This is a genomic window from Thermosulfuriphilus sp. (assembly GCF_054026695.1).
The window spans coordinates 1-97,372 of sequence record NZ_JBPMLP010000037.1 but is presented as its reverse complement, the minus strand read 5'-3'; the positions used below and the strand labels follow the sequence as shown (position 1 = coordinate 97,372).

Annotated in this window: 95 protein-coding genes, 4 tRNA genes, 1 pseudogene and 1 riboswitch; of the genes and pseudogenes, 33 read left to right on the top strand and 67 right to left on the bottom strand. The window is 51.3% G+C overall.

Annotated features, from left to right (window positions below; translation table 11 throughout):
* A partial coding sequence (locus ACXJJX_RS06040) for an aldehyde ferredoxin oxidoreductase C-terminal domain-containing protein (RefSeq protein WP_456433166.1) occupies positions 1-1,329 on the top strand: 1,329 nt, incomplete at its 5' end.
* Between the two features lie 225 nt (positions 1,330-1,554).
* On the opposite strand, the gene ACXJJX_RS06035 is transcribed toward ACXJJX_RS06040, so the two are convergent.
* The gene (locus ACXJJX_RS06035; protein WP_456433164.1) at positions 1,555-1,722 is read right to left on the bottom strand and encodes an asparagine synthase-related protein; all 168 of its coding nucleotides are present in this window, start codon (positions 1,720-1,722) and stop codon (positions 1,555-1,557) included.
* Here ACXJJX_RS06035 and ACXJJX_RS06030 point away from each other — a divergent pair.
* From ACXJJX_RS06030 to ACXJJX_RS06020, 3 genes and pseudogenes are all read left to right on the top strand, one after another.
* Positions 1,697-1,840 (top strand): annotated as a pseudogene (locus ACXJJX_RS06030) (hypothetical protein); the annotation flags it as partial. The gene ACXJJX_RS06035 and the pseudogene ACXJJX_RS06030 sit on opposite strands and share 26 nt — an antisense overlap.
* Positions 1,826-2,338 (top strand): sensor histidine kinase, encoded by a 513-nt coding sequence (locus ACXJJX_RS06025; protein ID WP_456433168.1) that lies wholly within the window; start codon positions 1,826-1,828, stop codon positions 2,336-2,338. The pseudogene ACXJJX_RS06030 and the gene ACXJJX_RS06025, both read left to right, overlap by 15 nt.
* Before the next feature lie 35 nt (positions 2,339-2,373).
* Positions 2,374-3,117 (top strand): hypothetical protein, encoded by a 744-nt coding sequence (locus ACXJJX_RS06020; RefSeq protein ID WP_456433162.1) that lies wholly within the window; start codon positions 2,374-2,376, stop codon positions 3,115-3,117.
* A 140-nt stretch (positions 3,118-3,257) separates the two neighbouring features.
* Here ACXJJX_RS06020 and ACXJJX_RS06015 read toward each other — a convergent pair whose 3' ends face one another.
* The 33 genes from ACXJJX_RS06015 to lysS form a co-directional block, all read right to left on the bottom strand.
* Positions 3,258-4,688: an NADH-quinone oxidoreductase subunit N gene (locus ACXJJX_RS06015; protein WP_456433160.1), complete on the bottom strand. Its 1,431-nt coding sequence runs from the start codon at positions 4,686-4,688 to the stop codon at positions 3,258-3,260.
* Entirely contained in the window at positions 4,669-6,210 is a 1,542-nt protein-coding gene (locus ACXJJX_RS06010) for an NADH-quinone oxidoreductase subunit M (protein WP_456433158.1), read from the bottom strand. Before ACXJJX_RS06010 ends, ACXJJX_RS06015 begins: the two co-directional genes overlap by 20 nt.
* A gap of 6 nt (positions 6,211-6,216) precedes the next feature.
* Positions 6,217-8,166, bottom strand: a complete 1,950-nt coding sequence (gene nuoL, locus ACXJJX_RS06005) for an NADH-quinone oxidoreductase subunit L (RefSeq protein ID WP_456433156.1) — start codon at positions 8,164-8,166, stop codon at positions 6,217-6,219.
* Positions 8,167-8,169: 3 nt separating this feature from the next.
* Positions 8,170-8,472: an NADH-quinone oxidoreductase subunit NuoK gene (nuoK, locus tag ACXJJX_RS06000; protein ID WP_456433154.1), complete on the bottom strand. Its 303-nt coding sequence runs from the start codon at positions 8,470-8,472 to the stop codon at positions 8,170-8,172.
* Positions 8,469-9,002: an NADH-quinone oxidoreductase subunit J family protein gene (locus ACXJJX_RS05995; protein ID WP_456433152.1), complete on the bottom strand. Its 534-nt coding sequence runs from the start codon at positions 9,000-9,002 to the stop codon at positions 8,469-8,471. The genes nuoK and ACXJJX_RS05995 overlap by 4 nt, the downstream gene beginning before the upstream one ends.
* Positions 9,002-9,547 (bottom strand): NADH-quinone oxidoreductase subunit NuoI, encoded by a 546-nt coding sequence (gene nuoI / locus ACXJJX_RS05990; RefSeq protein WP_456433150.1) that lies wholly within the window; start codon positions 9,545-9,547, stop codon positions 9,002-9,004. Before nuoI ends, ACXJJX_RS05995 begins: the two co-directional genes overlap by 1 nt.
* An 11-nt stretch (positions 9,548-9,558) precedes the next feature.
* Positions 9,559-10,575, bottom strand: a complete 1,017-nt coding sequence (nuoH, locus tag ACXJJX_RS05985) for an NADH-quinone oxidoreductase subunit NuoH (protein ID WP_456433148.1) — start codon at positions 10,573-10,575, stop codon at positions 9,559-9,561.
* 8 nt (positions 10,576-10,583) lie between these two features.
* Positions 10,584-11,813, bottom strand: a complete 1,230-nt coding sequence (locus ACXJJX_RS05980) for an NADH-quinone oxidoreductase subunit D (RefSeq protein WP_456433146.1) — start codon at positions 11,811-11,813, stop codon at positions 10,584-10,586.
* Positions 11,814-11,816: 3 nt separating this feature from the next.
* Entirely contained in the window at positions 11,817-12,383 is a 567-nt protein-coding gene (locus tag ACXJJX_RS05975; protein WP_456433144.1) for an NADH-quinone oxidoreductase subunit C, read from the bottom strand.
* Positions 12,384-12,395: 12 nt separating this feature from the next.
* Entirely contained in the window at positions 12,396-12,911 is a 516-nt protein-coding gene (locus ACXJJX_RS05970; protein WP_456433142.1) for an NADH-quinone oxidoreductase subunit B, read from the bottom strand.
* Positions 12,902-13,270 (bottom strand): NADH-quinone oxidoreductase subunit A, encoded by a 369-nt coding sequence (locus tag ACXJJX_RS05965; protein WP_456433140.1) that lies wholly within the window; start codon positions 13,268-13,270, stop codon positions 12,902-12,904. Before ACXJJX_RS05965 ends, ACXJJX_RS05970 begins: the two co-directional genes overlap by 10 nt.
* Positions 13,271-13,426: 156 nt before the next feature.
* Positions 13,427-13,954, bottom strand: coding sequence for a 4Fe-4S dicluster domain-containing protein (locus tag ACXJJX_RS05960; protein WP_456433138.1), 528 nt, complete (start codon positions 13,952-13,954; stop codon positions 13,427-13,429).
* Positions 13,955-13,972: 18 nt separating this feature from the next.
* Positions 13,973-16,063 carry a molybdopterin-containing oxidoreductase family protein gene (locus ACXJJX_RS05955; protein WP_456433136.1) on the bottom strand — a complete coding sequence of 697 codons (2,091 nt, stop codon included), beginning with the start codon at positions 16,061-16,063 and terminating at the stop codon, positions 13,973-13,975.
* 447 nt (positions 16,064-16,510) lie between these two features.
* Positions 16,511-16,587 (bottom strand) — tRNA-His (locus ACXJJX_RS05950).
* A 56-nt stretch (positions 16,588-16,643) separates the two neighbouring features.
* A tRNA-Pro gene (locus ACXJJX_RS05945) sits at positions 16,644-16,720 on the bottom strand.
* Between the two features lie 44 nt (positions 16,721-16,764).
* Positions 16,765-17,325, bottom strand: a complete 561-nt coding sequence (pth, locus tag ACXJJX_RS05940; protein ID WP_456433134.1) for an aminoacyl-tRNA hydrolase — start codon at positions 17,323-17,325, stop codon at positions 16,765-16,767.
* A 3-nt stretch (positions 17,326-17,328) separates the two neighbouring features.
* Positions 17,329-17,973, bottom strand: a complete 645-nt coding sequence (locus ACXJJX_RS05935) for a 50S ribosomal protein L25/general stress protein Ctc (RefSeq protein WP_456433132.1) — start codon at positions 17,971-17,973, stop codon at positions 17,329-17,331.
* Between the two features lie 15 nt (positions 17,974-17,988).
* Positions 17,989-18,936, bottom strand: coding sequence for a ribose-phosphate diphosphokinase (locus tag ACXJJX_RS05930; RefSeq protein WP_456433130.1), 948 nt, complete (start codon positions 18,934-18,936; stop codon positions 17,989-17,991).
* The gene (ispE, locus tag ACXJJX_RS05925; RefSeq protein WP_456433128.1) at positions 18,917-19,804 is read right to left on the bottom strand and encodes a 4-(cytidine 5'-diphospho)-2-C-methyl-D-erythritol kinase; all 888 of its coding nucleotides are present in this window, start codon (positions 19,802-19,804) and stop codon (positions 18,917-18,919) included. The genes ACXJJX_RS05930 and ispE overlap by 20 nt, the downstream gene beginning before the upstream one ends.
* Positions 19,805-19,812: 8 nt before the next feature.
* Positions 19,813-20,097, bottom strand: coding sequence for a DUF1844 domain-containing protein (locus ACXJJX_RS05920; protein ID WP_456433126.1), 285 nt, complete (start codon positions 20,095-20,097; stop codon positions 19,813-19,815).
* Positions 20,098-20,132: 35 nt separating this feature from the next.
* Positions 20,133-21,140, bottom strand: coding sequence for a tetraacyldisaccharide 4'-kinase (gene lpxK / locus ACXJJX_RS05915; RefSeq protein ID WP_456433124.1), 1,008 nt, complete (start codon positions 21,138-21,140; stop codon positions 20,133-20,135).
* Positions 21,137-22,360 (bottom strand): 3-deoxy-D-manno-octulosonic acid transferase, encoded by a 1,224-nt coding sequence (locus tag ACXJJX_RS05910; protein WP_456433122.1) that lies wholly within the window; start codon positions 22,358-22,360, stop codon positions 21,137-21,139. Before ACXJJX_RS05910 ends, lpxK begins: the two co-directional genes overlap by 4 nt.
* Complete coding sequence (gene lpxB / locus ACXJJX_RS05905; protein ID WP_456433120.1) at positions 22,357-23,508, bottom strand: lipid-A-disaccharide synthase; 1,152 nt, start codon at positions 23,506-23,508, stop codon at positions 22,357-22,359. The genes ACXJJX_RS05910 and lpxB overlap by 4 nt, the downstream gene beginning before the upstream one ends.
* Positions 23,469-24,470, bottom strand: a complete 1,002-nt coding sequence (locus ACXJJX_RS05900) for a Gfo/Idh/MocA family protein (protein ID WP_456433118.1) — start codon at positions 24,468-24,470, stop codon at positions 23,469-23,471. The genes lpxB and ACXJJX_RS05900 overlap by 40 nt, the downstream gene beginning before the upstream one ends.
* On the bottom strand, positions 24,457-25,287 hold the full coding sequence (locus ACXJJX_RS05895) for an LpxI family protein (protein ID WP_456433116.1): 831 nt from the start codon (positions 25,285-25,287) through the stop codon (positions 24,457-24,459). The genes ACXJJX_RS05900 and ACXJJX_RS05895 overlap by 14 nt, the downstream gene beginning before the upstream one ends.
* A 5-nt stretch (positions 25,288-25,292) precedes the next feature.
* Positions 25,293-26,093 carry an acyl-ACP--UDP-N-acetylglucosamine O-acyltransferase gene (gene lpxA, locus ACXJJX_RS05890; protein WP_456433114.1) on the bottom strand — a complete coding sequence of 267 codons (801 nt, stop codon included), beginning with the start codon at positions 26,091-26,093 and terminating at the stop codon, positions 25,293-25,295.
* A 16-nt stretch (positions 26,094-26,109) separates the two neighbouring features.
* Positions 26,110-26,559: a 3-hydroxyacyl-ACP dehydratase FabZ gene (gene fabZ / locus ACXJJX_RS05885; protein WP_456433112.1), complete on the bottom strand. Its 450-nt coding sequence runs from the start codon at positions 26,557-26,559 to the stop codon at positions 26,110-26,112.
* Positions 26,546-27,586: a UDP-3-O-(3-hydroxymyristoyl)glucosamine N-acyltransferase gene (gene lpxD, locus ACXJJX_RS05880; RefSeq protein WP_456433110.1), complete on the bottom strand. Its 1,041-nt coding sequence runs from the start codon at positions 27,584-27,586 to the stop codon at positions 26,546-26,548. Before lpxD ends, fabZ begins: the two co-directional genes overlap by 14 nt.
* A complete protein-coding gene (bamA, locus tag ACXJJX_RS05875; protein ID WP_456433108.1) occupies positions 27,586-30,264 on the bottom strand; it encodes an outer membrane protein assembly factor BamA in 2,679 nt (892 codons plus the stop codon). The genes lpxD and bamA overlap by 1 nt, the downstream gene beginning before the upstream one ends.
* A complete protein-coding gene (locus ACXJJX_RS05870; protein WP_456433106.1) occupies positions 30,246-30,956 on the bottom strand; it encodes an ABC transporter ATP-binding protein in 711 nt (236 codons plus the stop codon). The genes bamA and ACXJJX_RS05870 overlap by 19 nt, the downstream gene beginning before the upstream one ends.
* Positions 30,949-31,899 (bottom strand): FtsX-like permease family protein, encoded by a 951-nt coding sequence (locus ACXJJX_RS05865; protein WP_456433104.1) that lies wholly within the window; start codon positions 31,897-31,899, stop codon positions 30,949-30,951. The genes ACXJJX_RS05870 and ACXJJX_RS05865 overlap by 8 nt, the downstream gene beginning before the upstream one ends.
* A 135-nt stretch (positions 31,900-32,034) precedes the next feature.
* A complete protein-coding gene (locus tag ACXJJX_RS05860) occupies positions 32,035-32,211 on the bottom strand; it encodes a hypothetical protein (protein WP_456433102.1) in 177 nt (58 codons plus the stop codon).
* 6 nt (positions 32,212-32,217) lie between these two features.
* On the bottom strand, positions 32,218-33,708 hold the full coding sequence (gene lysS, locus ACXJJX_RS05855) for a lysine--tRNA ligase (protein WP_456433100.1): 1,491 nt from the start codon (positions 33,706-33,708) through the stop codon (positions 32,218-32,220).
* A 95-nt stretch (positions 33,709-33,803) separates the two neighbouring features.
* Here lysS and ACXJJX_RS05850 point away from each other — a divergent pair.
* Both ACXJJX_RS05850 and ACXJJX_RS05845 read left to right on the top strand, forming a co-directional pair.
* A tRNA-Arg gene (locus ACXJJX_RS05850) sits at positions 33,804-33,880 on the top strand.
* 75 nt (positions 33,881-33,955) lie between these two features.
* Positions 33,956-34,032 (top strand) — tRNA-Arg (locus ACXJJX_RS05845).
* A 56-nt stretch (positions 34,033-34,088) separates the two neighbouring features.
* Here the strand turns inward: ACXJJX_RS05845 and ACXJJX_RS05840 are convergent.
* The 4 genes from ACXJJX_RS05840 to ACXJJX_RS05825 all read right to left on the bottom strand — a co-directional run bounded on the left by ACXJJX_RS05840 (position 34,089) and on the right by ACXJJX_RS05825 (position 38,483).
* Complete coding sequence (locus tag ACXJJX_RS05840; protein ID WP_456433098.1) at positions 34,089-35,489, bottom strand: DNA recombination protein RmuC; 1,401 nt, start codon at positions 35,487-35,489, stop codon at positions 34,089-34,091.
* A gap of 98 nt (positions 35,490-35,587) precedes the next feature.
* On the bottom strand, positions 35,588-36,403 hold the full coding sequence (locus ACXJJX_RS05835) for a M48 family metallopeptidase (protein WP_456433096.1): 816 nt from the start codon (positions 36,401-36,403) through the stop codon (positions 35,588-35,590).
* A 61-nt stretch (positions 36,404-36,464) separates the two neighbouring features.
* Positions 36,465-37,115, bottom strand: coding sequence for a potassium channel family protein (locus ACXJJX_RS05830; RefSeq protein WP_456433094.1), 651 nt, complete (start codon positions 37,113-37,115; stop codon positions 36,465-36,467).
* A gap of 3 nt (positions 37,116-37,118) precedes the next feature.
* A complete protein-coding gene (locus ACXJJX_RS05825) occupies positions 37,119-38,483 on the bottom strand; it encodes a TrkH family potassium uptake protein (RefSeq protein ID WP_456433092.1) in 1,365 nt (454 codons plus the stop codon).
* 69 nt (positions 38,484-38,552) lie between these two features.
* Between ACXJJX_RS05825 and ACXJJX_RS05820 the strand changes: the two genes are divergently transcribed.
* The 3 genes from ACXJJX_RS05820 to ACXJJX_RS05810 all read left to right on the top strand — a co-directional run bounded on the left by ACXJJX_RS05820 (position 38,553) and on the right by ACXJJX_RS05810 (position 40,557).
* The gene (locus tag ACXJJX_RS05820) at positions 38,553-39,293 is read left to right on the top strand and encodes an ABC transporter ATP-binding protein (RefSeq protein ID WP_456433091.1); all 741 of its coding nucleotides are present in this window, start codon (positions 38,553-38,555) and stop codon (positions 39,291-39,293) included.
* The gene (locus ACXJJX_RS05815) at positions 39,283-40,074 is read left to right on the top strand and encodes an ABC transporter permease (RefSeq protein WP_456433090.1); all 792 of its coding nucleotides are present in this window, start codon (positions 39,283-39,285) and stop codon (positions 40,072-40,074) included. Before ACXJJX_RS05820 ends, ACXJJX_RS05815 begins: the two co-directional genes overlap by 11 nt.
* A gap of 117 nt (positions 40,075-40,191) precedes the next feature.
* Entirely contained in the window at positions 40,192-40,557 is a 366-nt protein-coding gene (locus tag ACXJJX_RS05810) for a PilZ domain-containing protein (protein WP_456433089.1), read from the top strand.
* On the opposite strand, the gene ACXJJX_RS05805 is transcribed toward ACXJJX_RS05810, so the two are convergent.
* The gene (locus ACXJJX_RS05805; RefSeq protein WP_456433088.1) at positions 40,547-41,191 is read right to left on the bottom strand and encodes a response regulator; all 645 of its coding nucleotides are present in this window, start codon (positions 41,189-41,191) and stop codon (positions 40,547-40,549) included. The two genes, ACXJJX_RS05810 and ACXJJX_RS05805, sit on opposite strands and share 11 nt — an antisense overlap.
* Before the next feature lie 72 nt (positions 41,192-41,263).
* Positions 41,264-41,830 (bottom strand): orotate phosphoribosyltransferase, encoded by a 567-nt coding sequence (pyrE, locus tag ACXJJX_RS05800; protein ID WP_456433087.1) that lies wholly within the window; start codon positions 41,828-41,830, stop codon positions 41,264-41,266.
* Between the two features lie 71 nt (positions 41,831-41,901).
* Between pyrE and trpE the strand changes: the two genes are divergently transcribed.
* Genes trpE through argB form a run of 5 tightly spaced genes read left to right on the top strand, consistent with a single transcriptional unit; the run spans position 41,902 to position 47,049 of the window.
* On the top strand, positions 41,902-43,383 hold the full coding sequence (gene trpE, locus ACXJJX_RS05795; RefSeq protein ID WP_456433086.1) for an anthranilate synthase component I: 1,482 nt from the start codon (positions 41,902-41,904) through the stop codon (positions 43,381-43,383).
* Between the two features lies 1 nt (position 43,384).
* Positions 43,385-44,284 (top strand): site-specific tyrosine recombinase/integron integrase, encoded by a 900-nt coding sequence (gene xerA / locus ACXJJX_RS05790; RefSeq protein ID WP_456433085.1) that lies wholly within the window; start codon positions 43,385-43,387, stop codon positions 44,282-44,284.
* Positions 44,271-44,804: an ATP-dependent protease subunit HslV gene (gene hslV, locus ACXJJX_RS05785; protein WP_456433084.1), complete on the top strand. Its 534-nt coding sequence runs from the start codon at positions 44,271-44,273 to the stop codon at positions 44,802-44,804. The genes xerA and hslV overlap by 14 nt, the downstream gene beginning before the upstream one ends.
* A complete protein-coding gene (gene hslU, locus ACXJJX_RS05780) occupies positions 44,801-46,147 on the top strand; it encodes an ATP-dependent protease ATPase subunit HslU (protein ID WP_456433083.1) in 1,347 nt (448 codons plus the stop codon). Before hslV ends, hslU begins: the two co-directional genes overlap by 4 nt.
* Before the next feature lie 11 nt (positions 46,148-46,158).
* Positions 46,159-47,049, top strand: coding sequence for an acetylglutamate kinase (argB, locus tag ACXJJX_RS05775; RefSeq protein ID WP_456433081.1), 891 nt, complete (start codon positions 46,159-46,161; stop codon positions 47,047-47,049).
* Here argB and ACXJJX_RS05770 read toward each other — a convergent pair.
* Positions 47,046-48,278 carry a cation diffusion facilitator family transporter gene (locus ACXJJX_RS05770; protein ID WP_456433080.1) on the bottom strand — a complete coding sequence of 411 codons (1,233 nt, stop codon included), beginning with the start codon at positions 48,276-48,278 and terminating at the stop codon, positions 47,046-47,048. The genes argB and ACXJJX_RS05770 overlap by 4 nt on opposite strands.
* A 91-nt stretch (positions 48,279-48,369) precedes the next feature.
* On the opposite strand from ACXJJX_RS05770, the gene ACXJJX_RS05765 reads away from it, so the two are divergent.
* On the top strand, positions 48,370-49,203 hold the full coding sequence (locus ACXJJX_RS05765) for a 50S ribosomal protein L11 methyltransferase (protein ID WP_456433079.1): 834 nt from the start codon (positions 48,370-48,372) through the stop codon (positions 49,201-49,203).
* Here the strand turns inward: ACXJJX_RS05765 and ACXJJX_RS05760 are convergent.
* The 8 genes from ACXJJX_RS05760 to ACXJJX_RS05725 form a co-directional block, all read right to left on the bottom strand.
* Entirely contained in the window at positions 49,157-50,518 is a 1,362-nt protein-coding gene (locus ACXJJX_RS05760; RefSeq protein ID WP_456433078.1) for a sigma-54-dependent transcriptional regulator, read from the bottom strand. The two genes, ACXJJX_RS05765 and ACXJJX_RS05760, sit on opposite strands and share 47 nt — an antisense overlap.
* 22 nt (positions 50,519-50,540) lie before the next feature.
* The gene (locus tag ACXJJX_RS05755) at positions 50,541-51,998 is read right to left on the bottom strand and encodes a HAMP domain-containing sensor histidine kinase (RefSeq protein WP_456433076.1); all 1,458 of its coding nucleotides are present in this window, start codon (positions 51,996-51,998) and stop codon (positions 50,541-50,543) included.
* A complete protein-coding gene (locus ACXJJX_RS05750) occupies positions 51,985-54,570 on the bottom strand; it encodes a PEP/pyruvate-binding domain-containing protein (protein ID WP_456433075.1) in 2,586 nt (861 codons plus the stop codon). The genes ACXJJX_RS05755 and ACXJJX_RS05750 overlap by 14 nt, the downstream gene beginning before the upstream one ends.
* A gap of 12 nt (positions 54,571-54,582) precedes the next feature.
* The gene (locus tag ACXJJX_RS05745) at positions 54,583-54,972 is read right to left on the bottom strand and encodes a response regulator (protein ID WP_456433074.1); all 390 of its coding nucleotides are present in this window, start codon (positions 54,970-54,972) and stop codon (positions 54,583-54,585) included.
* Entirely contained in the window at positions 54,973-57,549 is a 2,577-nt protein-coding gene (locus tag ACXJJX_RS05740; protein WP_456433072.1) for a PEP/pyruvate-binding domain-containing protein, read from the bottom strand. It lies immediately after the preceding gene.
* A 63-nt stretch (positions 57,550-57,612) separates the two neighbouring features.
* Positions 57,613-58,377 (bottom strand): TIGR02186 family protein, encoded by a 765-nt coding sequence (locus ACXJJX_RS05735; protein ID WP_456433070.1) that lies wholly within the window; start codon positions 58,375-58,377, stop codon positions 57,613-57,615.
* Positions 58,378-59,316 (bottom strand): sulfite exporter TauE/SafE family protein, encoded by a 939-nt coding sequence (locus ACXJJX_RS05730; protein WP_456433068.1) that lies wholly within the window; start codon positions 59,314-59,316, stop codon positions 58,378-58,380.
* Positions 59,317-59,341: 25 nt separating this feature from the next.
* A complete protein-coding gene (locus ACXJJX_RS05725) occupies positions 59,342-59,791 on the bottom strand; it encodes a hypothetical protein (protein WP_456433066.1) in 450 nt (149 codons plus the stop codon).
* A 257-nt stretch (positions 59,792-60,048) separates the two neighbouring features.
* Here ACXJJX_RS05725 and ACXJJX_RS05720 point away from each other — a divergent pair, with 257 nt between their 5' ends.
* Entirely contained in the window at positions 60,049-61,650 is a 1,602-nt protein-coding gene (locus tag ACXJJX_RS05720) for a PEP-utilizing enzyme (protein ID WP_456433064.1), read from the top strand.
* Positions 61,631-64,027, top strand: coding sequence for a PEP/pyruvate-binding domain-containing protein (locus tag ACXJJX_RS05715; RefSeq protein WP_456433062.1), 2,397 nt, complete (start codon positions 61,631-61,633; stop codon positions 64,025-64,027). The genes ACXJJX_RS05720 and ACXJJX_RS05715 overlap by 20 nt, the downstream gene beginning before the upstream one ends.
* Here ACXJJX_RS05715 and ACXJJX_RS05710 read toward each other — a convergent pair.
* Together ACXJJX_RS05710 and extKL are read right to left on the bottom strand one after the other, a co-directional pair.
* The gene (locus ACXJJX_RS05710) at positions 64,024-65,169 is read right to left on the bottom strand and encodes an exonuclease SbcCD subunit D (RefSeq protein WP_456433060.1); all 1,146 of its coding nucleotides are present in this window, start codon (positions 65,167-65,169) and stop codon (positions 64,024-64,026) included. The genes ACXJJX_RS05715 and ACXJJX_RS05710 overlap by 4 nt on opposite strands.
* A 148-nt stretch (positions 65,170-65,317) precedes the next feature.
* Entirely contained in the window at positions 65,318-66,625 is a 1,308-nt protein-coding gene (extKL, locus tag ACXJJX_RS05705) for a multiheme c-type cytochrome (seleno)protein ExtKL (RefSeq protein ID WP_456433058.1), read from the bottom strand.
* A gap of 211 nt (positions 66,626-66,836) precedes the next feature.
* On the opposite strand from extKL, the gene recJ reads away from it, so the two are divergent.
* Genes recJ through ACXJJX_RS05690 form a run of 3 tightly spaced genes read left to right on the top strand, consistent with a single transcriptional unit; the run spans position 66,837 to position 70,425 of the window.
* Positions 66,837-68,564: a single-stranded-DNA-specific exonuclease RecJ gene (gene recJ, locus ACXJJX_RS05700; RefSeq protein ID WP_456433056.1), complete on the top strand. Its 1,728-nt coding sequence runs from the start codon at positions 66,837-66,839 to the stop codon at positions 68,562-68,564.
* Between the two features lie 37 nt (positions 68,565-68,601).
* Entirely contained in the window at positions 68,602-69,951 is a 1,350-nt protein-coding gene (locus ACXJJX_RS05695) for a phosphomannomutase/phosphoglucomutase (protein WP_456433054.1), read from the top strand.
* Between the two features lie 3 nt (positions 69,952-69,954).
* Positions 69,955-70,425, top strand: a complete 471-nt coding sequence (locus tag ACXJJX_RS05690) for a DciA family protein (protein ID WP_456433052.1) — start codon at positions 69,955-69,957, stop codon at positions 70,423-70,425.
* Here the strand turns inward: ACXJJX_RS05690 and ACXJJX_RS05685 are convergent.
* Positions 70,389-71,114, bottom strand: coding sequence for a tRNA1(Val) (adenine(37)-N6)-methyltransferase (locus ACXJJX_RS05685; RefSeq protein WP_456433050.1), 726 nt, complete (start codon positions 71,112-71,114; stop codon positions 70,389-70,391). The two genes, ACXJJX_RS05690 and ACXJJX_RS05685, sit on opposite strands and share 37 nt — an antisense overlap.
* Before the next feature lie 3 nt (positions 71,115-71,117).
* On the bottom strand, positions 71,118-72,398 hold the full coding sequence (locus tag ACXJJX_RS05680; RefSeq protein ID WP_456433048.1) for a DUF1015 domain-containing protein: 1,281 nt from the start codon (positions 72,396-72,398) through the stop codon (positions 71,118-71,120).
* 150 nt (positions 72,399-72,548) lie between these two features.
* Between ACXJJX_RS05680 and ACXJJX_RS05675 the strand changes: the two genes are divergently transcribed.
* A complete protein-coding gene (locus tag ACXJJX_RS05675; RefSeq protein ID WP_456433046.1) occupies positions 72,549-73,292 on the top strand; it encodes a hypothetical protein in 744 nt (247 codons plus the stop codon).
* Positions 73,289-73,726: a YtxH domain-containing protein gene (locus ACXJJX_RS05670; protein ID WP_456433044.1), complete on the top strand. Its 438-nt coding sequence runs from the start codon at positions 73,289-73,291 to the stop codon at positions 73,724-73,726. The genes ACXJJX_RS05675 and ACXJJX_RS05670 overlap by 4 nt, the downstream gene beginning before the upstream one ends.
* Here the strand turns inward: ACXJJX_RS05670 and ACXJJX_RS05665 are convergent.
* The 7 genes from ACXJJX_RS05665 to ACXJJX_RS05635 all read right to left on the bottom strand — a co-directional run bounded on the left by ACXJJX_RS05665 (position 73,723) and on the right by ACXJJX_RS05635 (position 80,591).
* Positions 73,723-74,532 carry an NAD(+)/NADH kinase gene (locus tag ACXJJX_RS05665; RefSeq protein WP_456433042.1) on the bottom strand — a complete coding sequence of 270 codons (810 nt, stop codon included), beginning with the start codon at positions 74,530-74,532 and terminating at the stop codon, positions 73,723-73,725. The genes ACXJJX_RS05670 and ACXJJX_RS05665 overlap by 4 nt on opposite strands.
* Positions 74,533-74,714: 182 nt before the next feature.
* Positions 74,715-75,146, bottom strand: coding sequence for a hypothetical protein (locus tag ACXJJX_RS05660; protein ID WP_456433040.1), 432 nt, complete (start codon positions 75,144-75,146; stop codon positions 74,715-74,717).
* Positions 75,147-75,170: 24 nt separating this feature from the next.
* Positions 75,171-76,148 (bottom strand): sulfite exporter TauE/SafE family protein, encoded by a 978-nt coding sequence (locus ACXJJX_RS05655; protein WP_456433038.1) that lies wholly within the window; start codon positions 76,146-76,148, stop codon positions 75,171-75,173.
* 187 nt (positions 76,149-76,335) lie between these two features.
* Complete coding sequence (locus ACXJJX_RS05650; protein ID WP_456433036.1) at positions 76,336-77,043, bottom strand: hypothetical protein; 708 nt, start codon at positions 77,041-77,043, stop codon at positions 76,336-76,338.
* 24 nt (positions 77,044-77,067) lie between these two features.
* A complete protein-coding gene (locus ACXJJX_RS05645; protein WP_456433034.1) occupies positions 77,068-77,565 on the bottom strand; it encodes a universal stress protein in 498 nt (165 codons plus the stop codon).
* 191 nt (positions 77,566-77,756) lie between these two features.
* Positions 77,757-79,133: a sigma-54-dependent transcriptional regulator gene (locus ACXJJX_RS05640; RefSeq protein WP_456433032.1), complete on the bottom strand. Its 1,377-nt coding sequence runs from the start codon at positions 79,131-79,133 to the stop codon at positions 77,757-77,759.
* A 12-nt stretch (positions 79,134-79,145) separates the two neighbouring features.
* The gene (locus tag ACXJJX_RS05635; RefSeq protein ID WP_456433030.1) at positions 79,146-80,591 is read right to left on the bottom strand and encodes a sensor histidine kinase; all 1,446 of its coding nucleotides are present in this window, start codon (positions 80,589-80,591) and stop codon (positions 79,146-79,148) included.
* 322 nt (positions 80,592-80,913) lie between these two features.
* On the opposite strand from ACXJJX_RS05635, the gene ACXJJX_RS05630 reads away from it, so the two are divergent.
* The 7 genes from ACXJJX_RS05630 to cysS all read left to right on the top strand — a co-directional run bounded on the left by ACXJJX_RS05630 (position 80,914) and on the right by cysS (position 89,004).
* On the top strand, positions 80,914-81,087 hold the full coding sequence (locus tag ACXJJX_RS05630; protein ID WP_456433028.1) for a hypothetical protein: 174 nt from the start codon (positions 80,914-80,916) through the stop codon (positions 81,085-81,087).
* Between the two features lie 32 nt (positions 81,088-81,119).
* Positions 81,120-81,788, top strand: a complete 669-nt coding sequence (locus ACXJJX_RS05625; RefSeq protein ID WP_456433026.1) for a putative universal stress family protein — start codon at positions 81,120-81,122, stop codon at positions 81,786-81,788.
* Between the two features lie 38 nt (positions 81,789-81,826).
* Positions 81,827-82,960 carry a sulfite exporter TauE/SafE family protein gene (locus ACXJJX_RS05620; protein WP_456433024.1) on the top strand — a complete coding sequence of 378 codons (1,134 nt, stop codon included), beginning with the start codon at positions 81,827-81,829 and terminating at the stop codon, positions 82,958-82,960.
* A gap of 13 nt (positions 82,961-82,973) precedes the next feature.
* Positions 82,974-83,405, top strand: coding sequence for a universal stress protein (locus ACXJJX_RS05615; protein WP_456433022.1), 432 nt, complete (start codon positions 82,974-82,976; stop codon positions 83,403-83,405).
* 88 nt (positions 83,406-83,493) lie between these two features.
* Positions 83,494-85,635 carry an LPS-assembly protein LptD gene (locus ACXJJX_RS05610; RefSeq protein WP_456433020.1) on the top strand — a complete coding sequence of 714 codons (2,142 nt, stop codon included), beginning with the start codon at positions 83,494-83,496 and terminating at the stop codon, positions 85,633-85,635.
* Positions 85,636-85,655: 20 nt separating this feature from the next.
* A complete protein-coding gene (locus ACXJJX_RS05605) occupies positions 85,656-86,687 on the top strand; it encodes a hypothetical protein (protein ID WP_456433018.1) in 1,032 nt (343 codons plus the stop codon).
* A complete protein-coding gene (gene cysS / locus ACXJJX_RS05600; RefSeq protein WP_456433016.1) occupies positions 86,656-89,004 on the top strand; it encodes a cysteine--tRNA ligase in 2,349 nt (782 codons plus the stop codon). Before ACXJJX_RS05605 ends, cysS begins: the two co-directional genes overlap by 32 nt.
* Here the strand turns inward: cysS and ACXJJX_RS05595 are convergent.
* On the bottom strand, positions 88,976-89,446 hold the full coding sequence (locus tag ACXJJX_RS05595) for a hypothetical protein (RefSeq protein WP_456433014.1): 471 nt from the start codon (positions 89,444-89,446) through the stop codon (positions 88,976-88,978). The two genes, cysS and ACXJJX_RS05595, sit on opposite strands and share 29 nt — an antisense overlap.
* Before the next feature lie 138 nt (positions 89,447-89,584).
* Between ACXJJX_RS05595 and ACXJJX_RS05590 the strand changes: the two genes are divergently transcribed.
* On the top strand, positions 89,585-89,992 hold the full coding sequence (locus ACXJJX_RS05590) for a hypothetical protein (protein WP_456433012.1): 408 nt from the start codon (positions 89,585-89,587) through the stop codon (positions 89,990-89,992).
* Here ACXJJX_RS05590 and ACXJJX_RS05585 read toward each other — a convergent pair.
* The 6 genes from ACXJJX_RS05585 to mqnB form a co-directional block, all read right to left on the bottom strand.
* Positions 89,989-91,197, bottom strand: coding sequence for a beta-propeller domain-containing protein (locus ACXJJX_RS05585; protein WP_456433010.1), 1,209 nt, complete (start codon positions 91,195-91,197; stop codon positions 89,989-89,991). The genes ACXJJX_RS05590 and ACXJJX_RS05585 overlap by 4 nt on opposite strands.
* A gap of 47 nt (positions 91,198-91,244) precedes the next feature.
* A complete protein-coding gene (locus tag ACXJJX_RS05580; protein ID WP_456433008.1) occupies positions 91,245-91,784 on the bottom strand; it encodes a TonB family protein in 540 nt (179 codons plus the stop codon).
* 316 nt (positions 91,785-92,100) lie between these two features.
* Positions 92,101-92,505, bottom strand: a complete 405-nt coding sequence (locus ACXJJX_RS05575) for an ExbD/TolR family protein (RefSeq protein WP_456433006.1) — start codon at positions 92,503-92,505, stop codon at positions 92,101-92,103.
* Between the two features lies 1 nt (position 92,506).
* Positions 92,507-93,217: a protein TolQ gene (gene tolQ / locus ACXJJX_RS05570; RefSeq protein WP_456433004.1), complete on the bottom strand. Its 711-nt coding sequence runs from the start codon at positions 93,215-93,217 to the stop codon at positions 92,507-92,509.
* Between the two features lie 11 nt (positions 93,218-93,228).
* Positions 93,229-94,041, bottom strand: coding sequence for a 1,4-dihydroxy-6-naphtoate synthase (locus tag ACXJJX_RS05565; protein ID WP_456433002.1), 813 nt, complete (start codon positions 94,039-94,041; stop codon positions 93,229-93,231).
* On the bottom strand, positions 94,038-94,664 hold the full coding sequence (gene mqnB, locus ACXJJX_RS05560; RefSeq protein WP_456433000.1) for a futalosine hydrolase: 627 nt from the start codon (positions 94,662-94,664) through the stop codon (positions 94,038-94,040). Before mqnB ends, ACXJJX_RS05565 begins: the two co-directional genes overlap by 4 nt.
* 118 nt (positions 94,665-94,782) lie before the next feature.
* Here mqnB and ACXJJX_RS05555 point away from each other — a divergent pair, with 118 nt between their 5' ends.
* The 3 genes from ACXJJX_RS05555 to ACXJJX_RS05545 all read left to right on the top strand — a co-directional run.
* On the top strand, positions 94,783-95,490 hold the full coding sequence (locus ACXJJX_RS05555; protein WP_456432998.1) for a transcriptional repressor: 708 nt from the start codon (positions 94,783-94,785) through the stop codon (positions 95,488-95,490).
* Between the two features lie 250 nt (positions 95,491-95,740).
* Positions 95,741-96,889: a hypothetical protein gene (locus ACXJJX_RS05550; protein ID WP_456432996.1), complete on the top strand. Its 1,149-nt coding sequence runs from the start codon at positions 95,741-95,743 to the stop codon at positions 96,887-96,889.
* A gap of 60 nt (positions 96,890-96,949) precedes the next feature.
* Positions 96,950-97,026, top strand: a riboswitch (Fluoride riboswitch).
* A 47-nt stretch (positions 97,027-97,073) separates the two neighbouring features.
* A partial coding sequence (locus ACXJJX_RS05545) for a dynamin family protein (protein ID WP_456432994.1) occupies positions 97,074-97,372 on the top strand: 299 nt, incomplete at its 3' end.

Below are 97,372 nucleotides of genomic sequence, written 5' to 3'. Positions count from 1 at the left end.
GGGGCCACGGGAAGGGTTTTAAGGAAAGTGGCCGGAGAATCAGGGCTTAGAAGCATCATCAGGATAGGTCCGGCCGGAGAGAACCTGATCACCTATGCCTGTGCGGTAACCGAAACCTATCGTCATTTTGGTCGCCTGGGGCTAGGGGCGGTCTTTGGAGCCAAAAGACTCAAGGCCATAATTATCAACGGGCGGGGGAGTCTGGGAGTAGCCAATCGGAAACTTTATCGAGAGACTTACGAAAAAATATTCCAAAGAATCACCCAAACTGACTCTCTGAAGAAATACCACGACCTAGGTACTGCAGTTAATGTCCTTCCCCTAAATCGTCTCAAGGCTCTCCCCAGTTATAATCTGAAACAGACTTTCTTTGAGTATGCAGACAAGATTTCTGGAGAATACTTTGCCCAACGCCTTCTTGGCCGAAGGCTGGCCTGTGCCCACTGTCCGGTGGCCTGTATCCACTTGGCTGCCCTGAGAACTCCTTACAAAAACGAACCTTATTTCTATAAAACAACCTTCATTTCTTACGACTATGAACTTATTTACTCCTTGGGATCTATGATTGGTGTATCTCCCGGAGAAGATGTCCTCCGAATCCTCCACCTGATCGACAACCTGGGGCTTGACGCCATGAGCACCGGGGTTGTTCTTGCCTGGGCCACAGAGGCCTTTGAACGAGGAATCATCACCCACAAACACACCGAAGGTCTTGAACCCGGCTGGGGGAAGACAGAGATCTTCCTAGAGATGATCTCCCACATTGTTAAAAAGACTAATGCCTTCTACGAAGCCTTAGGGCGAGGGGTTGATTACACTGCTGACCGTTACGGAGGAGAGGAGTTTGCCTTGGCCTTTGGCAGAAACGAAATGCCCGGCTATCACACGGGGCCAGCAGCCCATCTAACCCATCTCACCGGAGCCCGGCACAGTCACCTCGATTCTGGAGGCTATAGTTTAGATGAAAAGGAAGAGACCCCTAAAATGAAACCGGAAGAATTGGCCCAAAAACTCTTTGACGAAGAAGCCTATCGTCAGATTCTATCTTCTCTGGTAGTTTGTTTTTTTGCTCGGAGTATCTACGACTATGAAACTATCGCTTCAGCCTTGGCCTCAGTAGGATTTATCCTTTCCCCAGAGAAACTAAAAGACTTGGGAAGACGAATCCTGAAGGATAAATATCTCTTTAAGATCAGAGAAGGCTTTAGCTTTAGAGAACTTAAGATTCCTCGTCGTATCCTGGAGACAGCCTCTTTCCGAGGTAAAATTGACAAAGATTTCCTGCTGAAGGGGATAAAAGCCTACGAAGGCTTGATTCGTCAGCCCTGATCTAGGCTCTAAAGTCATAGAGATTTTCTTTTGGTCTGGGGCTAGAAGCTTTATTTTCAATAAAGATTTGAAACCAGACAGCAAAAAGCACCAAAGACCAGATAATCTCACTCACTCCCCCTCTAGTCCTTTGAAAACTTAAAAGATCCTTGATTCTTTCGGAAGAAAAGTAAGATCTAATAGCCCGACTTTGGATAAGAATTCTCTCTAAAAATATTTATTTATTTATTCTCTAAAAAACCACTTTTCCAGAGGGACATGAAATCCCCTCTTTTTGCGCCAAAGAACCTCTGTAGGAAGCAGATCAGTAGCCCATCTACGAAGAAAAATCTTTCCATAATGGGCCTTAACCTTCCATGATTTTAAGACCCCATTGGCCCGTATTCGGGCCATGGCGGAGACTTGTCTCCAAGATCAAGACCCAGAGATCATCAAGAGCGCTCTTGTCCAAATAATGGATGAAAGCGACCGTTTTCTTAACCTTCCCAACGCCATTATGGACATCTCAGAGGCAAATGCTGGTCTCCTAACCCTTAAGAGAGAGCCCCTCTTATTAGAGGAGGTTATTCAAGAACTGGCTCAACTTTTTCAAGCCCTAGCTCGGACCAAAGGAATAGACTTCAAGGTTTCCTATCCTCCTCAAAGGATTATACTCTTTGGAGACCGCAGGAAGATTCTTCAGGCCTTGTTAAACATCTTGGATAATGCCTTTAGGGTTACTCCTCATGGAGGTCGGATAGAAATAACCCTTAAAAAAGGAAGAGAAATAGCGGAAATTGAAGTCTCCGATACTGGGCCAGGAATCCCTGAAGGGGAAATACCAAAAATTTTCAAACGTTTCTATCGCCGAAATCCATCGGGTAGAGGAATAGGACTTGCTCTGACTAAAGCTTATATCGAGGCCCATGGCGGTCAGATCAAAGTCTCCAGTCGTTTGGGGATTGGGACGGTCTTTTCAATAAGTTTACCCCTCTACCGACAGGTTGCTAAGAGCTCTGCCAGCAATTAACTTAAATTTTGATCCCAAACAAGGAGGCTCAAGGTATGTCTGATGTTGTCCAACGATCTCTGGCCTTTATCTTAATCTCTTTGCTGATACTCTCAGGTTGTTCAGGCTATGGTAAGAGGGTTGCCCCTGTAACCTTACCCCAAGCCCAGGCTGGTCATGTAGAGATTGCCGGGGCCTATATATCAGCCAGGGTCTATCTCGATCCCCGAGCCGCTAAAGAAGCCCTGGGGTTTGATGCCCGAGGTGCTGGTCTTTTACCCGTCCAGGTAGTCATAGATAATCAGGGCCAAGAGGAGATGTGGATTGATCCTACCCAGACGTTTCTTATCGATCAGAATGGTCAGGCTTGGCCCCTGCTGACCTCAGAGGAAGCCTATAATCGTATAAAAGGCAAAGTCGACGTCGCCGAGACAGCTAAGGGTTCTCTAAAGCCAGCGGCCCTCCTTGGTGCTGCCGGAGCTCTCGTAGGCTTTGCCGTAGGGGTGGTCACTGGAGAAGATGTGGGAGAGAGTACTGGTAAAGGAGCGGTAATTGGGGCCACTGCCGGGGCCCTTGCTGGTGGGGCCCAGGCCTATGCTACAGTAGGGGAAAAGATTAAAAATGACCTTGCCGAACGACAGCTCCACAACCAGACCATAGAGCCCGGTCTCTTGGCCCATGGCTTCCTTTTCTTTCCTGGCAAGGCTGAAGAAGTATCTTCAGTGGCCTCTTTAAGACTTGCCCTGAGAATAGGGGGAGAGCTCCAGGTGGTTAACGTTCCCCTTACGATGGCTCCCTAACTCAAAGGGGCCTTATCTTTTAAGGCCCCCTCTTTTCTAAAGTATCCCCTGAAACTTATCCCCAAAAAGACTGAAGAGGAGGGTACTCTCTCAATACGACCAAGCTGACTTTTAAAGATTATCTTTAAACCTTAAGTCCTTCATGGTAGGTGGAAGACGCAGCTTCTGGCAAACTCAATTAAGGGGGCCGGGAAGAGGCCAAAGGCTAAGACCCCTAGAAGGGAGATGGCCAACCCGGTCAGCAGATAGCCCGTCAGATTAAGCGAGACCTCGCCCTGAGGCTCCTTCATGTACATAAGGAGGACCAAACGTACATAGGGATAGGCCCCAACGATACTGGTGAGAGCGGCCATAATCACTAGGGCCACGTAGCCGGCCTCAAAGGCCACCTTAAAGAGGTAGAATTTTCCCACGAAGCCTGCCGTTGGGGGAATTCCCCCCAAAGAAAAAAGAAATATTAACATCATAAAGGCTGCCCAGGGATGACTTCGAGCCAGCCCCTGATAGTCAAAGATGGATTCTCCGGCCCTATCCCTGCGGCTAAGGAGGAGAACCACCCCAAAGACGCCCAGATTCATGAAGGCATAGATGGCCAAAAAGGCCATCATCGCCGCTAAACCGTCGGCTGAACCAGCAATCAACCCCAGTAGGGCACATCCGGCATTGGCGATAGAAGAATAGGCCAGGAGACGCTTGATATTTGTCTGGACAAGGGCCAAGATTGCCCCTCCGATCATAGTTACCATAGCTAGGGGAATGATTATTTCCGTCCAGTCTGCCCTAGCAGAGAACAAGGCCGTCATGAAGACCCGCCCCATGGCGGCGAAGGCCGCGGCCTTCGGCCCCACAGACATAAAGGCCGTAATGCTTGTCGGAGCTCCCTCATAGGCATCAGGGGCCCACATATGAAAAGGAATGGCTGCAATCTTAAATCCCAGGGCCACTACAAACAGGGCTACCGAAAAAAGCAAGGCCTTACTTGAGGGCAGATCAGAAGCCATAAGTCTCTGGGCAATGACTTCCAGGTTGGTAGAGGTCGTCAAACCATATATAAAAGTCATGGCCAAAAGAAGAAAGGCCGAGGCAAAACAGCCCAGAAGGAAATACTTGATAGCTCCTTCCAGAGAACGAAGATCAGGGTGGAGAAAAGCCACCAAGACATAGACCGAAAGAGACATCAATTCGAGGCCGAGATAAACAAGGATCATATCCTTGGCCGAAGCCAAGATGATCATCCCAACCACGGCAAAAAAGAGCATCCCATAGTATTCTCCAAAGTTGATTCCCTGATCCCTGGTGTAGCCAGGAGAGAGAAGGATCACCAAGGTAAGGACTAAAAGAAAGATTACTCTAAAGAAGAAGCTATAGGGATCCGCACTGTAGACTCCAGCAAAACTGGCCCCAGAGGTGGAGAAGGTTAGAGTTAAGGCCAGGACCACAGCCCCTAGCCCCATCCAGACAAAGATCATCTTCTCTCGAATAAAGCGATCCAGAAGGACCATGGCACTGGCCACCGTAACCAAGAGGGCCTCGGGATAGATCACCGAAAAACTAGGAATGGAAGACCACATTGAAGCTCTCCTTGATCAACTGGGTTATAGAGATATTCACCTCGCCTTGGTGGACATGGTCTAGAAGGGCAGCCACCGATTGGTGCATGAATCCCAAAAACGGCTTGGGATAAAAACCGATTACAAGAACTAGGGCCAGGAGGGGGGCCAGGGCCAGAGATTCCCGGGCAGTAAGGTCCTTAAGGCCAGAGACTTTGGGGGTAGTATCTTCAAAGAAGATCCGCTGATAGAGCCAGAGCATGTAAACCGCCCCAATAATGAGCCCCGTAGCGGCCAAAAAGGCCGCCCATTTCCGGGAGGCAAAGGTCCCCAAAAGGATCAAAAATTCACCAACAAAACCGTTCGTCCCGGGAAGCCCTATGGAGGCCAGGGTGAAAACCAAAAAGAAGGCGGCATAAAGGGGCATCACCGTAGCCAGACCCCCATAGTCCCTGATCTGACGGCTATGAGTCCGGTCGTAAACCACTCCCACGCATATAAACAAGGCCCCAGTGACAATGCCATGGTTGACCATCTGAAGAATGGCTCCCTGGATGGCATCCGGATTAAGAGAGAAAATGCCCAGGGTGACAAAGCCCATGTGGCTTACGGAGCTATAGGCAATAAGGCGTTTGAGATCTACCTGGGCAAGACAGATAATGCCCCCATAGATGATGGCAATTATCGAGAGAACAAGCATCGGGACCATCATGGCCTTGGCCGCCAGGGGCATAAAGGCCAAGGAAAACCGTAAGAAACCATAGGCCCCCATCTTGATAAGGATTCCGGCCAAGATCACTGAACCGGCTGTTGGGGCCTCAGTGTGGGCATCAGGAAGCCAGGTATGGACGGGCCACATGGGCACTTTGACCGCAAAGGCAGCAAAAAAGGCCCAAAAGAGCCAAAATTGATGGACATAAGGCAATCCCGCCCTAGCAATATCCGGGAGGGCAAAGCTGCCACTTTGAAGATATAGAAAGATAATTCCGGCCAGCATGAGGATGGAGCCTACCAGAGTGTAGAAAAAGAACTTCACTGTGGCATAAAGCCTCCGAGGCCCCCCCCAAATACCAATAATGAGGTACATGGGTACCAACATGGCTTCCCAGAAGATGTAAAAAAGAAAAAGATCAAGGGCGCAGAAGACCCCAGTCATAGTGGCTGAGGTGAGAAGCAGGGCCATGTGAAACTCTCTGACCTTCTCGGTAATCGATTCCCAAGAGATAAGCACACAGAGGATGGTAAGGATTGTCGAAAGAAGGACAAAAAGGACGCTGATACCATCTACCCCTAAAAAATAGGAGATCTCCCAGGTCTTTATCCAGGTGTAACGTTCCACAAACTGCATTCCGGAAAAATTTTTATCAAAGCCGAAAAACACCGGTAGAGCCACCAGAAAATCGGCTATCGCTACGGCCAAGGTAAAGCGTCGTATGAGACTTGACCGGCGGGGCAACACCAAGAGGACAAGGGCCCCTAAAATCGGCAGCCAGATGATCAAAGAAAGGCAAGGGAAAGAGGCCATCTTTAGAGAAAAACTCATCCCTTCTTACCCCCTCAACAGATAGATAAGGGCTACTACCACTACCACCCCGGTGGTCATAATCAGGGCGTAAAAGTGGACCAGACCACACTGAACCTGACGGACAAACAATCCAGCCCGCTGGATTAAGCCCGGAACGCCGTTGACCACCCCCTCAATGAGGATCCCATCAGTGACCCGCTGGAAAAACCAGGCTAAGGATTTAGTGGGAACAACCACCAGACAGGAATAGATCTCATCCCAGTACCACTTCCGGTAAAGAAAATCGTAGAGACTGGGAAAGGATTCGGGTAGAAGACGCTGGAGAGCTGGCCGACGGACATAGACCAACCAAGCTAACCAGATGCCCAACAGACCAACCCCCACCGAACTTGCGGTTACCAGATATTCTAATTTGGCAGCCTCCTCATGGGAGACGGCCAGATATGGATGATGTCCTAGGACCGGAGCCAAAAAGTGGCCAAATATATCCGGCCCCCCCAAGGCATGAGGAATCCAGAGATAACCAGTAACAATGGCCCCCACGGCCAAGGCAACCAGAGGCAGAGTCATCACCAGAGGAGACTCATGGGGAAGATGGCCTTTTAAGTGCCTCTGGCCACGAAACTCCCCAAAGAAGGCCAAAAAGACCAGCCGGAAGGAATAAAAGGCGGTCATTCCGGCCACCAGGGTTCCCACAGCCCAGACCCACTGACCCCAAGGGTACTTAGAAGCCAGAGCCGAGAAGAGAATAAGATCCTTACTAAAGAAGCCGGCCAGCCCGGGAACTCCGGAGATAGAAAGCGAGGCCACCAAAAAGGTGACATAGGTAATCGGCATATATTTTCTCAGGCCCCCCATGTAACGTAGGTCATTGGGATCTGAGGCCCTGTGCATGGCATGAATGACGCTTCCAGCTCCCAAAAAGAGCAGAGCCTTAAAATAGGCGTGGGTAAAGAGGTGAAACATCCCGGCGTCAAAAGCCCCCACCCCGCAGGCCATGAACATATAGCCAAGCTGGGAAAGGGTGGAGTAAGCAATAACTCTCTTGATATCAAACTGAGTCATAGCAATGGTGGCAGCCATAAAACAGGTAAAGGTTCCCAGAAGGGCCACCACCGCCAGAGCTGTAGGCGAGAGAACAAAGAAGACATGACACCGGGCCACCACAAATACTCCGGCGGTAACCATTGTGGCCGCATGAATGAGAGCGGAGACGGGAGTGGGGCCCTCCATGGCGTCTGGCAACCAGACATGGAGGGGAAACTGGGCGCTTTTGCCAACGGCGCCACAGAAAAGGAGCAGGGCAATAAGGGTAGCCAAGGGAATCTCCCAGCCCCACAGATAAAGGCCCTTGGCCCCCATGACCTCTGCTGCCCCAAAGACATCCTGATAATAAACACTCTTAAAGACCCAAAAAATAAGGAATATCCCCAGAGCAAAACCAAAGTCCCCGAACCTGTTGACAATAAAGGCCTTTTTAGCAGCATTGGCAGCAGACTTTTTCCGATACCAGAAACCAATAAGAAGATAGGAACATAGCCCCACTGCCTCCCAACCGAAGAAGAGTTGTAAGAAGTTATTGGCCATAACCAGCATGAGCATGGAAAAGGTAAAAAGGCTGATGTAGGCGAAGAAACGGTAGTAGCCAGGATCATTGGCCATATAGCCAATGGAATAGACATGGATGAGAAAAGAGAGGGAGCAGACCATGGCCATCATCATGGCCGAAAGAGGATCCACCAAAAAACCAATGCTCCCCTTAAAACTTACCCCCACAATCCAGCTATAAAGATCAAAATTGACCTGAGCCCCGGAGGCAACCTGGGCCAGGGCCTTAAGGGAGAGGAGAAACGACCCCAAAACGGCTAAAGTGGGTAACCAGTGAGCCCTATGCTGGATATAGCGACGCCCGAACACCAAGGTGATTATTGCCGCCAACAGTGGAAGGGCCGGGATTAAAACAATATACTTCATGCTCTACCCCTTAAGAGTCCGAAACTGATCCATGTGGATCTCCTGGGTCTTTCGGAAGATGAGAACCACCAAGGCCAAGCCTATGGCGGCCTCAGCAGCCGCCACCGCTATCACGAAGAAGACCAGAAGATGGCCGACCAGGTCCTCTAATCCCCGACCTAGGGCCACCAGAGAGATATTTACGGCGTTCAACATGATCTCTATGGCCATGAGCATGATAATAACGTTCCGCCGGACCATGAAGCCAAAGGCCCCCAGGGCAAAAAGGACTAAGCTTAGAGTCAGATACCAGGAAACAGGAATCATCTTTTAGCTCCTTCCTGAAGACGCTTAGTCAGGATGACCGCTCCGAGAACAGCCACCAGGAGGATTACCCCTGCGGCTTCAAAGGCCAGAACATATTCACTGAACAAAAGACGGCCCAGAAGTTTGGTATGGCCAATTTCAACCAGACTCTGGCTGGTCAAGATCCCACTCTTAGGTCCAGGGACAAACCCTTTGACCGCCCCCACCGCCAGGACCCCCAGACTGGCCGCCATAAAGAGGGCCGCTGGCCAGTAGAAGACAAAGTTTCTTATCTTGAGCTCCAGCCGGAGATTGATGAGATAGATAACAAAGAGAAAAAGGACCAAAACCGCCCCGGCGTAGACAATGATCTGGACGGCGGCCAAAAATTCAGCCCCGGCAGTAAGAAACAGAACTGCTTGGTGGAAGAACATGACCAGCATCCACAGCACGGCATGAACGGCATTGCGAGAAGAGATCACCAGAGTCGAGGTGAAAACCAGGGCGACAGCCAGATAAATGAAGATGAACTTGGCTAACGTTGCCTCCATCAGACACCCTCCACCTTGCGCTTAACTGCTGGAAGCAGGGATTCCGGGACCCCCCTCGGCCTCCAAAAAGGGTTAAAGTAAGGCCGTTTCTGGCTGGCGATAAATTCATCCCAATGGGCAAGAAGCCGTTCCTTATCAAAGATGAAATCATTTCGTTCAAAATCCGAATATTCATAGAATTCGGTAAGGACGACAGCATTTACCGGGCAGACCTCCTCACAATAGCCACAATAGACACAGCGAAGGGCTTCAATAATGTAGTCGTTCACTATCCGACGGCCGGTCTCTACATCCCGGCTGACCTTAATGTGGATGCAGCGCGAGGGGCAGACCTGCACACAACGATAACAGCCCACACACCGGGCCTTCCCAGTTTTCGGATCCCGGACCAAGGCGTGGCGCCCCCGAAATCCAGGAGCAGGAGTGATCCTTTCTTCCGGATATTGGACGGTTACCGGTCTAGCAAAGAGTTTGCGCAGGGTAAGGGCCAGACCCTTGATGATCTCCACTAGAAAGATAGTTTTGATGATCTTCTTAGAATCCATGCAAACCCCTCTTAAAGAGCGATCTTGATAATCCCGGTAATGGCTATGTTCAGAAGGGCCAAAGGTATTAGGATCTTCCAACCCAAGCCCATGAGTTGGTCATAGCGATACCGAGGAAGGGTAGCCCGAATCCAGATATAGAAGAAGATGAGGAGATAAAGCTTCAGGAGAAACCAGAAGAAGGGAATCCCGGGGACCTCAAAAGGTCCATTCCAGCCCCCCAGAAAACAGGTCACAGCTACCGCCGACATAACCAACATTCCGAAATATTCCCCAAGGGAAAAAAGGGCAAAACGAATTCCGCTGTATTCTACAAAGTAGCCAGCCACCAGTTCAGTCTCTGCTTCCGGCAGATCAAAGGGGACCCGATTGGTCTCGGCTACAGCAGCAACCATAAAGATAAAGAAGCCCAAGATCTGAGGGATAGCATAAACCTTAAAGGGACTTTCAGCCTGGGCCCGCACGATGTCTGAGAGATTAAGGGAGCCAGCCAGCATCATTACCCCTACCAGCGAAAGGGCCAAGGCAATTTCGTAACTGATCACCTGGGCTGAGGCCCGAAGCCCCCCTAGAAAGCTGTAGCGAGAGTTTGAGGCCCAACCGGCTAGGATGACCCCGTAAGAAGAAAGGGAGCTTAAGGCCAAAATAACCAGCAGGGCGGCATTGACATTAGCTATGACAAAGTTCTCCCAGATGGGAATCACTGCCAAGCTGGTAGCAGCGGCGATAAAACTAATAAAAGGAGCGGTCACGAAGACCGGACGATCGGCCTGGGCTGGAAATATGTCCTCTTTGGTCAGAAGTTTGACTACATCAGCAATGGGCTGAAGCAGGCCCTTAGGCCCTACCCGATTAGGCCCCAAGCGTTGCTGCATCCGACCGATGATCTTTCTTTCGGCATAGGTGATATAGGCCACATGGAGCATGGCCAGATTAAGGAGGATAAAGCCCTTTAAGGCCGAAAGGCCCAAAAATTTAAGACTCAGAGTGTCTAGTGTCTGATAGGCCTGGTTGAATAGATCTCCCATCTTCCCACCTACCGATCACATTCTCCTAGAACGATATCCACACTGCCGATGATGGCGATGATGTCAGCCACCATCTGGCCTTCGGCCAAGGCCGGAAGGGCCGAAATATGGACAAAAGAGGGGGCCCTGATCCTCAGACGCCAGGGATGTCCGGTGCCATCACTTACGATGTAGTAGCCCAGCTCTCCCTTGGAGCCCTCGATGGCCTGATACACTTCACCTTCCGGGAATACAGGCCCCTCCTCCGCCCGGATGATGGTGTGACGTTTAGGCACAAAGCGGACAGCCGGCCGGCGTCTCTTGAAAGGCATCACCAGATCAGGTGCCCCCTGGGCCACCGTAGGCTCCCCTTTGGTCTTATCAAGTCTCTCTAGACATTGGCGGATGATATTGGTCGATTGGCGAAGTTCCTCCATTCTCACCTGATACCGATCATAGACGTCGCCCACACTGCCTACCGGAACTTCAAAATCAAGTTCTTCATAGATGAGATAGGGTCGATGACGGCGGATGTCATAGGCAATGCCAGAGCCCCGCAAGGACGGACCAGTAAGGCCCCAGTTTACCGCCTCCTCTGCAGAGATAACCCCTACACCTTTAGTCCTTTTGAGCCAGATCCGGTTGACGTCAATGAGTGTTTCGTATTCCTCGATGGCCTTAGGAAAGTCCTCAACGAAACGCCAAAGGTCATCGGCTATCTCCTGAGTGATATCCTGACGGACTCCACCAATCCGAGGATAACTGACCGTGAGCCTAGCCCCTGAGAGTTTCTCAAAGGCTCTGAGAATGCGCTCTCGATCGCGAAAGCAGTAGAGGAAAACCGTCATGGCTCCAATATCAAGGGCGTGGGTCCCCAACCAGAGAAGATGGCTAGCGATCCGAGCCATCTCGCAGACCATTGTCCGGAGCACTTGAGCTCGATAGGGAATCGAGAGCTCAAGAAGCTTTTCCACCGCTAGGCAGTAACCAATGTTATTGGCCGCCGAGGATATATAATCCAGGCGATCAGTAAGGACCATGGCCTGGGCATAGGTTCGATGTTCGGCTAACTTCTCTATACCCCGGTGAAGATAGCCGATATCTGGGTGGCATTTGACGATGGTCTCGCCCTCTAGCTCTAAAAAAAGCCTCAAGACACCGTGGGTAGCCGGATGTTGAGGGCCCATATTGATGTAGTAAGGGTCTTCCCAAGACTGATTACGAGATTCTTTTTGGACGATCTCTACCACCGGGGCCATAAATTACTCCTCAGTCAAAGAAGACTTTTGGGCTGAAGCCAATTGGGGATACCAATCATAACGAGCCAACTCCCGGGCCTTTTCCACCAGTTGGCGATAGCCCGGCCATTCATTCTCCGCACTGAGAAAGAGAGGATAGTCCTTGCGTAAAGGATATCCCTCCCAGTCTTCCGGGGTAAGCAGACGCCTCAGATAAGGATGGCCTATGAAAAAGATGCCAAACATCTCGTAACATTCCCTTTCAAACCAGTTGGCCGTCTTCCAGAGGGAGGTAACCGAGGCCAGCTGAGGATCTTCCTCGGGGACTTCCACTTTGAGACGCAACAGATGCCGGTAACGAATAGAGTAAAGATGATAGACCACCTCGAAACGAGGAATCTTTTTACCCAGCCAATCTACCCCACAGAGGTCCACCAGATGGTCAAAGGCAAGTTCCGGATCTTCCTTAAGAAAGGTCAAAATCTCATAGGAGATCTCTCGCCTTACGACTACCGTAACCTCTCCCCGGGCTTCAGAGACAGAGACAATCTCCTTTGGGAAACGTTCCTTTAGCCGCCTAACAGCCTTCATCAAACGACCTCCCTACCTGAGGGCCCCCCAGCGCCCCTTCTCCTGGCGAATCTTCTCCTGAAGTTTGAGGAGTCCATGGATCAAGGCCTCTGGCCGGGGAGGGCACCCCGGAACATAGACATCAACCGGAATAAATTCATCGCATCCCTGGACAGTAGAGTAGGTCTGAAAGATGCCCCCTGAAGAAGCACAACTCCCCATAGAGACCACATAACGGGGCTCTGGCATCTGGTCATAGACCCGACGGACCACAGGAGCCATCTTCTTGGTCACTGTGCCGGCGACCACCATGACGTCGGCCTGGCGAGGAGAGGCCCGGAAAATGATACCAAAGCGGTCAAGATCATAGTGGCTAGCCCCAGTGGCCATCATTTCGATGGCGCAACAGGCCAGACCAAAGGTCGCCGGCCACATGGATCCCGTCCGGGCCCAGTTTATGAGTTTGTCTAGGGTGGTCACGAAGACATCGACCCCTGGAACCTGAGAGACCCCTTCGCTGACCTTGACCAGCGGCGTCCTTATTCCCATCGAAAAGCCCCCTTAATCCAGGCGTAAAAATAGGCCACCAGAAGAAGGATGATGAAAATCACCATCTCTAGATAGGCAAAAAGACCCAATTCATCAAAGGTCACGGCCCAGGGGTAAAGAAAGACGGCCTCAACATCGAAGACCAAAAAAAGGATGGCAATAGCGTAAAACTTGATAGGGAAACGATGACGTACCTCCCCGCTGGGGGTAAAACCACATTCATAAGGAGTCTGTTTTTCCGGATAAGGCCGTCTTAGGCCCAAAATCTGGTTGACTAGGACCTGAACCCCGGCCATGACCGAAACAATCAGGGCTAGGATGAGAACCGGTAAATATTTGAGACTCAGACTTATCTCCATAGGAACTCTCCTGGCCGATTTTCCCGGCAAATACTCCCTTTTAGCAATTATTGGAAAAATTGTTTCAATTGAAACTGATTTAAGGGAAAAGGGGAGCTTTTCCCCTTTTCCCGGATATCTCACTGCGAAAAAACGGTCTTTTTTGAGGGATATCCCTCAGAGGCGTTCCCCTACTGGACGCACATGATGCCCAAAGGTTTCCTCCAGCCATCGGGCCCGTTTGAGATAGGCCGCTTCCTGGGAGGTCATAAAGCGAAGAGCCCGTGTAGGACAACGGGCCACACAGGCCGGTTCCAGTCCTCTGTCAATCCTCTCCAGGCAGTAGTCACACTTATGGATTCGGCCCTTGACTGCATTCCACTGGGGAATCCCCCAGGGACAGGCTGTAAGGCAGGCCCGACAACCAATACAGCGATCTTCCCTGAAGAAAACGGTTCCATCAGTGTCCCTTTTAGAAAGGGCCGCCGACGGACAGGCCTCGACACAAAAGGGTCTTTCACAGTGGAAGCAGGAAACATAGGCAAAGCCCAGGACCGGCTGCCCATCCTCCATTTCCGGACCATACTGGAAGATGCGGCAGTTAGACTGCCCATAGGGCAGCCCCTTCCAGTCGTTACAACTCAATTCACAAGAAAGACATCCAATACATCGAGAGGGATCGTGGTAGATGTAGTATTTGGCCATCTTCCTTCCTCCTTTCCCTTAGCTGGCCGGCTTGACTTCCACAAAACACTCACAGAGAGCGCTGGCCCCGCCAGCAGGGTCAAAAACATCCAGAAGACCAACCTCAAGCCGCTGATCGGCCACTCCCTTCTGATAGGCTCTACTCTGATAAGGCACGGTATGACCAAAACCGTGGAGCATGAAGACTGCCTCTGGATGGATCAACTCAGTGGCAAAGACCCTGATCTTCTTGCGGTAGGAACCATTGGCCACCTCCGCCAGATCACCGGTTTTAAGACCCATCTTGGCAGCCACGTCTTTGTTGATCCAGAGAATGTTCTCCTTGAGATAGGGATGGAGGGCCGGATTGTTCATCCACATGCCGTGGGTCTGATAAGCCACCCGACCGAAAAGAAGCCGGAAACGCCCCTCGGGCGGGGATTCCGGGGATTCATACTCTTTGAGGGAAGGATACCCTGCGTCCTCCCACTTCTTACTGACGATCTCTATCTTGCCCGTAGGGGTCTTGAAGGGAAGGCCGTCCTCTCGGTCAAACCAGATGGGCTTGTCCACCAGACTGACCGAGCCCTTGGCCTCAAAGTCTTCTATGGAGACCCCTGTACCTTCAAGCTGGGCCTGCCAGATGTCTTCAATGGTCTCATAGGGGAAATGCTCTCCCTTGCCCAGACGCTTGGCCAACTGGATATAAATCCACCAACCCGGCTTAGTGTTGTACATGGGACTTATAGCCGCCTTACGCCTCCTGAAGCCGGGCTTGAGGCCCTTCTGGGTGGCGATGATGTCTGAACGCTCCAGATAAGTACACTCCGGGAGGATGACATCGGCCCACCAGGAGGTCTCACTCCAGTTGATGTCACAGACCACTAAGAGGTCAAGATTCTTGTAGATCTCGATCTGGGCCTCAGGATCGGGAAGCCCTAAAAGAGGATCATGCCGGTGGACAAAGTAGGCCTTTATAGGATAGGGATCGCCAGTCTTGATGGCCTCCAGAGCCTGATGAAGGAGGGGAGTTTTTATGTGAGGGAACCTCCAGCCCACGCCATCGGCTCTCTTTTCTTCGATCTTGGGAAGATTAACCCCGATCTTATTGAGTCCCTTCTTTCCAGCATCCCCCGGGCCTTTGACAAAGACCAGCCCCCCAGGGACCTCAATGGCTCCCAAGAGAACGTTCAAAATATAGGTTGTTCGGGCCTCATAGAAGGCCTGCCGATAACGGGCCCTCATCCAGCCACCATGAAAGATGACATGAGGGGCATCCTGGGCAATCTCCTTACAGAAAAGATACATCTCTTGGGCCGGTATACCGGTCTCCTTCTCGGCCCACTCCGGGGTATAGGGCTTGACAAAATTGGCTAGATACTCAAAGCCCTCCACCCAACGAGAGACAAAGGCCTTATCATAAAGGCCCTCCTTTATAAGGATATGGATCAAGGCCAGGTTGAGGGCATAGTCAGTACCAGGACGAATCTGCCACCAACGATGAGCCTTTGAGGCCGTAACCGAAAACCGAGGGTCGATATAAGTAATCTTGGCCCCCTTGGCCAAGCCATCTATCATGGCCCGAGCAGTCTTGACCTTAATCGACTCCAGCATATTGCGGCCATACAGGACAACATGTTTGGCGTTTTTGTAGTCATAGGAGAACCCTGTCCGCCCGAAACCAAAAAGAGACATGGCCGCATGATTCACAGATATGCCGCAGGTGACATCGTGATTGCAGTAATTAGGAGAACCAATAGCCTGAAGGAAGGCCTTCCGGATCTCAACAAAAGGACCGCCTCGATCACTCAGAAGAACCGCCCGGCCACCATAATTAGAGATAATCTCCTGAAGTTTTTCAGCAACATAGTCGAGGGCCTCATCCCAGGACACAGTCCGCCACTTCCCTGCCCCCCTTTCTCCATCACGGATCATTGGAGAAAGAGGCCGCTCGGTATCATAGAGGACGGAGCGTCCGGCCACGCCTTTAGCACAGAGACCGGTGCCTATGCCAGCATCGTGGGGATTGCCGGAAATCCAAACAACCTTCCCATCCTCAACCTCTACCATTATTGGACAGCGGACTGCACACATTCCGCAAATACTATAGACAACCCTGGTTTCAGCCATACTTCCTCCTCTTTTTAGGTGGTTTTTCAAACGTGACTAATTAGACTTTGGTCATCTATAGCCTGACTTCTCACTCACCTAAAGTTTGTTACCTTTATATAAGATTGCTTTTAATCGAGCTTAATGAATATGTCAAGAAAATAGGCAAAAATATAATTTTTTTGAATTTTTTCACTAGTAGTTCTCTTTAACCGTCTTTATTAGGTAGTAGCGTGAAAATGATAACAAGCAAGTTTTTATCTAAATAAAAACAATACTCGGAGACCAAAATGGAAATTTTTTGGTGGGTCTTTTAAGGAAAGATGCTGTTGTCAGGAATAAGGTTATCTGGGAATGATAATCTGCCAAAAGGATCACGATAGGGAGATCAACTGAAGGAGGTAAGAAGAATCTTACCAGAATGATAAAAATGAAGGGAGAGATGGAGAACCAAGAGGTATTCAACTATGGGGTGAGCGGAGGGACTTGAACCCTCAACCTCCGGAGCCACAGTCCGGTGCTCTGTCCCGTTGAGCTACGCTCACCTCCAAGGATTTAAGAAATTAACATCTCCCTTTAGGAGATGCAAGATTTAGACCTTTGGTCGGGGCGGGCGGATTTGAACCGCCGACCTCCTGCTCCCAAGGCAGGCGCGCTGCCAAACTGCGCTACGCCCCGCGCCCCCTATTTGGTAACATAGGCCAAGGGCCTGAGCAAGCGGCCTAATTTTTGACCGGGGCGTTAAAAATATTCATCGCCTTTTCAAGCCCGACCTGAACAACAGCCTCTATCGCCAGCAGGGCCCTTTCTATCATCTCAGAAACTGTTCCCCATTCCTCTTCACGAAAAGGTGAAAGCACGTAGTCGGCCACTGAAATACCAGATTCTGGACGACCAATGCCAAGTTTCAGACGAGGGAAGTCTTTGGTCCCCAAGACATCTATTATAGAAAGAACTCCCCGGTGCCCTCCGGCCCCTCCGGAGCGGACAAGTTTGATCCTCCCAAGGGGAAGATCAAGATCATCATGAACCACCAGAAGGCCTGAAGGGGAAAGACCTAACTCTTTGACTAAACAGGCAACTGCCCGACCAGAGAGATTCATATATGTCTGGGGCCTAGCCAAGACAAACCCCTTGGTTTTAACCACCAGGGAAAAACACCATGATTTCCAGGCAGGAAGAGAATGCTTTTGGACCAGGGCCTCTAAGACCAGAAAACCAATATTGTGTCGGGTAAATTGATAGGTTGGGCCTGGATTGCCCAGGCCCACCACCAGCCACATACTCTACTCGATCTCTTCCTTCTTTTTACCCTTGGAGATAACCTCCGTCTCCACGGCCTCTGCTTCGGCCTCTGTCTCCTCTTCTTCAGGAGAGACGATGGTCACAATGGTCGTCTTCGGAGGATCAAGGACATTGACTCCCTCTATTGGAGGCAGATCCTCAACATGATAAGAATCACCAATATCTAGACCGCTTACGTCTATCTTGATGGTATTGGGAATGGCCATCGGCAAACAGGAAATCGTAAGCTCTCGGGTAATAATCTCCAGAATGCCTCCCCGTTCCATCCCTTTGGCCTTGCCCATGATCTCCACCGGAACCTCCACCTCGATTTCCCTCTCCAGAGAGACCTCGTAGAAGTCTACATGGATGGGTTCGTCGGTTACGGGATGGACCTGAATCTCCTTGACGATGGCCATCTTGCGTTCTTCAGTACCATTGTTCTTAAGGTTGAGATTGAAGATCAGCTGTTCGCCACGATAGCGAAAAAGGAGTTTCTTGAGCTCATTGGCCTCCACCGCCAAAGGAATGTTCTGGGTGCCTTGGCCATAAATGATTCCCGGAAGGAGCCCTTTACGCCTAAGCTTGCGGGCCACCTCCTTACCTGTCTTCTCTCTAACCTGGACGGTCATCTCTACCTGCTTCATGGGAAAAAACCTCCTTTAGACAAAAAGGGAGCTCACAGAATCATCGGCATGGATACGTCTGATAGCCTCCCCCAAGAGATTGGAGACCGAAAGGACTTCTATCTTGCCGATAGCCTTGGCCTCTTGCCTCAAGGGAATGGTGTTGGTAACGACCACACTTTTCAGAGGCGACTTCTTAATCCTCTCTACCGCTGGGCCGGAGAGTACCGGATGAGTAGCCATACCATGGACCTCCTTGGCCCCCTGATCCATAAGGGCCTGGGCCGCCTGGCACATAGTGCCTGCAGTGTCAATCATGTCATCAAGGATGATGGCCACCTTGCCCTTAACATCACCAATGACGTTCATCACCTGGCTCTCATTAGGACGATCCCGCCGTTTATCAATAATGGCCAATTGGGCATCAAGACGCTTGGCAAAGGCCCTCGTCCGTTCCACACCCCCAGCATCCGGGGAGACCATAACGATCTCTTCCCCTCGAAACCGTTCTTTAATGTAGGAAAGAAGAACCGGAGCGGCAAAAAGATGGTCTACCGGGATATCAAAAAAACCCTGGATCTGACCGGCATGAAGATCCATGGAAAGAAGCCTGCGAGCCCCAGCCACAGTAATGAGATTGGCCACCAACTTGGCCGAGATTGGCACCCTTGGAGCACATTTGCGGTCCTGCCTGGCGTAACCATAATAGGGAATAACTGCTGTTATTCGTCGAGCAGAAGCCCTTCTTAGGGCATCAATCATGATGAGCAGTTCCATCAAGTAATCGTTGACCGGAGGACAGGTTGACTGGATCACAAAGACATCGGCTCCACGGACATTCTCCCCTATCTCCACAAAGGTCTCCCCATCACTGAACTTGCGTACCGTGGCCAGTCCCAAGGGAATGCTAAGGTAATTGCAAATCTCCTGGGCCATTTGGGGATTGGAGTTACCGGTAAAAATCTTAAGATGGTTGATGAACATAGGTATCCACCCCTCGTACACTCGAGCCTAAATAGGGTTCAACAATATGGAGTTGCCCATCAAAGTCCTTCAAAAGGCATTCCCCGGCCCGACGGGCGGCCTCGGCCTCCTCAAAGACAGCGAAAATCGTCGGACCACTGCCGCTCATAAGACTTGCCCTCGCCCCAAAAGCAATAAAGGCCGCCTTAATCTCTCTGAGGCCTGGATAGAGGCCAAAAGTGACCTCTTCTAGATCGTTTATCAGGCCTCTTTGCCAAGGCGGCTGACCGGCATCATAAATAAAGGGCTCCTTACGGCTTGTCAATCGCATTTTTTTATAAACCAAGCCTGTAGAGACCTGAACAGGAGGAGTAAAGAGGACGAAGACAGCCCGATACGTGGGCCAAGGACTAAGACGATCTCCGATCCCTTCCCCGAGAGCCGTACTATAAGGATAGACAAAAAAGGGTACATCAGCCCCCAGGGCCCGAGCCAAATCAGCCAGCTCATCAAGCCCCAGAGGGCAACCCAGAAGCTCATTTAACCCCATAAGGACCGAGGCCGCATCACTGCTTCCGCCCCCAAGACCAGCGGCCATGGGGATGTTCTTCTTAAGAGTGAGCCGGAGTCCTATTCGCCAGCCCAACCGATCCAGAAGAAGGCGGGCTGCCTGCAGGGCCAGGTTGCCCTCGTCCTGAGGGGCTTCTCCCCCTTCGATTACCAGTTTGATGTCGGATCCGGAGACAAGCTCTAACAGAAGTTCGTCGAAAAGGGTCACCTTCTGGAAGAGGGTATAGATATCATGATAGCCATCGGGCCGACGACCAAGGACCTGGAGGAAAAGGTTTATCTTGGCCGGGGCCAGAATTCTTTGAATTCTTTTGGCCATCTAAGTCTTTAACCCTTGGCCTTCACGAACTTTAGCCTCAGATCATAGAGGATATGGTCCAAAAGGGCCTCCTCATCTTTGGTAAGGTTGCCTTTGGTCTTCTCTTTAAGCATGGCCAAGGTGTCTATGGCATGGCGGGCAAGTTCTATGTTGATCTTCTTCTCTCCGGTCTCAGGCTCCGGAAGCTCTCCTAGGTGGACCAGAGCCGAGGTGCTTAGGGAGAGGATAAAGGTACTAAAGTTTACCGGAGGGAGAACCGTCTCCGGGGACCTATCTCTGGATTCCTTATTCATAAATTATTGCCTCCTCATTAAGGACAAACTAGCCTTCAGGGCTGCGACAGCTTCAGGATTATAAATTCTTCTAAGTCCTTTGGCACCTTAAGGTCAAGCCGAAGAAAGTAAAGGGGCCAAGAAGGCTTCATGGTTTTGAGTTTAACAGCATCTTTTTCGGTGGTGACGAAGGCCGAAAGGCCCTTTTCTTCAAGAAATTTCCCTAGGCGCCTTAAATCTCTCCCCTTGTAATGATGGTGGTCTGTGAAGGAGAGCTCTGCCGCCGGGGGCCTGCCGATGGCCTTAAGGAGGTCAAAAAAGGCCTCGGGCCTGGCCAGGCCACAGAAGGCCCCCCAGGGAGAACGGGGCCAAGAAACAGGCCGTCCTGAAAGATCAAAGAGACCAACAGCTTGGTAGAATATCTTGAAGACCGGAAGGCCCAAACCATTCAGATATTCCTTTAAGGCCTTGATCTCGGTGTTAGGAAAAAGATTGGCCTTGGAGATGATTAGAATATCGGCCCGACAAAGGGCTGAAGCCCCTTCTCTAAGAAGACCCGCCGGAAATACAGATTCGGTCTCAGGACTGGCCTCGGGAGAGATGAGGACAAGATCAAGATCCCTTAAAAGACGTAGATGCTGAAAGCCATCATCTAGGATGGCCACCGTAGCGTCAAATCTTTGAATCGCCAGAAGACCAGCTTGATAACGGTCTTTTCCAACTACTACCAGGGCCTGAGGAAGCCTTGAAGCCAGAAGGTAGGGCTCATCACCGGCAACCTCCGGACCCACCAAAGGCCCTGCCCCTGCACTTACCACCACTAGTCCCCTAGACTTGCGGCCGTAACCCCGGGAGAGAATCACCGGACGGTGGCCTAAAGAGAGAAGGCGGCGAGCAAGCCAAAGGGTAAAAGGAGTTTTTCCGGTACCTCCCAGGCTGAGGTTCCCCACACTGATAACTGGAATTGGTAGCCGGTAGGAGGGGAAAAGTCCTTGACGATAAAGACGGGCCCTCCAGGCCATAAGGCCGGCATAGGCCTTTCCTAAAGGGGCCAGGGCCTTCATGTTAGAAACCTCCCCAAGGCTTCAACCGCCCTTTGGGTAGCCCCCTGATGTCTCAGATAGACAAACCGGGCCGCCTGAGCGGCCTCCTCTCGACGGGTTAAAAGGCTCTGCCAGGCATCCCAAAGGCGTTCCGGATCCTCAACCTTTATCCCTCCTCCAGAGGCCGAAAGCTCCCCGGCGATCTCAATGACAGAAGAAAGAGAGGGACCAAAAGTCACAGGAACCCTAAGGGCTGCCGGCTCAAGGAGATTGTGCCCTCCGAGGGGGGCAAAGGTGCCGCCGACAAAGGCCACATCACCCAGACCATAAAGGGCCCAAAGCTCTCCCATGGTATCGATGACCACAACCTTAACCCCAGGAGAAAAACGACTCCTCAAACAGCCCTTAAGGCCCAAAGACTCAACCAACCGGAGGATATCTAGAGCCCGCTCTGGATGGCGGGGACAGAGAATCAGTGAGGCCCCGGGAAGAGATGCCTTCAACCGGAGATAGGCTCTGAGAATGATTTCCTCTTCGCCCGGATGAGTACTTCCAGCGACAATGATGGGCCGGCTTAAGGGAAGCTCCTGGGCCAAGGTGGCGATCTTGTCCGGATCCGGAGGGGAGAGATCGTATTTTATATTCCCTACAAATCCTGTCTGTCGAAACCCTAAGGCGCAAAACCTACCTCTATCGGCCTCGGAGGCGGCCAGAATGAGATCAAAGGCCCCATAGAGAAGCCTGGCCAGTGGCCTCAAGAGGCGTAGCCTTTCTGCAGACCGAGGCGAGAGACGGGCATTCAGGAGAATCAAGGGGACCTGATGCCCCTTGAGATCCCAGAGGAGATTAGGCCAGAGGTCTGTCTCCATGAGAACAAAGAGTCTGGGCCTGAGTTTCTCAAGGCTCTTTCTTACTAAGTGAGGAAGATCATAGGGAGCGGCAAAGACATAAGAAACCAGCTTCTGGGCCGTCTCTCGGGCCCGAGTAAGCCCCCAAGGGGTAGAGACCGAAAGGATCACCTCCCCAGAGAAGCTCTTCCTTAGGACCCGAATAAAAGAAAGCCCGGCTCCCACCTCGCCGACGGAAAGGGCATGGACCCAGATGGCCCCTTGCGGGGCCCGAGAGAGATCTGGAGCCAGTCTCTGGGAGACAATATCCCGGTGGCTCCTTTTAAGCCCTTTGATACGAACCAGGGGTAGAAGAGACCAGGAAAGAGTCCGGTAGAGGTGAAGAAAGATCACCTTTTCCTGCTCACCAAGTTAAGGGCCAAGTTGGCCGCCTGATAGGCCGCTTGCCCTGGACCCAAGGAAGCCTTAATCTCCGAAAGACGCCTTCTTATTCTCTCGGCTTTAGCCTGATCAAGAAGAATGGCTCGAGCCTCTTCGGCAACGCGTTCCGGAGTGGCCTCATCCTGGATTAATTCCGGAGCCAGTCTTTCCCCGGCCACCAGATTAACCAAACCTATATAAGGCACTTTGACCAGTCTTCTGGCCAAAAAATAGGTCAAGGGATTAAGTTGATAGGCAATCACCATGGGCACGCCCACAATAGCCGCCTCAAGGGTGACCGTGCCTGAGGCCACTAGCGCCAGCTCAGCAGCCGCCATGGCCTCATAGGTATAGCCTTCAACCACCTTGATACCAGCCGAAAGCGCCGGAGCATAAAGCTCGCCGGGAACCCCCGGGGCCCGAACACAAAGGGCCAGAAGATCTGGCACGTCTTTTCGAAGTTGACGATAGGCCTCAGAGAAGATCGGCAGAAGGCTCCGGACCTCATGGATCCTTGAGCCAGGAAGGATAGAAACAAGCCTTTTTTCCACAGGAAAACTAAGGATCTTAAAGAAGGTTTCCCGACAGAGATGAACCTGAACTAGGTCAAGAAGAGGATGCCCAACGTAATGGACCTTTATACCATGACGACGATAGAACTCCTCCTCAAAGGGAAGGATGACGGCCATCATGTCCACCAGACGTTTGATGACCCGGACCCGCCCCTCACGCCAAGCCCAGACCTGAGGACTTATGTAATAAAATACCGGAATTCCGCACCTCTTGGCCACTCGGGCCAGGAGAAGATTAAATTCGGGGAAATCTATCAAAACTAAAAGATCCGGCCGACTCTGGCGGAGATAAGCCCTCATTTTCAAAAAGGCCCGAAGGATATCCCTAAGGCGAGGTAGGATCTCGGAGAGACCGACCACCGCCAGGCGATTGGCCTCAAAAAGAACCTCACAGCCAGCCTGGATCATCTTTTCTCCACCAATCCCGACAAGCTGGGTCCCCGGGCAAAGATCTCTTATGGCCCGAATAAAGGCCGCCCCGTGAAGATCTCCAGAGGCCTCACCGGCAACTATGGCAATACGGAAGTGGCTTTTAAGTCCTGGATCCAAGGGTCATCAAGGGAAATAGGATGTTCTCTGAGATGGTGGGCAATCCCTTCAAGGATATTAAGAGCAAGCCTTAAGGCCTCCCGTCCGTCCTGGCCCGAGACCACTGGTTCTTCCTGCTCATCAATGGCCTTGATAAAGGCGGCCAGTTCATCCTTTAAGGGATCGGTCTTCGGAAAAGACTTCTCCTTAGGGACAAAGAAGCTCCGACCATCTGGCCCCACCATACGGCTTACAGAAAGGAAGTTTCTGGTCATACTGTCAACCGCCAAGTAGCAGCCAGCAGCAAAGACCCTGATCCGACGCATGGCTCGCAGAGAAATTCGGCTGGCGGTAAGATTGGCGGTCGAACCATCCTCAAAGACCAGACGAACGCTGGCAATATCTACCTTGTCGGAAAGCACAGGCACCCCTACGGCATGAAGATTTTTAAGTGGGGCCTTGGCCATGGCCAAGACGATGTCTAGGTCATGGATCATCAAGTCGAGGACGACGTCGATATCAAGGCTACGCTCTTTGAAACCCGACAGACGGTGGGCCTCGACGAAAAGGGGCCGCTCTACCCTAGCAAGCAACTCAGCCACCGCCGGGTTGAAGCGCTCAATGTGGCCGACCTGAAGAACAAGGCCCTTGCTCCGGGCCAACTCAATGAGTTGATCAGCTTCCTCAAGGGTGGCTGTCATGGGCTTTTCGACAAAGACGTGAACCCCTTCGTTGAGAAAGAACCGGGCCACTTCAAAGTGATCTCTGGTGGGAACAACGATACTCACGGCCTCTACCTGGCCAGATAGCTCCCGATAATCGGTAAAAGACGCTACTCCAAGCTGCCCCCCCACCTCCTGAGCCCTTTGGGGTACGATATCCACCACCCCAACCAGCTCAGCCCCAGGCATCTGGGCCAGTTTTTGGGCGTGAAAACGCCCTAGATAACCGACCCCAACAACGGCAATCTTAACAGTCCCCATGGCCCATAACCTCAGAAGTTATTCCCACTATACAAATTCCCACCTTGTTGGCAAGATTGATAGCCTCAGGACGATCAAAAAACAGGGCCTCTCGGGCCTCCACTGCCAGAACCTCGGCCCTGACCTCGGCCATGGTCTGAATGGTCTTAAGCCCCACAGAGGGAAGGTCAAACCGCCGATCTTGAGAAGGCTTGACCACCTTGACCACCACCGCCCCCTTTTCACAAAGCCCACCCCCCCGACGAATAGTTTCATCGGTGCCTTCAATGGCCTCTACTGCCAAAACTGTACGATCCTTGACCACCACACACTGACCAATGTCAAGCTGGCCAATAGCCCGGGCCATCCGATAACCAAAGGCAATATCCTCCCACTGGTCTTGAGAGGGCTTTCTTTTAGTAAGGATCCCTTCCGGCATGAAAAGCTCTTTGAGAAACCTGGTGCTTTCAACTACTCGGATTCCTTCTTTTTCGAGTTCAGCGGCCACAGCTCGCAGAATGGCGTCATCATGACGGTCTTTAATTTTGCGCCAAAGAAGAAGGGCCTGAAGATCTGGCCGGACATCCCGAAAGATCCTGGTCTTGGTAATTCGGCCCAAAAAAGCTACCTCGGTGACCCCTTCCTTTTTGAAAGCCTTAATAAGGCGGCCCAATTGTCCCAACTTTATCCAGTAGAGACGATCACAGACCTCTTCAAGTACTGGATCTGACTCCCCTTGATGGGCCACACAGACAACCTCATAGCCCTGTCGAGTGGCCTCTTGAGCAAAGAGCACCGGAAACTTTCCCCCACCGGCGACTAGGCCTATCTTTGGCATGACTTTTAAGGGATGTTTTCCTCGGCCTTGTTGACTAACCTGAGCACTCCACGCTCAGAATTCTCTATAAACTCCACAAAGGCCTTGATCTCATCAAACTGCGGGACCTCTTCCCTGACCTTGGCCAAGGCCTCGGCCAGGGAGAAGGAAGACTTGAAGATGATCCCAAAGGCCCGGCGCAGGGCTTCCAAAACCTCGGTGGCCATTCCTGAACGCCTAAGCCCCACCAGGTTGAGACCATAGAGCCGGGCAGGGTTTCCTCGGGCCAGAACAAAAGGGGGGACGTCCTTATTGACCCCAGAGGCCCCTCCGACAAAGGCCATCTTGCCAATGCGGCAAAACTGATGGATGGCTACCAGCCCCCCGAGAATGGCCCGCTCGCCAACCTCAACATGCCCCCCCAAGGTGGCTGCATTAGCCATAATTACCCCATCTTCCAAAACACAGTCATGAGCAACATGGACATAGGCCATGAGAAAACAGCCGTTTCCGATCCTGGTAACTCCCTTATCCAGAGCAGTGCCTCGGTTGATGGTCACGTATTCACGGATGACATTATCATCTCCGATCTCTACCCGGGTCGGCTCACCGCCATATTTGAGGTGTTGGGGTGCCCCCCCAATGGAGACAAAGGGATAGATCCTGTTTCGAGCCCCAAGGCGAGTGAGGCCCTCGATGACTACATGAGAGGCAATCTCACAGTCAGGACCGATCTCCACCCCTTCGCCGATCACGGTATATGCGCCTATGGAGACCCCGGACGCGATCTCTGCCCGAGGATGAATAATTGCTGTGGGATGAATCATCTAACCTCCTTGCCTCCTATCTCAATGCGGCCATAAGTTCGGCCTCGGCCACCAAACGATCCTCCACAAAGGCCTTGCCGGCCATCTTCCAGATGTTTCGCTTGCGTTTAAGGTTGACAAGCTCAAGAACAAGCTGATCTCCGGGGCGGACCGGATGCCGGAAACGAACTCCATCAAGGCCAGCAAAATAGACCATCTTATTGGCCAATTCCTCAGGGTCAGTGAGTTTAGCTAAAATTGTGGCCACCTGGGCCATGGCCTCAAGGATCAGGACCCCGGGCATGATAGGTTCCTCTGGGAAATGCCCCATAAAAAAGGGCTCGTTTATGGTTACGTTCTTAAGCCCTTTGATAAATACCCCTGGTTCTATCTCCAGGATGCGGTCAACCAACAGAAATGGGAAACGATGGGGAAGAAGGCCCATAATTTCTTTTATGTGGATCGTCTCCTGGTTAATCGTCGTCATCCCGACCCTCCTCAAGGCGCTTAAGACGCTCCTTGAGCCTCCGGACCTCCCGGACAAGCTCTGGCAGCCGCCCCAAGGCAGCCATAGTCCGCAACCAGTATTGATGCTCCATGGCTGGAGCCCCAGAGACCACCGCCCCACTGGGAACATCCTTGTGGATGCCGGATCGGGCGGCTATCACCGCCCGATCGCCTATACGGACGTGATCCGCCACTCCGGCCCCGCCACCAAACATCACCCCCCGGCCGATGACCGTAGAGCCCGCAATCCCTACCAAGCCGGCCATAGCTGTATGGGGACCTATCCGAACGTTGTGAGCAATCTGGCAGAGATTGTCGATCTTTGTCCCCTGGCCGATAACCGTGGCCCCAAAGGCCGCCCGATCTATAGTAGTATTGGCCCCAATTTCAACCTCGTCTTCGATAATTACCGTGCCCACCTGAGGTATCTTGACGAATTTTTCTCCCTCCCGGGCGTAGCCAAACCCATCGGCACCGATGATGGCCCCGGCATGGATAACCACCCGGCGACCAATCCGACATCCAGGATAAATGACCACATTGGCATGGATGACAGAATCATCCCCGACCTCGACCCCTTTACCCAAATAGGCCCCAGGGAATATGGTCACCCGACGGCCAAGCCGTACCCCTTCGGCCAAAACGGCCAAGGGATAAATAGAGACGTCTTCTGGAATCAGACAACCATCACCAATTACCGCCTGGGAACTTATACCCCGAGGCTCGTAGGGCTTGGCAAAGAAGAGTTGAGCCAAGCGGGCGTAGGCCAAATAGGGGTCTTTGACAACAATGAGGCTTCGATCAGAGAGCTCTTTAACCAGGGATTCCGGAACTATTAGGGCCCCTGCTTGCGATCTCTGGGCCTCTTTAAGATACTTTCGAGAAATAACAAAGGAGAGATCTTCCGGAGAAGCACTTGAAAGAGGGGCCAAGCCCCTCACCTCAACATCTAACCCTTCGACTCTTCCTCCCACTAGGGAGGCCAACTCAGAAAGCCTTCTGGCCACTAAAAATATCCCCCTATCCGAAAGTTCCAGCTACTTTTATCTTCCCCCTCCTTGACATCAAGGTTATAGCCCCATTCAATCCGCATGGGTCCCATAGGGGAAAGCCACCTTATACCAAAACCAACACTTTTACGAATATCAGAAAACTTGTAGCCCTCTTCCTCCCCCCAGACGTTCCCCATATCAAAAAAGACCACTCCTTTAAGCCCCATATTGGAGACCAGAGGAAAGATGTCTTCGATCTGGACGAAGGCCATCCGTTCACCACCGATCCGCTCACCGGTGACTGGATCAACAGGGCTTATATCGCCGTATTGAAAGCCGCGAACACTCTCCAGACCCCCGAGGTAAAACTTCTCATAGATGGGGAGCTTGCCTCCAGGCCCCTCAGTAACATATCCTAAACCACCGCGCACATGAAAAGTCGTCCCCCAAACAAAGGGCAAATAGATCCCCCAGGTGTACTGAACCTTGACAAAGGCACTGTCTCCACCCAAGGGCCCCCCAGCATACTCCAGACTAATGGTGTTGATAGTCCCCCGAGTGGGATCAAAGAAATTGTTTCTGGTATCCCGAGTAAGACCTATGTTTAGGGCACTAGTGATATTAATATCCTCGCTTTCCTTGATGGCCCAAGAGGCCCAATAGCTGACATCCTTCAGAGTGGTGTTATCGTAACGATACCCCCAGTAGATCCGGGTGTCGGGATTTAGAAGATAACCGAACCTTAAAGCTCCACCGGTTGAATCCTTGGTGTAATCATCATAGGTGCGTTCCCAGTTATAGAGGTCCATACCCACTGAAAGTTTGGTGTCTCGGAAATAGGGCTCGGTAAAGGAAAAAGTGTAGCGATTGGTCCGACCGCCAAGGATCCCCCGGAAGGAAAGGATCTGACCTTTGCCCAAGAAGTTGCGCTGGGATATCTCTCCCATAACGATAACGTTATCTACCGAACTATAGCCAGCCCCAATGCTGAAGCTGCCGGTAGGCCGCTCCTTGACCTTGACGTCAAGGTTCATCTCATCCTCTCTGATCCCCTTCTCGGGGGAGATGCTCACGTCTTCAAAATAGCCCAGACGTCTTAGCCGGTCATTGCTCTTACGGATAGCCGTGGCGGAAAAGAACTCCTGCTCCTGGACTAGAAGCTCTCTGCGGATGACCTTGTCTCGGGTACGGGTATTACCAGTAATTTCAATCCGGTTGATCCGCACCCGCGGACCCTTGTCTACCTTGAAGATAACATCAACCTTTAGCCTCTCGGAATCTTTTTTGATCTCTGGTTCTACCTCAGCATAGGCATAGCCTTTGTCGGCATAAAGGTCTGTCAATCGGAGGACATCCCTCCTCAGAGCCTCCCGATTAAAGACCTTCTCTTTAGTAATAAAAAGCTTTGAGAGGAGAAATTTTTTATCCTTAAAAAGGTCCTCTTGGATATCTATCTTGCCTACTCCATACTGAGGCCCCTCTTCCACGGGGATGGTAATGTAGATCCATCTTCCCTTTTGAACTACCTTGGGTTCCCCCACTCGGGCGTCTATGTAGCCGTGATTATGATAGAAGGAGACAATCTTGCCCAGATCACGCCTGAGGGTTCCCCAGGCCAAAACCCCCGGTTCGACCGTACCCCCGGTAAAGATGGCTTTGGCCTTCTTTAACCAGCTCAACCAATCCTTTTCGCTGATTTCTAGGATATCCTTGAGTTCACTATCCTTAAAGGCTCGGTTGCCCTCAAAGCGAATCTCCTTTATGTAGATCTTCTCCCCCTCCTTGACCTTAAAGACTACCTCCACCCCTTGAGGCCCAGATGGCCTGACTTCCGAAGACACCCGGGTATCGTAATAGCCCTTCTCCCGATAGATGTATTTGATCTTCTCTTCGGCCTCCCGGATCTCCTTGGGATTGAAGATCGTATGAGTCTTAAGGCCTAGAATTTCCATAAGCTTTTCGTCAGAGATGGCTTTGTTGCCTTCGATGACGATCTTCCTCACCGTGGGTTTTTCTTTGAGGATATAGGTCACCAGGAGACCACCGTCTTTTTCTTCAACATCCACCCGGACATCGTCAAAGTAGCCCATGGCAAAGATATTTTTGATGTCTTCCCGGATGACCTCCGGATCATAGGTGTCACCTATCCTGATCTTAATAAGAGCCCGGACGGCATCAGGATCAAGGGTCTGACAACCTAGGATCTCGACCTCAACCACCTTCCTGCGCTCAAGAACAACATTGGCCAAGTCCTTGGCCGCCTGTCGGGCTAGATCCACCAAGGCCAAGGGAGTCCCTATCACATAGATAGTCTTGAGGGGCACTGGGTAGTCCTGACGAAAGACCTTAAGATCCAAGGAGAGCTTGCCGGCAAACTCCGTAGCACTCCCCCAGACCACAGCATCTACGCGGAAGCTTTCGGCCATCTTTTGGAGCCGATCATAAGGGACTTCCTCCGGAATTTCTCCTAGGATCTCCTTAATTTTAGAAGGAGAAACCACCCTCAGGCCTTCTTCCGTCAGACGCCGCAGAAGGAGCCTGTAGAGTTCTTCTTTGAGTTTGGGTTGGGGCTTGGGGCTGTAAATCTTGGGAGGCAGGACCAGAAGCGAAATCGAAGGACCAATGGCCCCCTGAGCCCCTTTGCTGAAAAGAATTACCCCCAAAACAAGCAAAATTATTCCCACTCGGGCCACGGATGCTCCTTATTTAGCTCTACCACTTGGCCATGGGTCAGACCCAGGCACCGATCCATACGTCGGGCCAAGCTAAGGTTATGGGTGACCACCACGGTCGTGGTATGATAAGCCCGGTTCAAGGCCAAAATCAACTCTCCAATTCTCTCCCCACTTCGAGGGTCCAGGTTACCGGTCGGCTCATCGGCCAGAAGAAGCCGAGGAGAAAGCACCAAGGCCCGAGCAATGGCTACCCGTTGCTGTTCTCCACCCGAGAGGTCCCCTACCCGGTAATCAACCCTATGCTCCAAAGAAACGGCCCGAAGAACGACCTCGGCCTTCTCGGCTGCCTCGCTTGAAGAAAGACCGGCAATAAGACAGGGAATCATGACGTTTTCCCGGGCCGTAAATTCCGGTAGCAGGTGGTGAAATTGAAAGACAAAGCCAATTTCCCGATTGCGAAATCGGGAAAGATCTCTTTCTGAAAGACGGGAGATATCCTGGCCGAAGAGGCGAATACTGCCCCGGCTGGGCCTCTCCAGAGTCCCCAGGATATGCAAAAGGGTCGTTTTCCCCACCCCGGAGGCCCCGACAATGGCTACGGCCTCCCCAGCATAGATGGTCAGATCAAGCCCAGAGAAGACCGTCACCCGGTGACCGTCGGAGACAAAGGTCTTCTCTAAACCTCGGACTTCGATGGCGACCTCAGACATAGCGCAAAACCTTGGCCGGATTGAGTCGAGCAGCCTGAAGGGCCGGATAGACGGTGGCTCCAAAAGAAATGAGCATGGCCGAGGCAGCAATAAGGGCCACATCGGCCAGCTCCATTCTCACCGGGAGGTGATCTATATAATAGACATCTGCCGGAAGCTTAATCAGGGAATAATGGGAGATAAGGAAACAGATCCCCATCCCTCCAGCGACTCCCATCAAGGTCCCGATGGCCCCTAAGGCCAAGCCTACAAGGACAAATATGCGCATCACTGCCCCATCGGTAGCCCCCATGGACTTAAGGATAGCGATGTCACGCCTCTTTTCCATGACCATGAGGATAAGGGTAGAAACGATATTAAAAGCAGCCACCAGAACTATGAGGGTCAAGATGATAAACATAGCCAACTTTTCCAGCTTGAGGGCCGAGAAGAGAGAACGGCTCATCTGACGCCAGTCCATGACCACAAAGGGATAGCCCAGGACTTTGGATATCTGTCGTGAGAGCCTGTCGGTAGCAAAGATATCGGAAACAATCAGTTCAATCCCGTGGACAGCCTGACCCAGGTCAAGGATCATCTGAGCCCGAGACAAAGCAATGAAGGCAATAGAGGAGTCAAATTCAAACATCCCCGAATCAAAGACGCCCACTACCTGAAAGAGCTCTACCTTAGGCAAAAGCCCAAAGGCGGTAGCCAATCCTCCTGGCAGAAGGAGACGAATCTTCTCCCCTGGGACAACCCCTAAGGCCTTAGCCAACTCTTTGCCCAGGATGATTCCTGGAAGGCCATCCGAAGAGGCAAGATCTGAAAAGCTCCCCGAAAGGAACTTCACCTTGATGGTCTTAAAGGCCCTGACGGGATCTATCCCCCGGATGATCACCCCCCGGGACCCCTCCCGCGAAGATACAAGCCCCTGGGCATACACATATGGACTAGCAGCCAATACCCGGGCCCTTTTCCCTCGGATCCTCCCCCAGATTCCCTCCTCCGGAACGCTTATCCCCTCCAGACGCTTACAAAGCTGTTCGTAATTGCGAATTTCTCCGGCCAGACTCCGGACAATTATGTGAGAATTGACTCATAGGATGCGTTCCCGTAGATGACCCTCAAAGCCACTCACCACCGCAATGACCACTATCAGGGCCATGACCCCGACAGCCACTCCCAGAGCGGAGATTATGGAAAAGAAGGCTGTTATCGGCCGTTTTCTTCCTGCCCACAGATAACGCAGGCCAACAAACCACTCTAAAGACATAAAAGGTTAGTCCTTCTTTTGAGGACGAAGTTGCGGGAAGAGAATCACCTCCCGGATAGAAGGAGCATCAGTGAAGAGCATTACCAGGCGGTCAATCCCAATCCCTTCACCAGCCGCTGGCGGCATCCCGTATTCCAGGGCCCGGACAAAGTCTTCATCCATCTCGGGGTGGACTTCATCATCGTGACGCCCCTTCCTGATCTGCTCCAGAAAGCGCTCTCGTTGATCTCTAGGGTCATTGAGCTCAGAGAAGGCATTGGCAATCTCTCTTCCGGCGATAAAGAGTTCAAAACGGTCAGTAACCGTCGGATCAGACTCATTGCGTCGGGCCAGGGGAGATATGTCCACCGGAAAATGGGTCACAAAGGTTGGCTGAATGAGTTTGGGCTCCACAAGGGCATCAAACAACTTGGCCCATAATTTGCCAAGAAGAAGTTCCCTTTCGTCTATCTTAATTCCCCTCTTTTGAGCAAAGTTGATCACCGCCTCCCTGTCCTTGAGTAGTTCTTCCGGGACTCCTCCCAGCTTAATCAGGGCCTCCCTGAAAGACAGCCGGGGCCAAGGCGGAGTAAGCTCAATAAGCTCCCCCTGATAGCTCAACTTGGTCCCCCCCAAGATTTCCCGGGCCAAATACTCAAAGAGGGCCTCTGTAAGGGGCATTAGATCTTCATAGGTGGCGTAGGCCTGATAGAACTCCAGCATAGTGAACTCAGGATTGTGTTGGATCGAGATGCCTTCGTTACGAAAATTACGATTAATCTCAAAGACCCGCTCAAACCCCCCAACCAGAAGGCGTTTTAGGTAAAGCTCTGGGGCAATGCGTAGATAGAGGTCAACCCCTAAGGCATTGTGATGGGTCTTAAAGGGCCGGGCCGTAGCTCCACCAGGAATAGGTTGCATCATCGGGGTTTCGACTTCCAGGAAGCCTCTGGAAGAAAAAAATTCCCTTATAAGCTGGATGATCTTCGTCCGGCGGCAAAAGATCTCCCGGACCTTAGGATTGACAATAAGATCAAGATAGCGTTGACGGTAACGAAGCTCGACGTCCTGGAGACCATGAAACTTTTCAGGCAGGGGACGCAGGCTTTTGGTCACCAAGGAAAACTTTTCAACCAGAATGGTAAGCTCTCCAGTTTTGGTGCGGAAAAGAGTCCCCTCAATCCCGATTATATCCCCGATGTCTATGTATTTTTTGAAAAGCTTAAAGGCCTCTGGACCAACTTTGTCTTTTCTGACAAAGATTTGGATACGACCTGTTTCGTCCTGGATATGACCGAAACAGGCCTTCCCAAAATCCCTCCTGGCCATAAGACGGCCAGCCAGAACAAAGGGCCCAGGGACCTTGTCCAGATCCTCTGTCTCATAGTCTTTGAAGGTTTCAAGGACGGCTCCGGCCCTGTCTTTGGCCCGAAAGTCATTAGGGTAGAGGGGAATCCCTAAGCGCTCAAGTTCTTCTGCCTTCTCACGTCTCCTTTTTAAAACCGCACTTTCTTCCACGGCTTCTCCCCTGTTAAAATTGTCTGGAAACACAGGCCGATCTAATGTATTTTGCTTAGGCCGTCAAGAAAATGCTCGTTGAGGACCTTGCCGGCGCGCCCGTAGCTCAATCGGACAGAGCTTTGGACTTCGAATCCAAAGGTTGGAGGTGCGAGTCCTCCCGGGCGCGCCACTAATTCTCTAAAAGACCTCTGGTTGAAAAGGTCTTTTAAATAGGTTAATTACCTCTAGGCTTGACCACCTCAGCGCGCCCGTAGCTCAATCGGATAGAGCATTGGACTACGAATCCAAAGGTTGGAGGTTCGAGTCCTCCCGGGCGCGCCAACCTTCCTGTTGACTCTCCTGTTTTTTTCAGTCCTAAGAGGTGAAAACACTAGAGATTATTTTGCCCCCAGAGTTGGAGAGATCTCTGATACCTCTGGAATCCTTTTCTCAGGCGAGATCAGGCGAAGGTCTTCAAACTTGCGGGCCGTCACCAGAATGCGATTCTCGTAAGAACATAGGGTCCGGTTATAGGCCTCTACGGTCTGTTTGAGCCTATGACCAAGATGGTTAAAGTGGTCGCTGAGGATACGAAGACGATCATAAAGTTCTTTGCCCAGATGGACGATCTCCCTGGCCCCATCGGCCATCTCCTGCTCTTGCCAAGCATAGGCCACGGCCTTCAAGACGGCCAGAAGGGTCACCGGAGTGGCCAGAAGAACCCTGTGCTCGACTCCAAATTCTATGATTCCGGGATCAATCCTAAGGGCCGCTGAGAGCAGGCCTTCGGCAGGCAGGAACAGAATCACAAATTCGGGACTTCTCTGCCACCGCGATTCTATGGCCTCCCAGTACTGCCTTTGGGAAAGGACCTTAATGTGATTGCGGAGGCCAGCTACGTAATGCTCAAGTTTTTGCCGGGATTTTTCTTCATCAGCCTCCTCTACGGCCTCTAGAAGGATCTCCAGGGGAACTTTGGCATCAATGGCTATGGTCCTTCCACCGGGGAGCCTGACGATGAGATCCGGCCGCCGGTTCTTGGAGCTCCCAGAAAAGGAGACCTGTTCTTCAAAGTCACACCTGGGAAGCATGCCCACCATTTCCACTATCCGCCTAAGTTGAATCTCTCCCCAGCGCCCCCTTATCCGGGGATGTCTGAGGGCCCGGGAAAGGTTCTCTGTCTCCCTCTGGAGCCTTGGCAGGTAAACTTCGATCAGGTTGCGTATCCCCTCCTCAAGCCCCTTGTAAGCCCCCTCCCGTTTGGCCTCCATCTCCCTGATTTCCCGGTTAATCTTCTCCAGGGCTTCGCTGATCGGTTGGGTAAGACCAAAAACCGCCTCCTCCTGGGCTTTCAGGCGTCCCTCTAGTTCTCTGCGGGCGACTTTGAGAAAGTTTTCTCCAGTCTTCTCAAGAATCTCTGCTGAAAGGGCCTTAAAGGTATTTTTTAACTCCTCCTGGGCCTTCTCCATAAAAGAAAGCTTTTCGTTGAAGAGTTTTTCCTCCTGAAGAACCCTTTCTTTTAGCCTAGCTAGCTCAACCTCCTTGAGGCTTAGCCGTTCTTTAAGCTCTTCAAGCCTCTCCAAAAGGTCTCTCTTTTCGGTCTCAAGTTTCCCCCGGTATTCCTCCAGTTGGGTAAGCCTCTCTAAAAGATGGGCCAACTCTGTCTTCTTCCGGTCAAGCTCACCATTTAGGCCTTCGATTATCCCCCAGAGCCTTTTGCGCTCCCAAAGCCCCCAGGCTCCAAGAAGACCTCCTAGCAAAAATCCCATCAGCAGATAGACCCATTCGGAAAATACCATGAAGACCCCCTCTAAGTTGTTCGGCTATTGTTTACTAATTAGGCACTTTTATGCGGCACCTGAAACCTAGGCCTCGAAATGATTCACACAGTGAAATGTCATATGTTTGATGACTCTATTTTTCTACCCTTTACCCGGTAATAGACATCTAAAACCCGGGGGAGGAGGTCTTCCAGGTGTTTTATGCGCTCTTCGTCCGGTGGATGGGTAGAGAGAAAGGCCGGCAATTGCGGCCGCCCTTGGCTTAGCTTAAGCATCCGCTTCCAGAACCTGACCGCCTCCCGAGGATCGTAGCCGGCTTTGGCCATAAGGAAGAGACCTATCTCATCGGCCTCAAGCTCCTGAGTGCGGCTGTAGGGAAGAATAAGAGCGATGTTGGTCCCCAGACCGTAGGCGGCATAGAAAATCCTTCTTACCCTAGAATCATCGAGGTTCAACAATGAGACCAGGGCCTTTTCCCCGAGGTCGGCCAGGAGGGCAAGGCTAAGGCGCTCAGCCCCATGATGGGCCAAGGCATGGGCCACCTCATGACCGATGACCGTGGCTAGACCGGCCTCGTTTTGGGTGACAGAAAGAATCCCTGTATAGACAAAGACCTTGCCTCCGGGCAGGCAAAAGGCGTTTATCGTCTTGGGATCATCTATGACTTTGAACTCCCAATCATAATTTGTATGTCCCGTAGCCTTAGCGATTCGCCAGCCGACTCGCTCAACCAGAGCATTTATCTGGGGATCCTGGGAAAGCTTGGCCTCTTTGAGAATCTCCCTGTAAGCTTGAAGACCAAGGGCAAGTTCTGTCTTAGGATCAATGAGGATAAGTTGTTGGCGACCAGTAATCGGAGCCGTAGCACAGGCCGAAAGCAAAAAAAGCCAAACGACAAGCCAATCCAAGGCCTTTCCGGTAAGAATCCTCACTGTTTATCCTCTCATCTCTTTGTTAAATAGTAAAGGTTATTGATTTAATAGTTGAGAAGTCTTAAGAGAGGTTTTCGACATCAATGCGTCGTCCTAAAACATAAAGGATCTCATCTTTATCAATTATATGTTCGGCTTTAGGCATGAGGTTTATCTTATCGGAAAAGCGGCTTCGCGTCCCAATGACATAGACGTGATAGCGACGCCGGAGATCTAATTCAGCTAAGGAATGCCCGATAAATGAGGGCGGGGGATCTATTTCGGCTATGCAAAAATCGGGCATCATTGGTAAAAAATCGACGATATTAGGCATAACTAAGCTTTGGGCTACCCGGCGGGCAGAATCACGTTCAGGAATGATCACCCGGTCGGCCCCGACCAGAGAGAGCACCTTGGCATGATCCTCATCATTGGCTTTAGCCAAGACCTTCTTGACCCCGAGCTCTTTGAGATAAAGGGTAATCAAGACGCTTTGGGTAAGATTGCCCACAGCCACAATAACCTGCTCCATGTCTGTGAGCCCTAGCCCTTCCAAAACCTCTCTTTTGCTAGCGTCGCCCACTACGGCCTCATTCACGTAAGGGCTTATGGCCTCAACCAGGGCCTCGTCCTTTTCCACGCAGAGGACGTGTTGATCGTGTTCAACAAGATTGCGCGCCAGATAGAAGCCAAATTTACCTAAGCCAATAACCGCAAAGTGGCGTCTTTCCATAGGTTACCCCACCATGAGGTTTTCTTCTGCATAATAATAAGGCCTGGGACGAGTGGTTACCCTGGCTAGGACTGAAAGCACAGAAAGTAGCCCCACCCGCCCGATAAACATCACCATAATAATCAGTATCTTTCCTGAGGTTCCCAGGTGAGGGGTCAGCCCCACAGAAAGCCCCACGGTACCCAGGGCAGAAATAGTCTCAAAAAGATAGGCCAAAAACTGGCTTCGGGACTCGGAGAAGGGAAGATTAGGACCAATGATCATCAATATCAGGTGGGCCCCCAGGGCAACCACCACCATGATGACAAAGAGGGTCAGTGCCCTTTGAACCGTGCTTTCAGGGATGGAACGTCTGAAGATCACTGTTCTGGGAAAACCCCGAAGCCGACTTAAGGCGGTAAACCAGAGAACGGCCACAGTGGTCGTCTTCAAGCCCCCACCAGTAGATCCCGGACAGGCCCCAATAAACATGAGAAGAAGCAAAAGATAGAGGCTGTCTTCGGTAAGGCCAGCGATATCTACAGTATTAAAACCTGCCGTCCGGGCACTAATGCTGTGAAAGGCGGCCACAAGAATTTTGCTTGACTCCGGAAGCTGGCCCAACAGACCTGACCTCTCGAAATAAAGAAGTCCCAAACCCCCTAAGATAATTAGAAAAAAGTGGGTCCCAACGGTTAGACGAAAATGCACCGAAAACGGACCTGACCGAGGTCTAAGGAGACGATCAACCAACTCGTAAATTACGGCAAAGCCTGTGTTACCCAAAAGTATGGTCACCATTACAATACCGCTTATGGCCCAGTCATCCCGATAAGGAATGAGGCCCTGGGGAAGACTCGAGAATCCGGCGTTACAGAAGGCTGAAACAGCGTGGAAAATTCCATGAGCAAAGGCCTTACCAGCCGGAAAATCACGTAAAAAGAAAAGCCCCAAACCGACAGCTGCCACGGATTCAACAATCATGGTAAAGATCAAGATGACCCCAATAAGATAGCGAAGATCAGGCACCCGCCTATGTAAAAAGCTCTCCTGAACCACAACCCGGTCACTAAGACGTACTGGACGCCCCAGAGTATAGGCCAAAAGGACCGAAAAGGTCATCACCCCCAGGCCCCCTACCTGCATGAGGATCAAGATGACCGATTTGCCTAGAGAGGTAAACGTCTCGGCGGTGTTAGTTACAGTCAATCCAGTAACACAAAGGGCCGAGGTGGCTGTAAATAGAGCATCTATTAGACTCAGAGGCCTTTGGTGCATCGGGGGAAAATAAAGGAGGACGGTTCCCAAAAGGTCAACAAGGCCGAAACCTAAAAGGACCAGGGCTGCCGGATGGTTACGCAGTCTTTTACTGATAAGATAGACATCCATGTCCACCCAACATAACTCCAGATATCATAAGGGCCAACGGAAAACTCTTGAAGATCGGAGTAAAACACCATGGCTAAACAGGTCCTTGAGGTCCGAGGGCTAAGTAAGGTCTTTGCCTCAAGACCGGCCCTAAAGGGAGTAGATCTAGAGCTTTTTGAAGGAGAGATTTTGGGGATCCTGGGGCCTAATGGTGCTGGCAAGACCACCTTGATCCACTGTTTGTTAGGGCTCATCACCCCTAGCTCCGGAACGATCCGGATATTTGGCCTTGAGTTATCCGACCATCGAACAGAGATCCTTAAAAAAGTAAATTTTGCCTCAAACTATGTCTCTTTGCCTCTTTCGCTCACCCTTTGGGAGAACTTGATGGTCTATGCCCTGATTTACCAAGTCCCCAGGGCGGGCCAGAGATGTCAAGAGATGCTCAGGCTCTTTGGGCTCGAAGACTTAGCCAGCAGCCCGGCCAGAAGGCTTTCTTCCGGACAGATGATGCGGCTATGTCTGGCCAAAGCCCTGATTAACGATCCCCAGATCCTCCTCCTCGATGAGCCCACTGCTGGTCTGGATCCTAAAATGGCCCGTCACACCCGAGAACTTCTTAAGAGGCTTCGAGAAGAAAAGGGGCTTTCGGTCATCTATACCTCCCATAATCTTAAAGAGATGGAAGAGATCTCCGATCGAGTAGCCCTTATTGATCACGGAGAGATCATCGCTCTGGCCCCAGCAGCTGAGCTGAGACAACGTTTTGCCGCCAAGGATCTGGAAGAGGCCTTTTTCCGGGCTATCGGAGGAAAGGACAATGTCCCTTAAACGAATCTTAGCCGTCTCTTTAAGGCAGCTTTTTCTTTATCGGCGGAGTCTTACTAGACTTCTTGAGGTCTTCTACTGGCCGACCGTGGATCTTCTCCTCTGGGGATTCGTAACCCTTTATCTCCAGGAGAGTGCCTCCCGGTTGCCGAACTTTGTCTCTTACTTTTTGGGGGCCCTTATTCTCTGGAACATCCTTTATCGGGCCCAACAGGGAATCGCTGTATCCTTTTTAGAGGACATTTGGGCTCGAAACCTCATCAATCTATTTGTCTCCCCCTTGCGGCTTTCTGAATACATCAGCGGACTTCTTGTCATCAGTGTTATCAAAACCAGTTTGGCCTTCATCATTATGTCCTTTCTGGCCGGCCTCATTTATTCCTTCGATATTTTCAAGCTAGGCCTGGGGCTTCTTCCCTTGGTGCTTAATCTGGTGGCCCTGGGCTGGGCCATTGGCTTGGCCACCATTGGTTTTATCCTTTGGTTCGGACAGGAAGCAGAGATCCTGGCCTGGGCTTTGGCCTTTATTTTTCTACCCCTTTCCGCTGTCTTCTATCCTGTAGATGTCTTGCCGCCGGCCATACAAACCCTCTCCCGCCTGACTCCCTCGGCCCACGCCTTTGAGGGTATGCGGACCATAATCAACCAAGGGATCTTCCCTTGGGATCATCTCCTTAAGGCCGGCGCCCTAAATATTGTTTATCTTTCGGCCAGCCTGCTCTTCCTTGGTTTTATCTATAAAAGGGCTTTAAAAAAGGGGACTATTCCCAAGATTGGAGAGTAGGGTTTCCGGAAAAATTATCATCTTAAACTAACACTTTAAAGCCCCCCCTTCTCACAACCGATCTTTAAGGAAGAGACCAAAAAGAGGTTCTGTGAGCAAAAAACAGGAGGCTCCTTGATGGAAGGGAAAGAGAAGAAACAGTCCCGTTGGGAGGACCAAAGACAACACGAAAGAGTACCCGTACTTCAGCAGGTTACCTATACTGATGGGCGTCGAATTTATACGGAATTCATCAGAGATATCAGTCTGGGGGGCATTAAGGTGGAGTCCAGCCATCCCATGAAGGTCGGAAGCATTGTCACGGTCTCCATTGACACCAATCCTCCCCTTAAGCTCAAAGGAAGGGTAATGTGGTGCCGCCAGGGGGAAAACGGCTACGAAGCCGGGATTCAATTCGCCGAACTCTCTCCTAAGCAACAACTGGCCTTAAAGACTGTGGTTCAGACCCTTATCTGGGACAAGGTGGGAATTATCAACGGATAAGGCCATAACTTAAGGCTACCCGGACCAGGTCTGTTTGGCGCCTGAGTCCCAGCTTTTTCATTACGCTCTGGCGGTGGTGCTCCACCGTTCGAGAGCTGATGTTAAGTTTCTCGCCAATCTCCCGGCTAGTAAGCCCCTGGGCCACCAGACGAAGGACTTCCAATTCTCGGGGGGTCAAGCTGGGAAGATTGGCCGGGCGCTCAGGAATCCCCTCCGAGGGCCGAACAGCCTTAAAGAGGCCTGGAGATAGGTATATGCCTCCCCGGGCAGCCGTCTCTATAGCTCGCACAACCTCCTCGGGCTCAGAGATCTTAGAAAGATAGCCTCTGGCCCCTAAAGTCAGGGCCCGGCCAACATAGGTCTCGGTAACATACATAGATAAAACTACTGTTTTGACCTCGATCCCCTCTTCCTTCAGTCTTTTTAAGACTGCAAAGCCGTCGTGATCGGGGAGTTCAAGGTCAAGAACCAAAACATCCGGCCGCAGATCCTGGCATATAGAAACAGCCGCCTTCCCATTAGAGGCCTCTCCGACGACCACAATATGGGGATATTCTTCAAGAATCTTGCTCAGGCCTCTTCTAAAAAGAGGATAATCATCGGCCAGGACTACTCTGACCCGAGGCTCCGACATTCTCCACCTTCCTCAAAAAAGACGACCGTTATCGAAACCCTACATATCCAAATTGTTTGTCCTAGTAAAGATTTATTTCTCCGTTATCTTCATTAGTTCAGAACGCTTAAAAAGAACTTCGACCCGAGGGACCTCCTTCTTTAACCTCTGGAGGCCCCCCTCTTCTTCCCGGTCAACCAGGACCAAGATGGCCTCAGGGACAAGACCGGCCTCTTTTACCCTCTCTACGGCCAACAGAGTAGAGCCTCCAGTGGTCACCACATCCTCAACAACAACTACCCGGTCACCAGGGGAAATATTGCCTTCAACAAACCGGCCGGTACCGTGCCCTTTGGGCTCTTTGCGGACCGAAAAATGATAAAGGTGCCGTCCGTAACGATAAGCCGTGTGCATTATGGCGCAGGCAATAGGATCTGCTCCAAAGGTCATCCCCCCGATGCCCACTACAGGCAGATCAGCTATCACCCGATAGCCCAACTCCCCTACCAGGGCTGCTCCCTCTGGATCTAGAGTGATCCTTTTAAGGTCAAAATAAAATGGGCTTTCTTTACCCGAAGATAGCCGGAAAAAAGGGGGGTCTTTCCGCCAAATAAAGGCCTGTTTAACGATCATTTGGGCCAGACGTTCTCGTGGAAGCATAAAGTAGACCTCCTCGTTCTTGACAACTCTTATCGAGCATATATCCTGCCGAGAATCAAGAGAGGTAAGCAATGAGCCATTACGTTCCGGACCTAAAGACCTTTTTACAACTAGCCCAAAAGTTCAATTACATTCCGGTCTGGCGAGAGGTATTGGTGGACTTTGAGACCCCCATCTCTCTTTTCCACAAACTGGCCACCGGGCCCTACGCCTTTCTTCTAGAAAGCCTCGAGGGTGGAGAAAAATGGGGGCGCTACAGCTTTATCGGTCTTTCTCCTGCCCTCATTTTTCGCAGCCGCGGCCAGACCGTCTCCATCCTTGACCTGAATGGCGAAAGACGGCTCGAAGACGTCAATCCCCTTAAGGCCCTAAGGGGGATTTTTGCCCAGATCAAAGTGGCCCATTTTCCCGAACTGCCCCGGTTCTTCGGAGGAGCAGTTGGTTTTTTAGGCTATGATATGGTCCGGTTCATGGAGCGTCTTCCGGAAGAGCTCCCCGATGAAATGGGATTCTGGGAGTCTCATTTCATGTTTCCAGAGATCCTCCTGGTTCACGACAACCTTCGACACAGCCTTTTTATCATCTATGGAGCCCGAGTAGCTGATCCCCAGCTGGCAGAAGCAGTCTATAAGAAGGCTGTCTCGGAAATTGAAGCCACTTTAAGACGTTTAAAAGCCCCCCTCATCTATCCTTCGCCAGAGAAAAGCAAAGCCAGGACCGTCCTCACCCCCGAGATTCCCAAGGAACGTTTTGAGAAGATGGTCAAGCAGGCCAAAGAATATATCCGAGCCGGAGATATCATCCAGGTGGTCTTATCCCAACGTTTTTCTGGGCAAAGTCACCTGAGATCCTTTGACCTTTACCGAGCCTTAAGGAAGATCAATCCTTCACCATATCTCTTCTTCCTCAGGTTGGGAGATGAGACCCTTATTGGCTCTTCTCCAGAGATCCTGGTCCGTCTTGAGGGGAAAAGGATTGAAGTCCGTCCCATCGCCGGCACCAGACCCCGGGGCCAAAGTCAAGAGGAGGACGAGATCTTGGCCGCCGACCTCCTAGCTGATCCCAAAGAACGAGCCGAGCACCTGATGCTGGTTGATTTGGGGCGCAATGACGTTGGTCGGGTGGCCAAGTTTGGTTCGGTTCGGGTCTATGAACTAATGGTCATAGAACGCTACTCCCACGTGATGCATCTGGTCTCTGGGGTTGAGGGAGAGCTGGCTGAAGGATATGACATGTTCGACGTCCTCTCGGCCTGTTTCCCTGCTGGCACTGTCACCGGGGCCCCAAAGATACGAGCCATGGAAATAATCGAAGAGCTTGAGGCCAGTCGCCGAGGGCCTTATGCCGGGGCAGTAGGATACTTCGGTTTTTCGGGAAATATGGATTTTTGCATCACTATTCGGACCCTCTTTCAGAAGGCCGATCGGCTCTACCTCCAGACCGGTGCGGGAATAGTGGCCGATTCCATCCCTGAACGGGAATACCTAGAGACCATTAACAAGGGCAAGGGAATGCTTAAGGCGATTGAACTGGCCCAGACGGATCTATCCTAAAATGAGAGGAGCCCTTAGGCTTTTCCTGGAATACTTGGCCGCTGAGAGGAATGCCTCTCCAGAGACCATCAGAGCCTATCAGGGGGACCTAAACCATCTGGGCGCAAGCCTTGGCTGGCCCAAGATAGAAGCCATTGGCGAAAAAGACCTCCGGGCCTTTCTGGCCCGAGAGCTCATGGACCATAGTCGGGCCACAGTCATGCGGCGAGCGGCAACCCTGAAGTCCTTCTTCTCTTTTCTGCGGAGGCGAAGGGTAATCTCTCATAACCCGGCCCGAGGTCTAAAACTTCCCCGTCAAAGACGTTCCCTGCCCGGGTATCTCACTGTAGATGAAGTCTTTGCCCTCCTTGATCACCCAGAAAAAAAACAAAGACGCTTTTCCCTCCGAGATCAGGCCATCCTGGAACTCTTATATGGCACAGGACTTAGGGTCTCTGAGGTCTCTGGACTCAACCTTGAAGATATCTCCTTTGAGCCTGGGCTGGTCAGGGTTTATGGCAAAGGAGGCAAGGAAAGACTTGTCCCTTTAGGCAAGACGGCCCAAAAGGCCCTTAAGGACTGGCTTAAAGAAAGAGGGCTTTATCTTAAAGACCCCAAAGAAAGGGCCCTTTTCCTCAATTGTCGGGGCAGGCGTCTTAGTGCCCGAAGCATCCACCGGTTAGTCAGAAAACGAGGCCGCCAGGCCGGTATTCATCGCCCCCTCCATCCGCATCTACTTCGCCACTCTTATGCCACCCATCTCCTTGAGGGAGGGGCCGATCTTAGGGCCATTCAGGAGATGCTTGGCCACTCAAGCCTTGCCACTACTCAACGTTATACCCATCTTGACCTTAGGCATCTTATGGCCATATATGATGATGCCCATCCTCGGGCAAGGAAGGAGAAAGATGGAAAGGATTAAGGGAACAACGGTCATTGCTGTCCGCCGTGATGGTCAAACGGTTTTGGCTGCCGATGGACAAGTAAGCCTTGGTAATACCGTCATTAAACACCGAGCCCGTAAGGTCCGCCGCCTCTATCACGATCGGGTCCTGGTAGGATTCGCCGGGGGAACAGCAGATGCCCTCACCCTTTTTGAAAAGCTGGAGGCCAAGCTGGAGCAATATGCCGGCAATCTTGTCCGAGCGGCAGTGGAACTAGCCAAAGACTGGCGAACAGACCGAATCCTGAGACGACTGGAGGCCTTTCTCATTGCCGCTGATCAGGATCATCTACTCCTTATCTCTGGAGCTGGAGATATCATTGAACCCGATGAAGATGTCCTGGCTATCGGCTCGGGTGGTCCTTTTGCCTTGGCCGCTGCCAAGGCCCTCCTTAAACACACAGACCTTTCTGCCCGCCAGATTGCCGAGACAGCCCTTGATATTGCCGCCTCCATCTGTATCTACACCAATCGGGAGACGGTTCTGGAGGAACTATGAAAGCCCTGGAAGAAAAAACTCCCCTTACGCCGCAGCAAATCGTAAAAGAGCTGGATAAGTTCATTATCGGCCAAGATGAGGCCAAAAGGGCCGTAGCCGTAGCCTTACGTAACCGTTGGCGACGTCAGCAGGTTCCGCCACCTCTTCGCGATGAAATCGCCCCAAAAAACATTATCATGATCGGTCCTACAGGAGTGGGGAAGACAGAGATCGCTCGTCGGCTGGCTCGTCTGGCCCAGTCCCCTTTCCTTAAGGTCGAGGCCACCAAGTTCACTGAGGTGGGATATGTCGGCCGAGACGTAGAATCCATGATCAGAGACCTCACCCATCTGGCTGTAGAAATGGTCAAGGCCGAAGAGCAGACTAGGGTCCGAGAAAAGGCCCGCCATCTGGCCGAAGAAAGGCTCCTTGATCTCCTCATTCCCCCCCGAAGGCTGGGATCCCCGGAGAGCCCCACCGAGACCAGCGAGACCAGAGAGCGTTTCCGAAAGATGCTCCATGAAGGCAAGCTGGATGACCGTTATGTGGAGCTTGAAGTCACCCAGAAGGCGGCCCCCATGATTGAGGTCTTTGCCGCTGCCGGCCTTGAGGATATCGAACAACAACTCCGAGACATGATGGGTAACCTCTTTCCCAAAAGACCCAAAAGACGTCGGGTGCGTATACCAGAGGCCTTGGAGATCCTCACCGAAGAAGAGGCCGCCAAGTTGATCGACATGGAAAAAGTCGTCCAGATGGCCATCCGGCGGGTGGAACAAAGTGGGATTATTTTTATCGATGAGATCGATAAGATCGCCAGCGGCCCCTCCGGCCACGGACCGGATGTCTCCCGTGAGGGTGTCCAGCGAGATCTGTTACCCATTGTGGAAGGAACCACGGTGAATACCAAATACGGTTTAGTCCGCACGGATCACATTCTTTTTATCGCCAGCGGGGCCTTCCATGTAGCCAAACCCTCGGATCTTATCCCTGAACTCCAGGGACGTTTTCCTATCCGGGTAGAGCTCAAGCCCCTCAGCCAAAAGGATTTTGTCCGGATCCTCACCGAACCAGAAAATGCTCTCATCAAACAGTACAAGGCCCTTTTGGCCACCGAGGGGGTGGAACTGGAGTTCCAGGAAGAGGCCATTGCCGAGATTGCCAGGCTGGCCTATGAAGTCAACCAGCGGACAGAAAACATTGGGGCCCGCAGGCTTCATACTATGCTGGAAAAACTTCTTGAGGAGATCTCCTTTACGGCTCCAGATATCGCCCCCACCAAGGTGCCCATTACTGCCAGCTATGTGAGAGAAAAATTAGCCGACATCGTTAAGGACGAAGACCTTTCTCGGTTCATTCTCTAAAGGAGAAGTCTATGGACCAGCAGGAGACTGCCAGACAGCAGGCCGCCCTTCTTATCGAGGCCCTCCCCTATATCAGGGCCTTCTACGGAAGGACTGTGGTCATCAAATATGGAGGCCATGCTATGGTGGATCCGGCCCTCAAGGAGGCTTTTGCTCAGGACATTGTCCTCATGAAGTACGTGGGCATCAATCCGGTTATTGTCCATGGCGGTGGCCCCCAGATTAGCCAGATGATGGAGCGCATGGGGATTAGACCGGTATTTATTGAAGGGCAACGGGTAACAGATGAAGAGACGATGAGTGTAGTGGAGATGGTCTTAGTAGGCACAGTAAACAAAGAGATCGTCGGTCTCATAAACCGCCACGGTGGACGGGCCGTGGGGCTCTCTGGCCGGGATGGGGATCTTATCCAGGCCGAAAAGATGAAGATCTACCGCTACACTGGCTCTGATCGACCGCCAGAGATTATCGACATTGGCCGAGTGGGCAAGGTCTGTAGGGTAAACCCCGAGGTGCTTAAAACTTTGGAGAAAGGGGGGTTTATCCCCGTAATTGCCCCAGTAGGAGTGGGACCAGAAGGGGTAGCTTACAACATCAATGCTGACCTCGTGGCTGGAGCCGTGGCAGGAGAACTCGCCGCCGAAAAGGTCATTTACCTTACCGACGTCGAAGGGCTACTTGATGAAGCCGGACGTCTTATCCCCAGCCTAAGCCTCAAAGAAGTCGAAGGCCTCATTGAGACCAAAGTGGCCCAAGGGGGAATGATTCCTAAGCTTAAAAGTGCCCGTAAGGCCTTATCAAAAGGAGTCAAAAAGGCCCACATCATCGATGGCCGCGTGCCTCACGCCATCTTGCTGGAGATCTTCACTGATCAGGGAATAGGAACTCAAATAGTCCCTTAACAAAGGGGGGTTCTCTCCAGGGTTGCAAGCTCAAAGGATGGCCGACAGATAACCTCGATCTTCAGGGCCTTCAAGGCGTAGAAGGCCCCAGAAGACTCTGGACACTTTTTTAACAGGAGACGATTAACCCCTAATCCAGCCAAGAACTCGGCTGTCTTGACCCCCTTTTTCCGGCTAGAATCTATCTGAGGGTTTGAAATCAGTCTTTTTTCTTTGATCTTCTGCCCGTCTTTACAATCTAAATAGACCAGGAGAAAGGCCGGGGCACAGCCAAAATGTTCCATCACCTTAGCCCCTTCTTCATCCACCGGAATGGCCACAATGACTTCCTCTCGGGGCCGGGGCTCAAAATGGATAAAGACCCGGTCTATATCCGGGAAACGTTGGTAGATCTCTTCCTCTATAGCAGTAACCAAGGCGTGGGCCTCTTCAAGACTCTCACAATCAAGGATGATCTCGGCCTCAATGAGCTTAAAGCGCCCGGCCTGGCGCCCCAGAAGGCTTTTAATGGAGACTATCTCCGGGTGAGCCCGGATGAGGGAGATGATCCCCGAAAGGGTCTTTGAATCAACCGAAGCCTCAAGGAGGACCTTAATGGAGTCTCTAAGTATCCCCCAGCCCAAGTGGATAATAACCATGGCTACAAAGAGGGCCGCCAGTTTATCCGTAAACTTAAAAGGAGTAAGACTCCCCAGAAGACCAACAAGAATGACCGCAGCCGAGAGAAGCTCTGTAAAAGTATGTTTGGCGTCGGCCTCAAGGGAGGGGCTTCCGGTGAGCTTGGCTAAACGATACTCATATTTAGAAAAGAAAAAAGTTACCACTGCCATAAGCAAAACCCCCAAAATGGCCCAGGGAAGGTATTCTAGTTGGGTAGGGGTTTGGAGCCTTAGGCTTTCTTTGATGATCTCGTAGGCGGCATAAAAGATGAAAAAGGCCGCTGCCAAGGCCGCTAGATTCTCTACTTTATAGAGCCCGTAGGGAAAATTTCGACTCCGCCGGGTGGAGATCTTGATCCCGGCCCAAATAGTCAGGGAGCAGACCACATCGGCCGCCGAATGAAGGGCATCGGCCTTCAAGGCCAGACTCCCAGTGAGCTTGCCAAAAAAATACTTGGAGAAGGCCAATAGGAGATTGATGAGGGCAGAGATTAGGGCTAAGCGGGCCATAATTAGAGAGGCCTTTCGCCCCCGGTCTATTCTCTGATATTTTTTAAATGTCGCCTCCATAGGACAATTTTTAGTTAAGAGATAATAGATTCTAGAGCTTTTTGGCTAAAAATTTAAATCTTGATTAAGCATTTTATCGGAAAAACTAATAATGGAAGATTTCTTCTTTGGAGAATTCTGCCCTGAAGAACCTGTAGAAGGTCTTCTGCTCTCCCTATCTCCTTTGGCCATGGCCCGAAGGGTCTTAAAAAGTCTACCTCCTCCGAAGTGGATTAAAGAAGACCCACCGGTCATCAAGTGTCTTTATCCTCTAGACCAGACCATCCTTGAGAAGATCTCTCGGTGTATGTCCGGCTATCCTGAGCTCGAGGTGGAGACAAGGCTGGTTAATCCGCCGCAAAAAAACCCCTTTAACTTGGCTGGTCTCTGCGTCTCCTTTGACTTCCAAAGGCCGGCTGACATCTATCTTAGGAGAGGACAGGCCTTTGGCAGCGGAATTCATCCAAGCACGAAGCTGGCCGCTGCCGCTCTAAGGGATCTAGCCCCCCTGGAAGGGCAAATGGTCCTTGATGTCGGCACCGGTACAGGAATTCTAGCCTTAGTAGCCAGAAGACTTGGAGCCAGGATTATCGTTGCCCTGGAACCGAACCTTTTGGCCATCAAGGAGGCTAGAGAAAACTTTCTTCTTAATCGGGAACAAGGGGCCATTATTCCCTTAGCCGGATATCTTTCGGCCATCAGGGGAGAATTCCAGCTGGTGGTCGCCAACCTCGTCCCTGCTGTTCTGGTTACCAGTGCCCCCAAACTTTCTAGGCTTACCAGAGGCTACCTGGTCATCTCCGGCTTCCGGGAGAAACATCGCCAAGAGATCCTGAAATGTTTTTCTCCTTTTAGGCTTATTAAGGAGTATGGCCTCAAAGGTTGGCTGGCTGCGATTCTTAGGCGTTGTCAAGCTCCATGCTTTTCATCTTCCGCCAGAGAGTAGTCCGGGAAATCCCCAGGATCTTGGCCGCCTCCTTCTGGTTGAATCCGGTAAGGTGAAGAATGCTACTGATGTATTGTCTTTCATACTCCTTGAGGGGTAGAAGTTGGGTACTGTGATGGCTCTTTTCAATAAGGCGGAGGTCGGCCGGGAGATCCTCGACCTCAAGCATCTTTTTATCTGAAAGGGCAACTGCCTGCTCAATAATGTTTTCAAGCTCCCGGACATTGCCCGGAAAGGAATAGTTTAGAAGGGCCTTCATAAAGGCGGGGGAGACCTTTTGGACTTCCTTGCGGAACTTTCTGTTGTAGCGGTCAAGGAAGTAGAGGACAAGAGCCGGAATATCCTCTCGACGCTCCCGAAGGGGGGGCACCTTGATGTTAACCACGTTAAAGCGGAAATAAAGGTCTTCCCGGAAACGGCCCTTTTCGACCATTTTGCGCAGATCCTTGTTGGTGGCCGCAATGATACGAATGTCTACATCGACCGGTTTGGTCCCGCCTAAGCGATAAAACTGCCGTTCCTGAATAACCCTCAGGAGCTTTACCTGGAGCGACATGGGACATTCGCCAACCTCATCCAGGAAAAGGGTCCCTCCGTTGGCCGCCTCCAGGAGACCTATCCGGGTACTGATGGCTCCAGTGAAGGCCTCTTTTTCATGACCAAAGAGGTCATTGGCGGCCAAGTCCTCACTCAGGGCCCCACAATTAAAGGCCACAAAGGGATTGTCCTTCCGGGAACTTAACCGATGGATGGCCCGAGCAATAAGCTCTTTACCGGTACCCGACTCTCCCTCAATAAGGACATTACAATCAAGGGGAGCTACCTTGAGAATGGTCTCAAAGACCTGCCGCATGGCCGGAGTGTCGCCGATGATTCCGGCAAAACGCTTGCGACGTCTGAGATTGAGTCGTTCTTCACAGGCCTCAAAACCAGGCGCTTCAGCCAAGGCCTTCTCGATGACCTCTCTTAACTGTTGAAGATGAAAGGGCTTAGGAAGATAGTAATAGGCCCCCTTCTTAGTGGCCTCAACCGCCCCAGAAATGGAAGCATAACCAGTAATAAGAATTATGGGCAGGGCCGAGCAGATGTTCTTGATCTCCTCAAGAAGGAGCATTCCATCAATATCTTTTAGTTTGATATCACTGATGACCAAATGGCAAAGGTTATCTTCAATATATTTGAGCCCCTTTATCCCTTCGGTGAAGGTCTCCACCTCATAGCCCCAACCTGAAAGGGCTGTCTTCAAACGTCGACAGGTCATGGCGTCATCATCAATAATGACTATCTTGATGGAAGCTACGTCTTTGTCCGCCATAGTTCTTAGCCTTAAGACATTTTTACTCCCATAAGGGTAAAATTATCTTAAAGGTCGTCCCCTGGCCAGGTTTACTCTCTACCCAGATGTCACCTTTGTGCTTTTTAACAATACTATAAGAGACAGAAAGGCCCAAGCCGGTGCCCTTTTCTTTAGTGGTAAAGAAAGGATCGAAGATCTTCTCCTTGAGCTCCTCAGGGATACCACAGCCGGTGTCCGAAATCTCTATCACGGCCTGGCCATCTTCTTGATAAAGCTTTATCTGCAAACGTCCCCCTTGGGGCATGGCCTGAAGGGCATTGACAATGATGTTTATCAGAACCTGCTGGAGCTGATTGAAGTTTCCTAGAATAATCAAGCTTTTTGAAGGCAGATCAGTTTCCAGCTCCACTCCGGCCATCTTAATCTGGTTAGTCATGATCCTCAGGGCCTCTTCAATCAGTTTGTTAAGGTCCACCTGTTCCATCTGGAGTTGTTTTTTGGAGCGTGAGAACTCCAGAAGGTGTCCGACGATCTCTTTGGCCCTCTCTCCTTCATTATAAATATCTTGCAACATTTCTAGAAGCTCTTCTTTGCTAAGGTTATCGATATTTTCCATAATTACTTCTGTAGTCAAAAAAATATTATTTAAAGGATTATTTATCTCATGGGCAATCCCTGAAAGGGCTGTCCCTATGGCTGCCATCTTAGTGGCTTGGATTAGCTGTTCCTGCTTGGCATTTATAGCATCTAACATCTTATTAAGGGCATCGATCAACTGATCACATTCTTGACACCTAAAAAAGAAACCTTCGCACTTGGGAATATGTCTAAGATTACCAGCTGATATTTCTTTGGCCCTCAAGGTTACATATTCAATGGGTTCCAGTATCCATTTAGACATAAAATAGGCTGTAAAAGCAATGACAATAAGGACAATAAGAAAAATAATAATAGGAACTGATGAATAAAATTGAATATCTTCATTTAATCTACTTATAGCCACCCCTCTAATATTCTCAAATAAATTTGTTATCTTACGCCCCTCTCTTCTGATCTCCCATTCGAGTTTTTTGTTTCTGCCACCTCTCTCCAGAAGACCAGTAATAAGGGTATCATATTTCTTAAGAAGATAGTCTAATTTGATAAGGGAATCCTTAATTCCTAGTTTAGCAAATTCATCAGAATGAGCCTTTATCTCCCATTCTATTTCCACCAAATAATCAAGAGCATAGATAAGATCTGCTTTGTTTCGATAAAGAAGGTACGTTTTCTCATAGCGACGAACTTCTAGTATCTGACGATCTATCTTATCAAAAAGGCTCATATAATAGACTTTTTGGTCTATCTTACGTATAGCTCCATAACTGGCCAGAACAACCAGAAGCATCAAACCATAAAGAGTAATGACAATAAGAATTATCTTCTTTTTGATGGTTGCCGGGACCAGAGCCTCCCAGAAAGAAAAGCGAGGCCTGGTCCCTTTTTCATCGCTGGACAACGGAATAGTCCTCCTCTAAAAAGGCCCGGACATATTTTTTGACGGCTTCCTCGTCAGTGGCGGCCATGTCCATCTGGCGGACATAGGCCATTAGGCGACCGAGCTGATCAAGGGCCTCTTCGGTCTCTTCAAGACTCCCTCCTCGGAAGACCGCCATAATTCTATCTCCCCTTGTATCTACTCGAAAGCCAAGATTGTTGAGAATCTCCTGGAGAATGGTTACTCGGCGCAGACGCCCCTCAAGCCCGGCCCCACCCCCTTGAAAGCGAAAGGCTACATAGTTGCTGGCCAGCGTCTTTTCGCTACAGAATGAATCAACCACCGCAAAGTGGTAGGCCAGATGGCTATGGAAGTTAAGATACTCCCGACTGATGAGGGCGTAGGCCTTACCAGAGAGGTCTTTCGTCTTGACAAAAGAGCGGGAGACCACGGAGACAAAGCCACCTAGATCAAACTCTACAGCACCGGTCCAGCTGACCCCTTCATGGGTCATGCCCCGCCAGAGGGCCAAAAAGGGCAGAGAACGAATATCATTGATGGAAATCTCCTTTCTAAAGGCCGCCCGGGGGTCAAGACCACCCTCAATGTCTATAATATAGAAAACTATGGGGACCCGGGGAGAACGAAGGATGTGGGCAATGCTGACCGGGGCCTCTGAACTCATCCCAAACATCTCCCGTACCGAGACCTCGTGGATAAAGCGGACGATATCATGAACAGTCTTTATCTCCTTGGGAGAAAGCCTTCCTTCTTCGGGAATACTGCCAAGAGACAAAGGAAGAATGAGCTCAAGGACCCTTCGAACTCCTTCAATGGAGGAGAGTTGGATGGCCTTTTGAAGAATAAGTAACTCTTTCTGGGCCTTGAGGATCTCCTCCACCCGGCCTGAAAAGATCCGACCCTTGATAGCATCAAGGGTAACTATCTCTCCTTCCTTAAATTCCTTTAGGCTGACCCCTGAGAGGACTATGGCCGGAACTCCAAACTCTCTGAGGATAGTGGCCAGATGGGTAGTAGGCCCCCCTTTTAAGGCAATGAGCCCCCCCAGTCTGGGGACAATTTTGGCCAGCTCAGGGTCCATGTTGACCACCACCAGAATGGCCCCACGAGGTATGTCTTCTAAATCAATCTTCCCTTTAAGTAGATATAGAGGCCCTGAGGCCGCCCCAGGAGAGACGACCTGGCCAGAGAAAACTGGAGCCTTTGAGACAGAAGGCCTTAGAGTAACAGCCGCCCGGGCCTCAAGGGGCCTTGTCTGGAGAAGATAGATCCAGCCTTTGTGATCAAGGCACCACTCCACATCCTGAGGAGAGTGAAAATGTTCCTCAAGGATAAGGGCCAGTTGATAAAGGCGGGAAAGATCATCTTCCTTGAGACTGGAACAATTCCTCTGTTCCTCGGGGACGGCAATCTCCTTGATCCCGCCTCCTTCTCTGAGGACGGCCATCTTGGCTTTAGATGATATGCGCTTCTCTTTAAGGCGCCCCGAGGCCCGATCTAAAATAAAGATATCCGGATGGATATCCCCACCGACGGCCAGCTTCCCAAGTCCCCACAGAGAAGAGATCAACATCTCATCGGCCGTCGGTCTCGAGGGATTGAGGGTGTAGAGGACCCCAGAGACCCTGGCGTCGATCATCTCCAGAACCAAAACGGCCATGAGGGCCTCGGTAACCCTCAGACCTTTGGCCAGACGATAAAAGATGGCCCGTTCCCCATAAAGGCTGGCCACCACCTCCAAATAGGCTCGGGGAACCTCTCGGGACGGGACGTTTAACCTGGAGAGAAACTGGCCGGCAAAGGATTCCCGGCCATCCTCACCTAAAGCACTAGATCTTACCGCCCAAAAGGAAGCTCCTACCTTGCTAACCCCCTCTTCCAAAGCGGCCAAGAGATCATCTGGAAGCTGGGCCTGGAGGATGGCTTCTTCGATCTCTTTGGCCGCCTCCCGGACCCTTTCGCTTTCTTTGAGGCTTAGACCGGAGAGCCTCTCTTCTATGAAGGAGCGGAGTTGATTGTAGTCCAGGAAATCTTTAAAGCCTTTAGTGCCGACCACAAAACCATAAGGAGTACTCAATCCTAAGGCCTTTCGGGCCTCAGCCAGAGAGGCCGCTTTGGCCCCGACCTCATAAGAGGACTCCAAGTCGATCTCATCAAGGAAATAGACATAACGTTGGGGGGCTTCCTGTCTCAAGACCTCGAGGGCCTCTGATAGCTGATCATTGATCCTTTCAAAGACATCATAAAGCCAGAGATATTTCTGACCGGAAAGGCTGTTTAGGGCCTCGATAAAGGCCAGGGTATGATCAAGAAGCTGTTCTATTTTGTAGCTTAAATAGTCCGGATCAAGGAGGGCCAGAGAAGACCTGTCGGATAGCTCAGCCATAATGTCAAGAAGTTGATCATTTTCAGCAACGATCCTTTTAAAATCAGCGTATTTTCTTTTAAGCTGCCCCCCGCTTCGGATGAGCTCTCGCACAAATTCCGGATCATAGGCCGGCTGTCTCCCCGTCCGACCAAAGAAGGTCTTTATCCTCTTGAGGCCTTCATCCCATATTCTTATCCAATCCATTCTCTAAAAAACCTAGGTTTGATTAACCTTCTCAAGCTCAGCCAGGGCCCGAAAGACGGCCTTCTTTAAATCATCTAGACGAAACGGCTTGGGGATGAAGTCGAAAACTCCCTCCTGGAAGGCCTTGCGGGCACTGTCAGCATCGGCGTAGCCGGTGATGATGATCACCTTGGCCCGAGGATTAAGTTTTTTTGCCCTTTCAAAGACCTCCATCCCATCGATGTCCATCTTGAGGTCAGTGACGACAATATCAAAAGGGCCTTCTTCAAGGCGTCTTAAGGCCTCCTGACCACTGGTGAAAACCTCCACCTTGTAGCCCATCTTCTCAAAGACAAGCTTTAATCTCTTGCCCACAATGGGTTCGTCGTCGATGATCATCAGTCTGTATTTTCCCGTGGCCATCTAGTGCTCCTTTGTGACGCCAAAAAGGTCGTAGTCTCTGGCCAGAAACTTCTGGTAAGCCTCCTCCACAATGAGATCATTGTCCATGAGGACATCCAGCTGGCGAGTAAAGCCAATGAGCCGGCCGATCATCTTCAGAAGATCCATTATCTCTGACTGGGGAAGATTAGCCAGCCTGGCGACCAGGAGATCACCTTTGGTCACAATGTTAAAGTCATGATAGGTCAATATTTTATGGATCAGTTGGATGCGTCTTCCTCTTTTGACAACATCTGCAGCCCCACCAATAAATCGGAAATAGATGTGGTTCTCCCTGACGGCAGGCGAGCAATAAGTATCTAAAATATTGAAATGATATCCAAATCTTAAGCTGAGATTTAAGTAATAGGTAGATATTACCGCTATGTTATCTCCCACGTAGCGGGGAGCCTCGAGCTCTGGAGTCTTTAGCATGCTTGAGAGGAAATCTCGCATCTTCATCTGGACCGCCTGGGTCTGCCAGACCCCGGGCTCCAGCATTCCCTCCAGAACGGCCCGAAAAGGCAGACAATCTATATCTTCAAGACCTACAGCCTCTTTGTCTTCGGCCTCACCCCTTAGGCCTCCGCCGAGGTCAATTACCAGGATACCCGTAGGAATACCGATCTCGAGCTTCTTGGTCAGGCTCTTATCGAGCAGGGTGGCCTCTTCTCGGCCAACGTTAATCAGTTCCTGAACGGCCATTTCGTGACAAAACCGGAGGAGATCATGGAAGGTTTTGCAGGCTTCGGGGCGAAAATCGCGCACCAGCGGATCTATTAGATTAAGGGGAGCCACGTAGCGCAGTATCTTCTTAAGAAGCCTGAATTCTTTGGTCTCGAAGAGATCAAGTTGGCTGGCCGCCTGGAATTTAAGGAGTTCCTCGACTCGACCACGATAGATACAGTGATCATCGGCATCCACGGTAATGACTTCTCCCTGACGAACCAGTTGAGTAATATCCTCCATGCCTACAATGGCTGGAATGCGAAACTCGCGGCAGAGAGTGGCCATGTGACTGGTAGGAGAACCAATATCTGTCAGGATGGCCGAGGCCTTAGGCATCACCCTTACGAAATGGGAAGAATCACGGCGGGCTACCAAGATGGCCCCTTCGGGAAAGCGGTCAAGATCTTCCAGACGCTCTATGATAAAGACCGGCCCGGAGGCGATACCACCTTGGGCTACTTCACCTCGCCCTTCGATGACAAGCTCATATTTCTCCTTCAGGGCTGGAAGATCCTTGACCTCTAAGATCTTTTGATCAAAACGCAAAGGGCGACTCTGAAGTACATAGAGCTGACCATCCTCACCAATGGCCCATTCGACATCCTGAGGCCTTTTAAAATATCTCTCCAAGGTCAAGGCCAGACGGGCCAGTGATTTTAGTTCCACATCACTCAAGGAAGGCCTCTGGCGGAAATCAGGGGGAACATCACTTTCAACAATCCCTTCCCTAGCGGGGAGGATACAGCGATCCTTTTCGGCAATCTCCCGGGCCACAATTTGCTCGGGATCTGTACGGGAAACAAGAAAGCGGTCTGTGGGAAACCTTCCTTCGACGACCGCCACCCCTAGCCCCCAGGTGGAAGAAATAAGAATGGTCTCAAGACGCAGGTCCTGAGGATTCAAGGTAAACATGACTCCACTTGCCCGGGGGACGATAAGCTCCAGACAACCGACAGCCATGGCCATATCGCAGATAGGAATCCCAGAACGGCGGGCATAGGCCACGGCCTTTTCTCCAAAAAGACTGGCGACCACTTTCTTGTAGGCTCCGCTTAAGGTCTGAACTTCGGGCAAGACGTTGACGATGGTCTCGAACTGACCGGCAAAGGAGAAATCAAGATCTTCTTCCTGAGCACTACTTCTGATTACCAGGGGCCGAGCTCCCCGGTGTAACCGATAGGCCTCAAGGGCCTCAGCCATGGCTTTTAGAAGATCTGGGTCGGGCTCAGCTTCCAAAATAGCCTCAACCAGCTGGCGGCGGGAGGCTTCTATTTGTCCTTCTTCTCCCGCCTCAAGGGCCTTGCGCAAACCCTCAACAAGAGGCTCAAGGCCAGCAGTTCTTATGAAACGACGATAAGCCGTAGCCGTAATCACAAAGCCCTCAGGCACTCTCAGGCCCAAGTGTCTTCTGATCTCAGCCAAATGGGCCATTTTACCCCCTACAGCATCACTCATCTCCGGCCCGATATCCCTCAGGGCCACCACCAGGGGGGTTTCCTCCTCCCTGCCCTCAACAAGGGCCCGGATACGGCCGTCTATCTGCTCAAAAATCTCATAAAGGGAACTGTAGCGATTATCACAGAGCATGTTTAAGCTATGAATAGAATGAAAAACGGCCTCAGAGAGTTCTTCCGTGGTCCGCCGAATATAGGCCATATCAAAGATGTAATCACCACTGAGTTTGTCCCCCATGTCAGCAATGATCTCTAAGGCCCGGGTGTTGGAGTCAATGACTTCTCGGAAACGAGAGAAGACTACTCTTATAGGCAGACGCTCTTTGGCAGGCTTTTTGGGACGGAAAAAAGCACTTATGCGTTCAAAAAGGCCCATAACGCCTCATAAGATTTTTTTATAAGGGAGCGGGGAGAGCCCGCTCCCTTTAGGCCCGGGGGTTTAGTGGGCACCACCTTTGCCGCCAAAGATTACTCCTACTCCAATGCCGGCTATCACGGCGACCACTATTGCTATGATCCCATAGATGGGAGCCTTTTCAAAGGCCAGATCTGAGATAGCCTTGAGGAGTCCGACTTTCTGGACTTTGATCTCCTTCTGGCAGTAATCGATCACCTTTCCGTCCTTGACAGAGAAGACCCTCACCGTATAGGTGCCCGGGGGAGCCTGGTAAGGCCAGCGAACCATCAAGTTGTAGCCTGAAGTGAGGCTGTCGGATTCAATTTTAATAGACTGAATATCCTCCCGGTAGAGACGATTCTTCTCTTTGAATTTGACGAACTCCCGAAACCAGCGGTCCCGCTCAGGGCCGGGGTCAGGCTCTATTCGGACCTTGTCCGAAAGGGCCTCATAACCAATTCCATACTTAGCTCGATCGGTAGCCTCGATCAGCTCAGAGACGGGCTTGGAGGAAAAGACCATATAGACCCGGGGGACAGGATCGTAGGTGATCTCCCCCACGTTCATCCAGAAAACTCCCTTGACCTTTCCCTTTCGCCTCAGGGTCACCCGGTGGGGCTCATCCTGGATGAGGACCACAAATTCAACCTTCTGATCAGCATGACCATAGAGTTTGATGTTGGTCCCGTTGTAAAAAAAGGTAATGGGGACATAACTGGGCTCAACCTCACAGGAGACTACGGCCCGGGCCTCGGCCACCGAGGCCAAGAGGATAGCCAAAATGAGAATGATGATCTTGTCTTTCATTTAATGACCTCCTTTGTAAGCAAGTAGTACGCTGGGTTCAAGGATCAGACTGAGAAGCATCTTTACCGTGACGGCCAAGACGATGATGGCCAGAAGGATCTTGAGCTGATCACCTTTGAGTCTCCGGCCGATGACTGCCCCTATCTGGGCGCCAAAGGTGGAACCCAACAAAAGAAGGATGGCCAGAATAAAATCGACCGTGTGGTTGGTGTAAGCCTGAAGAAATGTGACCTCAATACAGGTAAACATGATCTGAAAGAGACTGGTGCCGACGACAACATGCATAGGCATCCGGAGGAGATAGAGCATGACGGGCACCATTAGAAATCCACCGCCAACCCCCATAATGGCCGCCAAGATACCAACAAAGGCTCCCAGGGCCACAGGAAGGATGGCCGAATGGGTAACGCCAGATTTTTCAAAGTGGATCTGGAATGGCAGATGGGAGATAAATGATTTTTTGGCCGGAGAGGCCTTTGTAGCTCCGGCAGTAGCCGTGGTCGAAGCCGGATTGTTGGAGGATTTTTTAAGGGCCATCAGGCTCTCCACGAACATAAAGCTTCCCACCAGGCCTAGCATGACCACGTAGGTGATTTTAATGAGGAAGTCAGCATTACCCATGGCCCTTAGGACCTTAATGATGTGGACCCCGATGGCACCCCCAGTAAACCCCCCAACCAGCAGGAGCAATCCCATCTTGAAGTCCACATTGCCCAGACGCCAGTGAGCAATAGTTCCCGAGGCCGAAGCGGCCACGATCTGATTGGCATCAGTAGCTGCAGCCACTGTGGGAGGGATGCCAATCATGATCAGAAGCGGCGTCATGAGGAAACCTCCCCCTACCCCAAACAGACCGGAAAGCAGGCCAACCATCAGCCCCAAACCGACAACCAGAAAAATGTTCACGCTGGTGAGCGCAATGGGTAGATAAAGATGCATTTTAAAACCCCTCCTGTTTTAATTTTTAATCTTGAAAATATTGCTCTATCAGCTGTAGCCCCTCAGGGTCATCCGGAGTAGAGACCACCAGAAAGCGAAGGCTCGGATAATACCAGTCAGAGTCTTCCTTGAGCTTGGCCTCAACAGCCTTCAGCCAGGCCTCAGTGGTCGAGATCTCTTTCTTGTCCGCCACACCCACGACCACCTGAAAGGCCCTTTTCTGTTTGAGGAGTTCAATCAGTGAGGGCTCCAGACCCTCCTTGGTAACCGTATAAAAGTTGAACTCCACTCCCTCACTTCTGGCCTTACTCCGGATGGCTGCAAAGGTCCGGTAGATCTCTTGAGACGGCTCCATATCCCCGTCAAGAAGGGCATAGACCTCTGCCGCCTCCCTCTTGGCCGCTTGGATAGCCAAAAAGGAACTCCACTTGATCAGCGAAGGCCCCATAATGAGGAGGACAATACCTTTGGCCATGACCTCTCCTTAAACAGCAGATTCACCCCTTTTAGCAAGGCAAATACCAGAAGCTATAAATACGCTAGAAAGCCATGTTAAAAAGCAAAAAAAGAGAACTGAGCCAGAACGTGTTCCAAAGTGAAAAAATGCTCAAGTCCAATCCCGAGTGTGTTCCAAGATGAAACCGGGAGGTCCTTAGTCGATCTTCAAAATTGACAGACCGAGGGTAGCCTTTATTCTAGGAATTCAAAATATCCCTTCCTTTGAGAGGGACCGTGAATCTTTTTCAAAAATTACGGGCCTTATTTCAATCAGAAACAGAAATAGACCTTAGTCCCCAGGAGCTCTATAGGACGAGGATTCATGATCTTGAAAGCTCTCTTGAAGAGGCCTTAAATAGGCTTAAGACCCTGGAAGATTTACTCCACTGGCCCCATTACTTTGATCTTCAGACCGTTCAAAGGCACTATAGAGACTTCCGCCGGAGCCTTCTCCGAAGCCTTAATGATTTCTTCTTCCTTACCGGTAAGGATTACCTTATTCTAGCCGAACGGTTTGAAGAGCTTGATCTCCGTATCAAGAATCTCTTAAATGGAGAAATCCCCCCCAAAAAACAGCTGATTCTGCCCCTTGAGAGCCTGGATATGGAAGACATCGGCCTTACCGGCCCCGGGATTGCCTTTTTGGCTGAGGCCAAAAACTATCTTCAGGTCCCTATACCTGACGGCCTGGTAATAGGCGACTGGGTTTTTGAGCTCTTTGTCAGGGAAAACGGCCTGGAGGGAGAGATTAAAAAGGGGCCTTCGGAGGAGGTAATCGAGCAAATCCTTAAGGGCTCTTTTTCCAGAAGGATAGAAGAAGAGCTTGAAGAAGTATTGATGTCCTGCCAAGAAGAGGACAAAAAGGCCCCTTTTGTCCTAGAACTTGAGGGAGGCATAGCCCTTAAAAGTCCTCCCCAAAAGGAGGCCTTTCTTGAGGCCTGTAAGGGTCTTTTTGCACTCTTCCTGAAGAATTCTTCCCGGGAAAGACCTCTTATTCTAGCTTTCAGAGAGGCCAGGTCTTCAGAAAGCCTAAGGGGCCGATTTCTGACCTTCTTTAGAGAAGAAAAGGCCCTGTTTCTCTTGGAGGCTGCCACCGGGACCTTAACGGTCCCGGTGCTCAGGAAGCCACCGTTTTTTTCCACCCCTCCAGAAGGATTAGATCCCCTTCTTCTTAGCGAGCTGATCCTTATGGGGCTTGAACTGGAGAAATATTTTGGAGAAGCCTTGGAAATCAGATGGATGCTTGATGATCAAGGCTTCCAAATCCTGAGGATAATGCCTCTGGGAGATACCCCCCCGGCCACAGAAGATGGGGCCCTGGTCCGGGGAATACCGGCTTGCCCAGGGATAGTCAGCGGCTATCCTGTCATTGTTTCGGAAGGAGATCTTCAGGATATCCCCCCCGAGGCCATTCTTTTGGTCCAGGAGGACCTCAACCTCTATGTCTCCCGGGCCTCTAGGACCAAGGCCCTTTTGGCTCGAAAGGGCAATCCGGCAAGCCATATGGCTAAGGCCTGCCGGAGGCTTAAAGTACCCTGTTTGGTGGCCCTTAAAGGTGGATTTGATCGCCTGAGGCCAAATGAACCAATCACCGTAGACGCCAACCAAGGCTGGATATACAAGGGGGGAAATCTCAAAGAGGCCAGAGCACCCCTTGGCTTCAAGGCCAAGGGGAACCGCCCCCGGCGGATTCTCCGTCGGGCAATGGAATTTATCCGTCCTGATATCAAGGGAAATCTTCCTCTTGATCCCAGGGCCTGTCATCGACTTGGAGATATGCTTTTCTTCATAAAGGAGAACCTTCGGAGAAGGAACAATGGGATCGTCCTTTCTTGAGAAAATTAAAGGTCTTCTCGGGGCCCCAAAGAGCCAAAGGAATCTTGAAGATTCCCAGTTGGCTAGAATCTTCTTTAGCGGAAGCCTGGAGATAAAAAGGCGCAATCTAGCCCTCATTGAATTCCTAGAGACAAGGGCTCTAGTTCTCAAGGAGTGGGCCTTTTTAAATGAGATTCCCTTTTCCGGAATGACCTGGGGACTTAAAGAAAGGCTAAATAAGCTCTTTAAGGAGCTCGAGAGGCTTCTCCTGCTTCTAAATGACCTCACTGAAAACAAATACCTCTGGCTTTTCTCCATTCTCAGGAGACTTGAAGACACCTATCTCAAAGGCCCCTCTAAGGTCTTTGCCTCCCTGGCACAGATCGAAGGATATTGTCTGCCAAAGATGGGGCAAATCCTCGCCGAACTAGGTGAGGTCAAAAATGTCCTCGGCCTCCCTGTCCCTGATGGGGTGGTTCTGGGATTGGAGCTTTTCCCTTTGGATCACCTTGACGCTCTCTCTCCGGAAGGGGCCGATCAGCCGTTGGAAAGGCTTAAGAAGGCCCTTTTTGGGCTTTCAGAAGGAATTTTTAAAGAGTTAGCCCAGACCCTGAACGAACTCTTCCCGCCAGGAAGACAGCTGGCCATAATGGTCTTCTCGGAGGGTGATCTCCCTTTGGCCACCATTCACGGCCCTCTGGGCAGAGATCCCTGGAGCCTAAAAAAAGGCTATGCTACCGCCTGCCTCAAACATATCTGTCAATCCTCTCTCAGGGGGGAATCCCTCCAGGTCTCAGCCTTCATATTCGACTGCCCCTCCATAGTGGCCTCAGGAGCCTTCTTTACCCGAGATCCCCGCTTTCCTGCTGAGCAGGATAGCCTGGCCACTGCTGTCTGGGGCCTATCCGGTCTCGTTCCCAGCCAAGGCTTGGCGGATCTATATCTGCTCGATGAACGCGGCCACCTAAAAGAAACCATCGTTGAGGTAAAGGAAAAAAAATTGGTCCTCAAGCCTTCTGGCCTCCTCTCTTACGAAAAGGTACCCCAGGGGCTTCGCCATCGTCCCTGCCTCTCTGCTACCCAGATCAAGCGACTCCATGACTTTGGAGCCCTGATTGAAAACCATCTGGGAGGCCCCCGGGAGATTCGCTGGGGTCTCGATAAGGCCGGATGGTTCTACCTCTTTGGTATCTATAAAATAGGGCTTCCCGGAAGGAGAAAGCCTCAGAAAGGGTCTTTGATCTCCCATGGTCGCCCTCTTAAAGAAGGAATCGTCTCCGGCCCTTTAGTAATAGCCAGGGGCCGATCTGTCCCGCCAGGGTCAATCCTCCTCTGGGAAAAAGGTGAAAAGTTGACCAAAGACAAAGGGATCAGGGGAATCATAATCCAGGGGGAGGATTTAGCTCCTGAAGGTTTCGATGGCCCGGTGATAGCTGTCCCCCATGGGGATATACACCTTGAGACTCAAGAGATCATCACCCTGGATGCCTTCCGAGGGCAAGTTTACCAGGGGCGTCTAGGAAGCCGTCTTAAGACCAAGGGCTCTCTTCCTCCATCCTTGATACCTCTTTTTGCACTTAATCTGCCCCTTATCTTCGGTCCAGAAGATCCCTTGATAGGGATCAAACCGGGTGAGATCCAGAGCTTAAATGATATTCTCCACCTAGCCTTTGAAGCTATCTCTTGGGAGCTCTCCAGGATCGAAAATGAAGGCATCGCCGCCAGTCATCTCCTCACAGATCCACGCATTCCTCTTTCCTTCCACGTCCTTGACCTTGGAGGTGGCCTCTCCCCCCTGGCCACCTTCCGGCGGCAAATCGGGGTTTCAGACATCAAATCAACCCCCTTTTTGGCTCTCTGGCAGGGCATGACCCATGAAGGGGTCAGCTGGAGAGGACCAGTGGAGTTTGATTTAGGAGGTTTCTTCTCTGTGGTCTCCAGATCATTTGTTCGGGGAGAGGTCACCAAAGAAGGAGGCAAAGCTTTGGTCCTTCTGGGACAAGACTACCTTTTTTTAAAATGTCGCTTGGCCTATCATCTCCTAGCCATCGAGGCCAGAAGCACCGAGTTTGACGAGGAAAACTACCTTGTTTTTCGTTTTGGCGGCGGTGGTGCCGGGGTTGAAGGCCGCAGACAGCGCTCTCTCCTCCTTGAGGATATTCTCAAAGAGCTCGATTTTCGGGTAGAAGTCAGGGGAGATTCGGTAATAGCCTTCTTTTTAGGGGGGAGCCCTGAAGAGAATTCCGAAAGACTGGATCAACTCGGGCGTCTGATGGGTTTCACCCGCCAACTGGACATGACCCTCCAGGACGAACGCACCCGAAAACGTTATGTCCAGGCCTTCTTCAAGGGCTACTACTCCCTCCTAGAAGAACCTCCCCCCGAGGGTAAGGATTAGGCAGACACCCCTTCCATCATCCGGACAAAAAGGTCCACTAGGGCCTCAGGCGGGGCTTTTTCGTATAAGCGGCGGTAAAATTCGACAAATAGGTCTCTGTCATCAAGACTCCTGGTATCAGAAATTGCCGTACCCACAGAGGCCGGAGGAGGGGCAAAACGAAGACCAAGAAGCCTTCCTTCATAGGCCTTCTTAAGGCGTTCTATGGCCTCCGGGCCGGCTGGAGGGAGAGAAACCTCCAGGAAGACCAGTTGTCCTTGGTACTGATCGGCAAGCCGTAAGGCCTCCTGATGGTCCTCTACAGTTATCAAGGCCACCTTCCTGGGCCTGTCAATGGGGAGGGACGAAAGACGGGAGCCTGTCTCGTCTATATCTATCAGAGAAAAAAACTTCTCCGGGCTTAAACGGGCCTCCTCTCTAGACAGAGGAAAGATAGATCCACTGTAACAGGCCCCTTTGAGGCGCTGATATCGATGAAGGTGACCCAGGGCCATGATCTTAGCTGGGGGGAGGAGATGACGGGGTATAAGGGCTAGGTCTCCGATTATCTGTCGCTCCGAGCCCGCTGTCTGTCCCCGTTCAAGGAATAAGTGGCCTACTAGAAGGTCCGAAGGTCCCAAAGGGCCCAGAGCGGCCAGCCCTTTGAGGCGGGTCTCCAGACTTCCTTGTCCCGGAAAGCGGACCTCCGAGGGATAAGGCAGAAGAAAAAGAGTGATGGATCCCTGAGGGAGATCTAGTCTCAACTGAGGCCCTCGGGCCTTAACCGAAAAGCCAGGGCCTTGATAGTCATATCTTCCGGGCTCCCCTGGACGACCGGCGATCACTAAGCCGTAGCCCTCAAGGAGGGCACGGGCCGAAGTCAGGCCTTCAGGGGAGTCGTGGTTTCCGGCAACGACAACTACTGGCCGCCGGCCGCCCTCGGAGAGTTCTGCTAAGGCGTCATAAAAAAGACGCTGAGCGGAGGCCGAAGGATGATAGTGATCAAAGACATCTCCAGCAACAACTACCAGGTGGCAGCCCTCTCTGCCGACTATCTCGACCATCTCCTCTAGGGCGGCCCGCTGTTCTCCCAAAAGGGAATAATCCGTACCCTCAAAACTTTTGCCAAGATGCCAGTCTGAGGTATGTAGAACCCTAATCACAGGCCTTTATTAACCGGGAAATGGTCTTTTAAAAAGGTCTCCAAAGAATCTAACAGGATAGCAGAGAATTTCTCCACACCCAAAATAGATAGGGCCCGGGTTCCGGGCCCTATCTATAAATAAATATTTTTTAACGCCAGGGGCCAAGCTATTTCTTCCAGACCCACTCTCCCCTTAAGACAAGAGGCTTCTTCTCCTCAAACCAGAGGACCTCATGCCCATCAAAGCTCCCAAAGGGCAGATACCACAGCCTTACCCGGACCTCAAGCCTATTGGTTTCCAGAATTCGGTCGACAAATCGCCCGTCTTTGATCACGTCCTGATAGGGAAAGCGGATCTCAAAGGTCTGGTGAATGGTCCTTTTTGGAGGAAGGCCTGTCTCTCGCACCAGCCCGCACTTCTCATAGGGCCCTCGCCCCATTTCTACCCCTCTGCACATCCGGCCGGGATGGGGCATGTAGATGACCGAATGACGATAGATCTCTTTGGCCTGAGGGGTGCTGGCGGTCACTTCCAGGACCACCCGGTTGGGAGTCGGTCAGCCGTCAGGAATGACGTGACCAGCTTTGTTGGTAAGCTCCACCAGAACCACTCCCATGGGGATGACCCCCTCGGTCTTACTCTTGCGCCAGTAGTAGGCCAAGGCATCCACCTTGACCTCCACGGCCTGTCGATACATAGCCGGATCCTTATAAGATTGAATATCATGACCTTTGCCCGAACGTCGCATGTGACATTCCTGACAGGTGTCATGTCCACCTTCGGGAACATAGGCAAAAAGGTAACTCCCATATAGGGTGGCGCACTGGGTGGGATTGTCAAATTCAAGGTTAGGCCCCAAACCGTGACACTGGCCACAGAGGATGGACTCTTCCATAATTGGACTCTTTTTGACCAAAGGATGGGCTTCGTCCTCATGGGGCCCAGCTTTTAGGCCATAGACGGCCCTGGGGTCAGGGGGGCCATCCACCCATTTGTGGGTAATGGCCTTAAGGTTATGGCAAACGAGGCAGCCTATGTTGAGCTTTTTAAGTTTGGCCTCAGCCTCTTCATCATCGTCCTCGTACCAGGCATAGAAGGCCTCCACCAGCTCCTGGGCTACTTTGTCGTTGGCCTGGGCCAGTTGCGGCAGATGGCACTTGGCACAACCCATTAGATGCCTTAGCCTGACATCATCTGGCCCTTTAACCCCAGAATACGGCCAACGGGATAGCCCCTTCTCAATGGTAGTAATCATGGTTGCCGAGGTCCGCCCCATGCGCCCAAATATTGAACGAGCATGCATAGACCTTTGCCACTGTTCATAGATCTCCTCATGGCAATCCTTACAGGAAGAAGAGTCATAGCGGGCAATCAATTCCTCAAGGGTCTCTATCTGCCCCTGAGACCCCCAGGAGGCCGGGGCCCCCAAAAGCACCAAAAGCCAAACAAAGCAAAAGAATTGAAGATGTCTCATAATCCCCCTCCCTGCCCTAATTGTAGGTTATAGTTTTTCATAAAATTACCAATGTTAATTGGTATCTTAAGGGGAATTAGAGACACATTTTGAATCCTCAGTCAAGGCAAAAGTGTTTCAAAAAGAAGCACCAGTGGAAAAACAGAGCCCTCAGGCAGTCCCTAAAGACCTATTGACGTCTAGGGGAGCCAAGGACTAGTCTTTAGGGCCAATGAAGCAATGGTTGTCCTATCAGGTTGACCCAGCCGAACTTCGGATTTTCCTTCAAAAGTCCGGACTCCCTCATCTCATCGGCCGGATCCTTTTCCACCGCGGGATCAGAGAGGTCGAGGAAGCCCAAAAGGTTCTTTTCCCTACTTTGTCTTCTCTGGGGGATCCGTTTCTTATGGTCGATATGGACCGGGCTGTAGCCCGAATTGAGAAGGCCCTGGCCCAAAGAGAAAAGATCCTTATCTATGGAGATTATGATGCCGATGGGGTCACGGCTACGGCCCTTCTCTGGCATTTCTTTCAGGATCTGGGACATCCGGTCGAGGTCTTTTTTCCCCACCGCGAAAAAGATGGCTACGGCTTCCATGCCCACCTGATTAACCAATTAAGGAACACGGGGGCTAGTTTAATTATTACTGTTGACTGCGGTATCACCGGCCACGAGGCTGCTAAGCTGGCCCAGGAGGCAGGCCTGGAAGTCATCATCACCGACCATCACCAAGTCCCTGAAGAACTTCCTCCAGCAGTAGCTGTCCTTAATCCCCAGCGGAGAGATTGCCGCTATCCAGAAAAGAATCTTGCCGGAGTAGGAGTAGCTCTCACCTTGGCCCGAGCCGTAAGAGCCTACCTTTTCCAGAAGGGAATCCTCTCCAGGAAAAACATGCCCAATCTCAAAAAGCTTCTTGATCTAGTAGCCCTAGGGACCATAGCCGACATCGCCCCCCTTACTGGCGAGAACCGAACCCTGGCCAAGGTAGGCCTTGACCTTTTGAGCGGTGGCCACCGACCAGGCATCCGGGCCCTTAAGGCCGTAAGTGGGCTTGAAGGCCAGCGGGTCGGGACAACAGAGGTGACCTTCCGACTGGGTCCTAGGATAAATGCGGCCGGACGCATCGAGGAGGCTTTGCAGGCCTTCAAGCTCTTGACCACTAACGATCCAGGGGAAGCTCAAAAATTAGCCCAAAGACTGGGGGAACTCAACGCCCAAAGACAACGCCTTGAAAATCAAATACTCAAAGAAGCCCAGGCCCTGATAGACAGAAAGGCCCCGGCCCAGGTCCTGGCCGGAGCCAACTGGCCCAAAGGCATCCTGGGGATTGTCGCCTCCAAGATCCAGGAGCAACTCACCCAGCCCGTAATCCTCCTTTCTATTGATGACTCTGGATTGGCCAAGGGTTCTGGCCGAAGTCCAGAAGGGCTTGACCTCTATAAACTCCTTAGGCGGTGCCGAGAACACCTTTTGGGCTTTGGTGGCCATAGTTCGGCGGCAGGTCTAGCCCTTGAGGCAGCAAAACTTGAAGCCTTCACCAGAGCCTTTGAGGAGGCCACGATAGAAGAACTTTCTCGAAGCCCCCTTGTCCCTCACATCAAAATAGACGCCGCCGTGACTTTAAAGGATCTTCTTGATCCAGACTTCCTCGATTTCTTTGGCCACCTAGAGCCCTTTGGCCCAGGCTGGCCAGAACCGGTCTTTGCCCTCTCCGGTTTCAAAGTCCGCCAGCAAAAAACCGTGGGCAATGGGCATCTAAAACTCCTTGTCTGGCAGGAAGGCCTAGCCCTTGAAGCTGTCGGCTTTGGGCTGGGCGAACTGGTCGATCAGGGCCTTGAGGAATTCGAATTAGCGGTCACTCCGGAGTTCAGGGATTACCAAGGGGAGACCTTTTTAAGACTAAGGTTGTGTCAGCTGCGTCCCCGCAGACTGGTTGACGAAGCCATCAGGAAGACTTAAGGGAAAAAACAGGTTTTTTAAAGAAAGGAGACCTGCCATGAAAGTCAACCCCCTCATCTTTCGGGAATACGACATCCGAGGCAAAGTAGACGAAGACCTCACCGAAGAGGTCATCCGGTCTATAGGTCAGGCCTTTGGTACGGCTGTCAAAAGGGCTGGAGGCAGAAAGGTGACCTGTGGCCGAGACGGGCGTCTCTCATCCGAGACCTATCAAAAGGCCCTCATTGCTGGGATCCTTTCCACCGGGATCGATGTCATCGATATCGGTCTATGTCCAACGCCTCTTATGTATTTTTCCCTATTTCACCTGGATACCGATGGGGGCATCCAGGTAACCGGTTCCCATAATCCCCCGGAATTCAACGGTTTTAAGATCTGTATTGGCAAAGAAACCATCTACGGCCCCAAAATTCAAGAATTACGGGGCCTCATTGAGGCCGAGAATTTCGAATCCGGCCAGGGTTCTCTTTCTACCTACGGAATTATCCCCGCCTACAAAGACTGGATCAAGAAAGACATCAAGATAAGCCGCCCTCTAAAGGTGGTTCTTGACGCTGGGAATGGAGTGGCCGGTCTTACGGCCCCGGACCTCTTTCGCGAGCTGGGATGTGAGGTTGTTGAGCTATATTGTGAGGTCGATGGCACCTTCCCCAACCATTTTCCTGACCCTACAGTGCCAGACAATATCAAAGAACTCCGGGCCAAGGTGGTTGAGGTCTCGGCTGACCTTGGTGTGGGCTATGATGGAGACGGAGACCGCATCGGGGTGGTCGATGAGGCAGGTAACATCCTCTTTGGGGATCAGTTGTTGATTATCTTTGCCCGGGACATTCTCAAGCGACATCCTGGAGCGGCTATCATTGGCGAGGTCAAATGCTCTCAGGTCCTCTACGACGATATTGCCCGCCACGGTGGACGCCCCATCATGTGGAAGACCGGCCACTCCCTGATCAAGAAAAAGATGAAAGAAGAAAAGGCCCTTTTGGCCGGAGAAATGAGTGGCCACATCTTCTTTGCCGACCGTTTCTTTGGCTTCGATGATGCCGTCTACGCCTCTTTAAGGCTGGCCGAGATCTTGGCCAGCGACGATCGGCCCCTTTCGAGCTTCCTGGCCGATCTGCCCAAGACCTATTCCACCCCTGAGATCCGGGTACCCTGCCCCGATGAAAAAAAGTTCGCCATCGTGGAAAGACTTAAGGAATACTTTAAGAGCCACTACGAGGTTATCGATGTCGATGGGGTGAGAGTTATCTTCCCCGACGGCTGGGGACTGGTCCGGGCCTCAAACACCCAACCGGTCCTGGTGCTTCGTTTTGAGGCCCTTTCTCAAGAAAGGCTAGAAGAGATAAAAAAACTCATCGAAGAAAAGGTCAAGGAGCTTCTCTAAAAGATGGATACCATTGGAGGGATCCTCTCTGGGCTGTGGTCGAGCCAGGGCTGGCAACAAAGACTTGCCTCCCGACGTATCTGGGAAGTCTGGGAAGAGGCCGTCGGCCGAGAAGTGGCCCGGCGAGCCAGACCGGAGAGCTTTGTCAGAGGACGACTCACCGTAGTCGTGGAGAATTCGGCCTGGATGCATCAGCTTCAGCTCCAATCTCTGCGGATCAAGAAAGCCCTGGCTAAGGCCCTAAAAGAAGAGCTGGTAAAAGAGATCCGCTTCCGTCTGGGGCCAGTAGAAAAAAGGGCTACCCCAAGGAGGCCTCCGATAGTTATCCCCCTTGAGGTCAGGGAGACCCTGACCAAGGCTGTGGCCTCCATCGAAGATACCGAGCTCCGAGAGGCCTTTTTACGCCTCAGGCTTAAAGACTGGCAGGTCAAGGTGGCTCAGAGCCGGAAAAGCCCTTCGGCCTGGGAGGTATAAGGCCCCCCAGGACGCTGATAGATAAAAAAGGGGCTCAGAATTCGGAGTTCCTCCCCGCTTCCCTTTCGGGCCTCAAGGAGAACCAAGCGGCCTTCATCCCCTGGGTAGGAATAAACAACCTGGAGCCTTTTCGGCTCAAGACCCGTGGCCTTAGCTTGGCTCAGGAGGCCGGCCAGTCGGCTGGCCGGATAAACTAGATAAAGTCGTCCTTTGATCCGCAGGATCCCGGCAGCCACTTGGAAAAGGCCCTTTAGATCAAGCATGATCTCGTGGCGGGCCAGGGTCTCTTGCTCATCAGGATTAAGGCGCCCGGTGCCCAGGGGGTGATAAGGAGGATTAGCCAAAACCACATCAACCTTCCGGCGTAGCAGCCGCGGGGCCTCTCGAACATCTCCCCGGATAAAAAGGACCCTATCCTCAAGAGAACTGGCGAGAAGATTCCTCCCGGCTAACGCAGCCAGAGATTCCTGGATCTCAAGGCCCAGGATCCTTGCCTTTGGATAACGCATGGCCAGGACGAGGGAGACTATTCCACAGCCAGTCCCAAACTCTACCGCCAACTCTCCAGGCCTAAGATGGACAAAGGCAGCCAATAAAAAGGCATCAATGGAGTAGCGATACCCGTGTCTGGGCTGACAAATACTTAGACGTCCAAAAAGTTGCTCACAGGTAACCTCGTCTTTAGCCATCCTCTAATAGAGCTCTTCCTGGGGGTCAAAGCGGTAGAGGACCAAGCCTGTAAGGATCTTGGGGTAAAAATAGGTAGATTTATGGGGCATAGTCAGGCCGGCATCAGAGACAGCCCGGAGTTCTTCCACCATGGTCGGCTTAAGCAGGAAACCGAGATGTCCCCGGCGGGCCGCCGCCAAAACCTCATCACCCCAAGGGGTAAAGGAGAGGAGATCGGCTCTTTTGAGCTCATCTTCGCCAAAACCAAGGGCCTTTTTGAGGACCAGCTCGGTGAAGATGGTCACTTCAAGACCACGGAGCTCCAGAGGGAGGTCCTTTAGAGCCACGAAGATCTCCTCTATATGGGCCTCAAAAAGAACGGCCTCTTCACCCTCGATGGCTACAAAAGAACCCTTGGGAGCTCCAGCAAGCTCTTCTTCAGCCCTGTCTAACTCGACTGGCACGCCTTTAAAAAGAGGACCCAAAGAACGCTCAAGGTCTGAAAGAAGACGAGACTCTTTAAGTATCCGGTGGGTCGGAAGGATAACCAGCCCCTCGTCCTCTATAGGGCAAAGATACATCATAATATAGTTAAAGGCTAAGTGGGGATTGGAACCATAGAGGCGGCGCATTTCGTTACGATAGCTAAGGGCGGTGGTGTAGCGATGGTGGCCATCGGCAATATAGAGGGGTTGAGGTTCAAGAAGCCGCTTTACAGAGCCAATAGTCTTGGGGTCAGAGACCCGAAAAAGGCGATGGACAATCCCTGAAGGTTCCCTTACCTCCAGGACCTTGGTGCCTGTGGCTTTAAGACGCTCGATGGTCAAGAGCTTTGGATCTGGATAGAGGCAGAAGACCTGACTAAACTGGGCCCTGCAGGAGCGGAGAAGTCTCAGACGGTCAGAGGTAACAGACTCGAATGTCCGCTCATGGGGTCGGATGATTCCTGAAGACCAATCCTCAAGCCGAACCAAAGCAATAAACCCATGGCGGGTAAAGCTCTGGCTATTAAGGATAAAATCTATTTCGTAATAATAGAAGACTGGTTCAGCCTCCTGGATGAGGATCCCTTGGGCCAACCAATCCTTAAATAGATTGCTGGCCCTGGTGTAGCGGTTCTCCTCCTCGTTGTCCCCTGGAAGAATGCGGCCCAGCTCCAGATGGAAAATATTGTAGGCATCCCGGGAGAGATAAGACTCCTGTTGGACGGGGGTGACCACATCATAGGGAGGAGCCACGACGTCTTCAAGATTGATCTTCTCCTGGTTGTAACGAAAGCCACGGAACGGGACAACAATGGCCATTTATTTTCCCCTCCGGTTAAAACTTCGCGCCCTTAGCTACTATAATAATTAGATGGCGTCAACGACCACCTATTTTCCTTGCCACCTCTGGCCCCGGGGCTTATCTTTATTGACGACTTGCCAAATCCTAAAGAAGCAAGGAGCGCCCCAATGGAGCTTCAAGAATTGGTCCTGGTTGCTGCTGTAGTCGTCTTTGCCGTTGGTACCTTTTATCTGGTCGGCCTAATCAACAAGCTCCGAGAAAGCCTCAAAGGCGTGGATGCCACAGTGGCCCAGTTGAAGGAAACCGTAGGTGATCTTGAAGAAGAATTGATTCCCCTTCTGGCTCAGCTTAAAGAAACCGCTGTCTCTATCAAGAATCTCAGTGAGGCCTCGGCCAGGACTGCCTCTGCCCTTGAAGGAGAGATAAGGCCTCTGGCCGAAGAGCTACGCGGGGCTCTCGGCCAGACTAAGGCCACTCTCAAGGCATTGAGCGAGGATCTTCACGGTCTATCCCAGTCCCTAACAGGCCTCAGCCAAGAGATAAACCAAAGGATCAAAGAAGACGTTCCCGCCTTGGTGGGTGATATTCGGGAGATGGCTGACCGTTTTGGAACCTTAGCGGAGACCATCAATCAACGGATGAGTCGGGAGATCCCCATGGTCCTAGAAGATATTGATCGTCTAGCCCAAGGACTCAGCCAACTGGCCGAAGGGGTCAACCACCGACTGGCCAAGACCGAAGAATTATTTGAGGCCATAGGAGAGGCGGGCCAGACAGCAAGGACCGTTACTAAACTGGTCAAAGGTGGGCTTACCCAACTGGCCGTGGAGATAGCCAGTTTGGCTGTGGGCCTCCGGACAAGCCTGCGTTATTTGGCAGAAACCATCGGAAAGGAGGTTGAGACAAGATGATAGAAAAGAAATTCTCTACCGGAACCGTGGCCTTTTCCTTCCTCCTGGGCGGCATTGTCGGCGCCGGCATTGCCCTTTTGTTGGCCCCGGCCTCGGGCAGGGAGACCAGAGAGCGTCTCCGAGAGGTAACCGAGGAGTTTAAGGGCAAGGCCTATGAGCTAAGCGATGAGGCCAAGGAGGCCTTGGCGGCCCGGGCAGAAGAGGCCCGGATAAAGGCCCTCCGCTTCACCGAAGAGGTCAAGGGCAAGGCCGGCCAGATCAAAGAAGAGGCCCGAACCAAGGCCTCAGAGGTCTTAGAGAAGGCCAAGGGCACTGTGGAGGAGAAAAAAAGTGCGGTAATCTCGGCCTTTGAGGCCGGCAAAGAGGCCATGGAAAAGGAGAAGGAGCGTCTCTTGGCCAAATTAAAGAAAGAAGAGGAAGAAGAACTGACCTAATCCTCTGGATGGGTTGGATCTCCCCACTTAAGCTTCCGCCGGAGAATGTCAAAGTAACATCTGGTAGGAGAGGTAAAAAGGCGAAGCGGCCGCTTCGCCTTTTTTATTTTAATTACTCCCTCAGGAGGAAGGGGAAAACTATACTGACCATCAAGGATGGCTACTACTTCCTCGGCCTCGGCCGCCAAACGGATCTCTATTTCTGTATCCCCAGGGAGAATGAGGGGCCGACTGGAAAGCATAAAAGGACAGATGGGGGTAAGAACGATGGACTCGAGGGCAGGATGAACAATAGGCCCTCCAGCCGAAAGGCTATAGGCCGTAGAACCGGTAGGGGTAGAGATGATCAGGCCATCTCCGATATAAGTAGTAATAAAGGAACCATCGGCCCGGGTAAACAGTCGGATAATCCTACCTAAAGGTCCCTTGACAATAGCGACCTCATTGAGCACTGGGGGCCCCTCTTGGCCGTCTGCCGTAACCAGAAGCATCATCCTCTCCTCGATAGAGAGACTGCCCTCGGCCAGAAGATCAAGGGCCGTATAGACCTCATCCAGAGAGATCTCTGTTAAGAAACCCAATCGGCCAAGATTTATACCTAAAAGAGGGACATTAAGACGATAGGCCAAGGCCGCTGTCCGCAAGAGGGTTCCATCTCCTCCCAGGACGACAATAGCCTCTATATCTTCAAAAGGGGCCTGTTCCAGGATCTCAACCCCCCGAGAACTAAGGCAGTCCCTAAGGGCCCGCTTAACCTCACGGGGAATCCTCACTCCCTGCTTGACGACCAAGGCTATCCGACGCACGGCTTCCCCTTAAGTTACCAGACTATAGAAGCAAGATACCACAAAATTAACCCTAGCAAGCACCCCAGACTAGGAAAAGAACTTTGAAATTAAGAGGGGGAGGACCGTTTTCAGTCTCTCCCCCTCTAGGGCTTGAGGTTGTGGAGGTTCCCTTCGGCCTTACAGCCGAAGCAGGGAGGTCCTTAATGACCGACGTGAATGATCCCAGAGGCGGCCAAAGAGAGGATCAAGACTTCGACAATAGCGATAATGCCCACGGCCCGGGCCCCAGAACTAAAGAGAAAGGGTACAATGGCCAAGTAACAGATTATCGTAAGACCAGCTAAAAAAGCGATCCCTAGAAAATTAAGGATATCGCCGTGATTAAGCAAATTGATCCATCCCCAACCACTGGGCATATTGGCCTTTTCCAAAAACTCATAAGCAGACATATTCCAGTACTGGGGAAGTTTATCTATGGGAACATAAGGGGGCAAAAAGCCGGCAATATAGATAATAAAGGTTATCAGCATCAGAGCAATCCCCACAAAAGAACCATATTTTAGGATCTTGGCATAGATAATCTGCTCTGGGGGAACTTCAATCTTCATATTAGGATCAAGTCTTTCGGCCATCTCTTCCTCCTGACCTAGATTTTTTTAAGTCCAGATACCAAGGCCTTTTAGCAAGGCTTTAAGGCCGGCAAAGAGAAGCATCCCGATGACGATCCAACGGACCATGGCCGGTTTGGCCACTGCTAAGAGCCTTACTCCCACAAATGAGCCCAACATGATCCCTACCAGTGAGGGGATGACCATCATCGGCAGAACACAGCCACCGTTGAGATAGACCCAGGCCGCTGAAGTATCAGTAATGGAGAGAAGGAACTTACTGGTGGCTACCGAGATCTTAATAGGGGCCCCCATGACCAAGTTAAGCACCGGAACGTTAGCCCAGCCGGCTCCCAGACCAAACATGCCGGCCATGATGCCAATGATCACAAAGAGGGCTAAGCCCAGGGGTGTCCGATGGACGTACCACTTATAGACTTCACCAGTAGAGGCCTCCCGATAAATGCCCCACATCCCCAGGGCCTGGCTGAGGGCATCAGGCTTTTTGACCTCGGGAAACTCACTCTTTTTGGCCGTGGTCATAACCACCACAATCCCCAAGATGGTGGCCCCCAGGGCTATCTGAACCACGTTTTTGGGCAAGGCCAAGCCAATCATCGCCCCTCCGATGGCCGCCGTAGAGGCAATGAGGGCCACCGGAATGGCCAACCTAAGACTGGCTAAATTGCGCATCAGGAGCCCCGGACCAGCGGCCAAGGCCCCAGAGAGAGCCACAAGAAGGCCAGCTCCACGCACAAAGTCAAGATTAAAAGGGAAAAAACCGCTGATAATAGGAACGTAGAGGACACCACCCCCCACTCCACCCAGGACAGCCAGAATCCCCAACAAAAAGGTGACCACAAAGAGGACCAGCGGCCAGAACCACCAGGGCCGATCAGAGCCACCATCGATGACCCGATCTATAGCCTGCTGGGCCTCCGGAGAGGCTTCTCCCCAACTGTAAAACAGGAAGGCGCCAGCCCCTACCGAGACGAAGGCGAGCAGATACTTCCAACGTTCACCCATGACATCTCCTCCCCGAATGCATTTCGTAACACTATGTTTCAAAATGAAACCTTGGCTAGTATTAGATGTTCAGGGAAGAAATGTCAAGGGAAAGAGACCCCCTTTTTTGAACCATGTAGGGGGTCTCGAGAAAAATATCACTTTTTTTCGATAAAAAATGGCCTTTTTGCGGAAAAAAATTATTTTCTTAAAAAGAGAAAATATGGACCTCCCGCAGGTAGAGCTCCTCTTCGGGAAGAGAGATCACATAGCGGATCCTAAACTCCTGCCGGATTTTCTGAAGGGTCTTTGGAGCATCGAGGAAGCTCACCAGATGCCCCAGCCGGATCTCCCTGGATCTGGCCTCCTCAAACCAAGGAGCTAGCTTCTCCTCGGCCCTGTTAATCAAGGCTTTCCGAACATCTTCGGAAATCTTGGCCTCAGAGGCCGAAGTAGCCGCAAACAAAGAGACAATCAGGATATCGAGCCCCTTGCCCTTGGCCATCCGAAAGGCACACTCCATAAGATCTTGGCTAAAGTGGGCCTCCTCACAGAGAACTACTACAGCCGGCCGTTGCCCCTGTTTGATCAAGGAAAGGGCATGTTCAGGAAAGCCTGATTCAGCAAAGGTGATGGCCTCGGTGAGACGATCATGTATCTGGGCCAGCCCAAACTCTGACTGAACTTTTACACCTTTGGGAGGATCTTCTTGCCTTAAGAATTCCCGGGCCATCTCAAACTCCCCAGCCTCAGCAAAGGCTGCCGCCGCCATGGTCTTATCCCAGACAGAAAGCCCCCTGGGCTCTTTATCCAGAAGACCGGCTTCAGCCAGATATTCCCGGGCCCCGTTGTGGTCTCCGGCCTCGGCAAAGGCCGCCGCCCCAAAGGAATCAAATATTCTCTGCAAAAAACCCATAAAGATCCCTCCTTAACCGAGATTTTATTTGGCCGAGACAAGCACCACCGGACAGGAGGCTTCCCTGATGATCCGGGCATAGGTCTGCCGAAACCTCCGCTTGCCTCCAGCTATAACGACGGAGACTATCCCCTTAACATGACGCAGATAAAGCAAAAGAACCTGGTCGAGCTTTCCAGAGACGGTGACCACCCTTAAGGGAAGACCCTCAAAATCCAAAGACTCTAGGGCCTCCCTAAGGACCTCCTCGGGCAGAGGAGATTTGGCCTTTTTGTCTGGGCCTTCGGCTGGAATGGCCTGGATTATCTGTAGGGCTGACCTGGTAGAGCGGCAAAGATTAAGAGCATAACGAAAGGCCTTCTTGTCTAGCTCTAGCCCCTCAACCCCCAGAACAACATGACCCTCGGTAAAACCCCCTTTTAGGAGTTCCCGGGCCGTCTCAAACTCCCCAGCCTCAGCAAAGGCTACCGCCCCAAAGGCAGCCTCTATCTTCCGGAATATCTCCTTCCATTTACTGGTCATAGGCCTTCCCAAAAGAGCTCTTTTCAGAAAGAAAATTCAAAAAAAGTGCCAAAGGTCTTAATGGCAGGTAACAGATGATAAAATCGCTAAAAACGACCACGACTGGATATTTTCCCACCTGGAGAGACCGAGGGCTGTGTTGCGTTTTAAAACGGAAAAGGTCCAGGGAAGAAACAGGGAAGAAAAAAGAACTACTTCTCACTCTCCAGACCGTATTTTTTAAGCTTTCTCCAAAGAGAGACTCGGTCTATGCCTAAGATCTGGGCAGCTAAAGTCTTATTGCCTCCGGTCTCCTTGAGTATCCAGCGAATGTAGGCGATTTCTTGTTCTTCTAGGGTAGGATAGCGACCATCTTTCTTGCGGAAGGCCTTGATATCAAGTTCTCTTATCTCCTCGGGCAGGCAGGAAAGATCTATGACCTCCCCAGTAGCCAGGGCTACCCCTCGTTCGATAATGTTTTCAAGCTCCCGGACGTTGCCTGGAAAATCATAGTTTTTTAAGAGAGCCAAGACATCAGGGCTTATGGCCTTGACCTTTTTACCCATCCTGGCGGCGTGTTTTTCCAGAAAAAAACGGGCCAGAAGGGGGATATCTCCTTTCCTTTCGGCCAGGGGCGGAAGATGCATGTTGACCACATTGAGCCGATAATACAGATCTAGACGAAAATCACCCTTTTCGACGGCTTTCTTAAGATCCTGATTCGTAGCCGCAATAAAGCGGATATTTACCTGGATCGGGTCGGTCCCTCCGACTCGATAGAATTCGTGCTCCTGGATGAGACGCAATAGTTTAACCTGCATACTCGGAGACATCTCTGCGATCTCATCCAGAAAAAGCGTGCCCCCGTCAGCCATATCAACCAGGCCTTTTTTGGCCTGAGTGGCCCCGGTAAAGGCTCCCTTTTCGTGGCCAAAAAGCTCGTGGGCCAAGAGCTCTTCAGTAAAGACTCCACAGTTGACGACCACAAAGGGCTTGTCACGACGGGGACTCATCTCATGGATGTATCTGGCCAACAGTTCCTTCCCAGTACCCGACTCACCGGTAATCAAGACAGTACAATCGCTTACAGCCACCTGGCTAGCCACATCGAGGATCTGTTTCATTTTGGCATCGTTGGTGATGAATCTCACCCGGCCTTTGATGGCCTCAAGCTGACGACGGAGGAGGAGATTCTCCCGCCTCAGGCGGGTCTTCTCGACGGCCTCAGAGACTACCTTGCGGACCTCATCTATCTTGTACGGTTTAGCAATGTAGTAATAGGCCCCGGCCTTCATGGCCTCAATGGCAGAGTCCACAGTAGCAAAGGCCGTGATGATGATCACCTCTGTCTCGGGCGATTTCTCCTTTACGGCCTTCAAGATCTCCATCCCATCGACCTTCTCCATCCTCAAATCCGTGACCACCACGTCGAAATCGTCCTTTTTGATGAACTCCAGGGCCTGAACGCCGCTGGTGGTACCGACAATCTCATGCCCCAACTTCTTGAGGATGTATTCCAGATTCTTAAGGGCCACCTCCTCATCATCGATGAGGAGTATCTTGGCTTTGTCGGTAGAAGAAACGGCCATGGCTTATCTCCTTTAAGTTTTTTGGGCCTTTGGATCTCCATTGGGCAGGATAATAGTAAAGGTTGTTCCCTCTCCCATCTTGCTGACCACACTGATCTTTCCTCGATGGCGTTCGATAATTTCATGGGTGATGTAGAGTCCAAGGCCGGAGCCTTTGCCCACCTCTTTGGTAGTAAAGAAGGGGTCAAAGATCCTTTCCCTTATCTCCGGGGGCATACCACAACCGTTATCAATGATCTTGATCTCCACCCCCCTTTGAACCTTTCTGGCCTTGACCAAGACGCTACCTTCTTCGCCTACAGCGTGGATGGCATTGGTGACTAGGTTAAGAAGGGCCTGTTGGATCCTCTGCTTGTCCACCCTGACCTCAAGATCATCCGGAATATCTAGATCCAGTTCTACCTTGGCTGGCACCTGTCCTCGGACCATAGAAAAGACCTCCTCCACCAAGGGCCGGAGCCTATGTCTTTCAAGGAGGTAGTGTTTATGTCTGGAGAACTCAAGAAGTGTTCGGACAATATTACGGGCTCGCCAGGTCTGTTTCTCTATCTGAATGAGCATATCCTTGAGGAAGTCTTGATCCATCTCTTCGAGATCCTCAAGGATAATCTGACAAGAAGAATATATATTGGAGAGGGGATTGTTGAGTTCATGGGCTACTCCGGATAGGAGAGTCCCCAGAGCCGCTAATTTCTTGGACTGAAGCAGTTGTTCCTCACGGGCCCGAATTTCTTCCAACATCAGGCGTACAGTCCTGACCACTGAGCGGATCTCAGAATCAGCACTCTCCGGATAAGAGGCCTCAAAATTTCCCGAGGCCACGACCTTAAGGTAGCCTTCAAGATCTCTCAGTGGCGAGACAACCATTCTGGCCACTAGATAGCCGAGGCCCACAGTAATCCCTACAAAATAGATGGCCAGAAGGAACAAAACGGCCATGGCTCGTTGGAAAAAAAGATCAAGGCTCCGCCTCTCTCCAGCCTCGATCAGTTCCGCAATCCTGACCAGCTCCTGGCCCGTCTTCCGGAGTTCGGCAACGAGATCAGAGGGGGAAGAACCTCTCTCGGCCAGTTCGTCAAAAAGCCCCTTGTATTTATCTAAAGTCTCCCGCAACTGCCGGACCAGATCCGGGCTAGTAATCCGGGCCATCTCTTTCCGGCTTTCAGTAAGCATAAGGTCAGCAACACTTAAAAAATGTTTCGTATAAACGAAGGCTTCTTTATCCTGATAAAGGAGATAGTTCTTTTCATAGCGCCTCACCTCCAGGATCGTATTATTAAAATCCTCAATAAGCTGGAGTAATGACACCTTATTATAGATATGATGTAGGCTAATCCCGGAAAGAATAATGGTGATGAGGATCATCGAGAGAAAAAAACAATAACCGATCTGAACTTTGGTCTTTAGACTCCGAAGAGGGAAAAGCCTCTTTAGCCTTTCTTCAAAGGTATTCTTCACTCGCCTCCCCCAAACCCGAGCCCGAATTTTAGCTGTTCACGTAAATCGATGCAACATTTTGCAAAGATTAGTTGCAATATGCAATAAAAACCAGAAGGGCGTCAACCCCCAGTGCCGGCTCCAATAGTTTCGCTTCTGAAACTGTTTTGGATTCATGTTTCGACTTGAAACATTTAAAGATGGGGGCGATAAAGGGCCCTCTTAAAATAAAATGTCGATATTTTGGGAAGTTATACATCAAAATATTTTGTGGCACAACCATTGCATTTTGCTCCAAAAAGAACAGCTGCAAATTATCCAAATATCAAAGGAGGGATAAGAGATGAAAAAAGAAACAGGTAACCGCTGGACGGACCTAATGGCGGCGGCGGCCTTTGCCGAGGCCGGAGAACCAGAGACCGCCCTGGAGATTCTTGAGGAAGGGAAGGGAGCCAAAGGCCCCAAAAAGGCCTCAGAAGAAGTGACCATAGGAGTCGTTTTCTCTTTGAAGAGATAGTCTAAAAATTTCAAAGATCCTGGGAGGCACTTATGGAAAAGATCGTCTTTATAGAACAGACCGACCGAGAGTCAAAGAATCTGGCCAGTGTTATCTCCTTGGCCAGCGAAAAGGGAGCCGAACTGATAGCCCTCTTTTTGATTCCTGTTTCCCTGGAGACCGCCGACTGGATAGAGGTTCAGGAAAAACAGCTAAAAGAGGCTGAGGAAAAGATTGAAGCCTTTGCCCAAAGTATGAAGGAAGAAAGCGCCAAAAGGGGGCTCTCCTTCCACTGGCACATAGCCCATTATACTCCTCGGGCCTTCATTAAGGCCATGAATGAAATCGGCCCGGCAGATGTGATCATTGTCGGGGAGCTAGATCTAAAACCTTTGGCTGAGGAAGGGATCAAACACCTTGAGGACATCAGCGTCCGGATGAATTGCCCGGTCCTTTCCATCAAGACCTTGATGCCGGAAGAGACGACTTCAAAAAAGAAGGTTCTGGCTAGGATGGCCCTTTTTGGAGGGCTTTCGGCAGCCAGCTACTTTCTCTTCTTTCCCCAGATCGACAAGCTCAACCACCTTATCTACATGAAGGGCAATATCCTGGGGGCCCTGGCGGTAATGGCCACCGTTCCCATACACGCTTACATCTATGGCAGCTTTACCGAATGCATCCCCAAGATTTTAGGCTTGGAGAAGTCTGCTGGTACCCATTAATGGCCTGAAGAAAAAAGTAAAAAGGAGGAAAATCAAAAATGGCTGCAGGACCTGTAACCGGTCATATCTCTCCGGAACAGTTGGAGATAGTAACCCAAGTACTTTCGGCAAGCCCCTGGAACTACTTCTGGGTGGCCTTGCTCGGCTTCATGGGCGGGACCCTTTCTGGTTTTATCGGCTCTGGTGGAGCCTTTCTGATGACTCCAGGGATGATGAATCTAGGAATCCCAGGAGTTATGGCCGTAGGAGCCAATATCACCCATAAGTTCGGCAAGGCGATGATGGGTTCTAAGAAACACGGCGAGATGGGCCACGTGGATAAAAAGCTGGCCGTCTTCGTCCTCATCACAGCTCTGGTGGGAATTAAACTGGCCGTCTGGGTAAACGGCTACTTCTTCCACAAGCTAGGCAAGGCCGGATCGAGCCTCTACGTAAGTGCCTTCTTCGTCATCACCCTGACCCTCATCGGCGGCTCTATGCTCAAGGATGCCCTGAGAACCATGCGGGGCGGAGATGTCGGCCCCTCAAAGGCCTTACTCAAACTCTCTAGTAAGCTCCGTATCCCACCGATGATCAACTTTCCGGTCGCCGGAGTGAAGATTTCTCTCTGGACCTTGCTGGTGGTGGGCACGGCCGTAGGCTACATGGCCGGAACCATCGGAGTTGGGGGATTCATCGGTGTGCCAGCTATGATTTATGTCTTTGGGGTCCCCACGGTGGTAGCCGCTGGAACAGAGCTTTTCCTGGCCATGTTCATGGGGGCTTGGGGAGCCTTCAACTACGCCCTAGGTGGCTTTGTGGACTTGAGGCTGACCTTTCTTCTCTATGCTGGATCCCTCATCGGAATCTATGTAGGGGCTATTGGGACCAGCCTTGTCAAAGAGCTCTATATCCGGCTGGTGACCTCAATCCTTATCCTTCTTTGTTGCGTTTCCCGGGCCCTGGCTGTGCCTGATTATATGCACCAACTCAACCTGATTAGTCTCTCGGAGAGAGCAGCCCAGCTCTTTGAGATGGCCAGTAAGCTGACCCTTTTTGCCAGCGGCGGTATTGCCACGCTTCTCATCTTCTACTGGACCTTCAAAGGTCATTTTGAAAAACAGCGGCTGGTCAAAAAGTATGGCATGAGCTCCCAGACGGTCAAGGTAGCCCACCAGACCGTCAAGGCCTAAAAAGGGAGGAACTATGGCCTACCATCACATTCTTATCCCCATCGATGGCTCGGAACCAAGTCTCCAGGCCCTTCGGGAGGGCCTGGAGATAGCTAAAAGCCAGGGAGCCAAGGCTACGGCCCTTTATGTTGTCCCTAAGGGGGAAGAATTCATCGAGGTCTTCACCCTCAAATCCGTAAAAGAAGCTTTTTATCAGGAAGGGGAAAAGATCCTCGATAAAGCCCGAAAAATCGCCGAAGAGATGGAAATCCCCTTGGCGGTTCGCATATACGAAGGAAGACCGCCAGAGAAGATCGTTGAGGCCGCCAAGACCCTTGGCTGTGATTTGATCGTCATGGGTAGCCATGGTCACGGTATGATCGGTAAACTTTTGGTAGGAAGTTGCACTGAACGCGTCTTGGCCATGGCTCCCTGCCCGGTCTTGGTGGTCAAAAAGGCCTCTTAATGACTCTCCAACAACACGGGGGGAGCGGACTCCCCCCTTAATTCTATTCATTGAAAGCCCCCCTCCCCTGTGATAGTTAGCCAAAAGCGTGAAGAGACCAACCTTTTTCATCCTTTTACTGTGGATTTGTCTCCATCCGGTCCTCCTCCTGGCCGCCCCGCCGTGGCGCATCCTAGCCCAGAAGATCACTTATTTTGACAACAACAGAATTATCGTCGCCGAAGGGCAGGTAGAGGTCCATCACGAAACAATGACCATCTACGCCGATCGTATCCGCTATGATCTGCTGACCGAAGATATTTACGCCTATGGAAACTTAAAGATCCGCTCCGATGGGGACTGGATCCTGGGCCAGGAAGGTATCTTCAATACCCGCACAGCCACCGGAGAGATCAAAGAGGCCCATCTTTTTATTGAAGACTCAGGCTTCCACGTCCTGGCCCGCCAGATCAGGAAAACCGGTGCCGAGACCTATGAAGCCGATAGAGCCATAATTACCACCTGCGAGACCTGCCGGGATTGTCCCCGAAGGCCGGCCTGGAGTTTTTTTGCCCGCCGGGCCAAGCTTACGGCCGAGGGGTACGCCAAGGGATATTCAGTCACCTTCCGGATCAAGGACCAAGGGGTCCTCTATTCCCCTTATGCCTCTGTAGCCACCAGGGCCAAGAGAAAATCAGGTCTCCTCCCTCCTCGGCTCACTGGTGGTAATCGCAACGGTTTCGGCCTTGAAGTTCCCTACTTTTGGGCCATAAATGACAGCCTTGATCTTACCTTCTATCCTAATTATCTGGCCAAAAGAGGACTAATGGCCGGATTTGAACTCCGGTATGCCTGGGCCAAAGGATCAAAGGGAATCTTCCAATTTGCCTATCTAAACGATGACCTAAAAGATGATGACTACAACAAGGATGGGATTGTCCGGGAGAACCAAACCCGCTGGTGGCTCAAAGGCAAGGCCAATCACCGACTCCCCCACGGTTTCTTGGCCAAGCTGGATCTAGATCTCATCAGCGACAAGGACTTCCCCCTTGAGTTCCGAAGTGACCCTCTGGGATATGACCAGGCCCAAAGGCTCTTCCTCAAGGAGTTTGGCCGGGGGATTGGGGTCGATACCGCCCAGGTGAGGGCTTCAACCGCTCAGGTATCTGGAACCCTGGGGCACAATTTTCTTTTAGGCCAGCTCACCTGGCGCGACAACCAGATCCCTGGGGCTCAGAAGACCACCCTTCAGGAGCTTCCTCGGCTTGAGTGGCGCAACCTCAAGCATCCGTTCTGGGGGCCATTCTACCTGGAGATGACCAATCGATACCAATATTTCTGGCGTGAGGAGGGGACCAAGGGGCACCGTCTGGACCTTTACCCCAAGGTCTCACTTCCTCTGCCAACCCAACCCTACCTAGATGTTACTCTAGCTTATGGTCTTAGACAGACATTCTACAAGGTGTCCTGGGATCCAGATAGCGGCCAAGATGAACAACCTGATCGGACCCTTTATGATATCACTGCCGATCTTTCCACCACCTTGTTGAGGGTCTTCTACCTAAACTGGCAGGGGATAGAGAAACTCCGGCACAGCATCCGTCCCCGAATCCTCTATACCTACATCCCTCCAAAGGATCAGGATGAATTACCCTATTTTGACGGCCAAGATCGAATAAGGACCACCAACAAACTTACCTATTCGGTTACCAACTTCTTCACCATCAAAAAGGAAATCTCTCCAGGGCGATATGTCTATCGAGATATCGTGAGATTCAAGATCCAGCAAAGCTACGACATCCGGGAGGCTAATAGAGAGTTGGAGTCTCCCACAGACAAAAGGCGTCCTTATTCCGACATTTATGTGGAGGCTGAAGCCAGCCCCCGGCCGGGAATCTTCTTCCGTTATAATGCGAACTTCAGCGTCTATGGTCAGGGAGTCACTAGCGCGGACATAATCTTTCGGCTCAAAGACTCCCGGGGAGACAGTCTTCGCCTTGATTGGCGACGCCAGAAAAGGCTCTCCATAGAAGAGCTTAATGCCTATCTTCTTTATGCATTCAATGACCGCCTTTCCCTTATCTTTGGCTACAAAAAGAATCTTGCTGCCAATGAGGAGGTTGAGAATCGCTATGGCCTTCGCTACAACGCCCAGTGTTGGAGGGCCGAGTTGATGTTCATCAGCACTCCGGATGAAACCAGATTTACTTTTTTAATTAACCTCCTGGGCATTGGCCGCTTTGGCCTTTAATTTAGCAGAGGAGATCCAGGATGAAGCTCAGCGCCTTGGTCTTCCCTATTACCTATCTTCGAAAAGACTTCCTCCATTTAGGACTTACTTTTTTTGACTCTTTGAAGGTCCTCTCTCCCACAGAAGAGCCCCCTTTTGAGGGGGCCGAAGAGCTCATAAGTAAGGGGCAAGTTAATCTGTGTGTTCCCTTGCCCTTGGGCCAGAGGCTTCCGACATTCAAGAAGATGATCCGGGATCTTGAGGGCTGGGCTCAGATGATGGGACGATCTGGAGATCTTGAGGTCTTTAAGATCATTCCTCGTGAAGTGATGGAAGAATCGGTCTCAAGCATCAAGGCCGCCCTCAAGGGGGAACCTTCAGGGACCCCCAGGGAAGACCGTCTCCTTGAGGCCCAGATCTTCCTTACCTTGGCCCAAAATCTCGATCGCCGGCTTGATGAATTGGAGGACGAGTTCCGGCGCCTTAAAGAAGGAGCCCTAAGGCTCACCGAGATGATCATCGGCCCTGAAGGCCCCTCAGGCTTTAACAAATGGGTCGTTGAACCGGTAGAGGTTCCGGAAAAGAGCTATCTTTTCAGGGAAAGGCTCTCGGCCTTTGTTAACCTTTTGTTTGAGGCCAGGGGGATTAGTCCCGAGGATTTTCTTCTCACCGACCAGCCTGAAGCTTTGGAGATTCTGGAGATTGCCTGTGAGAAGAAAAGACTCCCCCTCCCTTACTTTCTTTATGAACGCCCTTTAGACAATGGGAGTCCCCGAAGACTAAAAGAAGAAGACGAGGTTTTTAAAAAACTTCTTCTTCAGGAGCAGATCACCAAAGAGAGCATCAAAGAGGCCCAAGAAATCTTTAAAGGGCTTTCTTTCGACCTTTCTAAGGCCTCTTCTACCCTCAAGGTGTACGTCTTCCCGGAGATCTCCCCCTTCAGGCTCCTTGGCGCTGCCGCCGATGCCTCGGTAGCGCTGGAGATGGGCCGTAGAGGTACTCTTCTGGCCATTGTGGAGACCTTTAGTAGGAGAAAAGGCGATGAAGGTCAAAAAGCGCGGCAACATCCTTGATCTTATCGGTAATACCCCTCTTGTGCCCATAAGGCGCCTTAACCCCAATCCCCAAGTGACTATTCTGGCCAAACTTGAAGGCCAGAACCCTGGGGGGTCGGTCAAGGACCGGATCGCTCTTTCCATGATAGAGGCTGCCGAGGAAAGCGGGGAACTATCTCCTGAGAAAATTATTATCGAGGCCACTAGTGGCAACACCGGAATCGGGCTGGCGATGGTCGCTGCGGTTAAGGGCTACCGGTGCCTTTTGGTAATGAGCGAGTCGGCCAGTGTTGAACGTCGAAAGATCATGAGGGCCTATGGGGCCGAAATATTTCTCACCCCGGCAGAAAAGAGCACCGATGGGGCCATTGAGGAGGTCTATGCCCGTTTGAGGGCCGAGCCAGAACGCTACTTCTGTCCAGATCAATTTAATAACGAAAACAACTGGCGAGCCCACTACCACAACACTGCTCCAGAGATTTGGCGAGACACCGAAGGCCGAGTCACCCACATCATCGCCACCATGGGGACTACAGGAACTCTAATGGGGCTGTCCCGGTTTTTTCGAGAAAGGGCTCCTCAAGTTCAGATAATCGGAGTAGAGCCCTATTATGGCCATAAGATCCAAGGGCTCAAAAATATGAAGGAATCCTATAAACCGGGAATCTTTGACCGCAGGCTTCCCCACCGGATAGTCAACGTCCATGATGAAGAGGCCTTTGAAATGGCCCGGCTTCTGGCCAGAAAGGAGGGAATATTTGTAGGAATGAGTGCTGGGGCCGCCATGGCTGCGGCCCATCGTCTGGCCCGAGAGATTAAAGAAGGACTCATTGTGGCTATCTTCCCCGACGGCGGAGAGCGCTATCTTTCAACCTCGCTCTTCAGTATCCCTGAGGCCCAGAAAGAACTCTTCCGGGGGCCGCGATTCTACAATACCCTTTCCCGCAAAAAAGAACCTTTTGTCCCCCAGAACCCTCCCCGAGTGGGCATTTATTCCTGTGGACCTACGGCCTATGAGCTGGCCCATCTTGGCCTCTGTCGGCGAGTGGTGGTGGTGGACCTTTTGAAGCGTTTGCTGGAGTTCAGAGGGTATGAAATCTGTCACGTGATGAATATCACCGATATAGACGACAAGACCATCGCCGCCGCCCAGGAGGCTGGAGTCTCCCTGGAGTCCCTTACCGATTATTTTGCCCAAGAATTCCTTAAGGATGTCGATGCCCTACGGGCCAAAAGGGCCGATTACTACCCTCGAGCCCGGGAACATATTGAGGAGATGATCACCATCACCAAGAGGCTTCTTAAAAAAGGAATGGCTTATGTCAAATATCAATCGGTCTACTTTGACATCTCCAAACTTTCCGGCTATGGCCAGCTATCCCGAGTTGATCTCGATAAAATCCAGATAGGGAAAACCGTTGATCTTGATGACTATGACAAGGACAGCCCGGTCGACTTTACTCTCTTTAAACGCTCTACCCTCCCGGAGCTTAAAAAAGGCATCTTCTATCAGACCGAATGGGGGAACGTTCGTCCGGGCTGGCACATAGAGTGTGTAGCCATGGCCATGAAATATCTGGGGGAGATCTTTGACATCCATACCAGCGGTACGGACCTGATCTTTCCTCATCACGAAAACGAAATCGCTATTGCCCAGGCCCTGACTGGAAAGCCCCTGGCCAAATACTGGCTTCACAGCGCTCTAGTTTATGCCCAAGGGCAGAAGATGTCTCGTTCAGCCGGAAATGTGGTCACCCTGCGGGACCTTCTAGCTCAAGGATTTAGCGGCCGGGAGGTTCGGTTCTTTATCCTTAAAACCCATTATCGCAAGCCCCTTAATTTCTCCTATCAGGCCCTGAAGGCCGCCGTAAAGGCCCTCAGGCGAATAGACAACTTCATCATCCGCTTGACCTTCATCCCCGAAGGCCCCCCCATCGGGGGACTCGATAAAAGGCTTAAGGAATTAAAAGAAAGGGTTCTGGCAGCCCTGGAGGATGATTTAAATGTCTCCCTGGCCCTGGGCCATCTCTTCTCCTTTATGAGGTGGCTTAATTCCCGAATGGATCAAGGACTGGACTCCCAAGGGCGAGAAAAGGTCCTTGAAGCCTTAAAAGAAATCGACCAAATTCTGGCGGTCATGGACTTCCCGGAGAGGATCTCTGACCCGGAGGTTGAGAAACTGATCCAGGAACGGGAGGAGGCCCGCAAGGAGGGCAATTATCAACGGGCTGATCAAATCCGGCAAAGACTCCTTATGATGGGGGTTGAAGTCATTGATGCTCCCTTCGGGCCCATCTGGCGCCGGCTCAAGGAGATCCCGGAAGATGGGAGATAAGCCTTGGAGGAAGATAAAGACCGCAGCCCCAGATGTCTTCTCCACAACGCAGAATTACATATCCGGGCTCGACTTCTACCTCAAGGTTGATCTCCCGCTTTTCCCGCAGAGCTTTGAGCTCAGAGGGTTTAAGAGCGACAACAGATCTCTCGGCTAGGTGGCCAAAACGCTGAAGGGCCACGGTTGTGGGCTTAAGATATCTGGAGACCTGTCGGGCAAAAAGCAGACCCGCTGTCTGAATTTTAAGGTGTTTGATGTCCTCAAGACGACCGGTGTCCCGAAGGAGCCAATAATTCTTGGCCGTAGCTAGAAGAAGATAAGGAGAAAATACCTCACCAGGAATACCAAAACGGATCTCAAAATAACCAAAGACCCGGTGTTTCTCTTGGGGATCTACCGGCCGGGGCCAACTTTTCTCCCAGGATACCCCTTCTCGAGACATTTTCAGACCCTCCGGTCTTTTTTATGATTTTATGAAAACAGCAATTTACCAGAAAAGGCTGGGTTTCAAATAAGGTTTGCTTTAAGTAAAGTTGTAGTATAAATCCTGTGGATTTTTTTAGAATCGGATGCCAGATCCATGGATAAATGGAAACCAGCAGCCGAACGTCGCGTCCTCCTGTTGACCTGTGGCCTTATATGGCTGATTGTGGGGCTTTATCTTATGGCCCTGGCCTTTTATTGGTTTCGCCGGTTTGGTCTATCAATCCCTGGTCTGTTAGCTGTAGGAGGACTCCTTTTGGTCTATTACCTGGGATTTGTTCGTATTGCCCGAAAAAATATCCATCGTCTCCAGGAGAAGCCGGCTAGGGTCTGTTTTTTTGCCTTTCAATCCTGGAAGAGTTATCTCATTGTGGCCGTCATGGTGGCCCTAGGAATCACCCTCAGACACTCCTCTCTGCCCAAGGTCTGGTTAGCTCCCCTTTACATGGGCATCGGTGGAGCCCTCACCTTGGCCAGTCTTTCATATTTCCGACAGCTTCTCTAGTAGATATTACCTGACCAGAATGGATCATAGATGTCCCCGGTAGAGGAAAAAAGAATCCTGGGAGAACTACCATTAGCCATGATCACCCAGAGGGACCGGCGTCCGGATCGATTACTGACAAAGGCTATCTGCCGGCCATCTGGGGACCAGACCGGGGTCTCATTGCTCCCGGTATCAGTAACCATGACCGGATCCCCCCCACGGGGATCAATGGTAAAGATCTGAAACTGCCCCGATACCAGGCCAGCATAAGCTAGGCGATCCCCCCTAGGCGACCAGGCTGGCGAAGTATTGTAGCTTCCTTCATAGGTCAGGCGCCGGATCTTGTTGGTCTCAAGATCCAAGATATAGATCTGCGGAGAGCCGGATCGGTCACTAACAAAGGCTATCTGCCGACCATCAGGGGAGAAGGTGGCCGAGACATTGGCCCCTGGACCAGCGGTCAGACGTCGTAGGATTCGACCGTTCAGATCCAAAAGATAAAGATCCGGGTTTCCTTGAAAGGAAAGGGTGGCAACCAGTCGATCCCCACGAGGATGCCAAGCCGGGGCAATATTAAGACCGGCCCGGGAAGAAAGAACTCTAACCTTACCGGTGTTGAAGTCTTTTATGTATAGCCAGGGACGTCCTTTTTTATAAGAGGTATAGACCAGATAGCGACCGTTAGGGGAGAGTCGCGGAGAGACAATGGTCCCGGCATCAAAGGTCTCCTGAAGGAGGTTGAAACCGTCAAAATCAATAGAAAAGGCCTCCTTAATCGCTCCCCTTTTGATAACCATAAAGATCCGGGAAAGGGCAATCCCCTCTTCCCCGGTAATGGCTTTGACCAGTTGATAGGTATAACGATGGACCATATAACGAGCCTCAGAAACCCGACCAGTGTAGGCCCGACCCAGGATCATCTCGTTGGCAGTAAGATCAAAGGCCCGAAGCTCAAGACGAACCTTCTCAACCTGCTGGTAGACACGACCCAGAATCAGATAATCGACACCCAGCCCCTTCCAAGCCTCTCGATCGACTATCTCTGTATTTTCCCCCAGGATTTCGAAATAGCCGTGGAGGAAAAGATCCCGGGCCATGACCCGCGAAAGCTCAAGGGCCAGGGGTCTTGAACCAGTAAAAAGAGGAACGGCAATGGGAATCTTACTGATCTGGGCCGAGGTAATCTCCACATAGATCCTGGCCCAAGGGCTCCCAAAACCCATTAAAAAAAAGAATCCTATGAAAAAGGAGAGACTTTTTAGCCTCAACATCAAGACTCCTCCTTAATCAACCTAAGCGGACGGACAACCACCCCGATTTCAAGGGGAGGGGATAGTTCTGATGGAGGTGGTGGAAATGGGGCCGCCAAGTAGACAGCCCGACGGACAGCCTCATCGAAGAGACGATGACCAGAAGTCTTCTCAAAGGAAAGACGCCTCAGATGACCCTGGGCATCAATGACCACCACCACGGTGGCCGAAAGGCGAGAAGGATCTTTGATAACTTCAGGGATGACGAGATTGGCCTCAATGAGAGTTGTAATGCGGGCTAGGTAGCGATTAAATGCCCCCGAAGATCTCCCCTGAGCATCTCCAGCCACCTTCTGGGCCACCCTGGAGATGGCCGCCGAGAGCCGGGCGGCCTCCTCTTTCTCCCTCACCCGTTCCCTAATCTGGGAGAGACGTCGAGCCAGAAGGGCCTCTTCGGTGGCCTTAAAGGCCTCTGAGGTCCTGGGACTCCTGGGAGATAATTTCTTAGGGATCCGGGCTTCTGCAGAGGCCGGAGAAGAAGACCTCTTCTTTAAGGGCAAAGGCCCTCTTTGAGAGGCCACCTTTTTGGGGGAGGCCTTTTTAGGCGAAGGCCTTGGAGGAAGCTTGAGACTTTTGGCCTTGGGCCTAGACGGTAAGGACTTATTTTTAAGGGCCTTTCTTGGCTCCTTTTTCGGGGAAGATTTTGGAGATTTTAATGAAGAGGCTGGTGGAGCCAGGGATACTAGTCTTACCCTATAGACTTTAGGAGTAGGAGGTCGAAATTCAGGGATCACTGTCAGGGCCACCACAACGGCCAAGTGGAGCACAAGAGAAGCCGTCAGATAAGGACGCCAGTGAAACCAGCCTTCCATAAGGCTACCTCTTATCAGGAGGTCTAGTTACTAGCCCCACGGTCTCTATCCCTACCCCTCGGGCCAAGGCCAAAACCTGGGCTACCAGACCATAGCGGGCCTGTCTATCAGCCTCAATGAAGACCTCATCCTTGTTACGGGAGACCTGAAGAAGACGGGCTTTGAGACCCCGAAGACCGACCCTTTCCCGGCCGATGTAGATCTCTCCCTTTTTGGTTATGGTTATTACCAGGGGCTCCTTGGGCCGGGGTAATTCCCCGGCCTTGGTCTCTGGAAGATCTACCGAGACCCCCCTGGTCATCATCGGGGCGGTGATCATAAAGATAATCAAGAGGACCAGAATTACATCCACCAAAGGGGTAACGTTTATATCAGCTAGATAACGGCCTTTCTTTTCCCCGAAGGCCATTTTACTCCTCCCCTATGCCCTCTTGAAGCAAATCCCTTTCTACCAGGTTCAAAAAATCCCGAACAAAGGCCCGGATATCCGTCTCAAAACGTCCCACCTGACTCATAAATAGGTTAAAGGCTACCACCGCCGGAATGGCTGCTGCCAGGCCAAAGGCCGTAGCAATCAAAGCCTCGGCAATCCCTGGGGCCACAGTGGCCAAGCTGGCTGAACCTACAGCTCCGATATTGTGAAAGGCTCCCATGATCCCCCAAACCGTACCGAAGAGACCGATAAATGGGGTAGCGTTACCAGTGGTGGCCAGAAAAGGAAGCCCCTCCTCCAGGCGGGCCAACTCTAAAGAAACGGCCTTATCAAGGGCCCTTTCCAGTCTGGTAACCACACTTTCTATCCAGAGAGAAAGTTCCTCCGGGGCCTTAGGACGGGGAGTAGAACGACGGATGCGAACCAACTCTTGGTAGCCCATTCTGAAGACCTCGGCCACCGGGGCTTGAGGCTGATCTTTGAGGCCTTTGAAGACCTCGGACAGGGTTCGTGATGTCCAGAAAGATTCGATAAATCCCTCACTGGCCCGGCGGAAACAACGCAATTGCCTCCATTTAAAAATGATAATGGCCCAAGAGACCACCGAAAAAACCAAAAGGATCAGCAACACAGACTTGGCTACCGGACCGGCAGCCAGGACAAGATTTACAATGCTTAAGCTCTCCACTCCATTCCCCCTCAGGCCCAGAAATCTTGGGTGACGTTTTTAATTAGTCCCTTTTCAAGGGCCAATTCAACTAACCCCAGGACGGCCTGGCGTCCCTCTTCCCCAAGGTCCAAAGTAAAATCATTGACATAAGTCCTGATGTGTTCCCGGATGACTTCATCGTCCATCTCCTGGGCGTAGTCCTTGACATAATCCCAGACCTCTGCCGGATGCTCCCAGGCATAAAGAAGACTTTGACGAAGAAGGTCAGCAATGCGGCCAGCCTGCGATCTTTCTTTGGCCCGAACAAAAAATCCTCCCAGGGGAAGAAGAAGCCCGGTCTCCTCCTCCCACCACTGCCCTAAATCTTTAAGAAGCCTAAGACCATAGCGAGGATAAACGAAGCGGCCCTCATGGATGATGACTCCAGAGGATATTCCCCCCTTCAGGATGGCCGGAATGATCTGATCAAAGCGCATCGGTCGAACCCTTACCCTGGGAAGGTAGAGCTTAAGGAGGAGGGTAGCCGTAGTATAGAGCCCCGGAACGGCCACTTCCTGGGACCGGGCCTCATCCAAGGAGGTCCCAGGCAAGGCCACCCAAAGGGGACCCACACCACGCCCTAAAGCGGCCCCTACGGGCAGAAGAAAATAGCGTCCTAGCAGGTGACAGAAGGCATGAAAGGAAAGCTTACTTACGGCAAGCTCTCCCTGAAAGGCCCTAAGGTTGAGGGCCTCTACATCCTCGATCACCGGAATCAAGGGAAACCCGGTTTTTAGTCTCCCCATCATCAAAGGAGCCAGCAAGAAAGTATCGTTAGGACAGGGAGAGAACCCTAACCTCATCCGAAAAGCTCCTCTAAGGCCGCTATAGCCCTCTGACCTAAGGCTAAGGCCTCCTCAATCCTCCAGTCGGCCTCCTCTCTGTCTAATACTAGGTTGGAGACCACTCGGAGTTCGACCATCTCCACTCCGGCAAGCTCTGCAGCCTGGGCCACGGCCGCCCCTTCCATGTTCTCCACCAGGGCCCCATATCTCCTCTCGAGGATAAGTCCCCGATCTTTACTGGCTGAGGCGCAACAAACCGTCACTGCCGGACCCACAGTAGGCCTTAAGCCAGCCTTTTTAAGCCTCCGAGAGACATCATTTACGGCTGAAAACGAAAGTTGATAATGCCTTCTTACCGGAAGATCAGCAGAAAAATCCTCCAGTTTCCCTTGACGACAAAGGGCCAGATCTCCAAAAAATTCCTCGCTGACCAAGACCAAGGAAGGAACGTCCAGACCACTTCCTGGATAGGCCCCAGCCAGCCCCCAAAGAAAGACCCTTTTCACCCTCTGACGGGCCAACTCATAAGCCACTGAGGCGGCAGCCGCCACTGGCCCCATCCCGCAGATAAAAGGAGAATAACCCAAATTACGGACCCAGAAGGCCTCTTTCTCTGTGGGAACTACCAACAAAGTAGACACCGCTCAACCATAACAGGTTGACAGAAACACTGCCAAGGGCTACTGTATTCTTACCTTAAGAAAATTGTTAAACGTTCTCAATAATTACTGATCCTGAAGCTTTTCGAGAGGACGACAGATGTTTGAAAGACCAGCCTGTAAAAAGGCCCATTTGGAATCACTCCATCAACGCGAACGGGAGGAATTCGAAAAGATCTTTTCCGCTACGGACACCGAGGATCTAGCCGATCGAAAGGCTATTTTTGAGGCCTTTATAGAAAAGGACTACCATGTAAGCCCAGAGGAGCTTTTTGAGACCCTTAAAGAAAGAGGATTTTCTCGAGGGCTTGATTTTATCAAGGAGACCCTTGATCTTCTTTGCCGCTACGGTTTTGCCCAGGCCAAATCCTTTGAGGGACAGCCTACTCTTTATGAACATCGTCACCTAGAAGATCACCATGATCACTTTATCTGTACCAAATGCGGCCGCATCATCGAGTTCGTTCATCCACCTATTGAGGCCCTTCAGGAGGAGGTGGCTAGACTTTATGGCTTTAAGCCTCTGAGCCACAAGCTCGAAATATATGGAATTTGTTCCAGCTGTCAGACGAAACGGGAACCGACCCTCCCCTTGACCATGGCCTCACCAGGAGAACGGGTCCGCTTTGCCCGATTCCTAGGGGGAGAAAAACTACGCTCTCGTCTTACCTCTATGGGCCTCCAAATAGGAGATACCGTAGAAGTCATCAACAACTGCGGCCCGGTTATCGTCTCTGCTAAAGGAACCAGACTAGCCTTGGGGAGAGGGCTGGCCCAGAAGATATTGGTCTCTTTGTGTCGTGAGTAAAAACTACATAATTTTACAAATTTATAGCAAATCTTAACAAGTCTTTTTATATCTTACCCTGTTAATCAATTTTGTCCCCCTTTTTATCAATTTCTCTTGACAACCTCCTCAATAAGGATACAAGTAAATATCTCCCCTTTACCTAAAGGGGAGGGATTTTCACCCTTTAAAGAAAAGGGGCCTATTCAAATAGAATATACTATCTAAGAAATTCGATGATTAAATTAATATCTTTATTTGTGCTCTTATCGTGATTATTTCTTCTTTTCAGTCCGTACCGATCTCTGCCCGAGTCTCAAGGCTGTGTTCTAATTGCCACGCTATGCACAACTCTCAGGGTGGTTCTGTCGTTACTATTCAAGGACCTTTTGGCTACTTGACGGTAAGCAACTGTGTCGGTTGCTACAGTTCAGAGAGCAATAATACTATTGCCATTGTGGGGGAAACCCGAATCCCCATCGTCCTTAACCAATCGCCCCCGACGTACCCTCCAGATGGAAGTCCTTCGAGTACCTTGGCTGGCGGGAACTTTTACTGGGTGGAGAATGTAGGGGACCAATACGGTCACAATGTTATTACTCCGGACGCCACCCTGGACTGGACCCCTGGGGGAGAAACCAATTTCGGTGTTGTGCCCAACAGTTGTGGCTTTGAAGGGTGCCATAAATCATTGGCCTCCATTCGCTACGGTCCAGGACCGGGGCCTCTGTTTAATCCCATTACTGGAAATGGCTGTATAGGTTGTCATAATGCAGCCCACCACGCCAATGATGAACAACATATGTTGGCCAATGGATATAAATACGTCGATGAAATTGGGGGAGGATATCGATTTCTCAATAAGGCCGGAGCCCAATTTTGGAACATCCCCCCTCATAACGCTCCGGCAGTAGCCGGAATAGAAGACCCAGACTGGGAACAAAACCCAAGTCCTTCCCGCCATAATGAATATCAAGATTCTCCCAAACCATTTGCCCCTTTGGCCTATGGACAAAATGCTCAGGGAATAAGCGATTTTTGTGCCGGTTGCCACAATACCTTCCATTCCTGGCCAGCAGGAGGCTCTCCCAACGGAGGCAATGGTAACCCCTGGTTGCGTCACCCCTCGGCAGTGGAGTTACCCAACCGGGGAGAATACGCCAATTACACCATCTACAATCCCTTAGTGCCTGTAGCCCGGAAAGATGCCTCTGTTCTTATAGGAACAGGCCCCTCGGCCACGGTTACCGCAGGTCAAGACAAGGTCATGTGTCTGTCTTGTCATCGGCCCACGGAAGCCCTTATCCGGATATGCTCCGCTGGGATTACAGCTCCTGTATCACCGGATCAGGTAATTCTCAATGTGGCTGTTTTGTCTGCCACTCTTCAAAAGATTGAAAAATTACCTACTTTTCTGTAAAAAAATTAGAATAAAAACGTCTTTTTTGTGCCATGAGGAAAAGAATTAAAATTATACCAACAACTTAAGGGCTATGAGGTCAGCCCGAAGCGCCCGAGGGGTCGTAATCCCTCGAGGCTGATGACCTCTACTCAGGGGAGCCTGGGTAGAGGTTTTTTTTAATTTTAGGGAGGTGAGGGCAAAGATGGCCACCTCTTATGCTTTAATCAAGGAAGGACTCCTTGAAACCACAGTTCGCCTCTCCAGGATCAACCCCCAAAACGGCGGCCAGAGGTTGGAAGAAATTCAACAAAAACTTACCGAGGAACAATTTAACCTAGTGGTTATGGGACAGTTTAAAAGAGGGAAATCAACCTTTATCAACGCCCTCCTAGGGGCAGAAATTCTGCCCACGGCCATTGTTCACCTCACGGCCACCGTTACTATTCTCCGCTATGGTCCGACAATAAAGGCTGTAGTTCACTATCTTGACGGTCGTCGGGA

Bases quoted from the DNA above. Each gene is read 5' to 3' on its own strand.
- ACXJJX_RS06035 (WP_456433164.1), bottom strand. From the start codon at position 1,722: ATGGCCCGAATACGGGCCAATGGGGTCTTAAAATCATGGAAGGTTAAG.
- ACXJJX_RS06025 (WP_456433168.1), top strand. From the start codon at position 1,826: ATGGACATCTCAGAGGCAAATGCTGGTCTCCTAACCCTTAAGAGAGAG.
- ACXJJX_RS06020 (WP_456433162.1), top strand. From the start codon at position 2,374: ATGTCTGATGTTGTCCAACGATCTCTGGCCTTTATCTTAATCTCTTTG.
- ACXJJX_RS06015 (WP_456433160.1), bottom strand. From the start codon at position 4,688: ATGTGGTCTTCCATTCCTAGTTTTTCGGTGATCTATCCCGAGGCCCTC.
- ACXJJX_RS06010 (WP_456433158.1), bottom strand. From the start codon at position 6,210: ATGAGTTTTTCTCTAAAGATGGCCTCTTTCCCTTGCCTTTCTTTGATC.
- nuoL (WP_456433156.1), bottom strand. From the start codon at position 8,166: ATGAAGTATATTGTTTTAATCCCGGCCCTTCCACTGTTGGCGGCAATA.
- nuoK (WP_456433154.1), bottom strand. From the start codon at position 8,472: ATGATTCCTGTTTCCTGGTATCTGACTCTAAGCTTAGTCCTTTTTGCC.
- ACXJJX_RS05995 (WP_456433152.1), bottom strand. From the start codon at position 9,002: ATGGAGGCAACGTTAGCCAAGTTCATCTTCATTTATCTGGCTGTCGCC.
- nuoI (WP_456433150.1), bottom strand. From the start codon at position 9,547: ATGGATTCTAAGAAGATCATCAAAACTATCTTTCTAGTGGAGATCATC.
- nuoH (WP_456433148.1), bottom strand. From the start codon at position 10,575: ATGGGAGATCTATTCAACCAGGCCTATCAGACACTAGACACTCTGAGT.
- ACXJJX_RS05980 (WP_456433146.1), bottom strand. From the start codon at position 11,813: ATGGCCCCGGTGGTAGAGATCGTCCAAAAAGAATCTCGTAATCAGTCT.
- ACXJJX_RS05975 (WP_456433144.1), bottom strand. From the start codon at position 12,383: ATGAAGGCTGTTAGGCGGCTAAAGGAACGTTTCCCAAAGGAGATTGTC.
- ACXJJX_RS05970 (WP_456433142.1), bottom strand. From the start codon at position 12,911: ATGGGAATAAGGACGCCGCTGGTCAAGGTCAGCGAAGGGGTCTCTCAG.
- ACXJJX_RS05965 (WP_456433140.1), bottom strand. From the start codon at position 13,270: ATGGAGATAAGTCTGAGTCTCAAATATTTACCGGTTCTCATCCTAGCC.
- ACXJJX_RS05960 (WP_456433138.1), bottom strand. From the start codon at position 13,954: ATGGCCAAATACTACATCTACCACGATCCCTCTCGATGTATTGGATGT.
- ACXJJX_RS05955 (WP_456433136.1), bottom strand. From the start codon at position 16,063: ATGGCTGAAACCAGGGTTGTCTATAGTATTTGCGGAATGTGTGCAGTC.
- pth (WP_456433134.1), bottom strand. From the start codon at position 17,325: ATGTGGCTGGTGGTGGGCCTGGGCAATCCAGGCCCAACCTATCAATTT.
- ACXJJX_RS05935 (WP_456433132.1), bottom strand. From the start codon at position 17,973: ATGAAGCAGGTAGAGATGACCGTCCAGGTTAGAGAGAAGACAGGTAAG.
- ACXJJX_RS05930 (WP_456433130.1), bottom strand. From the start codon at position 18,936: ATGTTCATCAACCATCTTAAGATTTTTACCGGTAACTCCAATCCCCAA.
- ispE (WP_456433128.1), bottom strand. From the start codon at position 19,804: ATGGCCAAAAGAATTCAAAGAATTCTGGCCCCGGCCAAGATAAACCTT.
- ACXJJX_RS05920 (WP_456433126.1), bottom strand. From the start codon at position 20,097: ATGAATAAGGAATCCAGAGATAGGTCCCCGGAGACGGTTCTCCCTCCG.
- lpxK (WP_456433124.1), bottom strand. From the start codon at position 21,140: ATGAAGGCCCTGGCCCCTTTAGGAAAGGCCTATGCCGGCCTTATGGCC.
- ACXJJX_RS05900 (WP_456433118.1), bottom strand. From the start codon at position 24,470: ATGGGGACTGTTAAGATTGCCGTTGTTGGGGTCGGTTATCTAGGGCGT.
- ACXJJX_RS05895 (WP_456433116.1), bottom strand. From the start codon at position 25,287: ATGCCAAAGATAGGCCTAGTCGCCGGTGGGGGAAAGTTTCCGGTGCTC.
- lpxA (WP_456433114.1), bottom strand. From the start codon at position 26,093: ATGATTCATCCCACAGCAATTATTCATCCTCGGGCAGAGATCGCGTCC.
- fabZ (WP_456433112.1), bottom strand. From the start codon at position 26,559: ATGACGACGATTAACCAGGAGACGATCCACATAAAAGAAATTATGGGC.
- ACXJJX_RS05870 (WP_456433106.1), bottom strand. From the start codon at position 30,956: ATGTCTGAGGTCGCCATCGAAGTCCGAGGTTTAGAGAAGACCTTTGTC.
- ACXJJX_RS05860 (WP_456433102.1), bottom strand. From the start codon at position 32,211: ATGTCTTTAGAGTGGTTTGTTGGCCTGCGTTATCTGTGGGCAGGAAGA.
- ACXJJX_RS05840 (WP_456433098.1), bottom strand. From the start codon at position 35,489: ATGGTATTTTCCGAATGGGTCTATCTGCTGATGGGATTTTTGCTAGGA.
- ACXJJX_RS05830 (WP_456433094.1), bottom strand. From the start codon at position 37,115: ATGGAAAGACGCCACTTTGCGGTTATTGGCTTAGGTAAATTTGGCTTC.
- ACXJJX_RS05825 (WP_456433092.1), bottom strand. From the start codon at position 38,483: ATGGATGTCTATCTTATCAGTAAAAGACTGCGTAACCATCCGGCAGCC.
- ACXJJX_RS05820 (WP_456433091.1), top strand. From the start codon at position 38,553: ATGGCTAAACAGGTCCTTGAGGTCCGAGGGCTAAGTAAGGTCTTTGCC.
- ACXJJX_RS05815 (WP_456433090.1), top strand. From the start codon at position 39,283: ATGTCCCTTAAACGAATCTTAGCCGTCTCTTTAAGGCAGCTTTTTCTT.
- ACXJJX_RS05810 (WP_456433089.1), top strand. From the start codon at position 40,192: ATGGAAGGGAAAGAGAAGAAACAGTCCCGTTGGGAGGACCAAAGACAA.
- ACXJJX_RS05805 (WP_456433088.1), bottom strand. From the start codon at position 41,191: ATGTCGGAGCCTCGGGTCAGAGTAGTCCTGGCCGATGATTATCCTCTT.
- pyrE (WP_456433087.1), bottom strand. From the start codon at position 41,830: ATGCTTCCACGAGAACGTCTGGCCCAAATGATCGTTAAACAGGCCTTT.
- trpE (WP_456433086.1), top strand. From the start codon at position 41,902: ATGAGCCATTACGTTCCGGACCTAAAGACCTTTTTACAACTAGCCCAA.
- xerA (WP_456433085.1), top strand. From the start codon at position 43,385: ATGAGAGGAGCCCTTAGGCTTTTCCTGGAATACTTGGCCGCTGAGAGG.
- hslV (WP_456433084.1), top strand. From the start codon at position 44,271: ATGGAAAGGATTAAGGGAACAACGGTCATTGCTGTCCGCCGTGATGGT.
- hslU (WP_456433083.1), top strand. From the start codon at position 44,801: ATGAAAGCCCTGGAAGAAAAAACTCCCCTTACGCCGCAGCAAATCGTA.
- argB (WP_456433081.1), top strand. From the start codon at position 46,159: ATGGACCAGCAGGAGACTGCCAGACAGCAGGCCGCCCTTCTTATCGAG.
- ACXJJX_RS05770 (WP_456433080.1), bottom strand. From the start codon at position 48,278: ATGGAGGCGACATTTAAAAAATATCAGAGAATAGACCGGGGGCGAAAG.
- ACXJJX_RS05765 (WP_456433079.1), top strand. From the start codon at position 48,370: ATGGAAGATTTCTTCTTTGGAGAATTCTGCCCTGAAGAACCTGTAGAA.
- ACXJJX_RS05760 (WP_456433078.1), bottom strand. From the start codon at position 50,518: ATGGCGGACAAAGACGTAGCTTCCATCAAGATAGTCATTATTGATGAT.
- ACXJJX_RS05750 (WP_456433075.1), bottom strand. From the start codon at position 54,570: ATGGATTGGATAAGAATATGGGATGAAGGCCTCAAGAGGATAAAGACC.
- ACXJJX_RS05745 (WP_456433074.1), bottom strand. From the start codon at position 54,972: ATGGCCACGGGAAAATACAGACTGATGATCATCGACGACGAACCCATT.
- ACXJJX_RS05740 (WP_456433072.1), bottom strand. From the start codon at position 57,549: ATGGGCCTTTTTGAACGCATAAGTGCTTTTTTCCGTCCCAAAAAGCCT.
- ACXJJX_RS05735 (WP_456433070.1), bottom strand. From the start codon at position 58,377: ATGAAAGACAAGATCATCATTCTCATTTTGGCTATCCTCTTGGCCTCG.
- ACXJJX_RS05730 (WP_456433068.1), bottom strand. From the start codon at position 59,316: ATGCATCTTTATCTACCCATTGCGCTCACCAGCGTGAACATTTTTCTG.
- ACXJJX_RS05725 (WP_456433066.1), bottom strand. From the start codon at position 59,791: ATGGCCAAAGGTATTGTCCTCCTCATTATGGGGCCTTCGCTGATCAAG.
- ACXJJX_RS05715 (WP_456433062.1), top strand. From the start codon at position 61,631: ATGGGATCGTCCTTTCTTGAGAAAATTAAAGGTCTTCTCGGGGCCCCA.
- recJ (WP_456433056.1), top strand. From the start codon at position 66,837: ATGAAGCAATGGTTGTCCTATCAGGTTGACCCAGCCGAACTTCGGATT.
- ACXJJX_RS05695 (WP_456433054.1), top strand. From the start codon at position 68,602: ATGAAAGTCAACCCCCTCATCTTTCGGGAATACGACATCCGAGGCAAA.
- ACXJJX_RS05690 (WP_456433052.1), top strand. From the start codon at position 69,955: ATGGATACCATTGGAGGGATCCTCTCTGGGCTGTGGTCGAGCCAGGGC.
- ACXJJX_RS05685 (WP_456433050.1), bottom strand. From the start codon at position 71,114: ATGGCTAAAGACGAGGTTACCTGTGAGCAACTTTTTGGACGTCTAAGT.
- ACXJJX_RS05680 (WP_456433048.1), bottom strand. From the start codon at position 72,398: ATGGCCATTGTTGTCCCGTTCCGTGGCTTTCGTTACAACCAGGAGAAG.
- ACXJJX_RS05675 (WP_456433046.1), top strand. From the start codon at position 72,549: ATGGAGCTTCAAGAATTGGTCCTGGTTGCTGCTGTAGTCGTCTTTGCC.
- ACXJJX_RS05670 (WP_456433044.1), top strand. From the start codon at position 73,289: ATGATAGAAAAGAAATTCTCTACCGGAACCGTGGCCTTTTCCTTCCTC.
- ACXJJX_RS05660 (WP_456433040.1), bottom strand. From the start codon at position 75,146: ATGGCCGAAAGACTTGATCCTAATATGAAGATTGAAGTTCCCCCAGAG.
- ACXJJX_RS05655 (WP_456433038.1), bottom strand. From the start codon at position 76,148: ATGGGTGAACGTTGGAAGTATCTGCTCGCCTTCGTCTCGGTAGGGGCT.
- ACXJJX_RS05650 (WP_456433036.1), bottom strand. From the start codon at position 77,043: ATGGGTTTTTTGCAGAGAATATTTGATTCCTTTGGGGCGGCGGCCTTT.
- ACXJJX_RS05645 (WP_456433034.1), bottom strand. From the start codon at position 77,565: ATGACCAGTAAATGGAAGGAGATATTCCGGAAGATAGAGGCTGCCTTT.
- ACXJJX_RS05640 (WP_456433032.1), bottom strand. From the start codon at position 79,133: ATGGCCGTTTCTTCTACCGACAAAGCCAAGATACTCCTCATCGATGAT.
- ACXJJX_RS05630 (WP_456433028.1), top strand. From the start codon at position 80,914: ATGAAAAAAGAAACAGGTAACCGCTGGACGGACCTAATGGCGGCGGCG.
- ACXJJX_RS05625 (WP_456433026.1), top strand. From the start codon at position 81,120: ATGGAAAAGATCGTCTTTATAGAACAGACCGACCGAGAGTCAAAGAAT.
- ACXJJX_RS05620 (WP_456433024.1), top strand. From the start codon at position 81,827: ATGGCTGCAGGACCTGTAACCGGTCATATCTCTCCGGAACAGTTGGAG.
- ACXJJX_RS05615 (WP_456433022.1), top strand. From the start codon at position 82,974: ATGGCCTACCATCACATTCTTATCCCCATCGATGGCTCGGAACCAAGT.
- ACXJJX_RS05605 (WP_456433018.1), top strand. From the start codon at position 85,656: ATGAAGCTCAGCGCCTTGGTCTTCCCTATTACCTATCTTCGAAAAGAC.
- cysS (WP_456433016.1), top strand. From the start codon at position 86,656: ATGAAGGTCAAAAAGCGCGGCAACATCCTTGATCTTATCGGTAATACC.
- ACXJJX_RS05595 (WP_456433014.1), bottom strand. From the start codon at position 89,446: ATGTCTCGAGAAGGGGTATCCTGGGAGAAAAGTTGGCCCCGGCCGGTA.
- ACXJJX_RS05590 (WP_456433012.1), top strand. From the start codon at position 89,585: ATGGATAAATGGAAACCAGCAGCCGAACGTCGCGTCCTCCTGTTGACC.
- ACXJJX_RS05585 (WP_456433010.1), bottom strand. From the start codon at position 91,197: ATGGGTTTTGGGAGCCCTTGGGCCAGGATCTATGTGGAGATTACCTCG.
- ACXJJX_RS05575 (WP_456433006.1), bottom strand. From the start codon at position 92,505: ATGGCCTTCGGGGAAAAGAAAGGCCGTTATCTAGCTGATATAAACGTT.
- ACXJJX_RS05565 (WP_456433002.1), bottom strand. From the start codon at position 94,041: ATGAGGTTAGGGTTCTCTCCCTGTCCTAACGATACTTTCTTGCTGGCT.
- ACXJJX_RS05555 (WP_456432998.1), top strand. From the start codon at position 94,783: ATGTTTGAAAGACCAGCCTGTAAAAAGGCCCATTTGGAATCACTCCAT.